Origin of the sequence: Pseudomonas sp. Irchel 3E19, assembly GCF_900187585.1 — a bacterium.
GTDB classification, from domain to species: Bacteria; Pseudomonadota; Gammaproteobacteria; order Pseudomonadales; family Pseudomonadaceae; genus Aquipseudomonas; species Aquipseudomonas baetica.
The window spans coordinates 55757-168896 of sequence record NZ_FYDT01000004.1 but is presented as its reverse complement, the minus strand read 5'-3'; the positions used below and the strand labels follow the sequence as shown (position 1 = coordinate 168896).

109 protein-coding genes and 3 pseudogenes (1 of these 112 only partly in view) are annotated in these 113140 nt (G+C 59.4%); 61 read left to right on the top strand and 51 right to left on the bottom strand.

Annotated features, from left to right (window positions below; genetic code table 11):
- Positions 1-8: 8 nt before the first annotated feature.
- Together CKW18_RS04350 and CKW18_RS04345 are read right to left on the bottom strand one after the other, a co-directional pair.
- Positions 9-206, bottom strand: coding sequence for a hypothetical protein (locus tag CKW18_RS04350; protein ID WP_095187681.1), 198 nt, complete (start codon positions 204-206; stop codon positions 9-11).
- 8 nt (positions 207-214) lie between these two features.
- Positions 215-664 carry a hypothetical protein gene (locus CKW18_RS04345; RefSeq protein WP_170947218.1) on the bottom strand — a complete coding sequence of 150 codons (450 nt, stop codon included), beginning with the start codon at positions 662-664 and terminating at the stop codon, positions 215-217.
- 423 nt (positions 665-1087) lie between these two features.
- Between CKW18_RS04345 and CKW18_RS04340 the strand changes: the two genes are divergently transcribed.
- Together CKW18_RS04340 and CKW18_RS04335 are read left to right on the top strand one after the other, a co-directional pair.
- On the top strand, positions 1088-1363 hold the full coding sequence (locus CKW18_RS04340) for a hypothetical protein (RefSeq protein WP_095187637.1): 276 nt from the start codon (positions 1088-1090) through the stop codon (positions 1361-1363).
- A gap of 50 nt (positions 1364-1413) precedes the next feature.
- A complete protein-coding gene (locus tag CKW18_RS04335) occupies positions 1414-1650 on the top strand; it encodes a DUF2789 family protein (protein ID WP_095187636.1) in 237 nt (78 codons plus the stop codon).
- A 6-nt stretch (positions 1651-1656) separates the two neighbouring features.
- Here the strand turns inward: CKW18_RS04335 and CKW18_RS04330 are convergent, their stop codons facing one another.
- From CKW18_RS04330 to CKW18_RS04320, 3 genes are all read right to left on the bottom strand, one after another.
- A complete protein-coding gene (locus tag CKW18_RS04330; protein WP_095187635.1) occupies positions 1657-1860 on the bottom strand; it encodes a hypothetical protein in 204 nt (67 codons plus the stop codon).
- Positions 1861-1973: 113 nt separating this feature from the next.
- Positions 1974-3197: a methyl-accepting chemotaxis protein gene (locus tag CKW18_RS04325; RefSeq protein WP_371857610.1), complete on the bottom strand. Its 1224-nt coding sequence runs from the start codon at positions 3195-3197 to the stop codon at positions 1974-1976.
- Positions 3198-3803: 606 nt separating this feature from the next.
- Positions 3804-4208: a TraR/DksA C4-type zinc finger protein gene (locus tag CKW18_RS04320; protein ID WP_007935965.1), complete on the bottom strand. Its 405-nt coding sequence runs from the start codon at positions 4206-4208 to the stop codon at positions 3804-3806.
- A 402-nt stretch (positions 4209-4610) separates the two neighbouring features.
- Here CKW18_RS04320 and CKW18_RS04315 point away from each other — a divergent pair, with 402 nt between their 5' ends.
- The 4 genes and pseudogenes from CKW18_RS04315 to CKW18_RS04300 all read left to right on the top strand — a co-directional run bounded on the left by CKW18_RS04315 (position 4611) and on the right by CKW18_RS04300 (position 7779).
- The gene (locus CKW18_RS04315; RefSeq protein ID WP_095187633.1) at positions 4611-5519 is read left to right on the top strand and encodes a MurR/RpiR family transcriptional regulator; all 909 of its coding nucleotides are present in this window, start codon (positions 4611-4613) and stop codon (positions 5517-5519) included.
- Positions 5520-5581: 62 nt separating this feature from the next.
- Positions 5582-6188 (top strand): annotated as a pseudogene (locus CKW18_RS04310) (glutathione S-transferase).
- Positions 6189-6190: 2 nt separating this feature from the next.
- A complete protein-coding gene (locus CKW18_RS04305; protein ID WP_095187632.1) occupies positions 6191-7297 on the top strand; it encodes a DNA alkylation repair protein in 1107 nt (368 codons plus the stop codon).
- A gap of 161 nt (positions 7298-7458) precedes the next feature.
- On the top strand, positions 7459-7779 hold the full coding sequence (locus tag CKW18_RS04300; protein ID WP_095187631.1) for an isochorismate lyase: 321 nt from the start codon (positions 7459-7461) through the stop codon (positions 7777-7779).
- 143 nt (positions 7780-7922) lie between these two features.
- Here the strand turns inward: CKW18_RS04300 and CKW18_RS04295 are convergent, their stop codons facing one another.
- Complete coding sequence (locus CKW18_RS04295) at positions 7923-8348, bottom strand: ester cyclase (RefSeq protein WP_095187630.1); 426 nt, start codon at positions 8346-8348, stop codon at positions 7923-7925.
- 239 nt (positions 8349-8587) lie between these two features.
- Between CKW18_RS04295 and CKW18_RS04290 the strand changes: the two genes are divergently transcribed.
- Positions 8588-9538, top strand: a complete 951-nt coding sequence (locus tag CKW18_RS04290; protein ID WP_095187629.1) for a LysR family transcriptional regulator — start codon at positions 8588-8590, stop codon at positions 9536-9538.
- Between the two features lie 188 nt (positions 9539-9726).
- Here the strand turns inward: CKW18_RS04290 and CKW18_RS04285 are convergent, their stop codons facing one another.
- The 3 genes from CKW18_RS04285 to CKW18_RS04275 all read right to left on the bottom strand — a co-directional run bounded on the left by CKW18_RS04285 (position 9727) and on the right by CKW18_RS04275 (position 16774).
- Complete coding sequence (locus tag CKW18_RS04285) at positions 9727-14106, bottom strand: response regulator (protein ID WP_095187628.1); 4380 nt, start codon at positions 14104-14106, stop codon at positions 9727-9729.
- A gap of 43 nt (positions 14107-14149) precedes the next feature.
- Positions 14150-15307 carry an HD-GYP domain-containing protein gene (locus tag CKW18_RS04280; protein WP_095187627.1) on the bottom strand — a complete coding sequence of 386 codons (1158 nt, stop codon included), beginning with the start codon at positions 15305-15307 and terminating at the stop codon, positions 14150-14152.
- Between the two features lie 534 nt (positions 15308-15841).
- Positions 15842-16774 (bottom strand): LysR family transcriptional regulator, encoded by a 933-nt coding sequence (locus tag CKW18_RS04275; protein ID WP_095187626.1) that lies wholly within the window; start codon positions 16772-16774, stop codon positions 15842-15844.
- Here CKW18_RS04275 and CKW18_RS04270 point away from each other — a divergent pair.
- From CKW18_RS04270 to CKW18_RS04260, 3 genes are read left to right on the top strand one after another with little or no spacing between them, the layout of a single operon-like run.
- Positions 16695-17969: a TauD/TfdA family dioxygenase gene (locus CKW18_RS04270; RefSeq protein ID WP_256586890.1), complete on the top strand. Its 1275-nt coding sequence runs from the start codon at positions 16695-16697 to the stop codon at positions 17967-17969. The two genes, CKW18_RS04275 and CKW18_RS04270, sit on opposite strands and share 80 nt — an antisense overlap.
- Positions 17970-17972: 3 nt before the next feature.
- Positions 17973-18731, top strand: a complete 759-nt coding sequence (locus tag CKW18_RS04265) for a TSUP family transporter (protein ID WP_095187624.1) — start codon at positions 17973-17975, stop codon at positions 18729-18731.
- Between the two features lie 16 nt (positions 18732-18747).
- Positions 18748-19227 (top strand): YbaK/prolyl-tRNA synthetase associated domain-containing protein, encoded by a 480-nt coding sequence (locus tag CKW18_RS04260; protein WP_095187623.1) that lies wholly within the window; start codon positions 18748-18750, stop codon positions 19225-19227.
- A gap of 195 nt (positions 19228-19422) precedes the next feature.
- On the opposite strand, the gene CKW18_RS04255 is transcribed toward CKW18_RS04260, so the two are convergent.
- From CKW18_RS04255 to CKW18_RS04240, 4 genes are all read right to left on the bottom strand, one after another.
- Complete coding sequence (locus tag CKW18_RS04255; protein ID WP_095187622.1) at positions 19423-20079, bottom strand: DUF2931 family protein; 657 nt, start codon at positions 20077-20079, stop codon at positions 19423-19425.
- Positions 20080-20090: 11 nt separating this feature from the next.
- Positions 20091-20744, bottom strand: coding sequence for a DUF2931 family protein (locus CKW18_RS04250; RefSeq protein WP_095187621.1), 654 nt, complete (start codon positions 20742-20744; stop codon positions 20091-20093).
- The gene (locus CKW18_RS04245) at positions 20744-22285 is read right to left on the bottom strand and encodes a DUF2235 domain-containing protein (RefSeq protein ID WP_095187620.1); all 1542 of its coding nucleotides are present in this window, start codon (positions 22283-22285) and stop codon (positions 20744-20746) included. The genes CKW18_RS04250 and CKW18_RS04245 overlap by 1 nt, the downstream gene beginning before the upstream one ends.
- Before the next feature lie 137 nt (positions 22286-22422).
- On the bottom strand, positions 22423-22785 hold the full coding sequence (locus tag CKW18_RS04240; protein ID WP_095187619.1) for a DUF6124 family protein: 363 nt from the start codon (positions 22783-22785) through the stop codon (positions 22423-22425).
- Between the two features lie 576 nt (positions 22786-23361).
- On the opposite strand from CKW18_RS04240, the gene CKW18_RS04235 reads away from it, so the two are divergent.
- Both CKW18_RS04235 and CKW18_RS04230 read left to right on the top strand, forming a co-directional pair.
- Complete coding sequence (locus tag CKW18_RS04235) at positions 23362-23556, top strand: hypothetical protein (protein WP_095187618.1); 195 nt, start codon at positions 23362-23364, stop codon at positions 23554-23556.
- Between the two features lie 416 nt (positions 23557-23972).
- The gene (locus CKW18_RS04230) at positions 23973-24710 is read left to right on the top strand and encodes a carbonic anhydrase (protein WP_095187617.1); all 738 of its coding nucleotides are present in this window, start codon (positions 23973-23975) and stop codon (positions 24708-24710) included.
- Positions 24711-24989: 279 nt separating this feature from the next.
- On the opposite strand, the gene CKW18_RS04225 is transcribed toward CKW18_RS04230, so the two are convergent.
- From CKW18_RS04225 to CKW18_RS04205, 5 genes and pseudogenes are all read right to left on the bottom strand, one after another.
- Positions 24990-25469 carry a GNAT family N-acetyltransferase gene (locus CKW18_RS04225; protein WP_095187616.1) on the bottom strand — a complete coding sequence of 160 codons (480 nt, stop codon included), beginning with the start codon at positions 25467-25469 and terminating at the stop codon, positions 24990-24992.
- A gap of 13 nt (positions 25470-25482) precedes the next feature.
- On the bottom strand, positions 25483-25698 hold the full coding sequence (locus CKW18_RS04220; protein ID WP_095187615.1) for a DUF4287 domain-containing protein: 216 nt from the start codon (positions 25696-25698) through the stop codon (positions 25483-25485).
- Between the two features lie 214 nt (positions 25699-25912).
- Positions 25913-26125: pseudogene (locus CKW18_RS30885) on the bottom strand (cytochrome B); the annotation flags it as partial.
- A 184-nt stretch (positions 26126-26309) separates the two neighbouring features.
- Positions 26310-27308 (bottom strand): hypothetical protein, encoded by a 999-nt coding sequence (locus tag CKW18_RS04210; RefSeq protein WP_095187614.1) that lies wholly within the window; start codon positions 27306-27308, stop codon positions 26310-26312.
- 284 nt (positions 27309-27592) lie between these two features.
- A complete protein-coding gene (locus CKW18_RS04205; RefSeq protein ID WP_095187613.1) occupies positions 27593-28147 on the bottom strand; it encodes a cytochrome b in 555 nt (184 codons plus the stop codon).
- Positions 28148-28356: 209 nt separating this feature from the next.
- Here CKW18_RS04205 and CKW18_RS04200 point away from each other — a divergent pair, with 209 nt between their 5' ends.
- The 8 genes and pseudogenes from CKW18_RS04200 (at position 28357) to CKW18_RS04165 (ending at position 35352) form a co-directional block, all read left to right on the top strand.
- Entirely contained in the window at positions 28357-29034 is a 678-nt protein-coding gene (locus CKW18_RS04200; protein WP_095187612.1) for a thermostable hemolysin, read from the top strand.
- A complete protein-coding gene (locus CKW18_RS04195) occupies positions 29024-30505 on the top strand; it encodes an AMP-binding protein (protein WP_095187611.1) in 1482 nt (493 codons plus the stop codon). Before CKW18_RS04200 ends, CKW18_RS04195 begins: the two co-directional genes overlap by 11 nt.
- Positions 30502-31176, top strand: coding sequence for a TenA family transcriptional regulator (locus CKW18_RS04190; RefSeq protein WP_095187610.1), 675 nt, complete (start codon positions 30502-30504; stop codon positions 31174-31176). Before CKW18_RS04195 ends, CKW18_RS04190 begins: the two co-directional genes overlap by 4 nt.
- Complete coding sequence (locus CKW18_RS04185; RefSeq protein ID WP_095187609.1) at positions 31163-31972, top strand: SDR family oxidoreductase; 810 nt, start codon at positions 31163-31165, stop codon at positions 31970-31972. Before CKW18_RS04190 ends, CKW18_RS04185 begins: the two co-directional genes overlap by 14 nt.
- Positions 31969-32613, top strand: coding sequence for a tetratricopeptide repeat protein (locus CKW18_RS04180; protein ID WP_095187608.1), 645 nt, complete (start codon positions 31969-31971; stop codon positions 32611-32613). Before CKW18_RS04185 ends, CKW18_RS04180 begins: the two co-directional genes overlap by 4 nt.
- 11 nt (positions 32614-32624) lie before the next feature.
- The gene (locus tag CKW18_RS04175; RefSeq protein WP_095187607.1) at positions 32625-33287 is read left to right on the top strand and encodes a response regulator; all 663 of its coding nucleotides are present in this window, start codon (positions 32625-32627) and stop codon (positions 33285-33287) included.
- Entirely contained in the window at positions 33284-34660 is a 1377-nt protein-coding gene (locus CKW18_RS04170; protein WP_095187606.1) for an ATP-binding protein, read from the top strand. Before CKW18_RS04175 ends, CKW18_RS04170 begins: the two co-directional genes overlap by 4 nt.
- A gap of 128 nt (positions 34661-34788) precedes the next feature.
- Positions 34789-35352: pseudogene (locus tag CKW18_RS04165) on the top strand (N-acetyltransferase family protein).
- A 46-nt stretch (positions 35353-35398) separates the two neighbouring features.
- Here the strand turns inward: CKW18_RS04165 and CKW18_RS04160 are convergent.
- The 7 genes from CKW18_RS04160 to CKW18_RS04130 all read right to left on the bottom strand — a co-directional run bounded on the left by CKW18_RS04160 (position 35399) and on the right by CKW18_RS04130 (position 40846).
- Positions 35399-36472 carry an NAD(P)-dependent alcohol dehydrogenase gene (locus tag CKW18_RS04160; RefSeq protein WP_095187605.1) on the bottom strand — a complete coding sequence of 358 codons (1074 nt, stop codon included), beginning with the start codon at positions 36470-36472 and terminating at the stop codon, positions 35399-35401.
- A gap of 140 nt (positions 36473-36612) precedes the next feature.
- On the bottom strand, positions 36613-37191 hold the full coding sequence (locus CKW18_RS04155; protein WP_095187604.1) for a LysE family translocator: 579 nt from the start codon (positions 37189-37191) through the stop codon (positions 36613-36615).
- Between the two features lie 68 nt (positions 37192-37259).
- Positions 37260-38099, bottom strand: a complete 840-nt coding sequence (locus tag CKW18_RS04150; protein ID WP_095187603.1) for an AraC family transcriptional regulator — start codon at positions 38097-38099, stop codon at positions 37260-37262.
- A gap of 102 nt (positions 38100-38201) precedes the next feature.
- Positions 38202-38900, bottom strand: a complete 699-nt coding sequence (arsH, locus tag CKW18_RS04145) for an arsenical resistance protein ArsH (protein ID WP_095187602.1) — start codon at positions 38898-38900, stop codon at positions 38202-38204.
- 12 nt (positions 38901-38912) lie between these two features.
- Complete coding sequence (locus CKW18_RS04140) at positions 38913-39383, bottom strand: arsenate reductase ArsC (protein ID WP_095187601.1); 471 nt, start codon at positions 39381-39383, stop codon at positions 38913-38915.
- A gap of 23 nt (positions 39384-39406) precedes the next feature.
- Positions 39407-39754 carry a metalloregulator ArsR/SmtB family transcription factor gene (locus CKW18_RS04135; RefSeq protein ID WP_095187600.1) on the bottom strand — a complete coding sequence of 116 codons (348 nt, stop codon included), beginning with the start codon at positions 39752-39754 and terminating at the stop codon, positions 39407-39409.
- Between the two features lie 207 nt (positions 39755-39961).
- Positions 39962-40846 (bottom strand): LysR family transcriptional regulator, encoded by an 885-nt coding sequence (locus tag CKW18_RS04130; protein WP_095187599.1) that lies wholly within the window; start codon positions 40844-40846, stop codon positions 39962-39964.
- Between the two features lie 133 nt (positions 40847-40979).
- Here CKW18_RS04130 and CKW18_RS04125 point away from each other — a divergent pair, with 133 nt between their 5' ends.
- Together CKW18_RS04125 and CKW18_RS04120 are read left to right on the top strand one after the other, a co-directional pair.
- Positions 40980-42641 carry a GMC family oxidoreductase gene (locus tag CKW18_RS04125; protein WP_095187598.1) on the top strand — a complete coding sequence of 554 codons (1662 nt, stop codon included), beginning with the start codon at positions 40980-40982 and terminating at the stop codon, positions 42639-42641.
- Between the two features lie 134 nt (positions 42642-42775).
- Complete coding sequence (locus tag CKW18_RS04120; protein WP_095187597.1) at positions 42776-44398, top strand: MFS transporter; 1623 nt, start codon at positions 42776-42778, stop codon at positions 44396-44398.
- Between the two features lie 81 nt (positions 44399-44479).
- Here CKW18_RS04120 and CKW18_RS04115 read toward each other — a convergent pair whose 3' ends face one another.
- The gene (locus CKW18_RS04115; RefSeq protein ID WP_095187596.1) at positions 44480-44848 is read right to left on the bottom strand and encodes a DUF427 domain-containing protein; all 369 of its coding nucleotides are present in this window, start codon (positions 44846-44848) and stop codon (positions 44480-44482) included.
- A 156-nt stretch (positions 44849-45004) separates the two neighbouring features.
- Positions 45005-46411 (bottom strand): serralysin family metalloprotease, encoded by a 1407-nt coding sequence (locus CKW18_RS04110; RefSeq protein WP_095187595.1) that lies wholly within the window; start codon positions 46409-46411, stop codon positions 45005-45007.
- A gap of 275 nt (positions 46412-46686) precedes the next feature.
- On the opposite strand from CKW18_RS04110, the gene CKW18_RS04105 reads away from it, so the two are divergent.
- From CKW18_RS04105 to CKW18_RS04095, 3 genes are all read left to right on the top strand, one after another.
- Positions 46687-48633 carry a DNA topoisomerase III gene (locus tag CKW18_RS04105; RefSeq protein WP_095187594.1) on the top strand — a complete coding sequence of 649 codons (1947 nt, stop codon included), beginning with the start codon at positions 46687-46689 and terminating at the stop codon, positions 48631-48633.
- Between the two features lie 46 nt (positions 48634-48679).
- Complete coding sequence (locus tag CKW18_RS04100) at positions 48680-49183, top strand: GNAT family N-acetyltransferase (protein WP_095187593.1); 504 nt, start codon at positions 48680-48682, stop codon at positions 49181-49183.
- Positions 49184-49693: 510 nt separating this feature from the next.
- Complete coding sequence (locus CKW18_RS04095) at positions 49694-50023, top strand: hypothetical protein (RefSeq protein WP_095187592.1); 330 nt, start codon at positions 49694-49696, stop codon at positions 50021-50023.
- Positions 50024-50087: 64 nt separating this feature from the next.
- On the opposite strand, the gene cynR is transcribed toward CKW18_RS04095, so the two are convergent.
- Positions 50088-50972, bottom strand: coding sequence for a transcriptional regulator CynR (gene cynR / locus CKW18_RS04090; RefSeq protein WP_095187591.1), 885 nt, complete (start codon positions 50970-50972; stop codon positions 50088-50090).
- Positions 50973-51092: 120 nt separating this feature from the next.
- Between cynR and cynS the strand changes: the two genes are divergently transcribed.
- Together cynS and CKW18_RS04080 are read left to right on the top strand one after the other, a co-directional pair.
- Entirely contained in the window at positions 51093-51560 is a 468-nt protein-coding gene (gene cynS, locus CKW18_RS04085; protein ID WP_095187590.1) for a cyanase, read from the top strand.
- Positions 51561-51618: 58 nt separating this feature from the next.
- Positions 51619-52278 (top strand): carbonic anhydrase, encoded by a 660-nt coding sequence (locus CKW18_RS04080; RefSeq protein ID WP_095187589.1) that lies wholly within the window; start codon positions 51619-51621, stop codon positions 52276-52278.
- Positions 52279-52329: 51 nt separating this feature from the next.
- On the opposite strand, the gene CKW18_RS04075 is transcribed toward CKW18_RS04080, so the two are convergent.
- The 3 genes from CKW18_RS04075 to CKW18_RS04065 all read right to left on the bottom strand — a co-directional run bounded on the left by CKW18_RS04075 (position 52330) and on the right by CKW18_RS04065 (position 56665).
- Complete coding sequence (locus tag CKW18_RS04075) at positions 52330-53832, bottom strand: aldehyde dehydrogenase family protein (RefSeq protein WP_095187588.1); 1503 nt, start codon at positions 53830-53832, stop codon at positions 52330-52332.
- 201 nt (positions 53833-54033) lie between these two features.
- On the bottom strand, positions 54034-54942 hold the full coding sequence (gene glsB, locus CKW18_RS04070) for a glutaminase B (RefSeq protein WP_095187587.1): 909 nt from the start codon (positions 54940-54942) through the stop codon (positions 54034-54036).
- A 106-nt stretch (positions 54943-55048) separates the two neighbouring features.
- On the bottom strand, positions 55049-56665 hold the full coding sequence (locus CKW18_RS04065; protein ID WP_095187586.1) for a murein L,D-transpeptidase: 1617 nt from the start codon (positions 56663-56665) through the stop codon (positions 55049-55051).
- Positions 56666-56815: 150 nt separating this feature from the next.
- Here CKW18_RS04065 and CKW18_RS04060 point away from each other — a divergent pair, with 150 nt between their 5' ends.
- Positions 56816-57529 carry a murein L,D-transpeptidase catalytic domain family protein gene (locus tag CKW18_RS04060; protein WP_095187585.1) on the top strand — a complete coding sequence of 238 codons (714 nt, stop codon included), beginning with the start codon at positions 56816-56818 and terminating at the stop codon, positions 57527-57529.
- A gap of 129 nt (positions 57530-57658) precedes the next feature.
- Here the strand turns inward: CKW18_RS04060 and CKW18_RS04055 are convergent, their stop codons facing one another.
- Positions 57659-59071, bottom strand: a complete 1413-nt coding sequence (locus CKW18_RS04055) for an MFS transporter (protein WP_095187584.1) — start codon at positions 59069-59071, stop codon at positions 57659-57661.
- Between the two features lie 103 nt (positions 59072-59174).
- Here CKW18_RS04055 and CKW18_RS04050 point away from each other — a divergent pair, with 103 nt between their 5' ends.
- Positions 59175-60062, top strand: a complete 888-nt coding sequence (locus CKW18_RS04050; RefSeq protein ID WP_095187583.1) for a LysR family transcriptional regulator — start codon at positions 59175-59177, stop codon at positions 60060-60062.
- Here CKW18_RS04050 and CKW18_RS04045 read toward each other — a convergent pair.
- Positions 60059-60679: a cell wall hydrolase gene (locus tag CKW18_RS04045; protein ID WP_095187582.1), complete on the bottom strand. Its 621-nt coding sequence runs from the start codon at positions 60677-60679 to the stop codon at positions 60059-60061. The two genes, CKW18_RS04050 and CKW18_RS04045, sit on opposite strands and share 4 nt — an antisense overlap.
- Before the next feature lie 199 nt (positions 60680-60878).
- On the opposite strand from CKW18_RS04045, the gene CKW18_RS04040 reads away from it, so the two are divergent.
- Positions 60879-61730, top strand: a complete 852-nt coding sequence (locus CKW18_RS04040; protein WP_095187581.1) for a CAP domain-containing protein — start codon at positions 60879-60881, stop codon at positions 61728-61730.
- A 533-nt stretch (positions 61731-62263) separates the two neighbouring features.
- Here CKW18_RS04040 and CKW18_RS04035 read toward each other — a convergent pair.
- Positions 62264-62722, bottom strand: coding sequence for a transposase (locus tag CKW18_RS04035; protein ID WP_095187580.1), 459 nt, complete (start codon positions 62720-62722; stop codon positions 62264-62266).
- A gap of 681 nt (positions 62723-63403) precedes the next feature.
- Between CKW18_RS04035 and moaA the strand changes: the two genes are divergently transcribed.
- From moaA to CKW18_RS04010, 5 genes are all read left to right on the top strand, one after another.
- Positions 63404-64402 carry a GTP 3',8-cyclase MoaA gene (gene moaA / locus CKW18_RS04030; protein ID WP_095187579.1) on the top strand — a complete coding sequence of 333 codons (999 nt, stop codon included), beginning with the start codon at positions 63404-63406 and terminating at the stop codon, positions 64400-64402.
- A 35-nt stretch (positions 64403-64437) separates the two neighbouring features.
- Positions 64438-65337: a bestrophin family protein gene (locus CKW18_RS04025; RefSeq protein ID WP_095187578.1), complete on the top strand. Its 900-nt coding sequence runs from the start codon at positions 64438-64440 to the stop codon at positions 65335-65337.
- Positions 65338-65429: 92 nt separating this feature from the next.
- The gene (chrA, locus tag CKW18_RS04020; RefSeq protein ID WP_095187577.1) at positions 65430-66773 is read left to right on the top strand and encodes a chromate efflux transporter; all 1344 of its coding nucleotides are present in this window, start codon (positions 65430-65432) and stop codon (positions 66771-66773) included.
- A 419-nt stretch (positions 66774-67192) separates the two neighbouring features.
- Entirely contained in the window at positions 67193-68557 is a 1365-nt protein-coding gene (locus CKW18_RS04015; RefSeq protein WP_095187576.1) for a glutamine synthetase family protein, read from the top strand.
- 146 nt (positions 68558-68703) lie between these two features.
- On the top strand, positions 68704-69987 hold the full coding sequence (locus CKW18_RS04010) for an FAD-binding oxidoreductase (RefSeq protein WP_095187575.1): 1284 nt from the start codon (positions 68704-68706) through the stop codon (positions 69985-69987).
- 103 nt (positions 69988-70090) lie between these two features.
- On the opposite strand, the gene CKW18_RS04005 is transcribed toward CKW18_RS04010, so the two are convergent.
- Together CKW18_RS04005 and CKW18_RS04000 are read right to left on the bottom strand one after the other, a co-directional pair.
- Entirely contained in the window at positions 70091-70876 is a 786-nt protein-coding gene (locus CKW18_RS04005) for a DeoR/GlpR family DNA-binding transcription regulator (RefSeq protein ID WP_095187574.1), read from the bottom strand.
- A gap of 253 nt (positions 70877-71129) precedes the next feature.
- On the bottom strand, positions 71130-71648 hold the full coding sequence (locus CKW18_RS04000; protein ID WP_095187680.1) for a transporter suffix domain-containing protein: 519 nt from the start codon (positions 71646-71648) through the stop codon (positions 71130-71132).
- Between the two features lie 120 nt (positions 71649-71768).
- Here CKW18_RS04000 and CKW18_RS03995 point away from each other — a divergent pair, with 120 nt between their 5' ends.
- From CKW18_RS03995 to CKW18_RS03985, 3 genes are read left to right on the top strand one after another with little or no spacing between them, the layout of a single operon-like run.
- On the top strand, positions 71769-73322 hold the full coding sequence (locus CKW18_RS03995) for an efflux transporter outer membrane subunit (protein ID WP_256586889.1): 1554 nt from the start codon (positions 71769-71771) through the stop codon (positions 73320-73322).
- Entirely contained in the window at positions 73315-74439 is a 1125-nt protein-coding gene (locus CKW18_RS03990) for an HlyD family secretion protein (RefSeq protein ID WP_095187573.1), read from the top strand. Before CKW18_RS03995 ends, CKW18_RS03990 begins: the two co-directional genes overlap by 8 nt.
- Positions 74429-75454 carry a DUF2955 domain-containing protein gene (locus CKW18_RS03985; protein ID WP_095187572.1) on the top strand — a complete coding sequence of 342 codons (1026 nt, stop codon included), beginning with the start codon at positions 74429-74431 and terminating at the stop codon, positions 75452-75454. Before CKW18_RS03990 ends, CKW18_RS03985 begins: the two co-directional genes overlap by 11 nt.
- On the opposite strand, the gene CKW18_RS03980 is transcribed toward CKW18_RS03985, so the two are convergent.
- The 4 genes from CKW18_RS03980 to CKW18_RS03965 all read right to left on the bottom strand — a co-directional run bounded on the left by CKW18_RS03980 (position 75439) and on the right by CKW18_RS03965 (position 77962).
- Complete coding sequence (locus CKW18_RS03980; RefSeq protein WP_095187571.1) at positions 75439-75885, bottom strand: YMGG-like glycine zipper-containing protein; 447 nt, start codon at positions 75883-75885, stop codon at positions 75439-75441. The genes CKW18_RS03985 and CKW18_RS03980 overlap by 16 nt on opposite strands.
- A gap of 87 nt (positions 75886-75972) precedes the next feature.
- Positions 75973-76989 carry an AbrB family transcriptional regulator gene (locus CKW18_RS03975; protein ID WP_095187570.1) on the bottom strand — a complete coding sequence of 339 codons (1017 nt, stop codon included), beginning with the start codon at positions 76987-76989 and terminating at the stop codon, positions 75973-75975.
- A gap of 154 nt (positions 76990-77143) precedes the next feature.
- On the bottom strand, positions 77144-77566 hold the full coding sequence (locus CKW18_RS03970) for an HD domain-containing protein (RefSeq protein WP_095187569.1): 423 nt from the start codon (positions 77564-77566) through the stop codon (positions 77144-77146).
- Positions 77567-77581: 15 nt separating this feature from the next.
- Positions 77582-77962: a hypothetical protein gene (locus CKW18_RS03965; protein ID WP_095187568.1), complete on the bottom strand. Its 381-nt coding sequence runs from the start codon at positions 77960-77962 to the stop codon at positions 77582-77584.
- A 164-nt stretch (positions 77963-78126) separates the two neighbouring features.
- Between CKW18_RS03965 and CKW18_RS03960 the strand changes: the two genes are divergently transcribed.
- The 4 genes from CKW18_RS03960 to CKW18_RS03945 all read left to right on the top strand — a co-directional run bounded on the left by CKW18_RS03960 (position 78127) and on the right by CKW18_RS03945 (position 80811).
- Entirely contained in the window at positions 78127-78558 is a 432-nt protein-coding gene (locus CKW18_RS03960; protein WP_095187567.1) for a hypothetical protein, read from the top strand.
- A 612-nt stretch (positions 78559-79170) separates the two neighbouring features.
- Positions 79171-79458 carry a fructose-bisphosphate aldolase gene (locus tag CKW18_RS03955; protein WP_095187566.1) on the top strand — a complete coding sequence of 96 codons (288 nt, stop codon included), beginning with the start codon at positions 79171-79173 and terminating at the stop codon, positions 79456-79458.
- A gap of 265 nt (positions 79459-79723) precedes the next feature.
- Positions 79724-80215: a hypothetical protein gene (locus CKW18_RS03950; protein WP_095187565.1), complete on the top strand. Its 492-nt coding sequence runs from the start codon at positions 79724-79726 to the stop codon at positions 80213-80215.
- Between the two features lie 2 nt (positions 80216-80217).
- Complete coding sequence (locus CKW18_RS03945) at positions 80218-80811, top strand: Fic family protein (RefSeq protein ID WP_095187564.1); 594 nt, start codon at positions 80218-80220, stop codon at positions 80809-80811.
- 108 nt (positions 80812-80919) lie between these two features.
- Here CKW18_RS03945 and CKW18_RS03940 read toward each other — a convergent pair whose 3' ends face one another.
- The 4 genes from CKW18_RS03940 to CKW18_RS03925 form a co-directional block, all read right to left on the bottom strand.
- Entirely contained in the window at positions 80920-81468 is a 549-nt protein-coding gene (locus CKW18_RS03940) for a cupin domain-containing protein (RefSeq protein WP_007950154.1), read from the bottom strand.
- Between the two features lie 1066 nt (positions 81469-82534).
- Complete coding sequence (locus CKW18_RS03935; protein ID WP_095187563.1) at positions 82535-83818, bottom strand: FAD-binding oxidoreductase; 1284 nt, start codon at positions 83816-83818, stop codon at positions 82535-82537.
- Positions 83819-83870: 52 nt separating this feature from the next.
- Positions 83871-85361 (bottom strand): aldehyde dehydrogenase, encoded by a 1491-nt coding sequence (locus CKW18_RS03930; protein ID WP_095187562.1) that lies wholly within the window; start codon positions 85359-85361, stop codon positions 83871-83873.
- Between the two features lie 189 nt (positions 85362-85550).
- Complete coding sequence (locus CKW18_RS03925) at positions 85551-86927, bottom strand: glutamine synthetase family protein (RefSeq protein ID WP_095187561.1); 1377 nt, start codon at positions 86925-86927, stop codon at positions 85551-85553.
- Between the two features lie 282 nt (positions 86928-87209).
- Between CKW18_RS03925 and CKW18_RS03920 the strand changes: the two genes are divergently transcribed.
- From CKW18_RS03920 to CKW18_RS03900, 5 genes are all read left to right on the top strand, one after another.
- On the top strand, positions 87210-87971 hold the full coding sequence (locus CKW18_RS03920) for a gamma-glutamyl-gamma-aminobutyrate hydrolase family protein (RefSeq protein WP_095187560.1): 762 nt from the start codon (positions 87210-87212) through the stop codon (positions 87969-87971).
- A gap of 375 nt (positions 87972-88346) precedes the next feature.
- On the top strand, positions 88347-89489 hold the full coding sequence (potA, locus tag CKW18_RS03915; RefSeq protein ID WP_095187559.1) for a polyamine ABC transporter ATP-binding protein: 1143 nt from the start codon (positions 88347-88349) through the stop codon (positions 89487-89489).
- 29 nt (positions 89490-89518) lie between these two features.
- Positions 89519-90400 carry an ABC transporter permease subunit gene (locus tag CKW18_RS03910; protein ID WP_170947219.1) on the top strand — a complete coding sequence of 294 codons (882 nt, stop codon included), beginning with the start codon at positions 89519-89521 and terminating at the stop codon, positions 90398-90400.
- Positions 90397-91272 carry an ABC transporter permease subunit gene (locus tag CKW18_RS03905; RefSeq protein ID WP_095187557.1) on the top strand — a complete coding sequence of 292 codons (876 nt, stop codon included), beginning with the start codon at positions 90397-90399 and terminating at the stop codon, positions 91270-91272. Before CKW18_RS03910 ends, CKW18_RS03905 begins: the two co-directional genes overlap by 4 nt.
- Before the next feature lie 155 nt (positions 91273-91427).
- Positions 91428-92525: a polyamine ABC transporter substrate-binding protein gene (locus CKW18_RS03900; protein WP_095187556.1), complete on the top strand. Its 1098-nt coding sequence runs from the start codon at positions 91428-91430 to the stop codon at positions 92523-92525.
- 237 nt (positions 92526-92762) lie between these two features.
- Here CKW18_RS03900 and thpR read toward each other — a convergent pair whose 3' ends face one another.
- Positions 92763-93281, bottom strand: coding sequence for an RNA 2',3'-cyclic phosphodiesterase (thpR, locus tag CKW18_RS03895; protein ID WP_095187555.1), 519 nt, complete (start codon positions 93279-93281; stop codon positions 92763-92765).
- Positions 93282-93386: 105 nt separating this feature from the next.
- On the opposite strand from thpR, the gene CKW18_RS03890 reads away from it, so the two are divergent.
- On the top strand, positions 93387-93581 hold the full coding sequence (locus CKW18_RS03890) for a hypothetical protein (RefSeq protein ID WP_095187554.1): 195 nt from the start codon (positions 93387-93389) through the stop codon (positions 93579-93581).
- Positions 93582-93697: 116 nt separating this feature from the next.
- Here the strand turns inward: CKW18_RS03890 and CKW18_RS03885 are convergent, their stop codons facing one another.
- Together CKW18_RS03885 and CKW18_RS03880 are read right to left on the bottom strand one after the other, a co-directional pair.
- Complete coding sequence (locus tag CKW18_RS03885) at positions 93698-94051, bottom strand: DUF1428 domain-containing protein (protein WP_095187553.1); 354 nt, start codon at positions 94049-94051, stop codon at positions 93698-93700.
- Positions 94052-94053: 2 nt separating this feature from the next.
- Entirely contained in the window at positions 94054-95133 is a 1080-nt protein-coding gene (locus CKW18_RS03880; RefSeq protein WP_095187552.1) for a hypothetical protein, read from the bottom strand.
- A 284-nt stretch (positions 95134-95417) separates the two neighbouring features.
- Between CKW18_RS03880 and CKW18_RS03875 the strand changes: the two genes are divergently transcribed.
- Positions 95418-95693: a hypothetical protein gene (locus tag CKW18_RS03875; protein ID WP_095187551.1), complete on the top strand. Its 276-nt coding sequence runs from the start codon at positions 95418-95420 to the stop codon at positions 95691-95693.
- 43 nt (positions 95694-95736) lie between these two features.
- Here CKW18_RS03875 and CKW18_RS03870 read toward each other — a convergent pair whose 3' ends face one another.
- Positions 95737-95946 (bottom strand): hypothetical protein, encoded by a 210-nt coding sequence (locus CKW18_RS03870; protein WP_095187550.1) that lies wholly within the window; start codon positions 95944-95946, stop codon positions 95737-95739.
- A gap of 243 nt (positions 95947-96189) precedes the next feature.
- Here CKW18_RS03870 and CKW18_RS03865 point away from each other — a divergent pair, with 243 nt between their 5' ends.
- The 4 genes from CKW18_RS03865 to paoC all read left to right on the top strand — a co-directional run bounded on the left by CKW18_RS03865 (position 96190) and on the right by paoC (position 101996).
- On the top strand, positions 96190-97944 hold the full coding sequence (locus CKW18_RS03865; protein WP_095187549.1) for an L-lactate permease: 1755 nt from the start codon (positions 96190-96192) through the stop codon (positions 97942-97944).
- A 229-nt stretch (positions 97945-98173) separates the two neighbouring features.
- Entirely contained in the window at positions 98174-98848 is a 675-nt protein-coding gene (gene paoA / locus CKW18_RS03860; RefSeq protein WP_095187548.1) for an aldehyde dehydrogenase iron-sulfur subunit PaoA, read from the top strand.
- Positions 98845-99801 (top strand): xanthine dehydrogenase family protein subunit M, encoded by a 957-nt coding sequence (locus CKW18_RS03855; RefSeq protein WP_095187547.1) that lies wholly within the window; start codon positions 98845-98847, stop codon positions 99799-99801. Before paoA ends, CKW18_RS03855 begins: the two co-directional genes overlap by 4 nt.
- Complete coding sequence (paoC, locus tag CKW18_RS03850) at positions 99798-101996, top strand: aldehyde oxidoreductase molybdenum-binding subunit PaoC (RefSeq protein ID WP_095187546.1); 2199 nt, start codon at positions 99798-99800, stop codon at positions 101994-101996. Before CKW18_RS03855 ends, paoC begins: the two co-directional genes overlap by 4 nt.
- A gap of 109 nt (positions 101997-102105) precedes the next feature.
- Here paoC and CKW18_RS03845 read toward each other — a convergent pair whose 3' ends face one another.
- Positions 102106-102582 (bottom strand): cupin domain-containing protein, encoded by a 477-nt coding sequence (locus tag CKW18_RS03845; RefSeq protein WP_095187545.1) that lies wholly within the window; start codon positions 102580-102582, stop codon positions 102106-102108.
- Between the two features lie 95 nt (positions 102583-102677).
- On the opposite strand from CKW18_RS03845, the gene CKW18_RS03840 reads away from it, so the two are divergent.
- The gene (locus tag CKW18_RS03840; RefSeq protein WP_095187544.1) at positions 102678-103571 is read left to right on the top strand and encodes a LysR family transcriptional regulator; all 894 of its coding nucleotides are present in this window, start codon (positions 102678-102680) and stop codon (positions 103569-103571) included.
- Between the two features lie 6 nt (positions 103572-103577).
- Here the strand turns inward: CKW18_RS03840 and CKW18_RS03835 are convergent, their stop codons facing one another.
- Entirely contained in the window at positions 103578-104522 is a 945-nt protein-coding gene (locus tag CKW18_RS03835) for an aldo/keto reductase (RefSeq protein WP_170947217.1), read from the bottom strand.
- A gap of 112 nt (positions 104523-104634) precedes the next feature.
- On the opposite strand from CKW18_RS03835, the gene CKW18_RS03830 reads away from it, so the two are divergent.
- From CKW18_RS03830 to CKW18_RS03810, 5 genes are all read left to right on the top strand, one after another.
- Positions 104635-105408 (top strand): alpha/beta hydrolase, encoded by a 774-nt coding sequence (locus CKW18_RS03830; protein WP_095187543.1) that lies wholly within the window; start codon positions 104635-104637, stop codon positions 105406-105408.
- 114 nt (positions 105409-105522) lie between these two features.
- Complete coding sequence (locus tag CKW18_RS03825) at positions 105523-107652, top strand: type VI secretion system tip protein VgrG (RefSeq protein WP_170947216.1); 2130 nt, start codon at positions 105523-105525, stop codon at positions 107650-107652.
- Positions 107649-108227: a DUF4123 domain-containing protein gene (locus CKW18_RS03820; RefSeq protein ID WP_095187542.1), complete on the top strand. Its 579-nt coding sequence runs from the start codon at positions 107649-107651 to the stop codon at positions 108225-108227. The genes CKW18_RS03825 and CKW18_RS03820 overlap by 4 nt, the downstream gene beginning before the upstream one ends.
- A 169-nt stretch (positions 108228-108396) precedes the next feature.
- Positions 108397-108672 carry a hypothetical protein gene (locus CKW18_RS30510; protein ID WP_170947215.1) on the top strand — a complete coding sequence of 92 codons (276 nt, stop codon included), beginning with the start codon at positions 108397-108399 and terminating at the stop codon, positions 108670-108672.
- 117 nt (positions 108673-108789) lie between these two features.
- Positions 108790-109218 (top strand): nuclear transport factor 2 family protein, encoded by a 429-nt coding sequence (locus tag CKW18_RS03810; protein WP_095187541.1) that lies wholly within the window; start codon positions 108790-108792, stop codon positions 109216-109218.
- A gap of 185 nt (positions 109219-109403) precedes the next feature.
- On the opposite strand, the gene mqo is transcribed toward CKW18_RS03810, so the two are convergent.
- On the bottom strand, positions 109404-111050 hold the full coding sequence (gene mqo / locus CKW18_RS03805; protein ID WP_095187540.1) for a malate dehydrogenase (quinone): 1647 nt from the start codon (positions 111048-111050) through the stop codon (positions 109404-109406).
- 531 nt (positions 111051-111581) lie between these two features.
- Between mqo and CKW18_RS03800 the strand changes: the two genes are divergently transcribed.
- Both CKW18_RS03800 and CKW18_RS03795 read left to right on the top strand, forming a co-directional pair.
- A complete protein-coding gene (locus tag CKW18_RS03800; RefSeq protein WP_095187539.1) occupies positions 111582-112013 on the top strand; it encodes a nuclear transport factor 2 family protein in 432 nt (143 codons plus the stop codon).
- A 164-nt stretch (positions 112014-112177) separates the two neighbouring features.
- A protein-coding gene (locus tag CKW18_RS03795; RefSeq protein WP_095187538.1) for an AAA family ATPase crosses the window boundary here: on the top strand, positions 112178-113140 show its 5' portion. It continues 285 nt past the right edge of the window; the window shows 963 of its 1248 coding nt (coding positions 1-963); the start codon lies at positions 112178-112180; the stop codon falls past the right edge of the window.

Genomic DNA, 113140 nt, shown 5'->3' with positions numbered 1-113140 from the left:
GGACGAGGTTACGAATCAGACTTTTCCTGCAAGCTTTGCAGCTCGCGTCTGACCATGCTGGCGTATTCCGCTGGACGCAGGGAGTAGATCTGCGCAGCCACCCACCCCAGCCAGGCGCCCCGCTTCTCGGCCTTGGCAGCGAACAGACGCAGGGCCTCTTCTCGCGCACTGTCGAGGTGTTGCGAATGGAAGTCGGCCCGACTCATGTCGCCGGTCACTCGCTGGCCTTGAAGGTCGCCAGTTCGCCCTTGCGCCACTTCGCGGCTTTGCCGGTGACGGCTTTCAATGTCTTGGTCAGGCCTTCCTGCAATTGCTCATTGGCGGCGAACACGGTGACGACGCTGTGACCTTCCTTGAACAGGATCGCGTGGCCGTCAGCGGTGTCGACGAAGGCGTAGTCGCCGATGCCATAGACCGTCAGTTTGATTTCGCGAAAACGGATATCCAGCTTGCCGCCTTCACGACTGGGCAAGACCGACGCACTGAAATGATCACCGACCTTGAGCTTGAGCCCCGGTTTGTCATCGACCACCAAAGCACTGTCGGTGTCGATTTCGGCTACATAAATGCCTTCGGCGTTCTGCTCGGTGATGTAAACAAAACGTGATTGAAACAGCTTGACCAGCTTTGCGCGCAAATCACCCAACACAAACAAAGCATGCATATCGAGGTTACTGACTGCCAAAGAAACATCCCCACATCTGAAAAAGAACCGCACACGGAAAACGCGCACGGCAAAAATACGGCCAGGCCGATGGAACTGCCAAATGACTCAAAAAAACCCGAACGCAGCAGAAAGCTCGTTCAACGCGAGGGTTGCAAGACTACTGGATTGTCACTCGCGAAACTCATCCCTGAGTCGCCAAAGCTCGCAGGAAAATTCCTCACATGCTCTCAGAGATAGCTGACTACAAACTTTAGGGACAATTCTCACGAAAAAAAGCACTTTTCCGACATATCGCTCGCGAAAAATTGCTTTAGATAAGCCCTGTCGTCAACAGGTACTGGCGATTCTAGAGCAGCGATGCTCCTCACGACTACCCGAAACGGCCAGTAAATATCGGCCTACTGATGAAAAGGACTTCACATGTGCACGCTTACTCACTCTGCCAGGGCCACTGACGCCCGCCTCAAATCGCCGCTGATCCTGCATGTCAGCACACTGAAGGATTTTCCGGAGCCGGCAGAAAACCAGCAGACTCCGCGCTTTCAAGTGGTGCCGGCGGGCAATGCCTTCTTTCACATAAAGGAAAAGTCCACAGGACGCGTAAGAGGTTTCAGAGAGGATCACAACGAGGCTTGCGCACTCGCCCGTTCACTTGAATTGCAAATCGAACTCCTGGCCAGCAGTTGCCTCAGATAAAGAGAGTGAGTGACTGCGCCATACCGGCGCAAACCAACAAGGAGCACATGATGGATTTGCCGACTTACGATCTGAAAACCCTGTTTGATCAACTGGGACTGCCTTCGGAAGGCACAGCAATCGACGACTTCATCGAAACCCATCAACTGGACGCCGACATCAAACTGATCGACGCCGATTTCTGGACGCCGTCACAGGCACAACTGCTGAAGGAATGGTTACGGGGTGATGGCGAAGAAGCCGTGGTGGTCGATGAACTCAACTTGCGTCTGCACCACGACAAATAACCCTGATCAGTGCAGGCTGTCTCCCGGCTCGGCTTGCAAACGGGCGAGCCACGCAGCCCTGCACTCCTCGGCCTCGTCGCGACTGGCAAACGCAGTGCCGCGCCGCTCGCCATTGAGCAAGACAACCCAGCAAACGCTTTGCCCCATCGCACGCAAACCGGCGGGCACGCCACTGCCGATCATCACGGCAACATCCACTCTGCACTGCATGCTGACCTCTCAATTTCATTAGCAACCTAACTATGTAGGCATATTAATGATTTCGCCACAGAGGAAACAGCAACCGCCGTGCACAGATTCGTTGCATCAAACGTAACAATCGATCAGCGCGGACTTTCCGGTTTATAGCCCAACCGCAACCCGCCCCAGTGCCGGCCTTTGACCATGATCGGCACCGACAAATCGTGCATCAACTCGCCCGTGTCACGCGTGTAGGTCTGCAACAACACCGGTTGCTGATGGCTGCCACAGCGAATTCCGGTGCGATCGGCAAACTTGCGCTTGGTGCGATTGTTGACCGCATCGACCTGAACATCCCCGGTCAACGGCTGACTGAATGCCTGATTGTGCGTCGGCACATAACCCTGCTGCGTGCAGGCGATGGCAAACACCAGACCTTCGTGACGCGGCAACAGCGGTTCCTGAATCGTCGGCAAAACCTGATCGGTATAACGGTCGAAGCGGGTTTGAAACTTGGCCGGTTGGGTATTCGCGATCGGCACATACTGACGGTCGAACAGATCCTCAAGGCTGATCCGTCCCTGCTCGACATCCGCCTCGAACCGCGCGGCAATCTGGCTCGCCCCTTCGCGCGCCAGGTCATAAATACGCTGGTGGTAATCATCGAGACCGACTTCAGCCAGGCGCTCGCTGATGGTTTCCGCCTGCCCTTCCATCTGCACTGCCGCTTCGGCGAGGCGACGGGTCTGTTGATCACTGATCGCCAGATCGCTGCGCATCTGCTCGATGGCTTTGAACAGACTATCGAGTTGTTCGCGATTGGTCTCGGCGCCCCGGGCGATCTCGCCGACCTGGCCTTCCACGCCAGCCGCCAGGCGTGCGATGTTTTCCAAGTGCTGACCAGTGTGCTCGACCTGTTCGACGCCCGTCTGCAAGTCGCTCGATAGCTCGCGGATCTGCTCCACGACTTGTGCGGTGCGTTGCTGGATGTCGGCGACCATCTCGCCCACTTCCCCCGTGGCCGACGCCGTTCGGGCCGCCAGCCCGCGCACCTCATCCGCCACCACGGCAAACCCGCGACCATGTTCACCGGCGCGCGCCGCTTCAATCGCCGCGTTCAACGCCAACAGATTGGTCTGACTGGCAATCGACTGGATCACCAGCGTCACCCGCTGAATGTCATCACTGCGCAGACTCAAGGCTTCGATCAGTTCGCGACTGGCATTGGCGCGCTGACTGAGCTGGTGCATGCGTGCGATCGAGTCGACCAACTCGGTTCGCCCCGCCGCACTGCTGTGATGCGCCTCACTGGCTGCCGCCAGCGCTTCGCGGCTCAACTGAGACGTCGCATGTTCGGTGGCGATCATCACCTCGGCATTGCTGACAATCCGCGCGGCGGCATCGAGTTGCGATTCCAGTTTGCTCGCCAGCTCCTTGACCGAAAACGCCACGCCAGCAGCCGACAAGGCGTTATGGCTGGTGGTGTAGGAAAGGTCACTGGTCAGTTCGCAAATGGCGCTGCCAGTGTCGGCAGGCTGTACATCGGGGACTGCTCGGGAGCGCAGGCGCGGCAGCCAGACAATCAGCACCGCCAAGGGCATGCCAATGTAAAGCGACCACTCACTCAGCGTCATGCCGGCGAGCAACAGCATCAGGGCGATGCTTTGCAGAGTCGGTGCGATCCAGCGGTTTTTCGGCAAAAGCACTGGTGCAGGCAAAGCCCCAACCAGAGATCCATCTCTCGTCATATCAACACCCCACGCTTGTTCTCATTATTGTGACTGCATTAAACGCCACTAGAACGCCATTATCCATGGTCCGTTAGTCGTGGGGGCTGTGTCAGGTCAATGGAACGACGGGAAATATCGCAGACGAGCAAAAACAAAGATCGCAGCCCCTGCAACTCCATCCAGGAGGTGCCGAAGGCTGCGATCTTTTCGGGGTAACCCACATTCATGGGTTACCGCACAGAATCAGGCCTGACGCTGGTGCTTGTCGATCTGCTCGTGACGCTCTTGAGCTTCGATGCAGTACTTGGTGGTCGGGCTGATCAGCAGACGTTTCAGGCCAATAGGCTCGCCGCTGTCGTCGCACCAGCCAAAGCTGTCTTCCTTGATGCGCTCAAGGGCTTGTTCCAGTTGCGGCAGCATGCGCTGGTCGCGATCAATCGCGTTGACCAGCCAGGTGCGCTCCTCTTCAACCGAAGCCGCGTCCGCCGGGTCAGCCGGGGTGTCCAGGCTTTCGATGGCGATACGGTTTTGCTCAATGCGCTCGTGGGTTTCGACTTTCATGTTCTGCAACAGCTCACTGAAGAAAGCGTGTTGCTCTGCATTCATGTAGTCATCTGCCGGCATGGCCAGCAACTTGTCCTTTGTCATTGATATCTCTATAAAAAAACGTGCATTAAGGCGAAATAGGGAGCGTTCCGGCGAACCGTGTCCGGTCGACGAAAAGGCATCGTTTATTGCAAACGCCACCCGGCACTCAATTTACGAGGGGCGGCAGTCTAAGGCCCGTTTCAGGCATCAGCAACTGTAAATACAGGGAATTTGTCCGACAACGCCCGGAAAATGCTCTGACACAGGCACCACAGCGGTCATCGGAGTGCGTTTATAGCAAGAAATTCAGTCGAGCGGCTGTATATAGAAGACAAACGGCTAACCGAGCGGCGTCCTTGTGGCGATTTTTTCACGCGCCAGTGCATCGTTTCAGCCAGGCAGACCCGGCAAAGCCCCACTAATATCAGGCCAAACCAGCACGCTGTGCCCAAAGGATGACCTATGCCAAGCCCCGATCTGCCGGCCTCCGACGAGCCCACCCTCGCCAGCCCCCCGATCACTGCCGAGCGTCTGCTGCAACTGATCACCGAAGAATACGAAACCCTGCCGCGCCAGCTCAAACGCATCGCCAGCTACATGAGCCAGCAGAGCGACCGGATCATGGTCGACCGCATCAGCGACATCGCCCGTGAGTGCGAAGTCCACCCGTCCGCCATCGTCCGCTTCTCCCAGCGCTTCGGCTTCAGCGGTTTCAGCGAGATGCAGGCACTGTTCCGCACCGCCTACACCCACAAAGCCTCGCCGGTGCAGAACTACCAGCAACGCATCCGCAACATGATCGCCGACCAGTCGCAGCAAGCCAGCGACGGCGACCTCGCCCGCGAATGCATCGAGGCCACCCGCTCCGGCATCGAACGCCTGGGCCGCGAACTCGACGACATCGCCTTCGAAAAAGCCGTCGACCTGATCACCCACGCCGACAACATCTATGTCGTCGGCGTGCGCCGCTCCTTCGCCGTCGCCGACTACCTCGTTTACAACTTGCAACACACCCAGAAGCGCATTCACCTGGTTTCCGGGCTTGGCGGTAGTTATCGCGAGCAAATGCGCAGCGTGCGCGCAGGCGATCTGGTCATCGCCATCAGCTTCACCCCCTACGCCAAGGAAACCCGACACTGCCTGCACTACGCCCGCCAGCAGCAGGCCAACACCCTGATCCTTACCGACAGCCACCTCTCACCACTGGCCAAACGCGCGAACAGCGTATTGCTGGTCAACGAAGGCAGCGCCCTCGCCTTTCGTTCATTGAGCGCGACCTTGTGCCTGTGCCAAGCGTTGTTCGTGGCCGTCGCCTATCGACTCGAACTGAATGTCGATGAGATTCACGAACAGGCCGGATTCGACGACTGACATTTCCGCCAACCTCCGCTAGGTTATGCCTACCCCACCGGTTTGACTTGAAGGAACGCGTCATGAAACTGATCGGCATGCTGGACTCCCCTTACGTGCGCCGCGTGGCGATCTCCGCCAAACGCCTCGGTATCGACCTCGAACACGAGCCCGTCTCGGTGTTCCGCCACTTCGAGCAATTCCAGCAGATCAACCCGGTGGTCAAAGCGCCCACGCTGATCCTCGACGACGGCGTCGTCCTCATGGACTCGACCCTCATCCTCGACTACCTCGAAACCGTCGCCGGCAACAGCCTGCTGCCGAAAGACCTGAGCCAACGCGCCCCACGCCCTGCGCCTGATCGGCCTCAGCCTCGCCGCCTGCGAAAAAGCCGTGCAACTCTATTACGAACGCAACCTGCGCCCGGCCGACAATCAATACCAACCGTGGGTCGAACGTGTCGAAGGCCAACTCGCCGCTGCGTTTACTGCGCTTGAACACGAACTCGAAAAAACCGGTTTGCCCACCGACGGCACCCTGAGCCAGGCCGGCATCAGCCTCGCCGTCGCCTGGAGCTTCACCGACCTCGTCGTCCCCGACCAGATCGATGTGGCGCGCTATCCGCACATCGCCCGCTACACCGCCTACGCTGAAACGCTTGAAGCGTTCGTCAGCACGCCGATGACCTGACCATGAGCGCACCTGAAACCGCGGCACCGGCACTGAAAGAGATCTTTAACGCTGAGCGTTTGCAACACATCGCCACAGAAATGAGCGCTGTGTACCCGGCGTTTAAGGCCAAGGCGTTTTTGAAGCATGCCAATGATGGACTGGCTGAGTTGTCGGTGATGCAGCGGATGGCCCGCGTCAGCGAAAGCCTTCACGCCGTGCTGCCGCTGGACTACGAAGATTCCCTCGAAGTCCTGCGCGAACTCGCCCCACGCCTGAACAGCGGATTCGTCAGCATGTGCCTGCCGCACTACGTCGCCAGCTACGGCGCGCACGCCTTCGATACCTCCATGGACGCCCTGAAATACTTCACCACCTTCGGCTCCTCCGAATTCGCCATCCGCCACTTCCTGCGCAGCGACCTGGAACGCTCTCTGGAACAAATGCACGACTGGACCCAAGACGAAAACCACCACGTCCGCCGCCTCGTCAGCGAAGGCAGCCGCCCTCGCCTGCCGTGGTCCTTTAGGTTGGAACCGATACAGGCTGATCCGCAATTGGCCGCCGGGATACTGGATCGATTAAAGGCGGATGAGAGCTTGTACGTGCGCAAGTCCGTGGCGAATCATTTGAATGACGTGACGAAGGTGCATCCGGAATGGGTGCTCGACACGATTGAAGGTTGGTCGCTGGAGAACAAACACACCGCCTGGATTGCGAAGCATGCGCTGCGCAGTTTGATCAAACAGGGGGATTTGCGGGCGCTGACGGTGATTGGCGCTGGCGGGAAGCCTGAGGTTGAGTTGCTGGATGTGAAGGTTGAGCCGGCGGTGGTGAGACTGGGGGAAGCGATTACGTTGTCGTTTGTGGTGAAGTCGACGGTGGCTGAGGAGCAGAGGTTGGTGATTGATTATGCGATTGACTATGTTAAGGCGAATGGCGGGGTTTCGGGGAAGGTTTTCAAGTTGAAGACGGTGGTGTTGGCGGGGTTTGGGAGTGTGGTGGTGGGACGGCGCCAAGTGATTAAGGATTTTACGACGCGTAAGCATTTTGTTGGGGGACATGGGGTGAGAGTGATGGTTAATGGGGAAGTGTTGGCAGCTACCGCGTTTAACATCATTGCGGGATGACGCCATAAAGAGATTGAGTGGGGCTGGAAAGGGTTGAACAGGTGCGAAATCAAGGGTGGGTCAGTTTCGGCCCATATTGAGCAGCTATTCATGAAGGACTGCTATCGGTCGGAAAAGGACAGTGAAGTCCCAAGATTTTTCAACAAACGGAGTCCCCCTACATGGAAGTCATCAATCATTTGCAGCCAGAAGCGTGTTCAGGCATGGAGGAAATCCGGCGCGAGATCGATGCCCTTGATCAGGTTGTCATTCAACTGCTGGGCAAGCGCTTTCACTACGTACTCGCAGCCTCGAAGTTCAAGACCTCGGCGACTTCAGTTCGTGCGCCAGAGCGGTTCAAAGCCATGCTATTAACTCGACGCGAGTGGGCAGAGGCGGAGGGCCTGAATCCGGATGCAATCGAGAAAATGTACAGCGACCTGGTGAATCACTTCATTGCAGAAGAGATGAAGCACTGGGCTGCTCAACAAGATGACACTTGAGACCAGTGGCCCGGCTGCCTGCCGTGAGTAGTCGATTTCGGTCAGTCATGACAGGCAGCAATCGGCCATTAGCGGCCTCTGACCACCGTAGAGAAAATAATTTCACTACAGTGGATTTAGCTCCCTTGAGAATTAACAAAGTGTTACTCGTAACTGATGATTCCGAGTTGCTTTGCCATGAACAGTTCGTTCCGTTCAACGATCTCCTCGATCACTTTACCCTCATTATTGAACCGGAAATACGTCAGGGCCGTCCACGTCAAGCTCTTGCCTTCTACGTTAAAGCCGTGCCATGTATTGGAGCCAGTTGCACAGTGTGTCAACGCGACTACAACAACGTCATCTGTGACAACTTCCTTGCTGAACGTAGTTTTAATTGTCTTATATCGTTCGAGAACATTTGCGCTCAAGGCTCGCTTGAAATTTTCCAAACCAGCTATCGGAGCATCGCAGTCCGGCCGATGCACGACCACGTCGACATCGAAATACTCGGAAACTCGCTCAACATCCTTACCATCCACACAGTATTTAAAGTAGCTCTTCACCGCATCTAGATTTTTGACGTTCATACGAACCTTACTCCTCTCACATTGATAACAGGCAATAAATTCAAAGATTTTATAAAAGGCCGCCCCGCTTAAAAGGAGTCGTATCCCAGAGATATTAAATCAATACGGACAAGACCTTCTGCACACTTCGCAAGTGTTTAATTGGAACGACCCAGCGTCGTCAGGCACATTCTAGGAGGGGTTATGGTATTCATAAATCTATAATATAGTAGGTGTGATATCGATTATAGGAATACCACATGAGTTTGGAACGGTTGGAAAAATGGGCGACAGTCAGGCATTTTCGCTTGGCGATTGCATTGTTTGAATATGGCAGTGTTTTGCACGCTGCACGCTCGCTGAACCTCTCACAGCCTACAGCGAGCAAGCTGCTACAAGATCTGGAAGAGGCTGTAGAGGCTCAGCTCTACACTCGGAATCGCAGGGGGGTTACGCCTACAGAGCTTGGTCGGGACTTCGTGCAGCGCAGCCGGATGATCCTTGCCCAGCTGGATCAAGTATCCCAAGCAATCGACGCTCTTGGAAAAGGGCATGCCGGGCGTGTTGCCATAGGAAGCGTGTTAACAGGGTCAAGTTATCTTGTACCTGCAGCCATCGCGCGACTCTGGGCAAGCCGACCAAGCATTCGCATCAAAATCGTCGATGGTGTGAGCGGAGAACTGATACCTCGGCTTATCTCAGGCGAATTGGACTTCTTGATTGGGAGACTTTCCGATGTCAGCTCAAGCGTCGTTGTCGCTCAGGAGGCGCTCTTTAGCGAAAACGCCATCATCGTTGCGCGCCGCGACCACCCTCTTGCTCAGCAACCTGTGGTTAAACTGGAAGAGCTCGCGCGCGAAGCATGGATTCTGCCGCCAATAGAAACTACTTTACGGAAGCAGTTCGATAACATCTTTCATCGAAAGGACATTGACCCACCACATGCAACTATAGAAACAGCATCATTCTTTAATATACTTTGGTTATTGAAGCAGACCGATCTTCTTGGAATATTACCTCAATCAGTTATTTCTGACCCAGCACATAGTAATGAGCTAGTTCGCCTTCCAGCTTTCGAACCTCTAATTCTGGAGCAAATCGGTGTTTCCCGACTAGGAGACGCTACATTGTCACCTGCCGCTTCCGCTTTATTGGACGCACTAAGAGAGGTTATGCACAGCCCTCCAAAAATGGAGGAGCACCTTGTGTAAGAGAAGGAGTTCTAATCTTTGCAATAACCCATCGTATGGATGGATAGCCTTGAGAACAGGAAGCAATCGGCTAATCGTTGGGAGCTTTGAAGGTCTGCTTTGGGTCGGTTGCTGCCGTTGGTGACAGGCAAAAAACGGCCAGTAGCGGTCAACTGCAGTTAATGGTTAGCGGCTACCTGCTACCCAACTCATTTATCCTGAATGAGCTGCAAGGCGCGATCAAAGTCGAACAGTTCCACCTGCGCCGCGGCGAGTGCCAGCCGTTCTGCCAACGCTCGATCGAGTGGCATATTGCGCAGTGCCACCAGCACGTCCGAAGCCGCCGTATCACCTTCGTCCAAAAGAACAATAAGCCTGCTCAGTTGCTCCCTGATTGCCGAGTCGTCCAGCGGGTAGCCATCCATGGAGGCCGGTGTGTTTGTTTTAAGGTCGGCCAGAGCCGCCAGGGTCGGGAGCAAGCAATGCTCGACCTGCATCGCTAGCGCTTGCACTACCGTAGCCGGCTCGCCGTTCTGGCAGGCCTGTTCTAACAACGTGCAAGCCTGCGCCACAGCCTTGGCGCCGATGTTGCCGGCGGTGCCGCGCAAACTGTGCGCCAGCCGTCCCGCGGCACCAGGATCCGGATCGATTCGTGCGGCCTGGAATTGCCCGGCAAAGTCTGTCTGAGTATCGCGAAACTTGCAGAGCAGACGTAAGTAGAGATCCCGCCGCCCCATGCAGGTGGCGAGACCCGCCGCCAGATCAATGCCCTCAAGACGATCTGGCAAGCCATCGGCAAAGACTGCGTTCAGCGGTGCTTGAGCGGCTCGTGGCTTGATCCATTTTGCCATTGTGGCGAACATGGTTTCGACATTGAGTGGCTTGGAGATATGGTCGTTCATGCCGCATTCGAGCGCGCGCGCGCGGTCACCGTCCATAGCGTTAGCGGTCATGGCGATCACTGGCAGCGTGCTGAAGCGCGGTTGCTGGCGAATCTGCCGGGTGGCCGTGTAGCCATCCATCACCGGCATCTGGCAATCCATCAGCACGCCATCGAAGTCGCCATCCTCGGCGAGGATATCCAAGGCCTCTTGGCCGTGCGTGGCGAGTCGCAAGCGTATTCCGACACTTTCCAGCAGCTCGCTGGCCAATTCCTGATTCAGTTCGTTATCTTCGACCAGAAGCAGCCGCGCTCCCTTGAGACTGGCGACGGTATCGGCATTCTGTAGGGAGCGTTCGCCAGCCCGAGTATCGCTGTTCGTCTCTCTGCCCAGCACGACACCGATGGCTTCGAGTAACGAGGACGGCGTAACGGGTTTGGTCAGTATCACCGGCAACTGGAGGCCCTGGCGTTCGGCTTCTTCGCGGGCTTCTTCGCGGCCAAAAGCGGTCACCATGATGACCGATGGTGTGCGCATCAGACTGGCGGAATGCATTCTGCTCACGGCCTCCATGCCATCCATGCCGGGCATCCGCCAGTCCATCAAGACCAGATCGTAAGGCAATACCTTGTGCTCGGCGTCGGCCAACATGCGCAGCGCCAGACTACCGCTCTGCGCGACATCCACTTCCAGGCCAAAGCTGCGTGCCATGCCCGAGAGAATTTCACGGGCACTGGTGTTGTCATCCACGACCAGTACCCGCATACCAAGCAGTTCGCCGGCTTTGAACATGCGACGCGGCAGAACGTTTTGCTGCACGCCGAGTTGCACCTGGAAATGGAATGTAGAGCCGATCCCCGGTTCACTTTCGACCCAGATTCGGCCGGCCATCAGCTCCACCAGTTTCTTCGAGATAGACAGCCCCAACCCGGTGCCACCGTATTTGCGGGTGATCGAACTGTCCGCCTGGCTGAATGACTGAAACAGGCGTGAACACTGCTCGACGGTCATGCCAATGCCTGTGTCGCGGACCCAAAAATGCAGTTGCACACTGTCCGTGTGCGCCCCCACTTCTTCCACACCGACCACGATCTCGCCGTGCTCGGTGAATTTGGCTGCGTTGTTGCCCAGGTTGATCAGCACTTGCCCCAACCGCAGAGGATCGCCCAGCAGTGCCGTGGGCAAGTCGGGCGGGATCTGGAGCAACAACTCCAGGCCCTTGTCCTCGGTCTTCAGGCCAATCATCGAGGTGAAGCTGTCGAATACGTCCTCCAGGCGGAAAGGCACGTGTTCGAGGCTCATCCTGCCGGCCTCGATCTTGGAGAAGTCGAGGATGTCGTTGATGATTCCCAGCAGGTTCTCCGCTGATCGGTGCACCTTTTCAATGTAGTTGCGCTGGCGTTTATCCAGTTCTGTACGCAGCGCCAAGTGGCTCATGCCGATGATGGCGTTCATCGGTGTTCGGATCTCATGGCTCATGTTGGCGAGGAACTCGCTCTTGGCCAGCGTGGCCTCTTCCGCTGCAGCCCTAGCCTCTGCCAGTGCGGTGACGTCGATGTTGATGCCGGTTGCGCGCAATGGCTTGCCGTCAGGCGTGCGTGAGAAGCGATTCAGCGAGCGGAACGTGCGCACCTGCCCATCGTTTTTACGCACGATCCGGAAGTCGAACTCGACGCGATCATCGCCACTCTGAACGGCGTTCTCGAACGTGCTGCTGACTCGCGCCACATCCTCGGGATGCACCAGCGCCTTCCAGTGCGCCAACGAACCACCGAAGCCGCCAGGCTCAAGTCCGAATAGTGTTTCAAGCTGGGGAGTCCAATAGTTTGTGCCGCTGACCAGATCGACGTCGAATAACCCGATGTCACCGGCCTCTTGTGCCAGGTTCAGGCGATCGCTGGCAATTCGCAGCCTGGCTCCCATCGCCCGGCGTTCACTCACGTCGCGCACCGAGGCACACACACAGACGCCACGCCCCTCGAGGCGGGGCAAATGGGAAAGGCCGATTTCCACAGAGAACAGGCTGCCGTCTTTGCGTACTCCGCTCAAATCGTCCAGATCGCCGCCCATCTGCCGGGTTCCGCCGCTGGCAATGAAGCCGTCGCGTAACCTGACATGCCGCTCGCGGGCAGCCTGCGGTACCAGACGCTCGATGCTGGCGCCAATCAGCTCGCCGGTGGCGTAACCAAACAAGGTGTCCATTTGCGGGTTGGTCATCAGGATGCGGCCGTCGGCTCCCAGCACCAACATGCCGTCCGGTGCTGCCTCGATGATGCCGCGGTACCAGGCCTCGGTGGCGCGCAGTTCTGCCTGCTGGGCCTCCAGCTCTCTGGCCTGGTGTTCCAGCAGCAAGGTTTGCGCGCCCATTTCGTCAGCCTGGCGCCGTGTTTCCTGCAGCAGCGCTTGGGCTGCCTCGCTGCGTTCCATAATGGCCATCGCACCGGCCAGCCTGGGCAGGACTTCTTGCAAGAGCAACGCCTCTTTCTCCTCCAGCGAGTGAAAGCCAGCCATTTCCACAACCCCGAGCAGGCGCTCGCCACGCAGCACCGGCTGCACCATCAGATGGCTGGCGGCTGCTGCGCCCAACTGCGCGCGCACATGCCAGAACGATTCGGGCAGATCCTCAAGCTGACGGGGTTGGCGATCCAGTGCGCACTGGCCAAGCAACCCCTCACCGAGTTCAAGCTCGGCGGGCAACGGGTGCTCACTGTCCACCGCATAACCGCCGACTAATTGCAGGCGCGAAGCGCCCTCATAAAGCACGTAAAGCGCCCCTTGGCATATGCCCAAACGGGGCGCGATGCGGCTGAAAAAAGCCTGGGCCAACTGATGTGGCGTTTCTGCCTGTTGCAGATCCACTTGCAGGAGCGAGGCATGGCCTTTCACCCAACGCTGGCGTTCAAGTTGACAAGCCTCCACTTGCAGCGTGGCAATGGCCCGCGCCAAGTCGCCGGTTTCGTTGCGCAGGTCGGTGTGGGGGATCTGGCTGTCCAGCTTGCCCGACGCCAATTCATCAACCGCCACGCGGACGCGGTTGAGCGGCACACGAATGGAATAGCTGACCAGCCAGGTCAACAGCAAAGCCAACGTTGAACCGCCCAACAGCAAGATATAGGTGATCATGCTGCTGCGCTGGGCATACTCAGCGAGGTTCTTCGCCGTATCGTGGATGTCGGCTTCCTTGTTTTTCTCGATCTGGTTGAGCAACCCGTCGCCGCCCTGTTCCAACGCAAGAAAATCCTTACTGTTGAGCAACATCAAGGCCTGACCCAAGGAACCCTTGCCGGCGAACTCCAACGCTTCATCGCCATCTTTTTGCAGACGCTGTAATACCCGTTCGAATTCCAGCAGGCTGCTGATGCTGCTCTGTCTGCGCAGTGTTGGACGCACCTGCGCCAACGCTTCGAGGAGGCGCTCTTGGGCGTGGTCCATCTGCGCCCTGGCGCTGATGCGGATGTCGGCGTTATTGGTCGCGATCGCCCGTTGCATGGCCAGCAACAGATGCGGTAGTTGCACCCGAACTTCCTGCACATGCTGGATACCGGCAAGATCCTGTTGGTACAGCTGCTGCATTTCATGCCTGAGCGAATACTGGGTGCGCAGGCTTTGCACGCCGAGTATCAGGATCAATGTCATCAACGCCGCGAAGCCGATGATCAATTTGCTGCGCAGGGACAGGCGCTCGAGCATCTCGAACAGTCTGTTCATAAACGGCCTCTTTCAGCTGGATGTGCAGAGTGATGCGCGGGGCTCAGGGACGATCAGCAATTTGCTCAAGCAGGGCTAACTGCCTGGCCATGTCCTGGTCGCTGTCGGCAAATCGCTCGGCAATTACGCGAAACTGTTCGGCATTGGTGAGAAACGCGTCACAGATGTCCGGATCAAAATGCGAGCCCCGGCCTTCGCGGATGATTTTCACCGCTTGCTCGTGGGGCATGCCGGGCTTGTACACGCGGCGACTGATCAGCGCATCGTAGACATCCGCCACGGCCATCAATCGGGCGCTGATCGGGATGTCATCGGTGGCCACGCCTTGTGGATAGCCACTGCCATCCCATTTTTCCTGGTGGCCGTAGGCAATTTCCTTGGCCAGATGAAGGAAGTCGACGTTTATTCCCAACTGATCCTCGGCGTGCTGGATGGCGTCGCGTCCCAATGTGGTGTGGGTTTTCATGATCTCGAACTCTTCGGCGGTCAGCCGTCCCGGTTTCAGCAGGATGCGATCAGGAATGCCAATCTTGCCGATATCGTGCAGCGGTGCCGATTTGAAGAGCAGTTTGATGGTGTCCTCGTCGAGGAAGTCCCGGAAGCGCGGGTGATTGCGCAACAGTTCAGCCAGGCGTTTGATGTAGTGCTGGGTGCGGCGAATGTGGTTGCCGGTTTCGTTATCACGGGTTTCAGCCAGCGAGGCCATGGCGTGGATCGTGACATCCTGGATGGCGATCACCTCGCGGGTGCGCCGTTGCACTTCCTGCTCCAGAAAATCGTTCTGATTGCGCAGGAAATCGGCAACGGCCTTGAGCTTGATCTGAGTCTCGACCCTGGCCATTAGAACCGGGGGAATGATCGGCTTGGTAATGTAATCCGCAGCACCGAGGCTCAAGCCGCGAATCTCGTCCTCCATAGCGGTCATGGCGGTCAGGAAAATGATCGGTATGTGGCGAATGCGAGCGTCAAGCTTGAGCTGCTCGGCAACGTCATGACCGGACAGGCCCGGCATCATGATGTCCAGCAGGATCAGGTCGGGAAGCGGGTCTGCCTGTAGCAGGCGCAGGGCCTTTTCGCCGCTGTTGGCGGCCTTGACCCGATATTTGTCCTTGAGCAACTCTGCGATCAGCATCAGGTTATCGGGTGTATCGTCGACCACCAGAACGGTAGCTGATGGGTAAACGTCCTGCATGCTATCCATGTATGTTGGCTCCCGAGTCCGCAATTCAAGAGCTGGCGTACTTACGCCATTCTCTTGCTGGCAAGCGTAGCTAGAAACGCCGCAATCGCTAGCTGAAGATCGGCAGGTTGGTTCGAAGAGGCACTCAATCGAATGTCTGCTATTGGCTGTGGATTCAACCGGTGGACGCAACAATCGGCCAAGCGCTCATGACGCCGTCCCGTAAACATCAAAAACCCAGTGTGCTCGCGATGAGCTCAGCGCTTCCATTGATGTTGGCTGACACTACGCCGCCGCAAGCAGGCTCGCTCCCACAGTGAGCATTGGTATTTGGGGAACTACGCTCCGTCAGCGACTGCGCCGACATGGGGCGGCATTTTCCGGCGTTTCCCCCATTGCTGGCGTCGATAGCCCCATCGCGTCAATGACGCTCTAATACAAAACCTCGGCGTAGCAGCTCGTCGATGCTCGTCTGCGGTAGCCGAGGGTGGGTTTCAGCGTGTCAGCGTCTGATCAACTGCACAGTAACCGGGCTGGGCTAAACGCCCCGTAACCTCATATCAGTGCTGAGCCGCGTTTACATTCGAGGCTTTCACCCAAGTCACGGATCATCTCCATCAATGCCTTCACCCGCAGCGGCAAATTTCCGGCCGGGTATACCGCGTGCATCTGTGGGCTCTCGCCGCTGCTGGAGGTGAGTTTGTACTCAGGACAAACCCGGCACAGGCGCCCCGCTTCCACTTCGGGCTCCGCCATCCAGTCCGCCAAGCGGGCGATCCCGACGCCTGCCAGGGCTGCCTGGAATACCGCCAGACCGGAGCTGAAACGAAATTTTGGGTGAACCCGAAAGCTGATGGCCTGCTGCTCACTGCGAAAATTCCAATCCTTGAGAATCCGTGGCGCCGTGTGCAGGATCAGCGAGTGCGACTCCAGTGCCTCGATGGAGTCGGGCATGCCGTTGCGCTCCAGGTAGTCGGGGCTGGCATACAGATAACGTGAGTAACTCCAGAGCGCAAAGCCGATCAATTCGCTGGATTGTGGAAACGCGCCGCGAATCGAGAAGTCCAGCTTGCTCTTGGCCGGGTCAATGATCTCATCGGTGAAAATCACATCGATTTTTACGTCTGGATAACGCTCGCAGTATTGCGCGATCAACCGGGGCAATACCCCGTGCCCGAGAAGCTCGGGGGCGGAAAAACGGATCCAGCCGGAGGCCAGGCCGCTGAGGCCGGCCAGGTCTTCATCCACCTCACGTTGCAGATCGAGCATTTTGTACGCGTGGGGCAATAAGCATTCACCCGCTTCGGTCAAGCTCACGGCATTGGACGAGCGAATGAACAACTTGAGCCCCACACTTTCCTCCAGGGCTTGAACGGCGCGGGTCAGTGCGCTGGGGGAGCGCCCCAGCGTGCGTGCCGCGGCGACGAAGCTGCGCTTGCGAGCCACGGTCGCGAAGGCTTCAAGTTCCCCCAACATATTCAATGCCACTGTCCACCTCATTGCACTTTTCACAACGCGGCATTGCAACACAAAAAAGTCCCTTCCGTTAACCTTCCCGTTCAACCCACAAGGATTGGGCAAACAGGAGCGCACGGACGTGTCGAAGCTGGATATAGAAATCGGGAAAGCTGCAGCTTGTGTTGATGAAGTCATTCATGAATGGCTGGAAAAACAATCAGTGACGTCGATCCGGCGGGAGATACCGCAAATTCATCTGTCGCTCGAAGAACAACGCACACTTCAGGCCGGTCTGGCATCGCTGGACGTGACCGATAGCGCCTCGGGTATCCGCCACATGCCGGTCCTGGGTCAGTTGCTGGAAAGTGTCCTGGCCACCGAGAAAATTCAGCAGCTACGCAATTTTCCAAAGTCCCGTGAAGTGGCGATGATCGTCAGGGGGCTGCCGCTGGACCCGCAACTGCCCGCCACGCCCTATGACCTGGAGCCGGGTATCGAGAACCTGTCGACGCTGGCCGGGGCTATTTTGTCCGTGCTGCAAACGCTGCAAACCCGTCCGCTGGCGTACGAGGGTGAAAGCAGCGACACCGTGTTCCGTCACGTTTCGCCCAAGCAAAAGCGAGAGACCGAAAAGAGCTCCTATGGCTCGCGCGCGGATCTGGACATGCATGTCGACAACCCTCACCTGCCTTTGACCTGCGAACCCGTCTCGCAGTTGTCGGCCTGTCCGGAGTACCTGACCCTGACCGGCCTGCGCTGCGAGCTCGACGTACCGACGCGCATCGTCGCCATTGACGAGGTGCTGGCCATTCTGCCGACCTGGGTCGAAGAAGAAATGTCACGGCCGAAATTCACCGTTCGCCGGCCTGCCTCCTTCGGCAAACACGGGAATGTGCTGGAAAACGTGCCCTTGCTGTACAGAAGCGCAACCGATGGCCTGTATTGCCGCTACAACAAAGCGAGTGTCGAAACGACCTGCGCCAATGCGCAGTTCGCCCTCCAACTGTTCGCCGCCGCCGCCAATCATGCCGATGTCGTGCACCACATACTGCTGCAACCCGGCGACATGCTGATCTTCAAGAACCAGCAAACCCTGCATGCCCGGGATGGTTTTACACCCCGCTACGACGGCCGTGATCGCTGGATGTTACGTGTCTTCGGGGTCAATGATCCGGCACGCGTGGTGCCGCTGGACCCAGATCAACCCTATATAGTCAGAGCCTGATTCATGGTCGATATTGTCATCCTTTGCGTGTTCGCCTTCGCCGCCGGCCTGATCGATGCGGCGGTGGGCGGCGGCGGACTGATCCAGATTCCCGCACTGTTCAACGTGCTGCCCACCGCTCAACCGGCGGCACTGCTGGGTACCAATAAGGTCGCGGCCGCCTGCGGCACCGCATTCGCGGCCCGGTCCTTCGTGCGCAAGGTGGTGATCGACTGGGGTCTTGTGATCCCCGCCGCCTGCGCGGCTTTTGTCATGGCCTTCTTCGGAGCCGCCACGGTGTCGTTCGTACCCCAGTCGATGATCCGGCCGGCGGTGCTGGTGTTGATCGTACTGATGGCGATCTACACCTTCTGGAAAAAGGATTTCGGCGCCCTGCACAAACCCATGCGCATCGGTACCAAGGAAAAACTGCTGGCGATCATCATCGGCGGTGCCATCGGTTTCTACGATGGTCTGTTCGGTCCCGGCACTGGCAGCTTCCTGATCTTCCTGTTTATCCGCTGCTTCGCCTTTGACTTTCTTCATGCCTCGGCATCGGCCAAGCTAGTGAACATCGCGACCAACGTAGCGGCACTGATGTTCTTCATTCCGACGGGTAACGTGCTCTACCTGATCGCAATCCCCATGGCGGCATTCAACATCCTGGGCGCGCTCACCGGCACCTGGCTGGCGGTTCATAAAGGCGTGCCCTTTGTCCGGGCTCTGTTCCTGGTGTTGCTGGTGATTCTGATCAGCAAACTGTCCTACGACCTGTTCCTGTAAACCAGAGGAAAACTCCATGCACCCCATGTTCGATCGCCTCGTGGCACTACTCGATGCCCGCTCAGCCTCCTACCGGGTGTTGATGCACGATGCCGAGGGCCAGTCGGCGCGCGTCGCCGAAATCCGTGGCACCGAGCCCGGCCAGGGCGCGAAGGCCATGCTTTGCTCCCTCAAGGGTCAGGCCGAACCCTATGCCCTGGTGATCCTGCCGGGCGACCAGAAGCTGGACATGAAGAAAGTCGGCGCGGCCCTGGGCGGAAAAAAAGCCGAGCTGGTAAAGGCCGAAACCGCCATGGAACTGACCGGTTGCCGGATCGGCGCCATCCCTCCTTTTGTTTTCGATGAGCGGATTCAATTGATCGTCGATCCGGCCTTGACCACTGGCTACGCTGAAATAGCCTTCAACGCGGGCCGGCTGGACGCGTCGATGGTGCTCGATACGAAGGATTATCTGGCGATTGCCATGCCTCGATTGCTGGATATCAGCCAGGCTTGAGCAGATGTTTTCAGGGACGGATTTATTTTCAAACTTCTTAAAAAACCGATCTTGAAAATAAATCAGTCTCCTGGGCTGTAGCCATCGGCGAGAAGCGGCTTTTCGGGGACGAGGGCAATCGGGCAATAGTCGCCATTCACGAAAGGCTCCTTTCGACGCATGGCAGCGTGATGCTTAGCTTCATTGGTCCACCGCTTACCAACTTCCGTAAGGGATGCCGAACTTCTCGATATAGCGCTTGGATTTTTCACTGACCGGGTACGCGTAACGCCCTTGGTTCTTGCCCTGACCAGGGCCTAACGGTTCGATCTCGGCTTGGGCCTTTGCCACTTTGGTCGGGCGATGGCATGAATCCCGAACAAAAACCTGCACAACGCCACCGGGAGCCAAGCCCAAGTAGATAGACGCGCTATAGCTGGCCTGTTCCTCTGGAGTTTCAGGACATCGCTGATTAACGGAAGCCATCATCATTTGCCTAGCCTCCTCAGGCACATCCACCCAAACCTTATAAGTCTGCGGTTCGACAATGGATTGCCAGCGCACGTAAATGCGTTTGGGCAGATCAACGCCGATCACCGCTTTTGAGGCAGCGCCCACAGCATGCCAGCCTCGGGCGGATTCCTTTCCATTTTCCGGTTCCCCGCCTGCGGCCGTACCTCCTCCCGTGCGCTTGAACAGCTTGCCGTTTATATCCTCGACGGCGCTGTCTTCAACCCACACCTTCATGTAATAAGGTTCGGTGAACGCGAGTTCCCACGACTCGGCTTTGGGATCGTTTTTGCCTGATAGCGGATCTGCAGATTGGCAACCGGCCAAGAACAATATGCATAGCAGCGTGATGCTTAATTTCATTGGTTTATCGTCTACCAACTTCCGTAAGGAATGCCCCACTTCTCGATATAGCGCTTCGACTTTTCACTGACGGGATACGCATATCGTCCTTGGGTTTTCCCCTGACTCGGCCCCAACGGCTCGATTTCGGCCTGAGCTTTCGCGACTTTGACCGGATCGTGACATGAGTCTCTTACCCACACTTGCACAACGCCACCGGGCGCCAAGCCCAGATAAACCGAAGAAACATAGGTAGCTCTTTTCTCTGGCGTTTTCGAGCAGCGTTGGTTGACCGAAGTCAGCATCAATTGCCTGGCTTCTTCGGGTATATCGATCCAAACACTATAGGTTTGAGGCTCTACGATGGATTGCCAGCGAACGAAGATTCGTTTGGGGAGATCAGCGCCCACCACCGCTTTGGCGGAGCTGCCCAAGCCGTGCCAGCCTCGCGCAGACTCTGTTCCGTCTTCTGGCTGCCCGCCCGAGGCGGATCCGCCGCCAGTGTGTAGGAGCGTCTTTCCTTTGATGTCTTCGACGGAGGTGTCCTCAACCCAGACTTTCATATATCTAGGCTCGGTAAAGCCGAGTTCCCACCATGGGGATTTGGGGTCGTTTTTTGCTGATAGCGGGTCAGCGTGACAACCAGCAACAAACAGTATGCAAAGCAAGGTTGCGAATAACTTCATTACCAAAGCGTCCAGTCAGGTACATGTGGATGTTTTATTCGAATTGCATCTGCCGTGGGGGCGTTGATATATACAGCCCGCAAGCCACTTCCATCTCTTCGCCCAAGTGGGTGGTTCCAGTTCGCGGATGTATGAATGTACTTTAGCTGGAGCACTTGCTCCTCTTCCAGCGTGGTGCTGTAGTCACCAGAGACAAATCGATCGCACATGGATTGAAGTTCTGCAGGAATTACAAACTCAGGGGTCTCGGGAATATCGTTGAAACGCACTCCCTTGGCTTTTGCCTGTTGATGCATTACGCGCAGGCAAACTCTAGCCAGCATTCCGCTCACCGGCCGTTTTAGCTGCAAGGCAGCATAGACTCGCTTAACGCGTGGACCCAATCGATCTTGCGGGTCGATTGGCATCAGGAGTGCCGGTGGTGTAACGATCTCCAGCATTTCGGAGGGCCAGCCTTTGCTTAGCCACTGGCTTCTCACCTTCACCGCATCCTGGTAGATCGATGTGGTGGCGACATCCGTATTAATGGACACCTCAAGAGTTTGCATTGGGCTGATGAGTACGCACTCTTCAGCCTCTTCGAGGTAGCCACCACCAATATCGGAGTGCACACCGGGCAGGACAATTTCTGGATGGTCCATCGCCACGCGACTGAGGGCAAAATTACCTCTGCATTCATCCCGAGCAACCAGTTGGACAACATCGGTGAAAAAGCGTCGGTCGAGGTAAAGCCTGATACCTGGTGCTACAGCGCTTTTGATGTTGCCCAAATTGGACCAGCCAGCAATTGACGGCACCGTGTCGAACAAACCTATGAAGCCCATATTGATATCGCTGTGGTATTGATCAACGAAGGACGAACTGAAGACATCAGAATTACTTCGTAAGATTTCGCCCAGCGGGCCTTGTTTGCCACGCACGATCTCATTTGCGAAGTGCCGAGCGGCTGCCGCGCCGCGACTGAATCCGAAAGTGTCGAAGGTCAATGAGACAATTTCACTCCCCGGATTTTCTTTCACTGCTTCATTGATACGTTGTTCGATGAGCACAAACGAAGATTGAACGCGACCGGCAACACCTGTTTCCCCGCGCCCGGCGCCAGCTCCCAGGGTGCTGTCTTCTTCACCTGATCGGGTACCGATGCCTTCGACATACACCATACGGAATGCCTGCTTTCGCAGCCCCTCGCCTTCGGCTACTTCAGGAGCGTCATACAGATCACTCAGCCTTTTCACATTGCTAACGTCATTACCGTAACTGCTATCCGGATCGCTCATATACGGCTTGCAGCTAGCATCGATATCTTTGGCAGCAATCGGATGATGCGCGCCACAAAGCAAACCTGCGGCGGCGTTATTCGCGTTGTTACCCGTGCCATCAAAGAAAACCCCAATCCGCAGCGCGATGCCGATTTTCTCAGGCTCGGGCGCGGGTTCTTTCCCGTGTTTTTCGTATTCCGCCCAGTGCTGGGCGTGGATATCGACGGGTTTGGCTTCTTCGTAGCGACGGTTTTTCGGGGGGTTGGGGACGTAGCCGCTCAATCCGTGATTCCTTGTTCTGATCCTTGAGAACGGGCCGAAGGGTGACAGCCGAGGCTGGGGGGCGCAGGCGTGGCCGTGTGCCAGCCTGGGTTGAGACCGCGTAGCGTGACGAGGGTTTCCCCTCGTCGTGGTGGGGGTTACTTGGGGATTTCGACTTTATCGAGAGCCTGGTTTACGGCCAGTTCGGCGAGCATTACGACTTGCGCGATGCCCAGCGCGTTTTTGCGGTGGGAGGTGCTGAGTATGGCGGCGAAGTTGTTGAGCATTTCGCTGGCGGAGCCGAGGGTTTCGCTGGCGTTGGCGAGCAGCGATTCGGTGTCGTACTTCGGGTTGGCGAAGTACATGCGCTCGGGCTCGTTGGTGCTGGCCATGATGTGGTCGGCAGGCTTGAGGTAGTGGTCGAGGGCGCGTTCGGCGGCTTCGTGAAATTTCCTGGAATCGGGGGGTTCGTAGGGGGATGTGGGGTCGGTTTCTGGCGGGTTGGGTGTTGGTTTGAACATGGTGAAACTCCTAGTTAATAAAAGGAGCCTTCACCTTCGCTACCAAACGAAGGGTGGCGGCCATACGCGGGTTGGTAGACCGGTAACTAGGACCCGGCACACCCGAAGGTGTCCTGCGCATGACCACCATTGAGCAGAGACCCGACGGGGTCTGCGAACGGTGCGCGATGCGACTAGTTATGGCGGGCTACCAAACCCGATCACTGTTTTTCAGTGACCGACAAACGATAGAACCCGCGACCTAGACGCACAAGCCGGCGGATTCTGGCTTAGTCGTAGGTAACGGCGCAAGGCGTTGTAGGGTTTCGGTGGTTACTTGAGGCTTCGTTTAAACAGTGGTGCTTTTATTGTTTATTTCGGTCAGAGGTTGATCAGGTGACTGGGCTGACGTCTTCGCGAGCAAGCCCGCTCCCACAGGGATTTATGGTCGGCTTGGGACTTGCGGGGGCTGGGTCGGTGCCATCGCTAGCAGGCTCACTCCTACATCGGCCGGACCAGACTTGGGAGCGTTTTTGGTCGGGCTGACGTCTTCGCGGACAAGCCCGCTCCCACAGGGATTTGTGGTCGGTTTGGGACTTGCGGGGGCTGGGCCTGCGTCATCGCGGGCAGGCCCAGAGCATTTTTGCCGAAACGCCTGAAGGCCGCGGTTTTTCGGACAACATCTTCGACGCGGATGAAGCTGCCCAGCAAGCGTTCCAAAACGAATTCAAGGGGCGCGACCCTGCAATTGTCAAACAGCTGGAAAAGATGATTACAAAGTACGATCGCTAAGTGCGACGGCCGCAGGGTCGAGCCAACTGCGCACGGCGGGTGGTTTACAGGCTCAGGCAGGCGCCGCGGCTCGATGCAAAACTTGAAACTCAATTGAATTTGCCGAGGTGGGTCGGGTTGGTTGCGCTCTGCGCTGAGCGCAGCATCGATTCGACTTCGGCAGCTGCTGAACGCCGGTCGCCCCAGATGGCATTCGCACCCACCACGACAAGGTGGCTGAATGCTGCTGCTTTTGATCCCAGCTTCACCCTTTTCGGAGTGGCCCTGGATACCACCATAAGTCCTACCACCTCCGCTCAGAAGCTTCTTCCCAGGTAACCTCTTCGATCGACATTTTCGTGTTTTCGAAAATACTGCTGACGGCATTCTGCATCTTGGGTTAATTTGTCCCACTGCCACAATCCAGGAAATGAACAATGAATAAAGCTGACCCGCAACACCCATCCCGCCGCATGCTGCTCAAGCGCGGAGCGGCCCTTTCAGCATTAACGATTACTGGAGTGGCCGGATTAACTATGCCTTCAGTCTCTTTTGCTGCAGCGCTCAGCAAAGAAGAGCGAGATAAAATGACGCCGGATGAGGTCATTGAAAGCCTGAGATCCGGCAATCTGCGTTTCCGTGAAGGCAAAAGGCAGAAGCATGACTATTTGGCGCAAAAGCGCGCCAGTCAAAACGGGCAGTATCCGTCAGCGGTAATTTTAAGCTGTATTGATTCGCGCGCCCCGGCGGAAATCCTGCTGGATGCCGGTATTGGTGAAACGTTTAACTGCCGCGTGGCTGGCAATGTGGAAAACGAAGACATTCTCGGCAGTATGGAATTTGCCTGTGCTCTAGCAGGGGCCAAGGTAGTAGTGGTGATGGGGCATACCTCCTGTGGTGCAGTGAAGGGTGCAATTGCCAATGCCGAACTGGGAAACCTGACTGGATTGTTGAGCAAAATCAAACCGGCAATTGCTGAAACGGTATACGAAGGTGAGCGTACAGCTGACAACTATGAGTTTGTCGATTCCGTTGCCCGCACCAACATCAAAATGACGATGGCCGATATCCGTCAACATAGCCCGACCCTGAACAAGCTTGAGCAGGATGGGAAAATAAAAATCGTAGGCGCTATCTATAAGCTTATGGGTGGAGAGGTTGAGTTCTTTACCTGAAAACAAATAATCGTCAGCCTGGCCATGGCCGCTTTCGATTGCAAACGCTACGGCTGCAGGTCTTCCTCTGAATTGCGCAGTGGCCGCAGCTCACCTCGGGCGACCTCATCTGGTACTGCGAAGGAGCACCTGGAAGGCACCGACGATGAGTGCCAGCTGGATGCGATGGATACGAAGTCTGATCGCTGAGCGCTCCCGGCTGGTTCGTTCTGGAAGTGATGGGGGATTGGGCGGACGCCTTCGCGGGCAAGCCCGGCTCCCACAGGTTTCGCGGGTTGCTCAGGTTTTGTGGTGTGTCATGTGGATCAGGGCTGATCGCCTGCCACCCGGCGCCGGTCGTTCTTCGATGGAAAACGGGATGAAGCCGAGTTTCGGATAGAGCAACAATCCTGCGGTGTTTTCGTTGAAGCAGGAGAGTTGCACTTCCTTGGCTTGGTATTTTTCGAAACCCAGCGTGGTCATGGTTTCGACGATGTATCGCGCGACACCTTGCCCACGAGCGTATGGCGCGACGATGACGTTGCCGATGCAGCAGATGCCATCGTACTCAGCACGGTAGAAATTGGCGAAACCGACGAACTCGCCGTTTGCCAGAAAAGCCGTGGAGTCGAAGCGCTGGCTGATCGCGGTGTGCATCTGCTCTTCCGTCAGCGGGAAGTTTGCTTTCGGGAACATGAAGAACAGCTCTTGCTCGCCTTGAGGAAAGCCGCAAATGGTTTTGACGTCGTCGGCGGTCACTGGCCGGTGGGAGAAATTCATCACTGCCCTGCCCTCACTTTTTGCCGCTGGCCAGATGATGCGCAACCAGCGCATTGGCATGCCCGTGGCCCATACCGTGTTCTTCCTTGAGCCATGCCACCAGTACCATGTGCTTTTTGTCGGTGACGCTGGCGAGCAGGGTCAGCCAGTGGTCGATGGGTTGGCCGTACTTTTTCTCGATGGAGGGGAAGTACGACGCCGGGCCTTTTACTTTGTTGTCTTCGCTCATGCTGCACGCTCCGTTGGTTCGCGACGGAGGGTCGGCGGACGCTCCTTGTCGGCAAGGCCTAAGCGTGGACGCGAAGTGCGGATCCGGCAACTGCCCCCTACCGGACGCCGCAAAAACCTGTGGGAGCGAGCCTGCTCGCGAAGTTGTCGTGTCAGCCAACATCATCATCGGATGACACACCGCTTTCGCGAGCAGGCTCGCTCCCACAAAGAGATCAGCGTGTGCCTGTACGCCCCGGCAACATCCGCACCCAATAATAATGAAACAACCCCGCCAGCGCGTGCTGCCCAATCAGCCAGTAACCGCTGCTGCCGATCAGTTCGTGCCACTACTTCAGGCATTTGGCGAAGTCCGGGGTGGAGATCATCAGGTCATAGAAGGCCAAGAGCATCAACTGCGAGATGCAGATCTCCCAGGCCGGTGGTTTCGACGCAGACAAATGCGCCGACGAACAGCATCCGCATCCGCATCCGCATCCGCATCCGCATCCGCCAGTGCAGAATGATAGAAAGATCACGTGGAGGTACATCAAAATCCAGGATTAAGCCTCCTGACTCTCACGTCTACCGCACTTCGTTTATTTCTGCATGACAACGAACTGATTACTTTCCCTAATGGTAGATACCCGAATCAGCGACCTCCGTGGCCTCTTCTGTGCAGTACACGACTTTATCCAGATAAGGTGCGACTTCCTTTGCCCAATCGGCCTTACGACGGGCGAACCAGATCAGTTGCGCACTGACATCAACTGGCATTTCGGCTTGTCCTGAGCTTTTATATGCCGCCCAAGTATCTGCGGCGCCGTGTTTTGCCGAGTCCTGATGTGTATAGGCAAGAAACCGTTTAATATGCCCTGTGGGGCACGCTTTGGTTGCTGCATAGTCTCGTTCGATATGAGCGGCAGAATAGGAGTCTTCAACCATATGCAGCAATGAACCCAGCGCGTGATCGGCAAAGTCGTTGGGGGTGTCTTCCAGATGGTACTTGGGCTGCATGATGTAGCTAAGTTGCCAATCCGCCTGACGGGCAAAGTAACGGTTCAGATTTTCTATTTTCACAGCTTTAAAGTGAGTTGCAGGCTTCAGCTCATTCGTCGCCATGCGATAGGCAAACTCGGCCCACATAAGGATTTTCTGTTTTGTATCGACGGCTTTCTCGCCATCCGCCGACGCCATTGAGTGTAAAAACTGCATATCGCCGTAATGGCTGCGGTAATGCATCTTGTACCTTGAATCGATGGTGTAAGCAGAGTTGTTTGCTCGCCTCTTCGCATCCCACATATGCCCCACCCAAGTCAAAGCTGAAATTCTATAGAGACTTTGGTTCGGGTCATCATTCCACCATACGCCACGTATGAGTGAGTCTTGAATAACGGCATCAGGACTGCTGTTTAACTTGCAAACAGCATCGTTCGGGGTTTCCTCAACGCAGCGTTTTACAAACCGCTCACGTGCCAAACGTGTAATTCTTTCGTGTACCGGTTCCGAAAAATGATCTGCAGCAGTACCTTGGGGCGCAACGATATATCTGTTCATTGGGTTTAATTTGAAGGCGTGCGCACTACCGGCTGCGGTGGCCATTATCAAAATAGCGATGCTGATCTTTTTCATAGCTAAGTCCGTTGCTATCCAGTCCTGATCACAATGCTAGTAGTTAATTAAACGGCCGTTGTCTTTTAATTCGCGGGATGCCCCTTTTTAACTCCTTACACATTCAAGCATGCGCGCGTCGGCAAGGCCTAAGCGTGGACGCGAAGTGCGGATCCGGCAACTGCCCCCTACCGGACGCCGCAAAAACCTGTGGGAGCGAGCCTGCTCGCGATGGCGTCGTGTCAGCCAACATCATCATCGGATGACACACCGCTTTCGCGAGCAGGCTCGCTCCCACAAAGAGGTCAGCGTGTGCCTGTGCGGCCCGGCAGCATGCGCACCAGCGTGTTATCGCGCACCCAATAATGGTGAAACAGCCCCGCCACTGCGTGCAGGCCGATCAGCCAGTAGCCGCTGCTGCCGATCAGTTCGTGCCAGTACTTCAGGCGTTTGGCGAAGTCCGGGTCGATGGCGACCGGGGCCGGTACGTGGAAGCCGAAGTACGGGAACGGTTTGTCGCCGGCGGCGAGCATCAGCCAGGCGAGGATCGGGGTGGCGATCATCAGGCCGTAGAGGGCCAGGTGCATCAGGTGCGCGATGCCGGTCTGCCAGGCTGGGGGTCTGGGGGTGATCGGTGGGCGCGGGGTCAGGCGACCAAGCAGGCGGATCCACACCAGGGCGAAGATGCTGGCGCCGAACAGGCCGTGAAAGCCCATCAGCAGGCCGCGCGCTTCGCTGCCCTTGGGCATGTAGCCTTTGATTTCAACGCAGGCGTAAACGCCGACGAACAGCGCCAGCATCAGCCAGTGCATCGTGATTGAAAGTTTTCCATAACGGTTTACGGCGTTGTCGCGGGTCATAAGTAGCGCCTCGTGATTGTCGTGTGTGACGGTCGGAGCGGTCGACGGTCACGTTCCTTTGGCCGGGCGAACCGACGGTGTCACCCTGCCCGGCCAGTCTTAAGACAGTCTGAAGATCGGCCCGTGGATTAACCTTTTTTCACCTTCAGACTTCGTTAAGAAATGGCTTGGATACTCCCCTCAAACCTATTGAGGGAGGCGTTCTGCCCATGCCCGATTTCGACTGGAACATCCCCCTGCCCCTGCACTTCGGCCAAACCGAAACGCCGCAGATGATGCTGACGAATGCTTTGCCCGACGACGCACAACGAACGGCATTCGAAACGTTCATTCAGCAGCGCTTTCGTAAGGCCCACGGTGCCGACATCCGCCACTTCATGCCGGAGCTGTTCGGCATGCACAACGCCGCAGGTGAACTGTGCGCGGTGGCCGGTGTACGTCGCGCCCATCTGCAGCCATTGTTTCTTGAGCGCTACCTGGATGAGCCGATCGAACCGCTGATCAGCGCGGCGGCGGATCGCCCGGTGGACCGCACCGCGATTGTCGAAGTCGGCAACCTCGCGGCCAGCGACACGGGCAGTGCGCGTCTGAGCATCATCGCTATCACCTATTTGCTGGCCATGGGCGGTCTGGAGTGGGTGACGTTCACCGGCAACATCGGGCTGGTCAACAGCTTCCATCGTCTCGGCCTGAATCCAGTGACATTGTGCGCCGCAGACCCGGAGCGACTGGGTGACGAGCGTCAAAATTGGGGCAGTTATTACGAAAGCAAACCGTGGGTACACGTCGGCAACATCCGCGCCGGGTTCATCCATTTGCGCAATATCGGACTGTTCAACCGGCTGGGATTGCCGACTTCGATTGAAGGAGCTTTCCATGTCGCTTGAACTGCAACGTTTTCAGGAAACCCTGCGCAGCCACGCCGGGCGCAATGACAACAGGATTGCCCTGTGGGGCGACACGCTGAAAATCGATTACACGACCTTGTACGCCGAGGTGCTGTATCGCCAGGAGCGTCTGCGCGATGAACACGTGCAAGTGATCGCACTGGCACTGGATAACGGCGTCGACGCGATGCTCTGGGATCTGGCCGTGCTGTTCGAAGGCCTGACCTGTGTGACGCTGCCGCCGTTTTTCAGCCCGGCACAACGTGCCCATTGTCTGGAGCAGAGCCAGGCCGAACGGGTGATCGCCGAGCCGGAGCTGGAGGCCGAATTGCGCACTGGCGGTTATGTGAAAAATGGCGAGTTCTGGTGCCGCACATTCAGCGGCCCAAGCCGTATGCCCGCTGGCACCGCCAAACTGACATTTACCTCCGGCACCACCGGCACGCCCAAAGGCGTGTGCCTGAGTGCCGACAGTTTGTTGCGGGTGGCGCGAGAGCTGCATCAGGCGAGTGAATCGACTAATCCTGAGCATCATCTGAGTCTGCTGCCGCTGGCGATTCTGCTGGAAAACCTCGGTTGTTACGCGGCGCTGTATGCCGGTGCGATGCTAAGCCTGCCGAGCCAGAAAACCCTCGGCATTCACGGCGCCAGCGGTGTCGATGTGCCGCGCCTGCTCGGCTATCTGGCCAGCCGTGCGCCGGAGAGTCTGATTCTGGTGCCGCAGCTGTTGCTGATGCTGGTCAGCGCTGCCGAACAAAAGGCGTTCGATCCGCAGACACTGCGCTTTGCCGCCGTCGGGGGCGCGCGGGTGTCTGAGGATTTGCTGCACCGCGCGCAACGGGTCGGCCTGCCGGTTTATGAAGGTTATGGCTTGTCCGAATGCTCATCGGTGGTGTGCCTCAATCGCCCCGGTGCACGACGTCCGGGCAGTGTTGGCCGGCCGTTGCCGCATGTTGAAGTAAGGCTGGCCGAGGACGGCGAAGTGCTGATCAAGGGTTCGCCGCTGCTGGGTTACCTGGGGGATGCGCCATACGCCGAAGAATGGTGGCCGAGCGGTGATCTGGGCGAGTTCGACCCGGAAGGTTTTCTCTACCTCAAGGGCCGCAAGAAGCATCAGTTCGTCACCAGTTTCGGGCGCAACGTCAACCCCGAATGGGTCGAGTCGGAACTGACCCAGCGCCGCCACATTGCCCAGGCGTTCGTCTATGGCGAGTCGATGCCGCACAACCACGCCCTGCTCTGGCCGCACCGCGCCGATTGCAGCGACGCGGATCTGGCCGCCGCCGTCGCCGAAGCCAACGAAGCCTTGCCCGATTACGCCCAGGTGCATCGCTGGACACGCCTACCCCACCCCTTCAGCGCCGCCAATGGCCTGCTCACCGCCAATGGCCGCCCGCGCCGCGAAGCCATCGTCGCGCACTACCACACGCAATTGACCGAATCCGTTATCTGCGAGGAATCCGCATTATGATTTTTTTCGACACCCTGCAAGAAGCCACACAGCAGGAGCGCCACGAGTTGTTCAACCTGCCGATCATCGTTGATGCGCTGCAAGGCAAGGTCAGCCTTGAGAGCTATCGGGAATTTCTCGCCCAGGCCTATTACCACGTGCGCCACACGGTGCCGTTAATGATGGCGTGCGGGGCTCGACTGCCGACACGTCTTGAGTGGTTACGCAAAGCCGTCTGCGAGTACATCGAGGATGAATACGGCCATGAACAGTGGGTGCTCAACGACATTGCCGCCTGTGGCGGTGACCGCGATGCGGTGCGCGATGGCCAGCCGTCGCTGTCGATCGAGTTGATGGTCAGCTTCCTCTACGACCAGATCGCCCGGGGCAATCCTGTCGGGCTATTCGGCATGGTCAATGTGCTTGAAGGCACCAGTATTGCTTTGGCCACCCACGCGGCGGGCAGCATTCGTGAGCGTCTGGCGTTGCCGGAAACGGCGTTCAGTTATTTGAGCTCCCACGGCTCGCTGGACATCGAACACATGCAGACCTACCGCCGACAGATGAACAAACTGGAGGATCCCGAAGATCAGGCGGCGGTGATCCACGCCTCGAAAGTCGTCTATCGCCTGTACACCGACATGTTCCGTGGCTTGCCGCGTGACGCGGAGGCTCAACATGCAGCTGCGTGACGCGCGTGTGGTCTTGACCGGCGCCAGTGGCGGCATCGGCATGGCCATCGCCGGCGCCTTGTGCGCCGCCGGTGCCCAGGTGTTGGCCGTGGCCCGGCATCAGGAGACGCTGCTGCCGCTGCTTGAGCGTTATCCGCAGAACCTGTGCTGGGTTGCCGCCGACCTGACCTTCCTCAGCGACCGACGCAAAGTGCTGGCCGCCGCTGAAGGCATCGGTGGCATCAACCTGCTGATCAACGCGGCCGGGGTCAACCACTTCGCCATGCTCGAACAGCTCGATGACAGCGACATCAACGCCATGCTGGCGGTGAATGTCAGTGCGCCGATCTGCCTGACAAAACTGCTGTTACCGCTGCTCAAGCAGGCGGACAGCGCCATGGTGGTCAATGTTGGCTCCACTTATGGCTCGATCGGCTATGCCGGTTATGCCAGTTACTGCGCGAGCAAGTTTGCCTTGCGCGGTTTCTCCGAAGCGCTGCGCCGGGAGCTGGCTGACACTCGGGTTAGCGTCCTTTACGTCGCGCCCCGCGCCACGCGCACGTCGATGAACAGCAGCGCGGCGCAAGCCTTGAACGATGCACTGAAAGCCAACGTCGACGACCCGCAAACCGTGGCTTCGGCGGTTCTGCACGCAATCGCCGGTGACCGCCGCGATCTGTATCTGGGCTGGCCCGAACGCTTCTTCGTGCGCCTCAACAATCTATTGCCGCATCTGGTTGATCGCGGCCTGCGCAAGCAGTTGCCATTGATCCGCCGCTTCAGCGAAAAACCCGACAACGAGACCCTCAAACCATGAAAAAACTGTCCGCATGCCTGTTATTGGCCACCCTGAGTCAAAGCGTCTGGGCGCTGGATTCCGCCGATCAACAACGCCTCACTGGCATCCAGCAGAGCTGGGCGCACATTCAATACGAAGTCGCGGAAAAACAGCGTGCCGCTGCTTTCGAGCAACTGTCCAGCGAAACCACGGCGTTCACCACGCAACGCCCGGCCGTGGCCGAAGCGTGGATCTGGAAAGGCATCGTCACCAGCAGTTGGGCCGGTGCCGAGGACGGACTGGGGGCGCTGGGCAAAGCCAAGGACGCCAAGGCTGATCTGGAAAAATCCCTGACCCTTGATCCCAAAGCCTTGCAAGGTTCGGCCTACACCAGCCTCGCCGCACTGTACGACCGGGTGCCGGGCTGGCCGATCGGTTTCGGCGACAGCGACAAGGCTGAGCAACTGCTCAAGCAGGCGCTGCAACTCAATCCCAACGGCATCGACAGCCTGTACTTCTGGGGTGATCACCTCTACCGTGAGAAACGCTACGCTGAAGCCAAAGCGGCGCTGCAAAAAGCCCTGCAAGCGGCACCGCGTCCAGGCCGGGAAAGCGCCGACGCCGGGCGCCGCAAAGAGATCGCCGCCCTGCTGGTGGACGTCAACAAGAAACTCGACTGACAGGAGTCCGCGTGCGTTTATTACTGATTGAGGATGACGTCGCGCTCGGTGAAGGCATTCATCAGGCGCTGGGGCGTGAGGGTTACACCGTCGACTGGCTCAAGGACGGCAGCAGCGCGTTGCATGCGCTGCTCAGTGAGACCTTTGACGTCGCGGTGCTTGATCTTGGCTTGCCGCGCATGGACGGCCTCGAAGTGCTGCGCCGTTTGCGCGACAGCGGTTCGAATCTGCCGGTGCTGATTCTTACCGCCCGCGATGCCACCGAAGACCGTATCGCCGGGCTCGATGCCGGCGCCGACGACTATCTGGTCAAACCGTTCGATCTGGCCGAACTCAAGGCGCGTTTGCGTGCCTTGTTGCGGCGCAGTGCCGGGCGCGCTCAGGCGCTGATCGAACACGCCGGCATCAGCCTCAACCCCGGTACCCAGCAGGTCAGTTATCAGGGCCTGCCCGTGGCGTTGACGCCCAAGGAATATCAGTTGCTGCACGAATTGCTCTCGCCGCCGGGCCGGGTGATGACCCGCGATCAACTGATCCAGTTGCTCTACGGTTGGAACGAAGAAGCCGAAAGCAACACCCTGGAAGTGCACATCCATCACCTGCGCAAGAAATTCTCCACCGACCTGATCCGCACCATTCGTGGCGTGGGCTATCTGGTGGAGGAGCGGCGATGACCTCGATCCGTCGCCGCACGCTGACGCTGATCATCGGCCTGTTGCTCGCCGGTCTGGCGGTGCTCAGCGTGTTCAACGTGCATGACAGCAACCACGAAATCGCCGAAGTCTACGACGCGCAACTGGCGCAGAACGCCCGCCTGCTGCAAGGCGTGATGCGCATGCCGATGGCCAGTACCGAACATGCGCAGTTGTATCAGGCGTTCAATCAGGCCCTCGGCGAAGCCAAGCCACGGGTCGATGGTCATCCTTACGAAAGCAAGATCGCCTTTCAGGTGTGGAACCCCAAGGGTGAGGTGCTGGTACACACCGCCAGCGCACCCTCCTTCACCGCCCCGCCGACCAAGCCGGGCTTTAGTGATGTGCTGGATTTGAAGGGTCGGCAATGGCGGGCGTTCATGCTCGAAGACAAGCAGAACGGCCTGCGCATCTGGGTCGGCGAGCGCGACGATGTGCGCGCCGATCTGGTCGACCGTATCGTCCGTCACACGCTGTGGCCAAACGTGTTGGGCAGCCTGATTCTCGCGGCGATGGTCTGGCTGGCCATCGGTTGGGGGCTCAAGCCCTTGGCGAACATGGCGGCGACCCTGCGTGCGCGCCACAGCGGCTCGCTGGAACCGCTGCAACTGACGCCGCTGCCCAGCGAACTGGAACCGATGCAGGCGGCACTCAACCGCATGCTCGCGCAGATCCAGGAAGTGCTCGGCCGCGAACGGCGCTTCATCGCCGACGCCGCCCACGAAATGCGCACGCCGTTGGCGGTGTTGCGGGTGCATGCGCAAAACCTGCTGGAGGCCGGCACCGAACAGGAACGCCGTGAATCCCTGGAATTTCTGATCTCGGGCGTCGACCGCACCAGCCGTCTGGTCAATCAGTTACTGACCATGGCGCGCCTGGAGCCCAAACCCAACCCGCCGCCGCCGCTGCAACGCATCGACCTCAGCGAAACCGTGCGCAACAGCCTGGTGCAACTGACGCCGTGGCTGCTGAGCAAACAGCTGGAGCTGGCCTTCGAGGACAGCGCCGAACCACTCCACGTCATGGCCAGTAACGCCGCCATCGACATCGCTCTGAACAACCTGATCACCAACGCCGCCAACTTTTCCCCGGAACACGGCGTGATTACTGTGACGCTGACCCAGGCCGACGGCTCCTGCCATTTGAGCGTCGAGGATCAGGGGCCGGGCATTGACGAGGAAGATCGAGAGCGACTGTTCGAACGGTTCTACAGCCGTGGCAATGCTCAGGGCGCGGGATTGGGGCTGACCATCGTCAACACCATCGCGATGCGGCTAGGTGGGCGGATTACGTTGGTCAATCGGGCTGAAGGTGGCTTGCGGGCGACGTTGTCGATCCCCGACGGCACCCGTTGAACAGCCAAACAAGCCACGACCTCACGTCGGGATCTGATCCAGATCAGCTATTGGTGACCTCATCGGCGTAGAACAGAGATTAGCGTACGCCCCGTACGTTGATCGTTCCCCCGCTGGAGGTTCACCTCATGCTCACTGTCAAAGACCACAACGACCGCGCGTCGGCCGCCTATGCCGCGCAAAGCGGTGAATACTGGATCGAATCGCTCAAGGATGGCCGGCACGTGTTGATCCGCCCACTGGCGGACAAGGATCGCGAGCGTGAATACGCCTTCATCAAGCGTTTGTCCGCCGAGTCCCGGCACATGCGTTTTCTCGCGCAGATCAGCGAGCCCGGCACCGCCCTGCTCAATCAGTTGATGGACGTCGACGGCAAGCAGCGCGCAGCCTTCATCGCTCTGGCTCACGAAAACGGTGAGTTGATCGAGATCGGCATCAGCCGTTACGCCGCCACAGGCGAATAAGACGGGGAATGCGCCGTCACGGTGGGCGATGAATGGGCGCATCTGGGCCTGGGTACCTTGCTGATGGAGCACCTGATCACGGCCGCCCGCGACAATGGTTTCAAACATTTGTACTCGGTGGATTCTGCAAGCAACACGGCCATGCGCGACCTGGCCCGATCGCTGGGTTTTGAAACCCATGGTGATCCCGACGACAGCCACCAGGTCATCCATCGCCTCTCTCTGTAATACCGCAGCGCAACCCGCCCCGGCCAACGGCACGGGGCGCGTCAGATCAAGGGGTAATCGCCACCTTCAGCACGCCATCGCGCTGATGGCCGAACAGCTCATACGCCGCCTCGATATCGTCCAGATTGAAATGGTGGGTCACCAGCGCTGACAGATCGACGCCACCGCTGTGCACCACCGCCATCAACCGGCGCATGCGCTCTTTACCGCCGGGGCACAGGGTGCTGACGATGCTGTAATCGCCCAGCCCCGCCGCAAAGGCATCGTAGGGAATGCGCAGATCCGACGCGTAAACCCCAAGGCTCGACAGCCGCCCGCCGGGGCGCAGCACCCGCAATGCGGACTCGAACGTGCCTTGAGTGCCCAAGGCTTCGATGGACACATCCACCCCGCGCCCGTCGGTCAACGCCATGATTTGCTCGACCACGTCGCCGTCCTTGAAATTGACCACGTGGGTCGCACCCAACTGCCGCGCCACCGTCATGCGCTCGGCCACTGCGTCGACACCGATGATGACGCTCGCGCCCTTGAGCCGTGCTCCGGCCACCGCGCAGAGCCCGATCGGGCCCAGCGCAAACACCGCCACGGTGTCGCCGATACTGACCTCGCCGCGCTCTGCGCCGGAGAACCCGGTGGACATGATGTCCGGACACATCAGCACCTGTTCATCGCTCAGCCCGTCGGGGATCGGGCACAGATTGGCCAATGCATCAGGCACCAACACATACTCCGCCTGACAACCATCAATGATGTTGCCGAACTTCCAGCCACCGGCGGCGCGAAAGCCGTGCCGGGTGTCGGGCCCGTCCTGTGAGCCGCAGCCGCACAGGCAGGCATAACTTTGGCCGCTGGGGGTAATGGCGCCGGCAATCACCCGCTGACCTTCGACAAAGCCGCGCACTTGCGAGCCGAGTTTCTCGATCACCCCCACCGGTTCGTGACCCACGGTCAAGCCTTTGGCCACCGGGTACTCGCCGCGCAGGATGTGGACGTCAGTGCCACAGATCGTGGTGGTGGTGATGCGCACCAGCGCGTCCAGCGGGCCTACTTCGGGAATCGGCTTGTCATCCAGCACGATGCGGTTCTTTTCGACGAAAATCGCCGCTTTCATCATGGCCATGAGCGAAGCTCCTGCGCGGGTGGTTGAAGTGAGTGCAGCACCTATTGGAGACTGCGCCGACTTAACCGACACAAGGTTGATCACGGTCAACCCTTGCGGGATCGCACCCAGCGCAGCGGCCTCGATTGAACGCAGCTCAATTACCCGTGCAAAAGCGCGGCAGCGGATGAAATCACCAGCAGCACCGCGAGGATCCGGTTCAACCAGCGCAACTGCTCAGGATTGCTGAGCCATCGCGCCGCGCCTCGGCCAAGCAGCGCCCACAGCGCCAGACACGGCAGCGACACCAGAAAAAACGCCAGACACAGTGCGTTGAGCCCTTGCCCTTGAGCGGTGAACACGCTGATCACGGCAATGGCCATCATCCAGGACTTGGGATTGACCCATTGCAGCAATGCCGCACCGATCAGACCTAGCTCGGTTTTTTCTTCACCGGCCTCAGGCTGGATGGCGGTGACTGGTGCGCTGAAAATCTGCCACGCCAGCCACAGCATCCAGCACAGCCCGAGGCCGCTGATGATCGGACGCACGCCGGGCAACATCAGCGTGCTGGCGCCGGCCCCGGCGACCCACACGAGTGACGCCGCCCCCACGCCCGCACCCAGAATGATCGGCAGGCAGGGTCGCCAGCCACGGCGGGCGCTGGTGCTGAGCACGATCAGGTTGGTCGGGCCCGGAGTGATGGAGGCGACGAAGGCAAAGAGGATGAACGCAAGCATGGCACGGCCCTTTTGAAAGTCAGGGCGTACTGTGGCGGGTGTGGTGGGCGGCGGTCTTGAACGTTTGTTCAGCGCCGGATGCTGCCGCCGGCACGCTGCTGATAGGCGCCAGGAGTGATGCCGTAGGCGCGCACAAACCAGCGGCCCAAGTGGCTTTGGTCAGCAAAACCCAAACGGCTGGCGACGTCCACCGGTTGCACGCCAGCGGCGAGCATTTGCCGGCCACGACTGAGGCGCAACTGGATCAGCCAGGCATGCGGCGCCAGACCATAGGCAGCCTTGAACGCGCGGGTCAGGCGAAAACGGTCGGTGCCGCAGGCTTGTGCGAGGGTTTGCAGGCTGATGTCTTGTTCATGGTAAGCCATCAAGTAATCGCGAGCCTGCCGGGCGATCAGCGGCGCGCGCGTTGTGGTGGTTGGCTGCGGGCGCCGATACAAATGGCTGGCAAGGCGTTCCAGCAAGGTGTCCAGCGCCACGTCGCGGACCATTTGCACGTCTTTTTGATGCAGCGCGTTGAAGGCGAACAAGGTGGCGCGGGCCAGTTCGGGATCATCGTTGAGCACGCTGCCAATGCCCGGCAAACCGCTGCCGTAACTGCCCAGGTGCAAACCGTCCAAGGCTTGCTCCAGCCATGAAGGTTGCAGGTACAGCATGCGATAGGTGAAGCCATCCGGACTCGGCGCGTCGCCGTCATGGATGTCGCCCGGTTCGAGCATGAAGACCTTGCCCGGCGTGCTGTCATGCCGTGCCCTGCGGCTGTTGAAGCGCTGCACGCCTTGCTCGGTGAAGCCGATCAGGTAGGTTTCGTGCCAGTGCGGATCGTACGCGTGCGCGTGCCCGGCGAAATGCGCGTGCAGGGTTTCGATGCCGGTTTCCCGGTCGTGAGTGAGGTCGATCCAGTTGCTCATGGCTTGAATACAGAATGGTGGGCTGGCGCTAGTAACCCACAGTTGACCGCGTGCGACTAGAAGGTTTGTGCAACGTTCGTCTGGCGAGCCCCGAGAGGTTTGTCAGATCGAACGCTGGTTGACCCGCGCCATCAGTTGCTCGGCAGTTTCCTTGCGCTCCGAATAGCGATCGACCAGAAACGCCTGTTGGTCGCGCAGCAGTACGGTGAACTTGACCAACTCTTCCATCACATCGACGACGCGATCATAGAACGGCGACGGTTTCATCCGCCCCGCCTCGTCGAACTCCATGTAGGCCTTCGGCACCGAGGATTGGTTGGGGATGGTGAACATGCGCATCCAGCGTCCCAGCACGCGCAGCTGATTGACCGCATTGAAGGACTGCGAGCCGCCGCAGACCTGCATCACCGCCAGGGTTTTGCCCTGGGTCGGGCGCACGGCGCCGAGTTCCAGCGGGATCCAGTCGATCTGCGCCTTGAACACCGCCGACATGGCGCCGTGTCTTTCTGGCGAGCACCAGACCTGGCCTTCCGACCACAGCACCAGATCGCGCAGCTCCTGCACTTTCGGGTGGTCGACCGGGGCGTCGTCGGGCAACGGCAAACCGCTCGGGTTGAAGATGCGCGTCTCGGCACTGAAATGTTCGAGCAGGCGCGCAGCCTCCTCTACCAATAAACGGCTGAAGGAACGTTCGCGGGTCGAGCCGTAAAGCAGCAGAATGCGCGGTTTGTGCTCATCCGAAGCGGATGTCTGCAAACCTTCGAACAGCGAATGATCAAGATTGGGCAGTTGTTCTGACATATATCCTCCGGCTTACAGGGAGCCGATTCGATCCAGCTCACGCTGGAGTTCGGCGCGGCTGAGTTGTGTAAAAGGCAGGCCGAGAAAAGTTGCGCAGCGCCGCTCGATGATTGCCAGCGTGGCTGCAAACGCCGCGTCTACGGCGGCTTCGTCGCCGCTCACATCGGAAGGATCTTCCAGGCCCCAATGGGCTTTGAGCGCCGGGCCGAAGTACACCGGGCAACTTTCACCCGCCGCCTTGTCGCAGACGGTAATGACGATATCTGGCGGGTTACCTTCGAAGGCGTCATTGCCCTTGCTGTACAGGCCATCGATGCAAATGCCGGCCTGTTGCAGCGTGGAAAGACTGCGTGGCAAAACCTCGCCTTTGGGGAAACTCCCTGAGCTGACGGCCTCGAAACCCGGGCGTGCCAGGTGATTGAACATGGCTTCGGAAAGGATGCTGCGGCAACTGTTGGCCGTGCACATGAACAGAACTCGCATGGAGGTTTCCTGACAGTTGAGATTCAGCAGCACGCTGCTTCGCGAACGGGGCGCCCATCCATGTTCTGCAAGCGCGAGGCGTTGTCCTTGAGCCAGTCGGCGTTGGCCTTCGACGTCACGTGCAGGATGTGATGAACCCAGTCGGGCAGATGCGGGTTGAGACGGTAATAAACCCATTGCCCCTGACGGCGATCGAGCAGCAGACCGTTGCTGCGCAGTTGCGCGAGGTGACGGCTGATCTTCGGCTGGCTATCGCCGAGGGCGCACATCAGCTCACAGACACAGAGCTCGCCTTGATCGGCGATCAACAGCGTGGCGCGGACGCGGGTTTCGTCGGCCAGGCTTTTGAAGACTTCGGGAGGCGTGATCATAGAGGTGTACCGTACATATGGACGGACGAATATACGGATATCCATATATTAATCAAGCCCGGAATTTACACTCCAATCATTCCCGGACACTAATCCTGTGGGAGCGAGCCTGCTCGCGAAAGCGGTGGATCATTAAGCATTAGCGTTGACTGACACGACGCCTTCGCGAGCAGGCTCGCTCCCACAGGGGAATTCAGGTTGGCTGGGTTATCCAAGCAACAACCCCTGCTCCGCCTCACACAACCCCACCACATAATCCCAGACCACCCGCAATCGCACCGACTTGTGCAACTCGCGCCGGGTGCTGATCCAGTAACTGCGTTCGATGCTTTCGTCGGGCAGCAAAGGCACCAGATCCGGATCGTCGGCAGCCATGTAGCAGGGCAAAACCGCGATCCCCAATCCCGAACGCGCGGCTTCCTGTTGGGCGATGACGCTGGTGCTGTGAAACACCACGCGCGGATTGCGGCAGAAACTGTTGAGGAACATCAGCTCTTGGCTGAACAACAGGTCATCGACGTATCCGATCCACGCATGCCGCCCGAGGTCTTCGCGGCTACTCAGCGACGGTGCGTTGTCGAGATACCTTTGGCTGGCATACAGCGCGAGCCGGTAGTCAGTGAGTTTGCGCGTGACCAGCATGTCCGCTGCCGGACGCTCCAGATGAATACTGATTTCCGCCTCGCGGTTGAGGATGCTGACGAAACGCGGCACCGCCACCAACTCCACCTCAAGACCCGGATAGCGCTCGAACAGGCCGATCATGCGACTGGCGAGGAATTTGATACCTAGGCCTTCGGTAACGCCGACGCGGATTTTGCCCAGTGGTGCGGTGGATTGGGTGATTTCCTCCTGGGCCAGCAGCGCGACGTTTTCCATGGCTTCGGCGTGTTTGAGCAGCGCCTCCCCCGCCGGGGTCATTTCGTAGCCTTGGGCGTGCTGGACGAACAGCGCGGTGCCGAGGCTTTTTTCGATGGCCTCGATGTGGCGGGCGACGGTGGCGTGGGTGGTATTTAGCCGGCGGGCGGCGGTGAGCAGGCGGCCGCTGCGTTGCAACTCGAGAAAGAACCGCAGGTCGTTCCAGTCGAACATGAGAAGTCCTTGTCAGCTAAGGTCAGTCGAGGCTGTTTAAAAACGCACAGCGGCTGCGCAAAAACTAACATTCTTTTGACGAAAGCTAACAACTAGAGTGTCCGACAATAAAAACAAAAAGCGAGGTCAGGGAATGCAGACTTCCCTCGATGAATACGATTACATCGTGGTCGGCGCCGGCCCCGCCGGGTGTTTGCTGGCCAATCGGCTGTCGGCGGATCCGCAACAGCGCGTGCTGTTGCTCGAAGCCGGCGGACGCGACAACTATGCCTGGATTCACATTCCCGTCGGTTATCTGTTCTGCATCGGCAATCCGCGCACCGACTGGTGCTTCAAGACCGAGGCGCAACCCGGCCTGCAAGGTCGCAGCCTGAGTTATCCGCGCGGCAAAGTCCTCGGTGGCTGCTCCTCCATCAACGGCATGATCTACATGCGCGGCCAGGCCGGCGACTATGACGGCTGGGCGGCCGAAGGCAATCCGGGCTGGGCCTGGAATGACGTGCTGCCGCTGTTCAAACAAAGCGAAAACCACTTTGCCGGCGCGGCTGAATTTCACGGTGCCAAGGGTGAGTGGCGGGTCGAGCAACAGCGCTTGTCGTGGCCGATTCTGGACGCGTTTCGCAGTGCGGCCGAACAGAGCGGCATTGCCTCCATCGAGGATTTCAATCAGGGCGACAACGAAGGTTGTGGCTACTTCCAGGTCAACCAGAAGGCCGGGGTGCGCTGGAACGCGGCGAAGGGGTTTCTCAAACCGGTGCGTCATCGCGCCAATCTGACGGTGTTGACCGGGGTTGAGGTAGATCGTGTTCTGCTGGAAGACGGACGCGCATCGAAGGTCAGCGCCCGACACGAAGGCCAGGTGAAAAGCTTCAAGGCGCGCAAGGAGATCGTCTTGTGCGCCGGTTCCGTGGGATCGCCAAGTATTCTGCAGCGCTCCGGGATTGGTCCACGACCGTTGCTTGAGCGCCTCGGCATCGGCGTGACTCGTGATCTGCCGGGCGTCGGCGGCAATCTGCAGGATCACCTGCAACTGCGCCTGATCTATAAACTGGAAAACGCCCGCACCCTCAACCAGATCGCCGGCAGCGTGTGGGGCAAGATGGGCATGGGCCTGCGTTATCTGTATGACCGCAGCGGGCCGTTGTCGATGGCACCGAGTCAGCTCGGGGCGTTTGCGCGATCCGGGCCGGAGCAGACCTCGGCGAATCTGGAATATCACGTGCAGCCACTGTCGCTGGAGCGTTTTGGCGAGCCGCTGCACAGCTTTCCCGCCTTTACCGCCTCAGTCTGCGATCTGCGTCCGCAGAGCCGTGGCCGCATCGAAATCCGCTCGGCAGATCCACAGGAAGCGCCGCTGATTCAGCCCAACTACCTGAGCCATCCCGAAGACCTGCGCGTGGCCGCCGATGCGATCCGCCTGACTCGCCGCATCGTCAGCGCGCCAGCCTTGCAAGCGTTCAAACCGGTGGAATATCTGCCCGGCGACAGCCTGCAAAGCGAAGCGCAACTGCACGAAGCAGCGGCCAGAATCGGCACGACGATTTTCCATCCGGTCGGCACTTGTCGCATGGGCAATGACGGCGATGCGGTGGTCGATGCGCAGTTACGCGTTCACGGCGTTCCCGGCCTGCGCATCGCCGATGCGTCGATCATGCCGCGCATTACCTCGGGTAATACCTGTTCGCCTACGCTGATGATTGCCGAGAAGGCTGCACAACTGATCCTGGCTGGACCTGTACACAGTCCAAATGTGGGAGCGAGCCTGCTCGCGAATGCGGTAGCACATTCAACATAAACGTTGACTGACACGACGCCTTCGCGAGCAGGCTCGCTCCCACAGGAATCAACAGCAGATTCAAGGCATCGCGCATCACCCGGACACGCAGCACCAGTGGAACAACAAAAACAATCACTGTGAGGGATACCGATATGTCAGAACACGTTCAGCCGCTGGACGTCGCGAGCGACGCCAGCACTCGCAACGACACGCAGAAAGTCATTTTCGCCTCGTCCTTGGGGACGGTGTTCGAATGGTATGACTTCTTCCTCTACGGCGCCCTCGCGGCAGTCATCAGCAAGCAGTTCTTCGCCGGGGTCAACGACACCACGGCGTTCATCTTTGCGCTGATGGCCTTCGCTGCCGGGTTTGTCGTGCGGCCTTTCGGGGCGCTGGTGTTCGGTCGGCTGGGGGACATGATCGGGCGCAAATACACCTTTCTGGCGACCATCATCCTGATGGGCGTGGCGACGTTCTGCGTCGGCCTGCTGCCGACCTACGCCAGCATCGGCATCGCCGCGCCGATCATTCTGGTGGTGCTGCGCATGCTTCAGGGCCTGGCGCTCGGTGGCGAGTACGGCGGCGCTGCAACCTACGTGGCGGAACACGCGCCGATTGGCAAACGCGGTTTCCACACCAGCTGGATTCAGTCCACCGCAACCCTCGGCCTGCTGCTGTCGTTGCTGGTGGTGCTCGGTTGCCGCTACTTCACTGGCGATCAATTCGAAGTGTGGGGCTGGCGCATTCCGTTCCTGCTGTCGATTGTGCTGTTGGGCATTTCCACCTGGATTCGCCTGAGCCTGCACGAGTCGCCGGCGTATCTGAAGATGAAAGAGGAAGGCAAAACCTCCAAGGCGCCGATCCGCGAATCTTTTGGTAAATGGGAAAACCTCAAGGTGGTGCTGATCGCCCTGTTCAGCATCAACGCCGGGCAAGCAGTGACCTTCTACGCGGCGCAGTTTTACGTGCTGTTCTTCCTCACCCAGTTCCTGAAAATGGACCCGGCGGTGGCCAATACCTTGCTGATCATCAGCGTGGTCATCGGTGCGCCGTTCTTCATCATCTTCGGCTGGCTGTCGGACAAGGTCGGACGCAAACCGGTGCTGATGATCGGCCTGCTATTGGCGACCGCGCTGTACTTCCCGATCTTCAAATCCCTCGCCCATTACGCCAACCCGGCCATCGATCAGGCCAGCCGTCAGGCGCCGATCACTGTGCTGGCGGATCCAGCAACCTGCACCTTCCAGTTCGATCCGGTGGGCAAAGCCAAATTCGACAGCCCGTGCGACAAGGTCAAAACCTTTCTGGTCAAACAGGGCCTGCCCTACTCCAGTGTCGCCGCACCGACCGGCAGCGCCGTGCAAGTCAGCGTTGGTGACGTGCAGCTCGACGGCTTCGACGAAGCGGCGTTGCGCGGCGCGATCACCCTCGCCGGCTACCCGCAACAGGCCGACCTGCAGCAGATCAACAAGCCGATGATCGTTGCCCTGATCGTCGCGCTGATCATCATTTCCGCCATGTGCTACGGGCCACTGGCGGCGTTGATGGTCGAACTGTTCCCGACGCGGATTCGCTACACCTCAATGTCCCTGCCGTACCACATCGGCAATGGCTGGTTTGGCGGGTTCCTGCCGACCGTGTCGTTTGCGCTGGTGGTGTACACCGGGGATATTTTCTACGGGCTGTGGTATCCGGTGCTGATTACCGGGGTCAGCCTGGTGGTGGGGATGATCTTTTTGCGCGAGACGAAGAATATCGACCTGGACAAGAACTGATTCCCGGTCAAGTCAGCTTCTCTGTGGCGAGGGATCTTGCTCCCTCGCCACAGGTGATTCACACAAACACAGACTTGTGTCTCAGACATCTGCCTTGATCACCTCGAACTTCACCTGATCCGGATAAAACGCCACGTAGTTCTGGATGTCTTTGACCGAGACTTTCGGATGCTCGTACGTCCACACCGCATTCGCCCCCTCATGCCCTGGCACTTGCAGGCTGAAGTAATTGGCGTCGCCTTTGTATGGGCAATAGCTGGTGTGGTCGGTGCGGGCGAAATATTTTTCGTCGATGTCTTCGCGGGGGACGTAGTACACCGGCGGGTAGTTGGCTTCGTTGAGGATCAGTACGTGGGAGGATGCGGCGACCTGGATACCGTGGAATTTCACTATCAGGCAGCCGGGAAGTTGTTCGAGGGCAATGACAGGACTGGGGCCGGTGCTTTTCATGGGTTTCTCCTGAATACGGCGAAGAGACCGGTTCAGGTATAGCCCATCGGTTCTGTTTGGGGGGGTTTTACAGCTGAACGGCCCATCAACTTCAACGGCCCCTCATCGGAACGCCGCCCAGCCCTCTCCGCGAAGGAGAGGGCCGTTTTTCAGGCATCACGCAACGATATCAGTTGCCACCGCTTGCCCCACCACACCCACGGCAAAGTCCACTGAACCCTGCCCCGTCAAGTCAACCATCAGGCTGGTCTGATTGGTCTGCGCGTAGTAAGTCAGAATCGCATCGCCGGCATGCCCGGTGAAGCCGCTGACAAAATTCAGCGACGCTGCGCCCGTGGCGAAGCCGGCGATCCCTGACAGGTCGATCTTGTCCAGGCCGCTGGTGAAATCCATGATCCAGTCCGGCGCGGTCATGGTCGAATCACTGGCCGCACCGAACACGAAGGTGTCCGCGCCTTCACCGCCCCGCAGCACATCAGCGCCGCCGCCTCCGTAGAGGATGTCGTTGCCAGCACCGCCAAACAGGTGATTGACCGCTGCGTTGCCGATCAGCAGATCATTGCCCGATCCACCCAAAGCGTTTTCCACTGTCACGCCGTAAGCTATCGACACGTTACCGACCAGACCACCGACGTCGGAGAACGAGCCTTCATTGAGGTTGATCTTCTGGTTCTGGGTGAAACCGGAGAAGTTCAGCGTGTCATCGCCGCCACCGTCCCACACCGAGAACACCAGTTTCGACGACGCCGATGTGGCGCTGTAGAAATCACGCCCGGCGTTGGAGCTGAAGCCGTAAGTGGTGTTATCGGCGCGGGTTTCGGAGTTGGCACCGTAGAGTTTCTGCACCGCCACGATATCGTCCAGCAACGGCGCCGACGCGTAGGCACCACTGCCGTCCTTGCTGAAATTCTGCTCGGTGTTGTACTCGCTCCAGTAGCTCATCAGGCTGTAGCCGCGGGTGTCTTCGGCGTACTTGGCGTCAGCGTACGTCGGGTTGCCATTGCCCGCGTTGTAGGCGCCCGGGTGCGACAGGCCAAGGGTATGGCCGATTTCGTGGGTCAGGGTCTGGCGCCCGTAGTTGTTGATGTCCGGGGTCTTGTTGACCTGGTACTGATCGTTGATCAAGTACCACGACTGGCCGTCATAGCTGCCGCCACTCGGCAGATAAGCAAACGCGGCGCCGCCGGTGCTGACGTCGTAGTTGCCGAACGTCATGTGACCGTCACCGCCCTTGCCTTCGGTGAAGGTAACGTTGGCGACGTCAGCCCAGGATTGCATGGCCAGCACGGCTTGAGCTTTCTGCTGGGCGCTGAATTCGCTGAAGTTGCCCAGTTTCGGGTTGTAGTTCGCCGGTTTTTCGGTCAGGAAGGTGTAGCTAAGGTCGATTTTGCCGTCAGCGTTTTTATCGCCCCACGACAGGTTTTTGCGCAGAATTTCGTCGGCTGCCTGGTCGGCGGTAAAAGAAGGTTTGCCGTTGACCAGCCCGATGCCACGGTCATACAGGTGGCTGAAGGTATTGACTTCGTCATAGGTGCTGCTGGTTCTGGAGTTGGCTTGAGCCATGGTGGACTTCCTTGTTTCTGAATGGTCAGTGTCGACAGACCACGGCGATCTTCTGGCGAGATCGTCCTGTCTCCCGCGTGTTTGAATCGTCGAAAAACCTGACACAGGTGAAAACAGGTCGCTAATCAATTTCTCGATAGGTGCGGCCACGTCCCCGGAATACCCGTCATGAGCGGCAACGCTTTATCTGTATATCCATACAGATAAAAGTTGCCCCTGACGCCAAGTCCGGCCATTCTGTGCACCTGTTCCGACCTTGATCGATGATGGTGGTTATGCGGCTGTACCTCTGTGAAAAACCTTCCCAGGCCAAAGACATTGCGGCTGTGCTCGGCGCCAGACGCCGGGGCGACGGCTGCTGGCTGGGAACGGACGTCACGGTGACCTGGTGCATCGGCCACTTGCTGGAAACCGCGCCGCCGGATGCCTACGACGCACGCTACAAGCGCTGGGTACTGGCGGATCTGCCGATCATTCCGGACAAATGGAAAATGACCGTCAAACCGCGCACCGCCAGCCAGTACAAAGCCGTCAAACGCCTGCTCGGCGAGGCCAGCGAACTGATCATCGCCACCGACGCCGACCGTGAGGGCGAGATGATCGCCCGGGAACTGGTCGAGCACTGCCGCTATCGCGGGCCGATTCGCCGCTTGTGGCTGTCCGCCCTGGACGAGGCCTCGATTCGCAAGGCCTTGGCCGCGCTGAAACCGGGTGCCGAGACGTTCAGCCTGTATCACTCGGCATTGGGTCGATCCCGGGCGGACTGGCTGATCGGCATGAACATGAGTCGCCTGTTCACCCTGCTCGGTCGTCAGTCGGGTTATCAGGGTGTGTTGCCGGTCGGTCGGGTGCAGACGCCGACATTACGGCTGGTGGTGGATCGTGATCGCAGCATCGCCGACTTCGTGCCAGTGCCGTTTTGGGCGATCGATGTGGAGTTGTTGCACAACGGCACGCCGTTTACCGCGCAGTGGCGAGCGCCGCCGGATGTCTGCGACGATCAGGATCGCTGTTTGAATCAGGCCTTGGCGCAACAGGCTGCTGCCGCTATCAGCAACGCCGCCAGCGCCCGCGTGGTAAAACTGCGCACCGAGCGCATGCGCGAAGTGGCGCCCCTGCCCTTCGACCTCGGCACCTTGCAGGAAGTCTGCTCGAAGAAACTCGGCCTCGGCGCGCAGGAAACCCTCGACATCGCCCAGGCGCTCTACGAAACCTACAAGGTCATCACCTACCCGCGCAGCGATTGCGGTTTCCTGCCGCTGAGTCAGCACAGTGAGGCGCCGGCCATTCTCGCGGCGTTGCGCCAAGCCGACCCGAACCTCGACGCGCTGCAGGGCTTTCTCGAACCGCAGCGCAAATCCCGGGCGTGGAACGACGCCAAGGTCAGCGCGCACCACGGCATCATCCCCACCGCAGCGGCAAAGAACCTTGAACGCCTGAGCGGCAAGCACCGTGCGGTTTACACGTTGATTCGCGCGCGGTATCTGGCGCAGTTCCTGCCCAATCACGAATACGATCGCACTCAGGCCGATTTCGATTGCGCCGCTGAAGCGTTGCGCGCGGTCGGCAAGCAGATCATCGAACCGGGCTGGAAGCGTGCCTTGCCCGAGGCACTGGCACCGGCCAAAGGCCGTGAAGCCCCCGCGCCGCAAACCTTGCCGGCACTTGGTCAAGGCGTCAAGTGCGCCGTCGCCGCTGTGAAGCTCAAGGATCTGTGGACGCAACCACCCAAGCCCTACACCGAAGGCGATCTGATCAAGGCGATGAAAAACGTCGCCAAGCTGGTGGAAGATCCGCTGCTCAAACAGAAGCTCAAGGACACCACCGGCATCGGCACCGAAGCCACCCGCGCATCGATCATCCAAGGCTTGCTGGATCGTGGTTATCTGGTGAAAAACGGCAAGGCCCTGGCCGCCACACCCGCCGCGTTCAGCCTGATCGACGCCGTACCGCGAGCGATTGCCGACCCCGGCACCACGGCAATCTGGGAGCAGGCGCTGGACATGGTGCAAAGCGGCGAGATGAGCCTGGAAGAATTCGTCACCAAACAAGCGGCGTGGATGAGCAAACAGGTGACCCGCTGCTCGGGCTTGAGCCTGACCATCAGCGGCCCGCCACCTGCCGGCAAGGCTGGCGCGCCGTGGAAGAAGAAACGCAAATCAACGCGGAGCAAAACCGCCGGCACCACCAAACGTGCCGCGAAACCCGCAGCCAAAAAGTAATACACGCTACTGTTTCTGAAAGGTCGTTACTTCAGGAAGCCAAAGCATGCCTAACGTCGAACTGCACCCCGCCCAGCGCGACGAACTGCAAACCATCGAAAATCTAATGCAGTTCTACATGTACGACTTCAGCGAATGGCTGCCGCTGAAGTTTGCCGACCATGGCTTCTTCAGCATCCAGTGGAAGGACGACTACTGGCGCCACCCAACCACCAGACCGTTCCTGATCCACGTCGACAACCAACTTGCCGGCTTCGTGACCGTAGACAACGACACCCACATCGCTGGCGCCGAACACAACATCGGCTATTTCTTTCTGGCTCGACGTTTTCGTGGCCAAGGCGTCGCGCAGTTTGTCGTCTCTGCCCTCTTGAGCCGAATCCCCGGTCAGTGGCAGATTTTCCATATCGATGCCAACCGGCCTGCGCAGCGCTTCTGGGCGCGGCTGATCCCGCATTTGAGCGGTGGCGAATTCACCTCAGAGCAGCGGGAAGTGGACGGTTATCGGTCTACGTTCTATGTCCTGCGCAGCCCCTTTTCCGTCATCTGAACGGATCCTTTCTCATTCCAGAACAGCTTTGTCCGACAATATGTAGTGACCAAAAATAATCACTACAAAACCGTTGACGGCGTCGTTTGGCTTTTGCATGATGAAGACGTTCCCCGATCGGGAACATCGGTAACACGCTTGAGCAAACTCGTCTGACCGCCGAGTTGTTTTTTCCGGATACACGCTGCCCACAAGGCAGATTGAAGAAGCTGACCTGGCCTGAACGTCCAGTACAAGGATGAGAAGCGCTGGCGAAAATTCTCAAGACGCTTGTGGTCGACACTGAAAACGTCGTCAAGGAGCCTCCCGGTTTTCGCTGCTTCTCCTCGTTGTGACGCTATTGCGTAGCAGTTATTCAACACGACTACATGCAACAGATGCATGACCCCGTACTTCACACGGGCGAGCGCTGACGTCCTGGTTTCGGTGCCAGGGATCAACTAACCGATGGGCTACCTGTATTAGCGAATCAACTTTGAAAGATCACCAGACTGGTCAAGGGGCAATATCATGAATCTGAACAATCAACCGACTATCGAAGAACTGGCTCGTATGTTCGCTGCGCAAAAAGACAGCCACGACAGCCATATCCTGTGGATCAGCAAGTCGGGCCAGGTGCATATCGACTGCCTGGCACCCCACGCAGGTGAAGAAGAATTCGACCGCAACAACCAGAACCTGCTGGCCCGCCTGAAGATGTACCGCCGCGGCCACGGTTATGTCGGCAAGAAAGCCGCGGCCGATAAAGACTTCATCGCTAATGTGCTGCAGACGCTGAAACAGGTGTGGGACTCGATGCAGAACAAAAATGAAGTTCGGGTGATTGATCGGTTCTGCTGATTTATAACTTCAATAATTGAAAGGGCCTGCTCCCCAATGGAAGCAGGCCCTTTTTTACTATCACCTACACGGGGGAAGGTGTTTCGAGGACGAGGTCGATGAACGCCAGCGCCGCCGCACTGTGATAATTGTTCTTGCGTCGCAACAACGCCGCACCCCGCTGCGGTGCTTCACTCTCGACCCGCAACCTGCGCAACGCCCGGTCTTCAGTCGCAATCGCCTCCGGCAACATCGTCGCCATCGGCGCACACCGCACCACCTCCAGCAACGTACTCACCGAGTTCACCTCAATCCGCACATTGGGCGTAATCGCCTGCTGACGGAAATACTCGTCCACCGATAACCGTGTGATGAAGTCCGGCGCCAACAACGCGAAATCCATCTGTGCCAGCGCCTCCAGTTTCAGTACAGCGGTGCTGTCGTACAGCGGATGCTCGCGCCCCACCATGAGTCCCAATGTCTCGACAAACGCCGGAATGCACTCGATGTCCGGGCTGCGCACCGGGGTGAAGGCAATGGCGACGTCCAGCGAGTCTTCCGCCAGCCCAGCTTCAATGTCATCCATCGACAACTCGAAAATCTGCAGATGAATCCCCGGAAACCGCGCCGTGTAGTCGCGCACTAACGGCCCGACAAGATAGGCCATGAAGGTCGGCGTCATGGCCAGACGCAAGGTGCCACGGGACAGATCCTTGACGTCATGCAAGGCACGCTTGCCCGCCTCCAGTTCCACCAGCACCCGCCGCGCACATTCGATATAGGCCTCACCGGCATCCGTCGGTTTAACCGTACGAGAGGTGCGATCAAACAGAATCACACCGAGGGTTTCTTCCAGTTGGCGAATCTGTTGCGACAGGGTCGGCTGCGATACATGCAGCGCCTCGGCCGCACGAGTGAAGCCGCCGTGATCGGCCACGGCCAGCAAGTAACGCAAATGTCGTAGCAACATACAAAAACCATCTATAGGCAGGACTTATGTGAAGCATTATATATGGGTCTTGGACGCTATGGGTCAAACGGCAGAAGATGAACCCCACACAGCAAGCCAACCCCTGAAAGGAGTGACACCATGCAACAGTCCCACGCCTACAGCGACACCAGCCTGGCCCTGACCACCCGCATTCTCGACGCCAAGGCAGGCAAAAACCTGTCGTGGCAGGATCTGGCCGACGGCACCGGCCTCAGCCTGGCCTTCGTCACCGCCGCCCTGCTCGGCCAGCACCCACTGCCGGAAAACGCCGCCCAAGTGGTCGGCGACAAGCTTGAACTGGACGCTGCCGACGTCGCCGCCCTGCAAATCATCCCGCTGCGCGGCAGCCTCAGCGGCGTGCCGACCGACCCGACCATCTACCGCTTCCACGAGATGATCCAGATCTACGGCACCACCCTTAAGGCGCTGGTTCACGAGCAGTTCGGCGACGGCATCATCAGCGCGATCAACTTCAAGCTGGACATCAAAAAAGTCGAAGACCCGGAAGGCGGCTCTCGCGCCGTGGTCACCCTCGACGGCAAATTCCTGCCCCTGCGTCCGTTCTGATCTGCCCGGCCCGCACCCCGTGTGCGGGCCAACCGATCACCATGAAGAGGACCTGCACATGAAAGCCCTGATCGATGGTTTCCTGAAATTCCAGAACGAAGCCTTTCCACAACGCACCGAACTGTTCAAACACCTGGCGACCACCCAACAGCCCGGCACCTTGTTCATCACCTGTTCCGACAGCCGTGTAGTGCCGGAACTGCTGACCCAGCAAGAACCCGGCGAACTGTTCGTGATCCGCAACGCCGGCAATATCGTGCCGTCCTACAGCCCGCATCCGGGCGGGGTTTCAGCGACGGTGGAGTATGCTGTGGCGGTGCTTGGCGTGACCGACATTGTCATCTGCGGCCATTCCGATTGCGGCGCGATGACGGCGATTGCGAAGTGCAAGTGCATGGATCACCTGCCCGCCGTCAGCGGCTGGCTGCAACATGCCGAGTCGGCAAAAGTGGTAAACGAAGCGCGGCCGCATGCCAATGACGCGGCGAAACTGAGTTCGATGGTGCGCGAAAACGTGATCGCGCAACTGGCGAATATCCAGACCCATCCGAGTGTGCGTCTGGCCCAGGAGAAAGGCCTGCTGAACCTGCATGGCTGGGTGTACGACATCGAGACCGGCTCGATTGATGCGCTGTCTTCGGACCGCCGCATCTTTGTGCCGCTGGCCGAGCAACCGGCGACTTGTGCCATCCACGCGCAAACTACCCACGCGGCCTGAGCAAGTGATCGTTCCCACGCTGGAGCGTGGGAACGATCATTGTCCGCCGGATCAGCGTTTTACGCGAAGATCCACCTGAGTCATCCGGCTACGAACCGTGAACACTCCGTCCCCCGAAAGAATCGCACTGCGCGCAAACAACCGCCCACTTTCCCAGTTCGAAAGCCCCAACTCTGGCTTGTTCAGCGCGTACTGCCCATCGACCCAGCGGGTAATGCCATTGCCCACGAACGGCGCGTTGACCGCGCGATAAAAGCGCTCTTGCGCCGCAGCATCTTCGCTGATCAGCGACACGGTGAATTGCGGGCTGTAACGATTGAACAGCGCAATCGCCTGATCCAGATCGTCGACAATCATCAGGCTGACTTCCGGGGTTTCTTCCCACTCCCACTCGCGGCCCAACTCGGATTGTGCCAACGGTTCGGCCAGTGCTTCGGTCTGATAACCCTCGGCGCGATAGACTTCGACTGTGGCGGCTTGCCATTCAGTCGGCAGGCAACTTTCGCTGCCCTCGACAATGTGCAATTTGCAGCCCTGACCACGTGCAGTGCCGGCCTGTTGCAGCGCGTCGAGAAACAGCGGCACCAGTTCGGCTGCGCGTTCGCGCTGAATCAGGCAGACGTTCAGGGTGTTGCAGACCTTGCGATCCAGCGAGTTGCGCACCACCGCCGCAAAGCGTTTGGCGTCAGCCTCACGATCGGCGATCAACCAGGCACCACCGGTGCCATGCAGGCTGACCGCAGTTCCTGCCTGCTGGGCAATGCTGCCCAATTGACTGACTGCCCGGCCTGAGCCGCGAGCCACCGCCAGCGACAGACGCCGATCGGCAAACATCGCCCAACCGGCGGCGTGATTGATGCTCTCCACCAGCGAGACAGCACCCACCGGCAGACCGGCCGCTGCCAGCGCCGGGTTCAAGGCGTGGGTGACGATGGCTTGCGCCGTGCCCAACGCATCGCTACCAATGCGCAGCACCGCTGTGTTGCCGGTGCGCAATACACCGGCGGCGTCAGCAAACACATTCGGTCGCCCCTCGAAAACAAACGCGACGATGCCCAACGGCGAGACCACTTGCTCGACTTTCCAGCCGTCGTGCTCAACGCTGCTGATGACTTTGCCACGCGTCGGTGCGGCATCACGCCAGGCGCGCAGGCCGGCAATCATGTCGCGGCGCATGCGCTCGTCGGCGAGCAAGCGCGTAGTCGAACGCCCGCGAGCCTTGGCCCGTTCGATGTCGGCGAGGTTGGCGGCTTCGATCTGCGCCCAGTAATCCGGGGATTCGAGACGCTGCGCGAACAGATCGAAGAATTGGCTGATCGCCGCATCGGGCACCGCCGACAGCGCGGTGAACGCCGCTGCCGCTCGTTCGATCGCCACCGCAGCAGCCTGTTGATCGGCCACGGGAATCAGCAACAGCTCACCACTCACCTGCTCGACCAACAGGTGGTCGCCGGGTCGAAAACGCTCGGCCAGTTCGGGGCTGACCACGGTCACGCGGTTACCAGCGAAAGGGATCGGCGTGCCAGCGACTAGACGTTCGAGTGCAAGAGACATGAAGCGGATTCACCATACAGAGGGCGGCCGGAAAATGTATAGGATTCTTCACTGAAATACACCTTGCGCAAACACCACTGTCCCTGTGGGAGCTGGCTTGCCAGCGATGAGGCCGGCACATTGAAAATTGATGTTGCCTGATCCGCCGCCATCGCTGGCAAGCCAGCTCCCACAGGGTTTTGCAGTGTTGGTCTGGTCGGGTCAGAACACCGACCAGCCAATCCGCGAACTGAGCATCTCCAGCGCCGCCATCCCCGCCAGCGAATTACCCGCAGCATTGAGCTCCGGCGACCACACGCACACCGTGAACTGTCCCGGCACCACTGCGACGATCCCGCCGCCGACCCCGCTTTTGCCCGGCAGACCGACGCGGTAAGCGAAGTTGCCCGCCTCGTCATACAGGCCGCTGGTGGCCATGATCGAGTTGACTTGCTGGGTCTGGCGGCGCGTGAGGATCTGTTCGCCGCTGTGCTTGCAGAAACCGTCGTTGGCCAGAAAGCAGAAGGCTCGCGCCAGATCGATGCAGTTCATGCGCAGGGCACAATGGCTGAAATAACTGCGCAGCACCGACTCGACGTCGTTGTGGAAGTTGCCGAACGATTGCATCAGGTAGGCCATCGCCGCGTTGCGCGCACGGTGCTGGTATTCGGAGTCGGCGACCTTGGCGTCGATCATGACCTGCGGATTACCCGACAGGCGCCGGACGAAATCACGCATCGACAGGGTCGGTGCGGCGAAGCGCGACTGGTTGATGTCGCAGATCACCAGCGCGCCGGCGTTGATGAACGGATTGCGGGGGCGACCGCGCTCGAATTCCAGTTGCACCAGCGAGTTGAACGGCTGACCCGACGGCTCATGGCCCAGGCGTTCCCAGATCGCCTCGCCAGAATGATCGATGGCCTGCACCAGGCTGAACACCTTGGAAATACTCTGCACCGAGAACGGCGTTTCGGCATCGCCGGCACAATACATTTCGCCGTCGTTGCCATACACGGCGATGCCCAGTTGATTGGCCGGCACGGTGCCGAGGGCGGGAATGTAGTCAGCCACTTTGCCCTGCCCGATGAGGGGCCGGACAGCGTCAAGGATCTCGTTCAACAGCGCTTGCATGCCGGGTTCCGAAGTCTCGCCCCATGGGATCGCGGGGACACTGGGGCTAGACGCTGCGCAGCGCGGTTGAATCACACAGGCCTGCCGGGTTTCAGAGGCCCTTGGATTAATGTATCCCGTCGAGCCCCACCAGCAACGCGCTGTCGCGGCTGTAGATGTCCGGCGCATAGCGCACATGCCCCATGCTGTCGACCTGTGCGGTCCAGTAGGTCATGAGGATCGGCACCGGCGCAGCCAGGCGGAATTCATGGGTGCTGCCGGTGGCGAGCAAGGTGTCGGTACGGGCCTTTTCCGCCGGACTCAACAGCAAGTCACGCAACTGCATCGGGTGTTCGACGCGCACACAACCGGAGCTGAACGCCCGCGGCCCCTTGTCGAACAGCGCCTTGCTTGGCGTGTCATGCAGGTACACCGAGAACGGGTTGGGGAACCGGATCACCATCTGCCCCAGCGGGTTGCGCGGCCCGGCTTCCTGACGCAACAGGATGTTGCCGGGGTTGTCCCAGTCGATATCCGCCGCCGCCAAGGGTTGCCCGTTGGCGTCGAGCACTTGCAGGTTCTGGCGGCTAAGGAAGGTCTGGTCCTTGCGTATCGCCGGCAGTTTGTCTTCTTTCCAGATGGTCGGCGGCACCGTCCAGGTCGGGTTCAGGGTCAAACGCGTGACCCGCGACTTGAGCAGCGGGGTCTGACGTTCAGCACGGCCGACCTGCGTACGCGTCTGCCAGACCGGCACACCAGCCCGATAGAGCGTCAATTCGGCAGCAGCGACATTGACCAGCAAACCGTCGGGTTCCATGTCCTGAGCCAGCCAGCGGAACCGCTCAAGATTGACCCGCAGCTGCTCGCGACGGGTCAGCGGGCTGATGTTGAGTTCGGCAATCGTGCCGGGGCCGACCACGCCATCGGCCTGCAACGAGTGATTGGTCTGAAAGCTTTTCACCGCCTCGACCAACACATCGTCATAGGCGTTGTCCGGCGTGTCGACCGCATGGGTCAGATAACCTTCACTGTACAGACGCTGAGCCAGTTCCGGCACACGTTTGTCTTCCATCGCCGGGCGCAACAGCGGCCCGTTGGCGACAGCTAGCCACTGCGGCAAGGTTTGCTGGCGCTGGCTGGCGTAAAGGTGACGCAGGCTCTGGTACTGCGCCAGACGCGGGCGCGCCAGATCGAACGCGGCCTTGATGTCGTGCATCCCCGGCACGGCAATCGCCAGCAATTCACCTTGACGGTCACGCGGGGTGTCGTCGGCATGCCACAGCGGTTCGAAGTGCGACTGCAACAGCCGACCGTAATGCAGATCCTGCAGGGCTTGCAGATAGGAGCGACTGATGTCGATATCGGCGCACAATTCGCCGTCCTGCGGTGGGTTCAGCGCCACCGGGTAGCGTTTCGGGTTCAGCCCATCGTCGGCCAACAGCTGCAATTGCGCCTGCAAAGCCGGCAACCGTGCGGTCTCGCTCGCCCACACCGGCAGCCAGTCCTGCTGCTGATAGAACGTCTGCAGTTGCCCCAGCGCCTGCCCATTCAGATGCGCGGCAATCGCCGGACACGCCTGCGACAGACCAAGCAGTACGGCCTGCAACGGACTTTGCGGCTCCACCGGCATTGGCGCTGCTGGCGTCGGCAATGTCTGCAACGGCGGCAGCGGTTCATCGGCACAAGCGACAAACGGCGCAGCGAGCAAACAAATGCTCAAGTAGCATGCGTACTTTTTGAACAACTGCTTTACTCCAATCCATGGCCATTCAGATGATGGCCAACCTTACATCAGGTGCGCTGAACAGTCAGGCTCGATACACGGGCTTGCAGGTTACGACTGGGAGTCAGGAGCCAAAGTGCCAAATAGGTAGCCAGTGAGGACACTTTTTAAATGTTGACGTTTGTACGCCGACTTTTGCTGAGCACCGCGACCCTTGTCGTTGTGAGCAGCCCAGCTTTCGCTGCCGGCAAGCCATCGCCGGTTCTCTTCACCAGCCTCGCGCACGCCGCGCCAGAACTCAATCCCCAGGCGCTGAAAGGTGCCCTGAGCGCGATGCAATGTGCGGTCAACAACGGTGCGAAGCCGTCGCGCCATTTGGCGATCATCGATTATTCGCAACCGTCCACCGAGCGCCGACTGTGGATCTTCGACCTGAACCGGAAAAAACTGGTGCTGCGCGACCTCGTCGCCCACGGCTCCAACTCAGGGGAAAACTTCGCCACGCAGTTTTCCAATGTCGAAGGCAGTTATCAGTCCAGCCTCGGCTTGTTCCGTACTCAGGAAAGCTACAGCGGCACCCACGGATATTCGCTGCGCATGGACGGTCTGGAACCGGGCTTCAATGACCTGGCCCGTGACCGCGCCATCGTGATCCACGCCGCCGATTATGTGAACCCGTTGTGGAGCAAGCGTCAGGGCCGTATCGGCCGCAGCCAGGGTTGCCCGGCTGTTCGCCCGCAGATCGCCAGACAGGTGATCGATAAACTCAAGAACGGTCAGTTCATGTTTTCGTGGTACCCGGACCAGCGCTGGCTGAAGAAGTCGCCGTATCTCAACTGCCAGCCGCAACAGGTGGCGAGCATCATCAGTACCCACGCCAGCTAACGATCCTGCATCCACTCTATTGCCCTGTGGAATCTGGCTTGCCAGCGCCCACAGGGATTGGTGGTGCTCACACATTTTCGAGCCGCGCAGATGACCTGCAGGAGTGAGCCTGCTCGCGATAGCGCTGTGTCAGTCACCTGAGATGTTGGCTGTGCCGACGCTTTCGCGAGCAGGCTCGCTCCTACAGGTGGTTTGGGTTCGGCTGATGATCAGCGCCATGATCATCAGCGCCGTGGCGACACCGAACGTGGCGTGCAAACCGCTGGCGATGACGGCGGCCGGCGCCTCGGTCGGATCACCGGTGGCCACGGCAAACACCGCGCCCATCACCGCCGCGCCAGTGATCAATCCCAGGTTGCGCGCCAGTCCCAGCAGTGCCGAGACCACGCCGCGTTGGTCCTGGCTGACCCCGGCCATCAAACCGGTGTTGTTGCCAGCCTGGAACAATGCGTAACCGCTGGCAATCACCACCATCGGCAACACATAAGCAAACACTCCGAGACTCATCGGCAACAGCGCCAACAGACCGCAACCGCAGACCAGCCCCAGCAGCGCGCCCGGCACCACCCGCCGCGCACCGAAGCGATCCACCAGACGCCCGGCCGGTACCCCGCCGAGCGCGGCCAGCAGCGGCCCAACCGACAACACCAGGCCAACCATGGCGCCAGTCAGTCCCAACCCTCGGCTCAGGTAGAACGGCCCGACCACCAACGTGGTCATCATCACCGTGGTCACCAGCAACGTCAGGGCCAGACTGCCGCTCAGGCGCAGGTCGGCGAACAGTGACAAGCGCAGCAGCGGCGCCTTGGCCTTCTTCTCGACCATGATGAACAATCCCGCACCACACAGACTGCTCAGCAGCAACGCCAGCGTATAACCTTCGAGCGTCATCGCCAGCGCGTAGGCTGCCAGCGTCAGCACCAGCACGCCGCTGCCGAGATAATCAAACGCGACACGCGTGCTTGCGCTGCGATCCGCCGGCAGATAACGGTAAACCAGCCAGGCATTGAGCAGCCCCAATGGCACATTGAGCAGAAATATCGACTGCCAGCCGACATGCGCCATCAACAGCCCGCCCAGCGACGGCCCGAGGCTGGTGCCGGTGGCCGACATTGTTGCCAGCAAGCCCATCGCACTGCCCGCTCGCGTTTTGGGCACGGCATCGGCCACCAGCGCCACGGTCAACGCAAACATGATTGCCGCGCCGAGGCCTTGCACTGCCCGCGCACCGATCAACCAACCGAGTCCCGGCGCCAGCGCGCAGGCCAGAGAAGCGCTGGTAAAGACGCCGATACCGATTAACAGCAGGCGCCGACGCCCCAAGGCATCCCCCAGACGCCCGACGCTGACAATCAACGTGGTGATCGTCAGCAGGTAAGCCAGAACGATCCACTGCACCTGTTGAAACGTCGCATCAAACGCCGCTGCCAGTGTCGGCAACCCGGCGTTGGCGATGCTGGTGTCCAGCGACGGCATCAACATCGACAGCGCCAGGCTGGTCAGCGCCCAGCGCGCGGTAGTGCTCAGGGGTTCTCGCGGCATGGGCTACTCACAATGCAAAGGTCATGCGCCGTAGCCTGAGCCTCGACAATACAAGGCGCAAGACGCATGCTTTGCACTCAACACCTGCACGGAACGCCATGCCATGCCTGCACCGGATCTGAACCTGCTGATCACCCTCGACGTGTTGCTGCGTGAAGGCAGCGTCGCCCGCGCCGCCAAATGTCTGCAGTTGAGCCCCTCGGCGATGAGCCGCGCCCTGGCCCGTCTGCGCGAAACGACTGGAGATCCGCTGCTGGTGCGCGCAGGTCGTGGCCTGGTACCGACGCCCCGAGCGCTGGAATTGCGCGAACGGGTCAGCCATCTGGTGCAGGAAGTCGAAGCGGTTTTGCGTCCTGCCGAAGTACTGGATCCGGGGCAGTTGCAACGCACGTTCACCTTGCGCAACACCGACGGTTTTGTCGAAACCTTCGCCGCCGCCCTGCTCGCCCGTGTCGCAACAGAGGCGCCTGGCGTGCGCCTGCGTTTTGTACAGAAGGCCGACAAGGACAGCACACCGCTGCGCGAAGGCCGGGTGGATCTGGAGACCGGCGTCGTCGACGACAGCACCGACCCGACCTTGCACAGCCGCATCCTGTTTCTGGATCACTGGATCGGTGTGGTACGTGAGGGGCATTCCTTGAGTTCGGGCAAGATCAGCGCCAAGCGCTTCGCCGGCGGCGAGCACATTCTCATTTCACGACGCGGACGCAGCAGCGGCCCGGTCGACGAAGCGTTGATGGCCTTGGGCATGACGCGGGACATCGTCACCTCATTCGGCGGATTTTCGGCGGCGCTGACGCTGGTCCGTGAGTCAGACCTGATTGCCACCGTGCCGGAACGTCACACCAGCAAACTGCGCAGCGGCCTGCACAGTTTCGCCCTGCCTTTCGAGATGCCGCCAATCAGCGTGTCCATGCTCTGGCATCCGCGCATGGACGCCGACCCGGCGCACCGCTGGTTACGCAACTGCGTGCGGGAAGTCTGCGCTTAACGCGCATCCCCGCCGGCAGGTTTGTAGAAGAGGAATTTTTTCGTTTCGGCGGTTTTGCGGTATTCCTTCGCCCAGCTCGGGTGGACATTGCGGTCGTGGAAATACAACGCACCTAGGGTGCGATCCTTGAGCTGACGGTTCAGCGCCTTGCCGGCAACTTCCTTGGCCAAGGCGTATTCGGCATCTTCCTTGACCTGATCGGGACGCCCGTCGCACCACCAGGAAAACTGGCAGCTTTTGGTTTCCGAACCCTGTTTGACCACTGCACAAACGGTGTCGGGAAAACCTTCATGGCCGAGGCGATTCATCACCACGCTGGCCACGGCTTCCATCTCCGGGGTGTCCTTGCCTTTGGCTTCCCAGTAGATACTGCGCGCCAGACAGGTGATCGGATCGTCCAGCGGCGCGGCACCGGCGGGGTCCACCGCCTGCACTTCGGTCGGGGTGATCGCTTCGGATTTCGGCGCTGGTGCGGCACTGACTTTGTCCGCCGCTTTCTCTTCCAGCACTTGGGCTTTTTCTTCGGCCTTGGCCTTGATCGGCGCTTGATCGGTAGCCCATGCAGCGCCAGCCAAAAGGGTTAATGCGAAACAGCCAGCCAACCACTTCAATCCCATGTCAGTTCTTCCGGCAGAGCCCGATTCGGGCAACGTGTTACGTAGGGGAGACGCCCGGTTTCCGGGGTCTTGGCTGAGTGTAGACGGCAAAATTACGCGCAGCGTTCCGTAGAAAAAGCTGTGCGATGAAGAAAAAGACATTGCACCCACCGGGGGCGTTTCGCGCATCATGGGCGCATTGCGCCCAAGGGAGATTTCCATGCGTTTCATGCCATCTGTTTTGCGCTTTGCCGCCTTGGCCGTGGGCGTTGCGTTTGCCGCCTCGGCCATGGCCAGCGACGAGTCGCAACTGATCGAGTCCATCAACAAGTACCGCAGCGAACCGCAACGCTGCGGCAGCCAGGCCTCCAGCGAACTGCCGCCGCTGTCGGCCGATCCGCGACTGCGGCTGCCGGCCAGTGGGGCTGTCAATTTGCAGCAAGCCATGGCCAGTGCCAGTTACCCGATGGTTAACGTGCAGGCAATCACCCTCAACGGCCCGCGCGATGCGGCGTCGGCGATGCAGGCGATTCAGGAGAGTTTCTGTCAGGTGGTGCTCGATCCGCAGTTCGTCGACGTCGGCGTCAGCCGCGCTGATCGCGACTGGCGCATCGTGCTGGCGCGCCCCCTGCTGTCGGCCAGGCTTGGCGATGCGCAAAGTGAAGGGCAGAAATTGCTTGAGCAACTCAATGCCGCTCGCAGCCAGCCACGCCAGTGCGGTGGCCAGGCCTTCGCTGCTGCCGCACCGCTGGCCTGGAACGCGACGCTGGGCACGGTCGCCCAGGATCACAGCCGTGACATGGCCAACAAAAACTACCTCGACCACAAGGACCGCGACGGCCGCACCCCCGGCGACCGCGCCGAACTGGCAGGGTACAGCGGCCAACTGGTCGGTGAAAACATCGCCGCCGGTCAGGACACCGTGGGCAAAGTCATCGATGGCTGGCTCGCCAGCCCCGGCCACTGCGCCAACCTGATGAACCCGCAATACAAGGAGCTGGGCGCCGCATACGCGACCGACCCGAAAAGCGATGCGGGGATTTACTGGACGGCGATGTTTGGTGCTCAGTAAATCCCCCCCAGAAGCGCCGGCGATCATAGGAGGGAGTGGGATTGCTCACGAACAGGCAGGCACATTCAACCTCGGTGTTACCTGACCTGACGCCTTCGCGAGCAAGCCCGCTCCCACTAGGGAATGACGGTGGGACGAGATTTGTGTCTGGCCACAATCAGGGTGGGAGTGGGCTTGCTCACGAAGGGGGCGGCACATTCAACATCGGTGTTGCCTGACCTGACGCCTTCGCGAGCAAGCCCGCTCCCACTAGGGAATGACGGTGGGGACGAGATTTGTGTCTGGCCACAGCCAGGGTGGGAGTGGGCTTGCTCACGAAGGGGGCGGCACATTCAACATCGGTGTTGCCTGACCTGACGCCTTCGCGAGCAAGCCCGCTCCCACATGGGAATGACGGTGGGGACGAGAGTTGTGTCTGGCCACAGTCAGGGTGCGAGTGGGCTTGCTCACGAAGGGGGCGGCACATTCAACGTCGGTGTTGCCTGACCTGATGCCTTCGCGAGCAAGCCGGTTCGATTGCAGGTGACCAAAGATCACACCCAAATCGCATCCCATAAGGGATAGTCACCAAGTTTTTCCACCAGGCCTGCCCTCAAGGGGTTGGCTACTACATATCGGGCCAGCTTCACCAGATCTTCCTCTCGCCGCAGTGCATGGTCATGGAAGCTTTGCTGCCAAAGGCTTCCTGTTCGTCCGCTCATCTGGTTGATTGACCGGGTGCTCAAGGACTTGGCCTGGCACATCAATTGGCCCAGCGTTCCTTTTTGCAACTGGATCAGCCAGTGGAAATGATCGGGCATGACAACCCATGCCAATGTGTCGGCGAATCCCTCCTCCTGTGCTTGCTTAAACTGATGCACGACCAACCGGCCGAGTCTGTAATCCTTGAATACCGGTTCCCGCCCCACAGTATTGGCGGTTAGAAGATAAATGCGGTTGTCCTCGCTATGTCGGCCGGTTCGCAGGCGATGTGATGAAAAGCGTTCGGGCATTCCTTTGCCTTCTTCATGGTTGAGTCCAGGAAAAGGCTAGATCAGCGACCACAATGCGCAGGAGTTGTTTATTGGCAGAATGTGTCTGCGCCACAGAACGAATGTGGAAGTGGGCTTGCTCACGAAGGGGGCGGCACATTCAACCTCGGTGTTGCCTGACCTGACGCCTTCGCGAGCAAGCCCGCTCCCACTAGGGAATGACGGTGGGGACGAGAGTTGTGTCTGGCCACAGTCAGGGTGGGAGTGGGCTTGCTCACGAAGGGGGCGGCACATTCAACATCGGTGTTGCCTGACCTGATGCCTTCGCGAGCAAGCCCGCTCCCACATGGGAATGACGGTGGAAACGAGAGTTGTGTCTGACTACATTGACCTGATGCCTTTGACAATTTTCAGCTTCAAAAAAGTAGTCATTTCACTTGCCGGGGGAAGTATATGAGCCGATACCAATTATTGTCCGATCGCTATCTGAAACCCCATTATCGAAAGCACCTACCACCGATTAAAACCCTTTGAATGCAGACACTTGCAAAGATGGAAAGGCATTGCTCCGCTAAAAACACTTGATCATCGACCCTATCAATCAGCCATTCATTAATAGTGATTGGACGCTTGCCAAAGTTGCCCATACCCTGCATCCACTCCCGCCGTTAAATGCGGACTTTTCACTCCTGCGAGGCTGTCATGTCAGAGCGCGTCTTGATCGATGGCTTCAACCGCCGCGTTGACTACCTGCGCATGTCGGTGACCGATCGTTGCGATTTTCGCTGCGTGTATTGCATGGCTGAGGACATGCAGTTTCTGCCGCGCCAGCAAGTGCTGACGCTGGAAGAAATCTATCAATTGGCGCAAAGCTTCGTCGCGCTGGGCACGCGCAAGATTCGTCTCACCGGCGGCGAGCCGCTGATCCGTCCCGGCGTGGTGCAACTGTGCGAGCAGATCGCCGCCCTGCCCGGCCTGCGCGAGTTGTGCCTGACCACCAACGGCTCACAGCTGGGCAAATTGGCCGCCCCGTTATTCAACGCGGGGGTCAAACGCCTCAACATCAGCCTCGACAGCCTCGACCCCGAGCGCTTCAAACAGATGACCCGCAACGGCGATCTGGCGCAGGTCATCGAGGGCATCGATGCCGCGCGCAAGGCCGGTTTCACGCGCACCAAACTCAACTGCGTGGTGATGCAGGGCCGCAATGATCAAGAGATCAATGATCTGGTGAGTTTTGCCATCGACCGCCAGCTCGACATCTCTTTCATCGAAGAAATGCCGCTGGGGATCATCAGTGAGCACAGCCGCGCCGAATCATTTTTCTCAAGCGCGCAGGTGCGGGAAAAGATCGCCGAGCGCTACACCCTGATCGACTCCGCCGAATCGACCCAAGGCCCGTCGCGCTACTGGCGGCTGGCCGAAGCACCGGATATTCGCCTCGGTTTTATCTCCCCGCACAGCCACAACTTCTGCGGCACCTGCAACCGCGTGCGAATGACCGTCGAAGGTCGCCTGCTACTGTGTCTGGGTAACGAGCATTCGCTGGACTTGAAAGCGGTGCTGCGCGCCCATCCGGGGCAGCCGCAACGTTTGGAGAAAGCCATCATCGAAGCGATGAAGCTCAAGCCCTACAGGCACAACTTTGAAGTGAACGACGACGTACAGGTCGTGCGATTCATGAACATGACCGGCGGTTGAACCGTCACATCCTCGCGTAATCGAGATCGCCCAGCATGATCATCAGACCCAAGGTCAGTCAGTTCGCCATCCTGTTCACCCTCAAGGGTTCGATTGCCAAGCGAATCGCCTTGCGCACGCTGATGGTCACCCTGCTGGCGTCGGCCATCGTGCTGGTGGAAATCCTCCATCCCAGCAGCTTCACCAAGGTCAACGCCACACCGTTCACGTTGCTGGGCTTGTCGCTGTCGATTTTCATGAGTTTTCGTAACAACGCCTGCTATGACCGCTGGTACGAAGCACGCAAGGCGTGGGGCGAAGTGATCGTGCATGTGCGCTCGATCATTCGCGAAACCCGGATCCTCAGCGAGTCGGATCAACGCCCGCCGCTGCTGCGCAACCTGGTCGGCTTCGCCCACTCCCTCAACGCGCGTCTGCGGCGTGAAGACGAAGCGTCGGCCAGCAGTGCGTGGGTCAACCCGAAACCCGACGCGCAAGTGCCGGACTACAGCGCGCAGATCCTGCACCGGATCGGCGAACAATGCTCCGATCTGCAACAGGCCGGAGCACTGAGCGAATGGCGTTACATGCTGCTGGCCAATCACCTGACCAGCCTCACGCAGGCTCAAGCCGTGTGCGAGCGGATCAAGAATACGCCGCTGCCCTTCCCCTACACCTTGCTGCTGCACCGCACGATCTACCTGTTCTGCATCCTGTTGCCGTTCGCCATGGCCGAACCGCTGGGCTGGCTGACGCCCCTGTTCACCGCGATTGTCAGCTATACCTTTTTCGGTCTGGATGCGATTGCCGATGAGTTGGAAGATCCCTTCGGCCGCGATGAAAACGACCTGCCAACCGACGCCCTGGTGCGCACGATCGAGCGCGACATCCTGGCTGAACTGGGGGTTGCGCAACTGCCACCGGCCTTGATGCCCGTCGATTACGTCCTGAGTTGATCGGCCATTCACCGCCTCACCTGAGCGCTATTGGATTTAACAAAAGCCTGCTTAGATAGCGGCTCCGCCATGATTCGACTCAGGAGCCGCACTTGAGCACTACGCCAGAGGACCTTCCCCGACCTGATCCCGTCACCCTGCGCCAGGCCTGGCGCTTCTGGCTCAAGCTCGGTTGCATCGGCTTCGGCGGCCCCGCCGGGCAAATCGCGATCATGCATCAGGAACTGGTGGAGCGCCGACGCTGGATCTCCGAGCGGCGTTTTCTGCATGCCCTCAACTACTGCATGTTGCTGCCCGGCCCGGAAGCCCAGCAACTGGCGACGTACATCGGCTGGTTGTTGCATCGCACCTGGGGCGGTGTGATTGCGGGCGTGCTGTTTGTGCTGCCGTCGCTGTTCATCCTGATTGCATTGTCATGGGTGTATATCGCCTTCGGTGATGTGCCGGCCGTGGCCGGGGTGTTTTACGGGATCAAACCGGCGGTGACGGCGATTGTGCTGCACGCGGCCCATCGCATCGGCTCGCGGGCCTTGAAAAACGCCTGGTTATGGGCGATTGCCGGCGCCTCGTTCGTGGCGATTTTTGCCTTCAATGTGCCGTTCCCGCTGATCGTGCTTGGCGCCGCGCTGATCGGTTATCTCGGCGGGCGCCTGGCGCCGCTGCGGTTTGATAACGGCGGCCAGCGCAGCAGTGCAAAGTCGTTCGGCCCGGCGTTGATCGACGACGACACGCCGACACCCGAGCACGCACGCTTCAGCCTGCCGAAGCTGTGGCGCCTGGCGCTGATCGGCGCGGCGCTGTGGTGCTTGCCCATGGCCTTGCTGACCGCGCTGTTCGGCTGGGACGGCACCTTCACCCAGATGGGCTGGTTCTTCACCAAAGCGGCGTTGCTCACCTTTGGCGGGGCTTATGCGGTGCTGCCTTACGTCTACCAGGGCGCCGTCGGGCATTACGGCTGGTTGACGCCGACGCAGATGATCGACGGCCTGGCACTTGGCGAAACCACGCCGGGGCCGCTGATCATGGTGGTGGCGTTTGTCGGCTTCATTGGCGGTTATGTGCAACCTGCATTCGGCGCGGAGCATGCGTTCGCCGCTGGCGCCGTGGCGGCGACGCTGGTGACGTGGTTCACCTTTCTGCCTTCGTTTCTGTTCATCCTCGCCGGTGGGCCGTTGGTGGAATCGACCCACAACGAATTGAAGTTCACCGCACCGCTGACAGCCATCACCGCAGCGGTGGTCGGGGTGATTCTCAACCTCGCGTGTTTTTTTGCTTATCACGTGTTCTGGCCGAGCGGTTTCGCCGGGCCGCCGGATGTTTTCTCGATAGCGTTGGCAGTTATGGCGGCGCTGGCGCTGTTCGTTTTCAAACGCGGTGTGATTGAAGTGTTGATCGTTTGCGCCCTTGTCGGGCTGGGCTTTCATCTGCTGCGCTGAATGCCGCGAGCGCGACCGATTCGGAATCAGTCGTTTACACGCCCGCAGATTGCCCCTTACTATCCGGGCACACCGGTCGGCGGGTCAGGCCCGCCACCGACGTTTTCCGCCAACGGAAACACGCGTTATGAGCACGTCACCACAACAACCAAAATCGTTGAACGTCTCTGCACTGCGCGCCCTCTGTCACAGGGGCCGCGTATGAATCGCATCGTCAATCTCCCCATGGCCCTGCGCCGCTCCAAGCTGCGTCACTCCGCACGCCCGCCGGATATCGCCCTGCCTGTCTGATCGCGTCCGTTAAAACACGCGACAGCCCCCTACTTCTTGATATCCCTGCCAGGACGCATGCGCCTATTGCCGCGCTGCGTCCGGCCCGAATCTGCGCGCCTGTGCGGCGCCATCGTGAGTGATTGACCATGAAATTCGCAGCCATCGAAGACGCCCGCCTGTTCCTTGAACAGAACCCCGATATCGACATGATCGAGCTGTTCATCCTCGACGCCAACGGCGTGCCACGCGGTAAGCTGTTGCACCGCGAAGAACTGCTCGCCGTATATGAAAGCGGCCGCCCGTTGCCCAGCACCATTCTCGGTCTGACCGTTCAGGGTGAGGACGTGGAAAACTCCGGTCTGGTCTGGGATGTCGGCGACATCGACTGCCGCGCCTATCCATTGGAGGGCAGTCTGGTGCGCTTGCCGTGGCGGCAAATTCCGACTGCCGCCGTGCAGGTCAGCATGCACCCGACCGAGGGCCTGCCGGCGAGCATCGCCGACCCACGGCACCTGCTGATCAAGGTGGTCGACAGCCTCAAGGCTGAGGGTTATCACCCGGTGATGGCCTGCGAGCTGGAGTTCTATCTACTCGACGCCAAACGCGATCACAACGGCCGTCCGCAACCGGCGCTGGATGCCGACGGCGGGCGACCGCGACACACCCAGGTTTACGGTTTGCGCGAGCTGGAGCAGATTGAGCCGTTCCTCGCCGACCTCTACGGCGCCTGCAAACTGCACGGTATTCCGGCGCGCACGGCGATCTCGGAATACGCACCGGGTCAGGTAGAAATCACCCTCGAACACGGCAATGCGCTGGAAGCGATGGATCAGGCGGTGCGCTACAAACGCTTGGTCAAAGCCGTGGCGCACAAGCACGGCATGCAAGCGACGTTCATGGCCAAGCCGTTCGATGATCTGGCGGGTACCGGCATGCACATGCACGTTAGCCTCGCCGACGCCGAAGGACGCAATCTGTTCGCTTCCGAGGATCCAGCTGGCACGCCGCTGCTGCGCACGGCAATTGGCGGCATGCTCGCGTCGTTGCTGGATACGCTGCTGCTGTTCTGCCCAAACGCTAATTCCTATCGTCGCTTCCAGGCCAACAGCTACGCGCCTTTGGCGCCGACCTGGGGCGTCGACAACCGCACCGTCAGCCTGCGCGTGCCGGGCGGTCCGGCCAACACCCGGCACATCGAACACCGCATCTGCGGCGCCGATGCCAACCCGTATCTGGCAGCGGCGGCGATCCTTGCCGGCATTCATCGGGGCATTCGTGAAGACCTTGATCCGGGGGCGCCGGTCGAGGGCAATGGTTATGCGCAGGCGAAGGAATTGCTGCCGACGGATTGGCTGACGTCTTTGCAGGCACTGGAAAATTCAGTGTGGGCGCGCGATGCCTTGGGGCAGGAATTTCTGGGGGTGTATCTGGCGGTGAAGCGTGCCGAATACCGTCAGTTCATGGCTGAAGTGGGTGAGCAGGATTGGCGCTGGTATCTGACCGAAGCCTGAATATTCACATCTCCCCTGTGGGAGCGAGCCTGCTCGCGAAGGCGTCGTCACATTCAACATTTGGGTGACTGACGAACCGCTTTCGCGAGCAGGCTCGCTCCCACAAGGGACCGCGTACCGAACTCGAATTTTGTGTGGACACTGACATGACTGAACGCTGCAATTCCTACTACACCGCCACCCTCAACCAGGACACCGACTACCCGACGCTGCAAGGTCGGCACAAAGTCGATGTGGTGATCATCGGCGGCGGTTTCACTGGCGTCGCCACCGCCGTCGAACTTGCCGAAAAAGGCCTGAAAGTCGCCATCGTCGAGAGCAACAAAATCGGCTGGGGCGCTACCGGGCGCAATGGTGGCCAAGTCACCGGCAGCCTCTCCGGCGACGCTGCGATGCGCAAACAGATGCGCCCGAAACTGGGCGACGAGGTCGATGATTTCATCTGGCACCTGCGCTGGCGCGGGCACGAAATCATCAAACAGCGCGTCGAGAAATACGCTATCGCGTGCGACCTCAAACACGGTCACCTGCACGCAGCGTACAAACCGAGCCACATGACCGGTCTGCGCAGCGATTACGAAGAAGCCGTGCGACGCGGACTGGGTGATGACGTCAGCCTGCTCGACCGCAGCCAAGTGCGCGATCTGCTGCAAAGCGACCTCTACCACGGCGCCATCAAGAACACCCGCAACATGCATTTGCACCCGCTCAACCTGTGCATCGGCGAAGCGCGGGCGGCGGAAAGTCTCGGTGCGCTGATTTTTGAAAACAGCGAAGTGCTGGAGATCATTCACGGCGATACGCCTGGCGTGAGAACCGCTCACGGTCAGATCGATGCCAATCAGGTGATGCTGGCCGGTGACGTCTATCACAAACTCGAACCGGGGCAGCTCAAGGGCAAGATCTTCCCGGCCATGGGTGGCATCGTCACCACCGCGCCGCTGGGCGATCTGGCCAGACAAATCAACCCCGAGGATCTGGCGGTGTACGACTGCCGTTTCGTCCTCGATTACTACCGCCTCACCGCCGACGGCCGCCTGCTATTCGGCGGCGGCGCCAACTACAGCGGCAAGGACTCACGCGACATCGCCGCCGAACTGCGCCCGTGCATCGAACAAACCTTCCCGGCGCTCAAAGGCGTGCAGATCGACTACCAGTGGAGCTGCGCGATGGGCATCGTGATCAACCGCATCCCGCAACTGGGCAAGCTCTCGGACAACGTCTGGTATTGCCAGGGCTACTCCGGGCATGGCATCGCCACCACGCACATCATGGGCGAAATCATGAGCCGGGCGATCACCGGGCAGATGGAGCAGTTCGATACGTTTGCGGCGTGCCAGCACATTCGCGTGCCGATGGGGGATTTGCTGGGTAACCCGTTGTTGGCGGCGGGGATGTGGTACTACCAGATGCTTGAAAAATTGCGTTGATTGCACTGGCCCTTTCGCGAGCAGGCTCGCTCCCACATTTGAAATGCACTCCAATGTGGGAGCGAGCCTGCTCGCGAAGAGGCCGGCAGCATCAGTAAAAATCTCAATCCGGCAACTGCTCCACCTCAATCCCCAACCGCCGGTAATCCTCGACACTTCCCGACGCCAGATGTCGCTCGGTAATCAGCGTATGCACCCGCGTGCACGGCGTCACCACGAACGGCTCGACCGCGCCAAGCTTGTCCGCCGTGGTCACCGCGATCACCTGCGCAGCACTGTCGAACAGTGCCTGCTTCACTGGCACCTCATCGAAATACAGCGAACTCAGTCCCACTTCCGGATGAATCGCGCACACCCCGGTAAACAGCAGGTCAGCCTTGATGCTTTGCAGCAGACGCACCGTTTCGTGACCGCTGACCGACATGGTCGCCAGGTTCAACTGCCCGCCCGCCAGAATCACCTTGATGCCCTTGTATTCGGCGAGGGTGATGGCGGTCATCGGCGAGGTGGTCACCGCTGTGATGCGTATATCCGCTGGCAATGACCGCGCAATCTGCAACGTGGTGGTGCCAGAGTCGAACAGCACGATCTGGCCATCCTTCACCCGCCCGGCGGCGAGTTGCGCCAGGCGCGTCTTTACCTCATCGGTTTCACTGATGCGGGTGAAGTAGTCCTTGCCGGTGTCCTTCGGCCTTGGCAAGGCTCCACCGTGTACCCGTTGCACCAGACCGGCATTATCCAGTTCGGCGAGGTCGCGGCGGATGGTGTCTTCGGACACGGCGAAGTGCTGGCTCAACTCGGACGCCATGACCTTGCCGTCGCGTTCGAGGATCAGGAGGATTTTCTGCCGACGCAGGGATGGGAGTTCGGTAACCGAATGATCGTGCATGGTTATGCCTGTTTATGCTTGTAATTGCAGGTTTTCGCCGAGATTAGCCAAAGCCTCGGGCAAACACAAACAGGCAGGTATCAATTGTTTCGATCATTGGAATCAGCAAGGCGAATTTTTCCTTTGCATTCAGCCTGTTCAGAATGGCCCCACTCTCAACAGGCTCAGGATGACCACCTTATGAATCTCAATTTCGCGTTTGCTTGCATGATCGTCGTGTCTTTCGCGGTTGCCTTGGGTCACGCCTGAGGCATCAAACCGACACCACCCGCGCGGTACGCACAAACAACGCATGCGCCTTCTCCCAGAAATTCCCGCCCAGCACAAAAAAGCTGCCCACAAACATCAAATCCCCAAGCAATTGCAACTGCCACAGATTGGGCCGCAACCCCGGCCAGAAGTTGTCGAAATACGGTTCCAGAAACGACGTCAGCAACGGCAGGCAAAACATCACCACGCCCACCCGATGCCGCAGCGGCGAGACTTCCGCGACAGGCGTCGGCAGCATCCCCGAGACATGCCGGCCAATGGTGCGCTTGAGTTCAGCGAACCCGGCCTTGCCCATCACCGCGATCACCACCAGCAACAACACCTTGTTACTGATGAACAGCACGCCGGTCAGCGCCGCGACTTTCGAGCCGGGTACATCGAGGGCGGCGGCCAGCGGCACCATCAGCCACGAGCCAAGCATCAGGCAGATGATCGCCACACCGACCTTGAAACGCCAAGTGGCAGCGGGGGCCGGTGTCAGCGGTTCTTGAGCAGTTTCCATGGTCTCGTACCTGTTTGGGTGGGGGCTGATGCCTGAAAAGCGTAGCAGCAGATTCGCCCGAACAATTTGCAATTCGCCGTCTATGCTCCACTGATATTTGCGGGTCAGGGACATAACGCAATGCCTTCGACAACAGCCCTGCTGACGCGGCCCGGTCATCTGTTGTTGCTTGTCGCCTTGAGTTTCAGCGGCTGCGTGCGCCTGGGGCCGGACTTTGAGCCTCCCGCCGAGACGTGGAGCAAGAAATGGAACAGCGCGGCGCTGGAACAAGCCAGCGAACGTGCCGCCCAACCGGATCTGCGCCAGTGGTGGCAAGTGTTCGCCGACCCCGTGCTTGATCGACTGATTGCCGAAGCCGATGCGCACAACAGCAGCCTGAAAATCGCCGGGCTGCGAGTGCTTGAAGCTCGCGCCCAATTGGGCATAGCCGAAAGCGGGCGCTACCCGCAACTGCAACAGGTCGGCGTCGACAGCCTGTATGTCGACCGCCATCAGTCCGGCGGCAACAACCCGCAGGATCTGCATTTCTGGCAACACAGCGCCGCGTTCGATGTCGGTTGGGAGCTGGATTTCTGGGGCCGCTTCAGCCGTGCCATCGAGTCGTCCGACGCCAGCTACTTCGCCGCACAGGCCAATTACGAAGACGCCCTCGTGCTGCTGCGCGCGCAAGTCGCCGACACCTACTTCTCCCTGCGCACCACCGAAGCACGCCTGCGCGTCGCCCGGGAAAACGCTGTCCAGCAGAAGCGCAATTTTGAAATCACCGAAAAACTCTTCAACAGCGGCCAGACGGCCGAACTCGACCTGCAACAGGCGAAAACCCAATACCTCGGCACGCTGAGCAGCCTCCCCGCATTCGAAGATCAAGTCCTGCGCACCCGCAACGCTTTGGCGGTTTTAGTCGGCCAGCCACCCGGTGGCGCGGCGTTGCTGGCCGAGCAACCGGGGCTGATTCCCTTACTCGATCGCGCCGTGCTGCAAGACGTCCCGGCCAACCTGCTGCTGCGTCGCCCGGACATACGCGCGGCAGAACTGAATGTCGCCGCGCAATCGGCGCTGGTCGGCGTCGCCGAAACCGATCTGTATCCGTCGCTGACCTTGCTCGGCAGCATCGTCTGGTCCAGCGATACCCTCGGCGCCACGCCGCGCAGCCTCGATCTGATTGGTGGCCCGAGCCTGCGCTGGAACATCTTCGATTACGGCCGCATCCGCAACAACATACGGATGCAGGACGCGCGTTTGCAGCAACTGATCGAAACCTATCGCGACAAGGTCCGCCAAGCTGCGCGCGAAGCCGACGATGCCGCCAGCGGCTTGAGCAAAGCGCTGGAGCGCGAACGCATTCTGCGCGAGGCCGAAGGCGCGGCGCGGCGTTCGCTGGTGCTGGCCAACACGCAATACCGCGAGGGTTATTCCGACTTTCAACGGGTGCTCGACGCGCAACGCGCCCTGCTCGAATTGCAGGACAACTATCTGGTCAGCCGCAGCAACGCCGTGAGCAACCTGATCGCCCTGTACAAAGCCCTCGGCGGCGGCTGGCAAAGCCATGCGCCGCAGGTCGATGAGCCGACCCGGCAACAGATGCAGCAACGCACTAACTGGGGCGATTTGCTCAGCGCGCCGCCCGCCCGACCGGCGTATCCCCTTCCATCGCAGGTAACCCGTCATGACTGAAGCCGCGCCACCCGCCCCGGCCCCCGCGCCTGCCCAACCCGATCCTGCAAAAAAAGACCTCCGCTGGGTGCTGTTGCTGATCGTACTGAGTCTGGCCTGGTACCTGCTCGCCGACCGCTACACGCCCTACACCCAGCAGGCGCGGGTCGGTGCGTTCGTGATTCCGGTGGCGGCGGAAGTCGCCGGTCGGGTGATCCGGGTCAACGTGCGCAACAATCAGGATGTGAAGGCTGGCGATATTCTTTTCGAACTAGACCCGCAGCCGCTGCAAATCGCCGTGGATCGGGCGAAAGCCGATCTGGAATCGACCCGTCGTCAGGTCGGCGCCAGCACCGCCGGCATCGCCTCGGCGCAGGCATCGTTGCGAGCAGCACAAGCCAATGAACTCAAGGCGCGGCAGGACAATCAACGTCTGGAAGGTTTGTACAAACAGGACCCGGGCACCGTCTCTGTCCGTCTTCTTGAGGTATCGCGAGCCAACCGCGAACAAGCGGTCGCCCAAGTCGCCGCTGCCCGCGCCGAAGTACAGCGCGCACAAGAGCAGGAAGGCGGCAACACCGACACCAACGCCCAGTTGCGCAGCGCTGCCTCGGCACTGGCCAAAGCTGAACTGGACTTGGCCAACACCCGCATCGGCGCCCGTTCGGCCGGGTTGATCACTGATCTGCGCACCGACGTCGGCCAGTTCACCGCCGCCGGTAGCCCGCTGATGACCTTGATCGCGATTCATGACGTGTGGATCAGCGCCGACCTCACCGAGAACAACCTCGGCCGCGTGCAGCCCGGAACGCCGGTTTCGATCGTTCTGGATGCGCTGCCCGGCGAAGTCCTCGACGGCCGGGTGCGCAGCGTCGGCTATGGTGTCAGCGTCGGCCAGACCCCGGCGCCGGGCACCCTGCCGAGCATTCAGAACAGCCGTGACTGGTTGCGTCCGGCGCAGCGTTTTCCGGTGATCATCGAGTTCACGGAAGAGGCGAAGAAACGCCTCGTCGACAGCCGCGCGATTCGTGCCGGCGGCCAGGCTGAAGTCATGGCCTTTCCTACCGAGGGCAATCCGCTCAATCCGTTGGGGCGTTTGTTTGTCGGCCTGATGAGCTGGCTGTCGTATGCCTATTGAGCGCAGCGTCCCGGCGCAGCGGGCCTTGCGCCTGGCGTTCGGCACGGCGCTGTGCACCGCCGCCAGTTATGCGCTGGCGCTGCCGCTGGCGTTTATCTCGCCAGTGCTGGCGGTGTTGCTGCTGGCCAGTCTGCCCCGGCCATTACCGCTCAAAGGCGCGATAGTGTTGGCGCTGGTCGCGGCGCTGACGACCAGCATCGGCCTGTTGCTGGTGCCCTTGCTGCGTTATTACCCGGTGAGCGGCGTGCTGTTGATCGGCCTCGGTTTGTTTCTGGTGTTTCGCTTTGGCTTGCGCGGTGGCAACGCGCTGATCGTGATGTTTCTGGTGATCGGCATGACCATGATCTCCGCCGCCGGGTTTGCCGAGTTTGATCTGGCAATGGCGGTCATCGGCGCCCTCGTCAAAGGCCTGTTACTGGCGGTGGCGGTGGTCGGTGTCAGCCACGCGCTGTTTCCTGAGCGGCCTGATAGCCCCGTCCCGCCCAAGCCACCGGCCATGCCTGCCGACGAAGTCCCGCGCGTAGCCCTGCGCGCCACGCTGATCGTGCTGCCGACGTTTCTGCTGGCCCTCAGCGACCCGGCCAGTTACCTGCCGATCATCCTCAAAGCCGTCAGCCTCGGCCAACAAAGCTCCACCACCCAGACCCATCACGCCGGCCGTGAATTGCTTGGCTCCACCCTGCTCGCCGGTGTGTTGGCGGTGCTGCTCTGGTGTGGCTTGAGCCTGTTCGTGCACCTGTGGATGTTCTTTTTGTGGATGCTGCTGTTCGGGCTGTGGCTGGCACGCAAACTCTATCGCCTTAGTCCGACGCGTTTCAGTCCGGGCTTCTGGCTCAACACCCTGGTGACGATGATCATCCTGCTCGGCCAATCGGTGCAGGACAGCGCAGCGGGCAAAGACGTCTACACAGCCTTCGCCGTGCGCATGGGCCTGTTCACTCTGGTGACGCTTTACGGCGCGTTGATGATGCACCTGCTCGAAGCGCACAAACCCCAGCGTCAAGGCGTGACCTGATAGCCGCGCCCTTGCAGACACCCGGTGTAGGCACTGGAGCTCGCCGCTGCATTGGTCTTGTTCTGCGCGCGACGCTCTTGCCGCTGTCGAGACCCACCGACTACCGCGCCGGCTGCGGCGGTTTGCTGGGCACGGTTCTGTCGGTAATCCTGTTTGCGGTCATCGTCGACCGCATCGTACAACTCGTCGTGCTGGCGACCGCGCACCTCAGCCGCTGTTGCACCGGCCGCAGCCCCCACGGCAGCGCCCTTCAGACGCCCCCCGGTTTGCGCGGTTGATGTGGCGGAGGTTGAAGCGATGGACTGGCAGTCGTTGATGTCGATCTGGGTTTGTTGCGAGGTCTGGCCTTTAAGCGGGACGACGGATTCGGCGCTGGCCTGAGTGGCGTAGAGGGCAGCGGTCATCAGCGCGATGGACGTTAGACGATTCATGATTGCCTCCGGCGGGGCCTAGGGTTGGCGGTGGTGCGGGGTAGTCAGGAAGTCTAGTTTAAGACGCAGGGTCAAGAGCCCCTCACCCTAGCCCTCCCGCACCCGCCGCACCTGCACCAACAACGCCGGCGCAAAATGCAGCAGCACCATCCGCGCCAAGTGGTGAGTGAGGATAAACACCACATTCAGCCCGCCGGCAAACGCGACAATCGCAATCGTCTCGATCGCCCCCGGCATGTACGCCAGCCATAGCGACAACGGATCGCTGCCCAACCACCGCGCCGCTACCTCTGCAAACACCGCCGCCACCACGATCATCAACCCGACCGAGACCAGCGCCGTGCGGCCATGCTGGTCCAATTCCCTGACGCCCAGACCCTGGAACCGCGAGCCGATGCGCACGCCGAGAATCAGCGCCGCCAGATTCAAACTCCAGTCGGGCATGTGAAAACCGTGCAACCAGCCTGCTTTTACAAAGACTGCGGTGATGATGATCGCCGTGAGCATGAAGGGCGCCGGCACGCCGATCACCAGCAGCAATCGACCGAGCACGACGCTCAAGCCGATTACCGAGAAAACCGTCAACGCCATGCCGGTGGTCAACGGATCGCTATCAACAGCAGCCACCGACCCCTGCCCCGGAATCAAAAAGCTCACCAACACCGTGATCAGCAGTAATCGCATCAGGTGCACGATGATGACTTTGCTCGACGCCTTCTCCGACTCGAGCAAATCAAACACCGCCGCCAGAGCCCCCGGATACACCGCGAGTAGCGCATCCGTGCGATTCCACCCTGCCCCACGCGTCAGCCACCAACCGGCCAGGGCAATCTGCACCGTCAGACACAGCAGCAACACGCCAAGGCTTGGAAGCATGGTCGACGCCGTCGCACTGTCCCACGCCTCGAACATCAGCCCGGTGGCGATGCCCAGGGTGACCTGGATATAGCCCAGCCCATAAGGCGTTGCGGGGGCGAAACCTGATTTCGTCACGACCAGTGCCGTGACAAGGATCGAACCCAACAGCAAGCCGTGCGGCACGCCAAGAGATTCCAACACCGCACCGAAACCGGCGGCAATCAACAGACAGAAAATGGATTTCATATTCGCCTTCCTGGCAATTCAACTGACCCAACACACATACCGTGTAGGAGCTGCCGCAGGCTGCGATCTTTTGATCTTTTTTGAAGATCAAGATCAAAAGATCGTCCGATCGCGGCCCGAGCCTTCGGCAGCTCCTATAGGGGCGTGTCCATTTTTATGAGCGCAACCGTCCAATCGCGCGCCGATACTTCTCGATCCGCTCCAGATCCTCCCAACTCGGCGAGGCGATCCGCGACAGGTCGCTATTCTCTTCCAGATCCGCCAGTTTCACCACCCGGCCAATCGGGTTCTGCGCCGCACGCTCGACGAATTCCTCATAGGACTCGCCCGGCACTTTGGTCACCGACGCAATGGCCGTCAGCACCTCTTCGCTGAAGCCTTCCTTACGCAGGTCATCCAGGCTGATAGCGCAATCCTCGACCACATCGTGCAGCACCGCGACGATGCGCTCCTCCAGCGAGGTCATGCGCAGCATCACCTTCAGCGGATGCAAAATGTACGGCGCCCCGCCCTTGTCCACCTGCCCCGCGTGCGCGGTGGCGGCGATGGCAATGGCGCGTTCGAGTGTTTGAGTCATGGAAATCTCCTCGGATTAAACGCCGTACCGGCCGCCGACATGGATGTTGCGTTTAAGCCAGCCGCCAATCGCTTTCAACCGACCGACCGGCTCGGCGTGTTGCTTGAGAATCATGCCGACCAACGTCGCCTGATCCGCCCCCGGATGCGCATCGATCAACTCAGCGACCCAGGCACAATCAGCCTTCTTCAAATGCTCACGCCACTCACCGGGCCAGGCGTCCAGCTCATCCAGCGCCAACCAGCGCGCACCGCCCTGCCCACCATGCCCTCCGGCCGTCGACTGTTCGAAGCAGAAAGGCGTGGCCGCTCGGGACAGGTCGATGTTGAAAATGTAGACGTCGTGGGTGGAGTGCTGCGGCGTAGGAGCGTTGTTGCGGCTGCCAATTTCAATCATGGGCAATATTCCAATCCTTGGGCGCTAGATGTGTCCGATTGTTTCTCAGTCTACGCGACCAGCGCAAATCAAAAACCTGATGGAACCTCCTTCCCCTGCGCTATCTCGAAACCATAAGCGCCCATTCATTGATCAAAACCGGCGCCCTTGAAGAGGAAAGCCCGATGAACATTCGATTCCTGCTTCTGCTCGCCACGTTCTGCGTCATCCCCACCTGCGTCATGGCCGAAGGCTGCGACGTCGAAACCCGCTCCTCCAGCGCCTCCGTGCCTACCGTATCCGGCCATAGCTGCTACGAATACGAAGGTATGCCCGTCAATGCCATCGACTGGTCGTGCAGCAACGAAAGCAAAGACATGGTCAACGCCGTCAAGAAAAAGGTCCAGCAGTGCGATGACCACTACAAGGCCACTTGTATTGCCACCCTCACCCAGGAATCCCTCGCCAACCCGCACTCCACCAGCAAGGACAAAAACGCCAAAGCGTTGAATATTCCGGAGGGCGCGCAGGTGACCACGTATTACTACGGCGCGGAGAATCTGGGGCAGGCGAAGATTGATTGTGAAAGTGGCGGTGGGCATTGGAAGGCGAAGTAACGGATGTTTAGCGCACATAAAAAGGGACACCGCTGGGTGTCCCTTTTTCGTGCATCAACACATTCATTGTGGCGAGGGCGCTTGCTCCCGCTGGCCTGCGAAGCAGCCCTGTATCAACATGCAAAGCCATGATTTGAGATTCGACCGAATTTGAAGTCTGAAAAACGCGTAGGAAAACACCCCCTGTGGTGAGGGGATTCATCCCCGATGGGTTGCGAAGTAACCCCAACCCGGCGAGCTCATTTCTCCAGACACGCCGCACGCCCCGAATTACGACGACTGCGTCGCCGATCAGGGATAAATCCCCTCGCCACAGGGTCGGGTTTGCGTCCTACAGGTCGGTTGTGGCGGCAGGAATTGCAGCCTAGAGTGGGGCTGTCGCTGACCGCAGTTGGCGATGGGTTTCGCAGCCCAAAGGAGAAATTGGATAACACCGTCTAACGACAATTCTGGCAAAATTCGCCAGCATTACGTTTTATGGCGGTTGTGTGCGGGAGACTTTCGAGTCTGCCGAGTCTGGTTTCTCCTCGGTCTGCGAACCTGCTCACAGCCGCCACCCATTATGTTTCGCAGCAGAACGGTGGCTCATTTTTTATTGAGAGACCATTCCTAATGACGATCAAAAAACCTCTCCACCACTACGCCCACATGTCTCACCCAGCCACCGACCACCCCGTCCTCCTGATCGACGCCGACTCCCCACTGCGTGAACTCCATGCCTGCCTGGCCGAACGCCTAAACGCCGTACTCAAATACCTCGACCTCATCGCCTGCACCAGCCTCCCCGATTACGCCGAACACGACATCAACACCGTGACCAACATCGCCAGGATCATGGTGCAGGATGTCAGTGATGTATTTCGGGTAATAGAGCAGCGGGGGTTTGATACCCCCATTTAGCCTTTCAACATTCCAGAGCTTGAAAGCCGTATTTTTGCGGAACCAATGCTACCGATTTAACGTGACCTCCTCTTGGCTCGTCAGGCTGTCAGCCTGACTCGAGCAAGAGATGGAAATTGCACTGATGATTTGATAGGTTCGGCATTACTCATGATCATGGACAATGGAGGGAGCGCGTGAATAATTACCTGTATTGCGACTCAGAATCTTACTTTTTCTTGCTAATTAGCGCACAAAGCAAGGAACAGGAAATGATGAGCTATTCTTGAATCTGAATGCGAACGTGACCAGGCCAAAAAATATCGTGAATTCACAATCTGATGAAATCAAGGAAATACTTCTCTCTAGTGACTACCCTCGCTTGGAATCAATAAGCATTGCGCAAATCAATAAATTACTGAAATCTACATTCGGCGCTAACTTTCAGTGCCAGACCCATAGGGAAGCGCAGAGATTAATCAAATCAGTGACCGCATGGACGCGACGACATCCAGCAGACATAAACACGTACATTGAAAATGATACCTGGAAAGGTAGCAGCGTTGACGTCTATACCTTTCAAGAACTCATCGCAAAAGAGATTGGCCGACCTACAAACCGAAAAAAGAAATCCACCGTTACGAAGATGCTACTGGATATGCTGCGGCTTTTTTCGTCTCCAGACGAACTCAGCGCCCAGTCGATTTTTGAGAAAAACAAGGTGCGAAATTTTATAGCCAGCTCCAAGCTGGAAGGTATTATTCTGGAGAACAATTAACTATGGACAGATATCAAATCTCTGAAAGCGACCCCTATCTCATAAAAGGTACCGACTGCCTCAAAAACATTAAAGACATCACCGACATTAACGAACTGGAGGTTGCTGAGCGCGAAGCCACCAAGCTCAATATCGCTTTGATAAGCGAGCAAAAAAGCCCCTACAGCCTTGCCACGATGAAATATATCCACAAAACCCTTTTTTCGTCCCTCTATCAATGGGCTGGAGAGCTCCGTCTAGTTGGCATATGGAAAGGAACCACCCGATTTTGTGCTCCAGAGCGCATCGAAGCCGAAGCGCTGAAAATTTTTCAAGCTATAAATCTCGACTTTCAGAATAAGGAAAAATTCTGGAGCTTGGAAGATACTGCTGATCGCCTTGCCTACCATTATGGCGAGCTGAATATCATTCACCCATTTCGTGAAGGCAACGGCCGAACACAGAGAATTCTGTTTGAGTATATTGCGCAAGATGCAAAGTACTCGATTCGCTGGCAAGAAGACAGTGACCAGTGGATATCAGCTAACATAAGCGCCTACACCACCGACCACAAAGCACTAAAAGAAATCTTCATGGATATCTTAGAGCCTATATAAGCACAATAGAAAAAAGAAAGATGCCATGTTTACTTAGCAAAATAAACCTGGCATCTAATTAGTCAAATCAGATGCCAATAATATTGACTAAGAAGTAGCAATACAAAACTAAAAATTCGCCGGCGTATTCGCACTAATAATCTCAGCCTCATCAGCCCCAATATTCCGAAACTTATGCGGCAACGTCGTCGGAAAATAATACCCATCCCCGGCATTCAACACACTCACCGAGCCATCCACGGTCAACTCAACCGTCCCGCGCGTAACAAGCCCACACTCCTCGCCTTCCGCATGCACAATCGGCTCTTCTCCGGAGCTCGCGCCCGGTGCGTATTGCTCGCGCAGCAAGCGCATCTGCCGGCTCGGTACGGAGGCGCCGATCAGCAGCAGGCGCAGGCCATGGCGGCCGAGGTCGGGTTGTTCATTGGCGCGGAAGACATATTGGTGTTCGCGCGGCGGTTGGTCGAAGGTGAAGAAGTCGGCCAGGGACATCGGGATGCCTTCGAGCAGCTTTTTCAGGGAGCTGACGGAGGGGCTGACGCGATTCTGTTCGATCAGGGAGATGGTGGCATTGGTCACGCCGCTACGCCGGGCCAGCTCGCGCTGGGAGAGTTTGTAGCTTTCGCGTACTAGTTTGAGTCGAGAACCCGTATCCATGACTGCCTTATGTGAAGAGTACTTAAGGGTGATGGGGGTGGGTGGCGGGTGACGCGCCGGGGCGCGGATCACGTTGCTCCCGTGTCCCGGAACCGTGAAAGGCGGCTATTAAATCACGTTTGCTGGTGTTGCTCAGCAGGTTCGATGGGTGGTGGGGGAAAAGTCTTTCTTGCCTTGGTAATACAGTGACTGTGGGAGCGGGCTTGCTCGCGAAAGCGGTGTGTCAGGCGATATAGATGTTGGCTGATATGGCCTCTTCGCGAGCAGGCTCGCTCCCACAGTTGGGTCTCTTTTGTGTCAGTTGGCTTTGTGGAGGTTGTCAGGCCGTCATCGCTGGCAACCCAGACTCCCACAGGGTTTGTGGTGTTTCTGTGGGAGGGATGGTGGCTGGGCTGGCCTCTTCGCGAGCAGGCTCGCTCCCACAGTTGGATCTCTTTTGTGTCAGTTGGCTTTGTGGAGGTTGTCAGGCCGTCATCGCTGGCAAGCCAGACTCCCACAGGGTTTGTGGTGTTTCTGTGGGAGGGATGGTGGCTGGGCTGGCCTCTTCGCTGGCAGGCCCGCTCCCACAGTTGGGTCTCTTTTGTGTCAGTTGGCTTTGTGGAGGTTGTCAGGCCGTCATCGCTGGCAAGCCAGACTCCCACAGGGTTCGTGGTGTTTCTGTGGGAGGGATGGTGGCTGGGCTGGCCTCTTCGCGAGCAGGCTCGCTCCCACAGTTGGATCTCTTTTGTGTCAGTTGGCTTTGTGGAGGTTGTCAGGCCGTCATCGCTGGCAGGCTCGCTCCCACAGTTGGATCTCTTTTGTGTCAGTTGGCTTTGTGGAGGTTGTCAGGCCGTCATCGCTGGCAAGCCAGACTCCCACAGGGTTTGTGGTGTTTCTGTGGGAGGGATGGTGGCTGGGCTGGCCTCTTCGCGAGCAGGCTCGCTCCCACAGTTGGATCTCTGTTGTGTCAGTTGGCTTTGTGGAGGTTGTCAGGCCGTCATTGCTGGCAAGCCAGCTCCCACAATTAGAGCGTTGGTGTGTCAGGTAAAAACCGGCGGGGTCTTGGGGCCGCCGCCGGGGAGGTAACTTAGAGGCCGAAGCGGTCGCGTAGCGAGTAGTAGACGGCGCCGAGGGCTGTCAGCGGTGCGGAGAAGGTGCGGCCGCCGAGCATGGGCATGTGTGGCAGGGAGGCGAAGGCGTTGAAGCGCTCGGCGTCGCCGCGGATCATTTCCGAGATCAGTTTGCCGGCCAGGTGCGAGCAGGTGACGCCGTGGCCGCTGTAGCCTTGCATGTAGTAGGCGTTTTTCTCGATGCGGCCGAATTGCGGCATGCGCGACATGGTCAGCAGGAAGTTGCCGGTCCAGCGGTAGTCGATTTTGACGTCTTTGAGCTGCGGGAAGGTCTTGAGGATCTTCGGGCGGATCAGTTGTTCGATGTCGTCCGGTTCACGCGCGCCGTAGACCACGCCGCCGCCGTAGAGCAGACGGTTGTCGGCGGTGAGGCGGTAGTAATCCAGCAAGTAGTTGCAGTCTTCGACGCAGTAGTTGTTGGTGATCAGGCTGCGTGCCTGCTTTTCGGTCAACGGTTCGGTGACGACGATTTGCGAGCCGCACGGCATGCTTTTCGCGGTCACGCGGTTGTCGAGGCCTTGCGGCAGATAAGCGTTGCCGGCGATCAGCAGGTACTTGGCGCGTACCAGGCCTTTGGCGGTGCGGATGACATTCGGCTCGCCGTAGGTGATTTCCACGGCAGCGGATTGCTCGTAGATCTTCCCGCCCAGACGCGTGATCGCGGCGGCTTCACCGAGGGCCAGGTTCAGCGGGTGAACATGGCCGCCCTGCAAGTCGAGCAGGCCGCCGACGTAGGCGTCGGAGCCGACTTCCCTGCGAATGTCCGCAGCGTCGAGCATCTTCAGATTGCGATTGCCGTAGCGTTCCCAGTTTTTCTTCTGCTCGGCCAGGCCGTTGAGTTGTTTCTTGTTCATCGCTGCGAAGATGCCGCCCGGGCGGTAGTCGCATTGGATGTCGTAGTCCTTGATGCGCGAACGAATGATGTCAGCGCCTTCGAAGATCATGCTGCCGAGGATTTCGGCGGTCTTGTCGCCGTAGCGCTCTTCGATCACGTCGACGTCGCGGCTGTAGGAGTTGACCAGTTGACCGCCGTTGCGGCCGCTGGCGCCGTAGCCGACTTTCGCCGCTTCCAGCACCGTCACTTTGTAGCCGGCCTCAGTCAGGAACAGTGCCGAGGACAGGCCGGTGTAGCCGGCGCCGATGATGCAGACATCGCAGTCCACCGCTTCTTCCAGAATCGGGAAGTCGATGACTTCGTTGCGGGTGGCGGCGTAGTAGCTGTTTACGTGTTGCTGTTTCATATTATTGTTCTCCGAGGGTCGCCCATTGAAGGCGACCACCGCTTTAGAAAAATCAGAGCTTGATCCAGGTCGCTTTCAGTTCGGTGTACTTGTCGAACGCGTGTAGCGATTTGTCGCGACCGTTGCCCGACTGTTTGAAACCACCGAACGGCGCGGTCATGTCGCCGCCGTCGTATTGGTTGACCCACACGCTGCCGGCGCGCAAACCGCGGGCGAAGGTGTGCGCCTTGCTCAGGTTGCTGGTCCAGACGCCGGCGGCGAGGCCGAAGATGCTGTCGTTGGCGATCTGCAGCGCTTCTTCAGCGGTGTCGAAGGTGATCAGCGACAGCACCGGGCCGAAGATTTCTTCCTGGGCGATGGTCATGGCGTTGGTCACGCCATCGAAGATCGCCGGTTGCACGTAGAGGCCACCGGTTTCTTCGAGAGTGCGCTGGCCGCCAGCGATCAGCTCGGCGCCCTGCTCGCGGCCGATGCTGATGTAGCGCAGCACGTTGTCGAGTTGACGCTGATCGACCACGGCGCCGACGGTGGTTGCCGGGTCGAGGGCGTGCCCCGGTTTCCACGCTTGCAATGCTTCCACCAGCAGCGGAATGAATTGCTCGCGGATCGAACGCTCGACCAGCAGGCGCGAACCGGCAGTGCAGACTTCGCCCTGGTTGAAGGCGATGGCGCCGGCCGCCGCTTGTGCTGCCGCGCGCAAGTCCGGTGCGTCGGCGAACACCACGTTGGGGCTCTTGCCGCCCGCTTCGAGCCAGACGCGTTTCATGTTGCTTTGCCCGGCATAAATCATCAGTTGTTTGGCAATCGCCGTGGAGCCGGTGAAGGCCAACACGTCGACGTCCATGTGCAACGCCAACGCCTTGCCGACGGTGTGGCCGAAGCCTGGCAGAACGTTGAACACGCCTTTCGGAATGCCTGCATCCAGTGCCAACTGCGCGATGCGGATGGCGGTCAGCGGCGACTTTTCCGAAGGCTTGAGGATGAACGAGTTACCAGCGGCCAGCGCTGGCGCGAATTTCCAACTGGCCATGATCAGCGGGAAGTTCCACGGCACGATCGCGGCGACCACACCGGATGGTTCGCGAGTGATCAGACCGAGTTGGTCGTGCGGTGTCGCGGCGACTTCGTCGTAGATCTTGTCGATGGCTTCGGCGCTCCAGCGGATCGCGTTGGCGGTCGCCGGGATGTCGATGCTCATGGAGTCGCTGATCGGTTTGCCCATGTCGAGGGTTTCCAGCAGCGCCAGTTCTTCCTGGTGTTGCAGGATCAGATCGGCGAAACGGATCAGGATGCGCTTGCGCTCGGCCGGGGCTTTTTTCGCCCACACGCCGGATTCGAAAGACTGGCGCGCGACTTCCACGGCGAGGTTGGCGTCGGCTTCGTCGGTGCTGGCCACGGAGGCGAGGAAACGGCCGTCGACGGGGCTCAGGCATTCGAAGGTGTCGCCGCTGATCGCCGGGCGGTATTCGCCGTTGATGAACGCGCGGGATTCGAGGGTCAGGGACTGGAAGCGCTGTTCCCAGTCGTTGCGGGTTGTAGTCATTGTTGTGGCTCGACAAGGGGGAATTGGGGTGACGGTGGACGATCGCCCACTCATCAAAATTTGGTAACCGAACCCCTGTGGGAGCGGGCTTGCTCGCGAAAGCATCGTGTCAGGCAACATTGCTTTGAATGACACACCGCATTCGCGAGCAAGCCCGCTCCCACATTGGGTCGGTGTTGGTTCTGCAAATCACACCGTATGCAGATACCAGTTGTACTCAAGGTCAGAGATCGAGTTTTCGAACTCGGCCAGCTCGCTTTCCTTGCACGCGACAAATACGTCGATGTACAGCGGGTCGATGTAGCGGGCCATGACTTCGCTGTCGTCCAGCTCACGCAATGCGTCGCGCAGGTTGTTCGGCAGGCTCTGTTCGTTCTGCTCGTAGCTGTTGCCTTCCACCGGGGCGCCCGGTTCGATCTGGTTGGTCAGGCCGTGGTGAATACCGGCCAATACCGAGGCCATCAGCAGGTACGGGTTGGCGTCGGCACCGGCGACACGATGCTCGATACGCACGGCGTCGGCGGAACCGGTCGGCACTCGTACCGCAACGGTGCGGTTGTCGATGCCCCAGCTCGGCGAGTTCGGCACGTAGAACTGTGCGCCGAAGCGGCGGTACGAGTTGACGTTCGGGCACAGGAACGCCATTTGCGCAGGCAGGGTCTCCAGCACACCGCCGATCGCGTGTCGCAGCGCGGCGTTCTGCTCGGGATCCTCGCTGGCGAAGATGTTGTTGCCTTCTTTGTCCAGGATCGAAATGTGTACGTGCAGACCGTTGCCCGCCTGGCCCGGATACGGCTTGGCCATGAAGGTGGTGTCCATCTCGTGGTCGTAGGCGATGTTCTTCACCAGACGCTTGAGCAGGACGGCGTAGTCGCATGCCTTGATCGGATCGGAGACGTGATGCAGGTTGACTTCGAACTGCGCCGGGGCGCTTTCCTTGACGATGGCGTCAGCCGGGATGCCCTGCTCTTTCGCGCCTTCGAGGATGTCTTGCAGGCAGTCGACGTATTCGTCGAGGTCGTCGATCAGGTAGACCTGAGTCGACACCGGACGCTTGCCGGACACCGGTGAACGCGGCGACTGCGGACGGCCGTTCACGTTGTCCTGGTCGATCAGGTAGAACTCGAGTTCGAACGCGGCGCAGATGGTCAGGCCCATGTCATCGAACTTGCGCACGACGTTGGCCAGCACTTCACGCGGGTCGGCGAAGAACGGCTGGCCCTCGAGCTCATGCATGGTCATCAGCAATTGTGCGGTTGGGCGCTTCTGCCACGGCTCGATGCTCAGGGTGCCGGGGATCGGGTAGCAGATGCGGTCAGAGTCGCCGATGTCCAGGCCCAGGCCGGTGCTTTCCACCGTGGAGCCATTGATGTCGAGGGCGAAGAGCGAGGCCGGCAGGTTGATGCCTTTCTCGTAAACCTTATGAAGACTGGTGCGTTCGATGCGCTTGCCGCGCACCACACCGTTCATATCCGCAATCAGAAGGTCGACGTACAAAACCTCAGGATATTTCTTAAGGAATGCGTTTGCTTCGTTGAGTTGAACGGTACGCAGAGGGACCGACATGATGCACCTATTTAGCTGTTAATTATTATGTTCACTGCTGTTTCGCCGAGCCAGTCAACCCGAACGGCAAAGTGAAGTCAATAGCGAACAGCTGGCCGCTCAGCCTTTATTTTTAGGGCCTTTTTTAACACTCTCGTGCCACCACAGGCGCCAGACGCCCGGAAACCGTAACGATTTGATGAACGGCGTTTAGAATTTTTTACATGGCAGTTGTTAATTAAAATCAACGAGGCTAAGCTCCGGAAAAGCTCGTTCAAGTGTCAAACTTCGAGGTGAATAAAAATGGCATTCAAGCCATTGATCGGCGTTACTGCGTGCGTCAAACAGATTGGCCTGCACCCCTATCACATCAGCGGCGACAAGTACGTACGTGCTGTCAGCGTTGGCGCTGAAGGGTTGCCGGTGGTCATTCCTTCCCTTGGCAACCTGACTGAAATCGAAGACCTGCTCGGTCAACTCGACGGTCTGCTGCTGACCGGCTCGCCCTCGAATGTGGAACCTTTCCACTATCAAGGCCCGGCCAGCGCCCCCGGCACGGATCACGATCCGGCGCGGGATGCCACCACCCTTCCTTTATTGCGTGCAGCCATTGCCGCGGGCGTTCCGGTGCTGGGCATTTGCCGTGGCTTCCAGGAAATGAACGTGGCCTTCGGCGGCAGCCTGCATCAGAAGGTGCATGAGCTGCCGGGCATGCTCGATCACCGCGAGGCCGACAGCCCGGACGTGGCCGTGCAATACGCACCGGCCCATGCAGTCAGCGTGCTTGGCGGCGGCGTGTTCGAGGCGCTGGCGTTGCCGGGCGAGTTCCAGGTCAACTCGATTCACAGTCAGGGCATCGACCGCCTCGCGCCCGGCCTGCGCGCCGAAGCGGTAGCGCCGGATGGCCTGATCGAGGCGATCTCGGTGGAGCACAGCCCGACCTTTGCCCTCGGCGTGCAATGGCACCCGGAATGGCAGGTGCTGGACAACCCGAACTACCTGAAGATTTTCCAGGCATTCGGCCAGGCTTGCCGGCAACGGGCGGCGCAACGCAGCAAGCGCTGACACAACCCAGGATTTTTAAAACTGTTTACTGCCCCCACGGGGTCGGCGGCTGTGCGTTTGCGCATCCGTCATCCGTGAAAACAACACATCGTAATAACAACAAGTACGACCCAGGCAGCCAGGACGGCGGCGCCGAACAAGCCGGATCGGTGCGGGTAATGCCAGTCAGGTAAACGCATTTCTCCTGTGGGAGCGAGCCTGCTCGCGAAAGCGGTGTATCAGCAAACAATGATGTCGACTGACACGCCGTCTTCGCGAGCAGGCTCGCTCCCACAGGTTCTGCGCCATAGCTGACAGACATCCCGAACCGCTCTGCAATCCACTCTTAAGCCAGGCCACATTGGCCAGGCGACTGAAACCTGTTGGGAGTTTCACATGGCAAACGCCTCCAGCACTTACAGGAAGGCTCTTGAAGGTCATCAGCAACCGAAAAAGGTTCTGGTGAAAGTCGATCGCGTGACCAAGAAGTTCGACGAAACCGTGGCAGTGGACGATGTGTCCCTGGAGATCCATCAGGGCGAAATCTTTGCCCTGCTCGGCGGCTCCGGTTCGGGCAAATCGACCCTGCTGCGCATGCTCGCCGGTTTCGAGCGCCCGACTGAAGGGCGGATTCTGCTCGACGGCGTGGACATCACCGACATGCCGCCCTACGAGCGGCCGATCAACATGATGTTCCAGTCCTACGCGCTGTTCCCACACATGACCGTCGCGCAGAACATCGCCTTTGGCCTCAAGCAGGACCGGTTGCCGGCCAGCGAAATCGACGCCCGCGTTGAAGAGATGCTGCGTCTGGTACACATGACCCAATACGCCAAACGCAAACCGCATCAGTTGTCCGGTGGTCAGCGCCAGCGCGTCGCCCTCGCCCGCTCGCTGGCCAAGCGTCCAAAGCTGTTGCTGCTCGATGAGCCGATGGGTGCGCTGGATAAAAAGCTGCGCTCGCAGATGCAGCTTGAGCTGGTGGAAATCATCGAGCGCGTCGGCGTGACCTGCGTGATGGTGACCCACGACCAGGAAGAAGCCATGACCATGGCCGAGCGCATCGCGATCATGCACCTGGGCTGGATCGCCCAGATCGGCAGCCCGGTCGATATTTACGAAGCACCGGTCAGCCGCATGGTCTGCGAGTTCATCGGCAACGTGAACGCCTTCGACGGCACTGTGGTGGAAGACCTTGAGGGCCACGCCATCATCCACAGCCCGGATTTGCAGCAGAAGATCTACGTTGGCCACGGCGTCAGCACCTCGGTGCAGGACAAGTCGATCACCTACGCGATCCGCCCGGAAAAAATGCTCGTCAGCACCACCCAACCGGAGTTCCGCTACAACTGGTCCGAAGGCAAGGTGCATGACATCGCCTACCTCGGCGGCCACTCGGTGTTCTACGTCGAATTGCCCGGCGGCAAAATCGTCCAGTCGTTCATGGCCAACGCCGAACGCCGTGGCGCGCGGCCAACCTGGGACGACAAGGTCTACGTCTGGTGGGAAGACGACAGCGGCGTGGTACTGCGCTCATGAGAACCTTCAATCAGCAATTCCTGCGCCTGGTGCCCAGCGGACGCAAACTGGTGATCGGCATTCCGTTCATCTGGCTGTTCCTGTTCTTCATGCTGCCGTTCTTTCTGGTGATGAAGATCAGCTTCTCGGAAGCCGCACTGTCAATCCCGCCCTACTCGGAGATCTACACCTACGCCGAACAGAAATTCCAGCTGCTGCTGAACATCGGTAACTACAGCATGCTCGGCGAAGACGAGCTGTATCTGTCGGCCTACCTCGGTTCGTTGAAGGTCGCCGCACTGAGCACGCTGATGTGTCTGGTGATCGGTTTTCCGATGGCCTACGCAATCACCAAAACCGGCAAGGAAACGCAAAACGTCCTGCTGCTGTTGATCATGATGCCGACCTGGACCGCGATCCTGATCCGCGTGTATGCGTGGATGGGCATCCTCAGCAACAACGGTTTGCTCAACGGGTTTCTGATGTGGACGGGGCTCACCGATCACCCGATCGAGATCCTCAACACCAACACAGCCGTGTATATCGGCGTGGTTTATGCCTATCTGCCGTTCATGGTGTTGCCGCTGTACGCCAACCTTGTGAAGCACGATGGCAGCTTGCTGGAAGCCGCGTCGGACCTGGGTTCGAGCAACTTCAACAACTTCTGGAAAATCACCGTGCCGCTGGCCAAGAACGGCATTATTGCAGGCTGCATGCTGGTGTTCATTCCGGTGGTCGGTGAGTTCGTGATTCCGGAACTGCTGGGTGGCCCGGAGACGCTGATGATCGGTCGCGTGCTGTGGCAAGAGTTCTTCAATAACCGCGACTGGCCGGTGGCATCTGCCCTGGCGGTGGTGATGCTGTTGATCCTGATTGTGCCGATTCTGCTGTTCAACCGCAGCCAGGCCAAAGAGATGGAGGCACGGGGATGAAACGCTTCGGTTTTTCCAAGTTCATGCTGATCTTCGGCCTGATGTTTATCTATCTGCCGATGCTGATTCTGGTGATCTACTCGTTCAACGCCTCGAAACTGGTGACGGTGTGGGGCGGCTGGTCGGTGAAGTGGTACGTCGGCCTGCTCGACAACACGCAACTGATGGGCTCGGTGCTGCGCTCGCTGGAAATCGCCTGCTACACGGCGATTGCCGCGGTGGCGCTGGGCACCCTCGCCGCCTTCGTGCTGACGCGCGTCACCCGCTTCAAGGGCCGCACGCTGTTTGGTGGTCTGGTCACCGCGCCGTTGGTGATGCCTGAGGTGATTACCGGTCTGTCGCTGTTGCTGCTGTTCGTGGCGATGGCGCAGTTGATCGGCTGGCCGCAGGAGCGTGGCATCGTCACCATCTGGATCGCCCACACCACGTTTTGTGCAGCCTATGTGGCGGTGGTAGTCTCCGCCCGCCTGCGTGAACTGGACCTGTCGATTGAAGAAGCGGCGATGGATCTGGGAGCGAAACCGTTCAAGGTGTTTTTCCTGATCACCATTCCGATGATCGCGCCGTCGCTGGCGGCGGGCGGGATGATGTCGTTCGCCTTGTCGCTGGATGATCTGGTGTTGGCCAGCTTCGTCTCCGGCCCAGGCTCGACGACGTTGCCGATGGAAGTGTTCTCGGCGGTACGTCTGGGCGTGAAGCCTGAGATCAACGCCGTGGCGAGTCTGATTCTGCTGGCGGTGTCGCTGGTGACCTTCCTCGTGTGGTACTTCGGTCGCAAGGCCGAGGCCAACCGCAAACGTGCGATTCAGGAAGCGATGGATCAGACAGCGAACGAGTCGTGGCAGCAACCGCAACGCGCCGCCACCGCCTGACTGTGTAGGCGCTGCGGCACGCTGCGATCTTTTGATCTTGATGTGAAAGATCAAAAGATCGCAGCCTCGTTTCACTCGACAGCTCCTACATAAACGGGGCAGTCGACCAGGTTTTGGCTTTGTGTTTTTTGAATAAAAAGAATGGAGTTGTACCGATGAAAATGTTTGGCAGGACTCTGCTGACACTGTCCTTAATGGGCGCAATGGTCATGGGCGCCCAGGCCAACGACAAGGTGCTGCGTGTTTACAACTGGTCCGATTACATCGCGCCGGACACCGTCAAGAAGTTCGAAGACGAGACCGGCATCCGCGTGACCTACGACGTGTTCGACAGCAACGAAACCCTTGAGGCGCGTTTGCTGGCGGGCAAATCCGGCTACGACCTCGTCGTGCCGTCCAACAGTTTCCTGGCCAAGCAGATCAAGGCCGGCGTCTATCAGCCGCTGGACAAATCGAAGCTGCCGAACTGGAAGAATCTCAACCCGGTGCTGCTGAAAAATGCCGCCGCCAGCGATCCGGACAACGCTCACGCGTTCCCGTACATGTGGGGCTCGATCGGCATCGGTTTCAACCCGGACAAGGTCAAGGAAGTGCTCGGCGCCAACGCCCCGACCAACTCCTGGGACTTGCTGTTCAAGCCGGAGAACGCTGAAAAGCTCAAAGCCTGCGGCATCAGTTTCCTCGACTCGCCGACCGAAATGCTCCCGGCCGCCCTGCACTACCTGGGTTATCCGGTGAACGACAAGGACAAGGCGCACATCATGGAGGCCGAAGCGCTGTTCATGAAAATCCGCCCATCCGTGGCGTACTTCCACTCTTCGAAGTACATCTCGGATCTGGCCAACGGCAACATCTGCGTGGCCGTCGGTTATTCCGGTGACGTGCTGCAGGCCAAGGCCCGCGCGGTGGAATCGGGCAACAAGGTGAAGATCGACTACAGCATTCCCAAGGAAGGCGCCGGCAGTTTCTACGACATGGTCGCCATCCCGCGCGATGCGGCGAACGTCGACAACGCGTACCTGTTCATGGACTTCCTGATGCGTCCGGACATCATCGCCGAGATCACCAACAGCAACGGCTACAGCAATGCCAACTCGGCCGCCACACCGCTGGTAGACGAAGCGATCCGCAACGACCCGGGCTCGTATCCATCGCAAGCGGTGATGGCGACGTTGTATGCGGTGCCGGATCAGCCGATTGCGACCCAGCGGATCATGACCCGCGGCTGGACCCGGGTGAAACTCGGCAAGTGATTCAAGCGCAAATCAACTGTGGGAGCGAGCCTGCTCGCGAAGGCGTCGGCACACTTAACCCATTCATTGCCTGATCCACAGCTTTCGCGAGCAGGCTCGCTCCCACACTGGTTTTGTGCAGTGCTTTTCCGTTCACGCAGCGCCTTACCACCGCTGCACCCTGCAGATGAACGGCCTCACCTGGCTCCCTCGGCTCAGGTGAATTTCAGGCGCCCTCGGGCGCCTTTTTTTGTGGCTTTAGATCAGTGGCCAGTCCTGCACAATCCGGTAGCGGCCCTTGTGCGATTCGAACAGGGCAAAACGCTCGGCGCGCAGGAAGAATTCCGGCGACGTGGCGGATTCCGGTTCCGGCGCGCGATAGTCCCGCGCCAGGGTCAGATGCGGGCGAAACTCGTGCGATGGCTCTTCAAAACCGAACGGCAACATGGCCTGTTCCAGTGCATAAACCAGGCGCAGCAGCGCCTGCGGTGCCTGCTCCGGTGCCAACGACAACACCCCGGTGCGGTGCCAGACCTGCACGCGGTCCAGCGAAATTTTCAAAGCCTCCCCCGGCGTGCGTACCTTGCTAGCGGCTTCGCAGACTTCGCCAATCAGCGCCAACGGCACTGCGCCGAGGAACAGCAGCGTCAGATGGAAGTTATCCGCTGGCACTGGTTTGCCGGTTCGCAAACCCAACTCGCTACGCCACCGAGCAATCGCCTTGCGCTGTGCCGGTGGGCAGTCGAGGGCAAAGAACAGCCTCTTTTCATCCATCATGGCCTGGCTCCTTTAAGGTTCGTGATCGTCGATTCTACCCGCCTCTTTCTGACGACTCGCCACACAAGTCTATAGTTCAAGGATTGCCATCAACCGGAGGCCGCCATGCGCGAGATCCTCAGCAAAGAACCGTGGTGGGCCCGACCACCGCATCCCGGGCAGGATGAACAGGAGCTGGAATGGGGCTGGCTGGTGCATTACAGCGAGGGTGAACCACGTTTCGAATTCGTCCGTGAACGACCAAGCGACGAAGAAATTCGTCAACGCAAAAGCTGCCGAATCACACCCTCAGCCGAGTGAACACAAAACCTGTGGGAGCGGGCTTGCTCGCGAAGGCGGTGTGTCATCCAAAGTCATTTTTTCTGACAGATCGCTTTCGCGAGCAAGCCTGCTCCCACAGAGGATTTTTGTTCGGTTTACGGTTCGATGAGGTATTGGAAGCCGCCGTAGATCATCCGCTGCCCATCAAACGGCATCGGGTTGACGTCCGGTTGCATGCGCGGGTCGTCCATCATTTTCGCCATGCCAGCATCGCGCGTGGCTTTGTCTGGCCAGATCAGCCAGCCGGAGGCTACGGTTTCGCCTTCCTTGAGTTTTACCGCCATCGGGAATGAGGTGAGCTTACCGTCCGGCACATCATCACCCCAGCACTCGACCACGCTCAGGGCGCCGTATTCCTTGAAGAGTACCGCAGCAATCTCAGCATGTTTTTTGTACGGTTCACGATTGGCAGTCGGCACGGGCGCTACAAAAATATCGATGTAAGCCATGATTATTCTCCTTGTAAGGTGGGTTCGATCTGCTGGGTAGTCGATTGCGGCGGTTGCCATTCGACACGATTCACGCCCAGCCCGACCGACGGTTCTTCACCCCCACCCAGATTGCGCTCGACCTGCCCGGCGATATGCAGCGTGCCGGCCATCACTCCCGTCGTCGGGTTCTGCACCAGTTTCAGCCAGGCCTTGTCGAAGGTGTTGCCCAGGCTGCTGCGGATCAGCGCCTCGCTGTCGGGGCGGTCGTTGGCCTGGAGGATGGCGCGGATGCCCATTACTCCCACGGAAATCATCGCCCCGGCCAGTTTGCCCGCCGCTGCCGCCACCGCACTGGCGGCACCGCGCGGGGCCATTTCCGCTTCCATCCGTTGGCTGGCGCGTTTGGCCACCGGAGCCATGCCGGCGTCGGTCGAGGCGATGCCTTTGGCGCCGCCATCGGTGTGGATCTTGTCGATCAATGCGGCGTAGGCCGGCAGCGTGTTCAACGGCTCGGTGCTGATGACCTTGTACAACGAGGCATCCCGCGCCGGCGGTGGGCCGAGGGCGATGGCCGGGATCTTCTGCAAACGTCCGTTGAGCTGGGCAACCGGCACGCCGTGACGCTGGGCGATGAGCGGCATCTGCTGCGCCATCAACTGCGCATAGAACGCCGTGGCCTGGCCGAGAATGGCATCCGGATCGATCTCCACCGCCACCGGCGCCAGCACTTTTTCCTGATATTGATCAAGCAGATACGCAGCCAGCCGCTTGGCCGATGCGTCCTGCTCGCCGCCGGCACTGATCGTGTACCAACTGACTTTCATCGACAGCCATTCCTGGGTCCAGTAGCTGCTGAACCACGGGATGAAATTTTCTTCAGTTTGCTGATAGACGCGCGTGCGCCAATGTTCCATCGAGCCACGGGCGAACAGCTTGACCTGCTCGGTGGATTGTTGCGAAGCGCTGACGATCTCGCGGTCGATCTGCTGCCAGGTCGCGGGTGAAACCACCACCGCTGGCGCTGTCACCGGGGCCCGCGCCGAGGTGGCGCAGCCGGCCAGCAGAAACAGTGCGGCGACGACCAGCGCGCGCAGGTTCACGGTGGGGGTGTCCTTGAAACAGGAGAGACAGATTTGAGTATAGGTGCCGGTGGTGGGCCGTTTGTCTGGTTGTGGCTGGGCGGGCCCCTTCGCGAGCAGGCTCGCTCCCACAGGGGAACGCATTTCAAATGTGGGAGCGAGCCTGCTCGCGATGGGGCCAGCAAAACCACCAAAAATCCCGACCATCAATACCGTCGATATTCACCATCGCGACGATTGCCTTCCGCCCGCAGGCCGGCGAAGGCACGATTACCCCATCCGAACCACAACGAGGCGTTCACATCATGATTCACACCATCGCACTCTCCGTGAGTTTCCCGGTGTTCGGCAGCAACTACTACGATCAACACGTCGTCAACCGCAAGGCGCAGACGCTGGTGTTCAACAAAGATTTCGAAGCCCTGCTGATGCCCGCCGCCACCAATCATTTCAGCAATGAAGTGGTCGGCCTCAACGATCAGTTCCGTTTTCTGAGCGACATTCTCGCCACCCATCTGCTGGACATCGAGGCCTCCGTGCCTGCGCGATCCCGCGTCCAGGCGAGCGCTCGTTTTTCTTGAAAATCGAGGGCGTTCCTTTGCGCGAACGCCCTCTCTTGTTCAATCAGTCATCATCGCGGTCGCGGTGATAGCGACGGCCATCGCGGCGGTCGTCATCGCGGTCATCCCAACGTCGGTCATGATCATAATTACGCCCATGATCGCGGTCGTAATGCCGGCCGCCATGGCGGTGGTCATCATCAAAATCCGCCACACAGCCGCCCAGCAATACGGCGGCGGTTACGGTCAACAGCATCGTTGTTGCGCGCTTCATTCAATACTTCCCTAAACCAAGGTCCTGACGACGGAATCGGCCAGCGCTGCCTTTGCCTCCGGGGCTCAGTGCGCGCAGCCGCAGATACGACTCGAAAAAAAGACTTTGATTCAGTGGCCATCAATGACCGTTTATCGCCTCGCCCGCCCTGGCCGAACAGCGGCGAAATGCCACCTATACTGCTTCTCGACGATACCTACGCAACGGACCTGCGCCCTCAAGAATAAGAAGCAGAGGTGCACCATGGTCTGGCAGCAAATCTACGATCCGTTCGGCAACCCGCTGATCTCCACACTCATGGCCGCGGTGCCGGTGGTGGTGATGCTCGCCGCGCTGGCGTTCTTCCACGTCAAGGCGCATCTGGCCGCACTGTTGGCGCTGGCGTCAGCCTTGCTCATCTCGATCTTCGCCTTCGGCATGCCGGCGAGCATGGCCGGTTCCGCTGCGTTGTTTGGCGCGGCCAACGGCTTGTTGCCGATCGGCTGGATCGTCCTCAACATCATCTTTCTGCACCGCCTGACCACCGAGAACGGCTCGTTCAAAGTGCTGCAGGATTCACTGGCGCGGATCACTGATGACCGTCGCTTGCAGTTGCTGCTGATCGCCTTCTGCTTCGGTGCCTTTTTTGAAGGAGCGGCCGGGTTCGGCACACCGGTGGCGGTGACCGGAGCGATTCTGATTGGTCTGGGTTTCTCGCCACTCGCTGCGTCCGGTCTGGCACTGATCGCCAACACCGCGCCAGTGGCTTTCGGCGCACTCGGCACGCCGATCATCACCCTGGCCAAAGTCACCGGGCTGGATGAGATGGAGCTGTCGATGATGGTTGGTCGGCAGTTGCCGTTCTTCTCGGTGCTGGTGCCGTTCTGGCTGATCTGGGCCTTTGCCGGATGGCGCAAGATGCTGGAGATCTGGCCGGCGATTCTGGTGGCTGGCGTCAGTTTCGCGGTGCCGCAGTTTCTGGTGTCGAACTACCACGGGCCGATGCTGGTGGATGTGATCGCCGCGCTGATTTCCATGGCCTGTCTGACGCTGTTCTTGAAGGTCTGGAAACCCGCGACCATCCATACCTCGGCAGCGCTGTCCGGGCGGGTCGACAACTCCAAAGTCGACGAAGAGCAAGTCACCGCCAGCGCCGCATTCAGCGATCAGGCGCGCCCGGCAGTGATGCGCGCGTGGATGCCGTGGATCATCCTCACCGTGTTCGTGTTTGCCTGGGGCACCCAAGGCTTCAAGAATATGTTCGACACCCGCCCCGCCATCGACCCGGTCACGCAATCGGCCAAGCTCGACCCGCAAGGCAAACCGCTGCGCGAGGCCAACCCGATTTTCGCCCCGGCCATCACCTTCACCAATCTGCACCTGCAAATCGAAAAAGTCCCGCCGGTAGTGGCCGCGCCGAAGGCTGAAGAAGCGGTCTACAAGTTCACCTGGCTCACCTCCACCGGCAGCGGCATCCTGCTGGCGGCGATTGTCGGCGGCCTGCTGATGGGGTACTCGATTCCGCAACTGATCAAGCAGTACCTACGCACGCTGTGGGTGGTGCGGTTTTCGTTGATCACCATTGCGGCGATGCTGGCGCTGGGGTTTCTCACGCGTTACTCGGGACTGGACGCGACCATGGGTCTGGCGTTCGCGGCGACAGGGATTTTCTATCCGATGTTCGGCACCTTGCTCGGCTGGCTTGGCGTGGCGCTGACGGGTTCGGATACGGCGTCGAACGTGCTGTTTGGCGGCTTGCAACGGGTGACGGCGGAACAGCTCGGGATCAGCCCGGTATTGATGGCCGCCGCCAATAGCTCCGGTGGGGTGATGGGCAAAATGGTCGATGCGCAGTCGATTGTGGTCGCCTCTACGGCAACGCGTTGGTATGGGCATGAAGGGGAGATTTTGCGGTACGTGTTCTTCCACTCGATTGTGCTGGCGATCCTGGTTGGCGGGTTGGTGACGCTGCAGGCTTATGTCGCGCCATTTACCCACATGGTCGTCGGCGGGCATTAAACACAATCCCTGTGGGAGCGGGCTTGCTCGCGAAGGCATTTGCTCTGCCAACGAAAATGTTGGATGTGCCGGCCTCTTCGCGAGCAAGCCCGCTCCCACATTGGTTTTGTGTGGCCAGCCAGATTCATGAGCCATGCGCATAACTCTATAGCGCAAATCCGCAAAAACCTTTTCCTCCCTCCAGCGGTCACTCCTAGAACGAGACTGGCAAGCATGCCGGCGCGCCCCTATGGGCCATTCGCAACCCTGCCGCCTGATTGAGAGAAAAAGGAATCGAACCATGCCGATTTCCCGACGTAGATTTCTGATCCTCGGCGCCGTGACCGCGACGGCGTTCGCCATGCCCCCCTTCATCAGCCTCAAGGCCTACGCGGCCAATCTGGAGCAATCGGCCATGAGCAAAGTAACCATTCAAGTCAATGGCAAGCGCCAGGCCCTTGAAGTCGACAACCGCACGACCCTGCTCGACGCCCTGCGCGAACACCTGCACCTGACCGGCAGCAAAAAAGGCTGCGACCACGGCCAGTGCGGCGCCTGCACGGTGATCGCCGATGGCCGGCGGATCAATGCCTGCCTGACCCTGGCGGTGATGCACGAGGGAGCCGAGATCACCACCATCGAAGGCCTCGGCATGCCGGACAACCTGCATCCGATGCAAGCGGCGTTCATCAAACACGATGGCTATCAGTGCGGTTATTGCACGCCGGGGCAGATCTGTTCGGCGGTGGCGGTCATCCAGGAAATCCGCGATGGCATTCCCAGCCACGCCAGCGCCAGCCTGACCGAGCCGCCGCAATTGATCGCCGCTGAATTCCAGGAACGCATGAGCGGCAATATCTGCCGCTGCGGCGCCTACTCGAACATCATCGAAGCCATCACTGAAGTCGCGGAGGTGCCGGCATGAGAGCGTTCAATTACAGCCGCGCCGACTCCCCTGCCGCAGCCGCTGCGCAAGCCGCGCAAGTTGAAGGCGCGAAGTTCATCGCGGGCGGCACCAACCTGCTGGACTTGATGAAACTCGACATCGAAACTCCGCTGCACCTGATCGACGTCAACCACCTTGGACTGGATCAGATCGAAGCGACGCCCGAGGGCGGCTTGCGTATCGGCGCGCTGGTGCGCAACACCGATCTGGCCGCCGACGCGCGCGTGCGAAAAGACTACGCCCTGCTCTCCCGCGCCTTGCTCGCAGGCGCCTCCGGGCAGTTGCGCAACATGGCGACCACCGCCGGCAACCTGCTGCAACGCACCCGCTGCCCGTACTTCTACGACACGAATCAAGCCTGCAACAAACGCAAGCCCGGCAGTGGCTGCGCGGCGATTGGCGGGGTCAGTCGACAACTGGGGATCATCGGCGTCAGCGATGCCTGCATCGCCACCCACCCCAGCGACATGGCCATCGCCATGCGCGCCCTCGATGCGCAGATTGAAACGGTCAAACCGGACGGCAGCACCCGCAGCATCGCCATGGTCGATTTCCATCAGTTGCCGGGCAACACGCCGAATATTGAAACCAGCCTTACGCCCGGCGAGTTCATCACTGCCGTGACGTTGCCGGCGCCCGTGGGCGGCACCCACGTTTATCACAAGGTGCGTGATCGTTCGTCTTACGCGTTTGCCCTGGTCTCCGTCGGCCTGATCCTGCAAAAGGACGGCAGCGGCCGCGTCGCCGTCGGTGGTATCGCGCCGAAACCGTGGCGGGTGGAAGCCGCCGATGCGTTGCTGGCCAAGGGCGCGAAAGCCGTCAGCGAGCGCCTGCTCGACGGCGCCACGCCGACCCACGACAACCAATTCAAACTGACCCTGGTCGAGCGCACGCTTGGCTCGGTGTTGGCGCAAGCGAGGGAAGACGCATGAAATTCGACACGCCCGCCACCACCAACCCGATCGACCAATTGAAGGTCATCGGCAAGCCCACCGACCGCATCGAAGGCAAACTGAAAACCTGCGGCCAGGCGCCTTACGCTTACGAGCAGCATGATGTGGTGGCCAATCAGGCTTACGGTTTCATGGTCGGCTCGGCCATCGCCAAGGGCCGCATTGCCAACATCGATCTGGCACAAGCCAAAGCCGCGCCCGGGGTTCTGGCCATCGTCACCGCAGCCAACGCCGGCAAGCTCGGCAAGGGCAAATACAACTCGGCGCATCTGCTGGCCGGGCCGGACATTCAGCACTATCACCAGGCCGTTGCATTGGTGGTGGCGGAAACCTTTGAACAGGCCCGCGCCGCAGCGCAACTGGTCAAAGTCGATTACGTCACGGCCAAGGGCGAGTTCGATCTGGCCAGCGTTCGCGATCAGGGTGTCGAACAGAAAGAAGAGTTGCCGGACGTCAAACACGGCGATTTCGCCACGGCGTTTGCGGCGGCCCCGGTGCAGCTCGACCAGACCTACACCACGCCCGATCAGTCCCACGCGATGATGGAGCCGCACGCGACATTGGCCGCTTGGCAAGGCGATCAACTGACCCTGTGGACGTCCAACCAGATGATCGCCTGGAGCGTCAGCGACATCGCCGAAACCCTCGGCCTGCCCAAGGAAAAAGTCCGCTTGATCTCGCCATACATTGGTGGCGGTTTCGGCGGCAAACTGTTCATCCGCGCCGACGCGATCCTCGCGGCCCTCGGTGCGCGCATGGCCAATCGACCGGTGAAAGTCGCGCTCGCCCGGCCACAGATGGCCAACAACACCACCCACCGCCCCGCCACTATCCAGCGCATCCGTATGGGTGCCACGGCGGACGGCAAACTCACGGCCATCGCCCACGAAGGCTGGTCAGGTAATCTGGAAGACGGCAAGGTCGAAGTCGCGGCGCAACCGAGCCAGTTGCTCTACGCCGGCGCAAACCGCCTGGTGACCATGCGCGTGGCGCCGCTGGATCTGCCCGAAGGCAACTCCATGCGCGCACCGGGCGAAACCCCGGGGCTGATGGCGCTGGAAATCGCCATGGACGAAATGGCCGAACAGCTCAACCTCGATCCGGTGCAGTTCCGCATCCTCAATGACACCCAGGTCGACCCGGTGAAACCCGAGCGGCCGTTCTCCCAGCGACAACTGATCGAATGCCTGCAAACCGGCGCCGAGAAATTCGGCTGGGACAAGCGCAACCCGCAACCCGGTTCACGTCGCGAGGGCCGCTGGCTGATCGGCATGGGCGTCGGCGCGGCGATCCGCAACAACCTGCTTTTGAAATCCGGCGCGCGGGTGCGGCTAGAGCGTGACGGCAAGATCACCGTAGAAACCGACATGACCGACATCGGCACCGGCAGCTACACGATCATCGCGCAAACGGCGGCCGAGATGATGGGCGTGCCATTGGAGGATGTCGTGGTGCGTCTGGGCGATTCGAATTTCCCGGTGTCGTCCGGCTCCGGCGGGCAATTCGGCGCCAACTGCTCCACCGCCGGGGTGTATGCCGCGTGTGTGAAACTGCGCGAAGCGGTGGCCGGCAAATTGGGTATGGCGGCCGCTGAGGCCGAGTTTGTCGACGGTCAGGTACGGGCCGGCGGCAAAAGTGTGCCGTTGCGTCATGCGGCGGAAAACGGCGTGGTGCAGGCTGAGGACAGCATCGAATTTGCCGACCTTGCCGAGCAATATCAGCAGTCGACGTTTGGCGCGCATTTCGTTGAAGTCGCAGTGGACGCTGCGACCGGAGAGGTGCGCGTGCGGCGCATGCTGGCGGTGTGCGCCGCCGGGCGGATTCTCAATCCGAAGGCGGCGCGCAGCCAGGTGATCGGTGCGATGACCATGGGCGTGGGCGCGGCCTTGATGGAAGAACTGGCGGTGGACAAGCAGCTTGGATTCTTCGTTAACCATGATCTGGCCGGTTATGAGGTGCCGGTGCATGCCGACATCCCGCATCAGGAGGTGATTTTCCTTGATGAGACGGATCCGATTTCTTCGCCAATGAAGGCCAAGGGTGTCGGTGAGTTGGGGATTTGCGGGGTGAGTGCGGCGGTGGCCAATGCGATCTACAACGCCACCGGGGCACGGGTGCGGGAGTATCCGATTACGCTGGACAAGATTCTCTCGTCACTACCCGAAATGATCTGACCCCACCGCCACTGTAGGAGCTGCCGCAGGCTGCGATCTTTTGATGTTGGTCTTTTAAAAAACAAGATCAAAAGATCGCAGCCTGCGGCAGCTCCTACACGGGTCGGATTTAGTCAGTGTGCGGATACTGCGCCTCGCTCACCTGCTCCATCCACTCCACCACTTTGCCATCCAGCACTTCAGCAATGGCGATATGCGTCATCGCCGTAGTCGGCGCCGCGCCATGCCAATGCTTAGCGCCGGGCGCGATCCACACCGTATCCCCCGGACGAATTTCCCGCACCGGCTGCCCCCACTCCTGCACCAAACCCGCCCCCGCCGTCACAATCAACGTCTGCCCCAGCGGGTGGGTGTGCCAAGCCGTGCGCGCCCCCGGTTCGAACGTCACCGTGGCGCCGCTGACCCGTGCCTCATCCGAGCCTTTGAACGGCGCATCGACCCGCACAATGCCAGTGAACCAATCCGCCGGGCCACGGGCCGAAGATTGGGATCCATTAGCCGTGACGGTTACCCGTGGCGCTTCATTGGCCTGAGCGTCGGCGGCGAGCAAGGAAAGGGTCAAAGCAGAAGCTGCAATCGGGTTCATGGCGGTCTCTCCAAAAATGATGCCTGAACTTTACCCAGGATGACTCTTCAGATAATCAACTAGAATTCGAAAAAACTTATGCAGGTAATTCATCAATGCTTCGGGAAAACGCCAGTGACCTGCTCGCCTTCCTCGCCGTGGCGCGCGAGCGCAGTTTCACCAAAGCCGCCGCCAGACTCGGCGTCTCGCAATCAGCGTTAAGCCATACCATCCGCGCCCTTGAAGCACGCCTGGGCCTGCGCCTGCTGACTCGCACCACCCGCAGCGTTTCCCCTACCGAGGCCGGTGAACACCTGCTGCAGACCATCGGCCCGCGCTTCGAAGAGATCGAACTGGAACTTGCCGCCCTGAGCAACCTGCGCGAAACCCCGGCGGGCAGAATTCGTATCAGTGCCACCGACCATTCACTGGACTGGCTGCTGCGCCCGGTGCTCAAGGCATTTCTGCCCAAGTACCCGGACATCGCCGTCGAGGTGTGCTGTGATTACGGCTTCGTCGACATCGCCGGACAAGGCTTCGATGCCGGTGTACGTCTGGGCGAGGACGTCGCCCAGGGCATGATCGCTACGCGCATTGGCCCGGACATGCGCATGGCGGTGGTCGGTTCGCCCGCCTACTTCGCCAGGCGCCCCGCCCCGCAAACGCCCCGCGACCTGACCGACCACGCCTGCAACAATCTGCGCTTGCCCACCAATGGCGGGCTGTACACCTGGGAGTTCGAAAAGGACGGCGAGAGCCTCAAGGTGCGGGTGTCGGGCCAGATCACCTTGAATGGTGTCTACCCACTGCTCGACGCGGCGCTGGACGGTTTCGGCCTGAGCTATATCCCGGAAAACCTCGTCGCGCCACATCTGGCGGATGGCAGTCTGGTGCAGGTGCTGGAGGACTGGTGCCCGACGTTTGCCGGGTATCACCTGTACTACCCGAGCCGACGCCAGGCGGCGCCGGCATTCGCGTTGTTGCTGGAAGCGTTGCGCTATCGCGTTTGACTCGACCTAGCCGAGCAACGCAATCAACTGATGACGCTGCGCGTCGGTGAGCATCGGCCCGAGCCCGGCCTTGACGTTATCAGCCATGTAACGCGGATTGCCGGTGCCGGGAATCACGCACGTCACCGCCGGATGCGCCAGCAGAAACTTCAGTGCCAGTTGCGGCCAGCTGTTGACCTGCACGTCCGAGACCCACGCTGGCAGCGGTTTACCCTTGAGCCGGGCGAGCAAACCTCCGCCGCCGAACGGCCGGTTGCAGATCACTGCCACACCGCGCTCACGGCATAGCGGCAGGATGCGTTTTTCCACGCCACGGTCGTCGAGCGCGTAATTGATCTGCAGGAAATCCAGCTGTTCGGCCTTCAGCACCGCTTCAACTTCGTCATAGGCTGAGGGAGTGTAATGCGTGATGCCGATGTAGCGAATGCGCCCCTGCGCCTTCCATTCGCGCAGGGTCGGCAGGTGGGTTTGCCAGTCGAGCAGATTGTGGATCTGCATCAGGTCGATGCGCTCAGTGCGCAGCAGGCTGAATGACTGCTCCATCTGCGCAATGCCCTCCTTGCGGCCCCGCGTCCACACCTTGGTGGCCAGAAAGGCCGGCGAGCGTGGCTCGTGGATCGACAGCAGTTCACCCGTGGTCTCTTCGGCGCGACCATACATGGGCGAGCTGTCGACCACGGTGCCACCCTTGGCGAACAGTTCGTCGAGCACCGCCGGCAGTTGCTTGTAAGCCGGATCGCCCGGTGCAACATCAAAACCGCGATAGGTGCCCAGGCCCACCATGGGCAGTGGCTCGGAGCTTGATGGGATGGCACGGGTCTGCATGGTTTGGCCTCCGGGCGCGGCGGACGATGTGGCAGTGGCCAGCGCCCGTTCAAAGGTGAAGACCGCCGACACCCCGGCGGCCAGCGTGAGCAGTCGGCGACGGGAGTAACCCTCAGTGTGGCTCATGCTGGTTCCCCTGCTGCGTGGATCTGTTGCACGTTGTGTGCGTATGCTGTCCGGTGCAACCGCTGGACTACACTGCGACAACGAACCCGCACACCCCGTTAAAAGTAGCCGAATGTCCCGAATCCTGATGTCACTCGTCGCATTGCTCGTCGCCGCGTATCTGCTGCTGTGCGCGGCGCTGTTCGTTTTCCAGCGTTCACTGATCTATTTCCCGCAGCCCGGAACCGTTGAATCGGCCGATGCGCGGTTGAAACTGGCGATGCCGGATGCGGATGTCTGGGTGACTACCCGCGAGCATGCCGGACCACGGGCGCTGATCTACTTTGGTGGCAATGCCGAAGACGTGTCGCGCAATTTGCCGGAGTTTGCCGAGGCGTTTGCCGATTACGCGGTGTACCTGATGAATTACCGCGGTTTCGGTGGCAGCGGTGGGTCACCGTCCGAAGAAACCATTGCCGAAGATGCGTTGGCGCTGTTTGATCAGGTGTATGCCAGTCATCCGCAGATTGCGCTGATCGGGCGCAGCCTCGGCTCGGGCGTCGCCATACGTCTGGCCAGCCAGCGCCCGGTGCAACAACTGATTCTGGTGACGCCGTATAACAGCCTCGAAGAAATCGCTGCCCGACAGTATCCGTGGGTACCGGTGAAATGGTTGCTCAAGGATCGCTTTGAATCAGGCCAGTATGCAGCGCATATCCGCGTGCCGACGTTATTGCTGGCGGCGAGTGAAGACGAGGTGATCCCTCGGCAAAGCACCCAACGCTTGTTGGAGAATTTCCCCAAAGGCGTGGCCACCCTCAGGGTGGTACCCGATTCGGCGCATAACTCGATTTCCGAGCGAGCGCAGTACCTGCAATGGATGGGGGATGTGTTGAACCGGCAATGAGCGTTGCACGGCAATTCGAGTTTAATGTTGGCGTTTAACCTCGTTTAAAACTCCTTGATAGCACTTTGGTATTCCTGCACCATCCGCAAAGCTTTCCACGGAAGGAGTCAGGCAATGCTGGATGCAAACGCTACCCACATCAGCTTCGCGCTCGAATCAGCGTCCACCGACCTGCAAGTGTTGAGCTTTGAAGGTCGCGAGGCACTCAACCAGCCTTTCCGGTTCGAGATAGAACTGGTCAGCGCCCGTCCCGACCTGAAACTCGAAGAGCTGCTGCACAAGCCCGGCGTGCTGACCTTCGGCGCCACTGGCGAAGGCAAGATTCATGGCCTGGTCTATCGCATCGAGCAAGGTGACTCCGGCAAGACCCTGACCCGCTACAGCATCAGCCTGGTGCCGCAACTGGCGTACCTGCGGCACAACCACGACCAGCAGATCTTCCAGCAGCTCACGGTGCCGAAGATCATCGCCCGGGTGCTGGAAGATCGCGGCATCCTTGCCGACGCCTACAGCTTCCAGCTCAGCGCCGAATACCCGGAGCGCGACTACTGCGTGCAGTACGACGAATCCGACCTGCATTTCATCCAGCGCCTGTGCGAACAGGAAGGCATTCACTTCCACTTCCAGCACAGCAGCAGCGGCCACAAACTGGTGTTCGGCGACGACCAGACCGTGTTCCGCAAACTCAAGGCCGTGAGCTACCAGCAAGACTCCGGCATGAGCGCCGACAAACCGGTGATCAAGCGTTTCAACCTGCGCCTGGAAACCCGCACCACCCGCGTCAGCCGCCGCGACTACGACTTCGAAAAACCGAAGATCCTGCCCGAAGGCGCGGTCAAATCCGAGTTCGCCCCGGACCTTGAGGACTACGACTACCCCGGCCGCTTCACCACCCGCGAGCGCGGCAAGTTCCTCAGCACCCGCGCACTGGAGCGCCATCGCAGCGACTACAAACTCGCCGAAGGCAAAGGTGACGAGCCGACCCTCACCAGCGGCCACTTCCTGACCCTCGCCGAACACCCGCGCGCCGAGTGGAACGATATGTGGTTGCTGCTGGAAGTGCTTCACGAAGGCAAACAGCCGCAAGTGCTCGGCGAAAACGTCACCAGCGACGTCACCGACAACAAAAGCGATTTCCACCAGGGCTACCGCAACAGCTTCCTCGCCACCCCGTGGGACGCGCACTATCGCCCTGCCCTCGAACACCCGAAACCGAAAGTCCTCGGCAGCCAGACCGCCGTCGTCACCGGCCCGAAAGGCGAAGAAATCCACTGCGACCAGTACGGCCGCATCAAGGTCCAGTTCCACTGGGACCGCGACGGCCAGGGCGACGACAAAACCACCTGCTGGATGCGCGTCGCCAGCGGCTGGGCCGGCGCCGCCTACGGCGGTATCGCCATCCCGCGCATCGGCATGGAAGTCCTCGTCACCTTCCTAGAAGGCGACCCCGACCAGCCACTCGTCACCGGTTGCCTGTACCACAAGGAAAACGTCGTCCCCTACGACCTGCCGGCAAACAAGACCCGCAGCACCTTCAAAACCCTCAGCTCACCGGGCGGCAAGGGCTACAACGAATTCCGCATCGAAGACAAGAAAGGCGCCGAGCAGATCTACATCCACGCCCAGCGCGACTGGGACGAAAACATCGAGCACGACCAGAAGATCCGGGTCGGCAACGAACGGCACGACACCGTTGAAGCCAATACGCTGAGTGAGTTCAAGGTTGAGGAACACCGGATTACGCATCTGGATCGGATTAGCGAGATGCGGGCGGATGATCATCTGACAGTTGCGGTGACGCAGCATGTGAAGGTGGGGACGGCGCAGTTTGTTGAGGCGGGGACGGAGATTCATTACTACGCAGGCGACAAGGTTGTGGTTGAGGGTGGCATGGAGCTGACCGCCAAGGCGGGTGGGAGTTTTGTGAAGGTTGATGCGGGTGGTGTGACCATTAGTGGCGCTGAGGTGAAGATCAATACCGGTGGTGCGCCAGGGGTGGGAACCGGGATCGGCATCAAACTGCCGATAGCGTTGACGCCCGCCGATGCCGATGTTGCCGGAAAAAAACTCGCCAGCGCACCGCTCAACACGCCCGCGCCCTTGGCAACGGTCACGGCCAAGGGCGCGCAGGCTGCTGCGCCAAGCGTTGCCGAGACCCGACTCATCCAGCAGAACCTGCAGGCGCAAACCTTGGTAACAGCCGCTAAAACCGGCGTGCCGTTCTGCGAGGTCTGCAACAAATGACCCAGTTCCGCCCCAGCCTTCGTGAATGGTTCAGCGCCGAATTCTGGCCCCAGGGTTCGCGCCCGGACGCCCCGAAGGTCTACGCCTTGCTCGACGGCGCTCGCGATCCACGCATCGAATCGCTGGTGCGCAACAGCCAGGCTGAGTTCGCCTGCCTGTATGCGGGCGAACTCGCGCCAAGCCTGTCTGCAGCGGCGCCCTATCTGCTGCACCTTGATCCGCAGCAGGCCTACACCTGGGAATTACTGGAGGACAGCTGGGGGCAGAGCTGGGGCTGTTTCGTGATGGCTCCTGCGCAGGTGGCGCTGGACGACTTGCGCGGCCACTTCCGCACCCTGCTGCGCGTCACCGACGCCGATGGCAACCTTCTGGTGTTTCGTTTCTACGATCCCAGAGTGCTGCGCGTCTACCTGCCCACCTGCACACCGCAGGAACGCGCCGCGATCTTCGGCCCGGCCAGCAAGCTCATCGCCGAGGCCGGTAATGGCCACTCGTTGATTGTGTATCCGGCGGATCCGGCGGGTGGATCGAATGCGCGGGTGAGTGGCTGGCCTTCAGGAGAGGCACTCGGCTAGAACGCCGTTGAAGAACACTCCAGGTCATTCGCTGCCGAATTTAGCGTTCAATCGAAAACGCCTGCACGCCTGAGCAACTCGTGCAAACCCTTTGGTATCAATACCAATACCGATTGCAGGTGCAGGGCGCGGCATTAAATCGTGATTCGCGCACAGCACCTGCATAGGCTTGGCAACCGTTCAAGACGCCACCAATCGCACCTGCACATCAAACAGGAGAAATGGTCGCGAGCACACCAATCAGAATGGTCAGCGCCAGAAACCCACCCAGAAAAAACCCCATCTTTCTCATGTAGCTCTCCTTAATGCTGAACTTGCGGTGCACCGCGCGCTTCGGGATGAAGAGCTGTCGCGAATGACCGAACTGCCGGGGTATTTTGGGCTTGTGACTGAGCGGGTAACAGACGCAGATAGAACTGAAAAATACGGATCAGATGAAATCTGATCCTTTTTTCGCGCATGTGCCGATATTCAGATCGCTACAGCAAGGTTCCAAATTTGCAGCATTGATCTACAGTCATTGCCGACCCGTGAAGAACAACAAAAAATCCAGGAGTGGACCATGCCCGAACTGAATCTACAGGCCAACGCCGCCGAATCCCTCAAGCGCTGGCACGAGATGATCCGCACCGGCAACTTGCGCGCCCTGCCCGACCTGCTTGATCCAAACGCCGTATTCCGTTCGCCAATGGCCCACACGCCCTACCCCAGCGCACAGGTGGTGACGATGATCCTCAACACCGTTTTCGAGGTGTTCGAGGACTTTGAGTACCACCGCGAACTGGTGACGGCGGATGGCTTGAATGTGGTGCTGGAGTTCAGTGCCAAGGTGGGCGCCAAGGAGTTGAAAGGCATCGACATGATTCGCTTTGATGAGCACGGGAAGATTGTCGAGTTTGAAGTGATGGTGCGGCCATTGAGCGGGTTGCAGGCGTTGGGGGAAGAGATGGGGCGGCGACTTGGAAAGTATCTGGCCGCCACCAAAGCCTGATCTCGGCACAATGTCATGCAGGAGCTGCCGCAGGCTGCGATCTTTTGATCTTGCCCCTTTAAAAAACAAGATCAAAAGAACGCAGCCTACGGCAACACCTACGTGGTTCAGCGTTCAGAACTTGCGCCACAAAAAAGCCCACTGACCGTCGCCGGTTCAGTGGGCTTTGTGTGTCAGGCGTCTGGTTACAGCGCCATATCACGTGCAGCATTTTCCTTCGGTGCTTCAGCTTTTTCAGCTGCAGGTGCAGCCGGAGCAGCAGCCTGACCGATCACTGGAGGCGTCGGCAGTTCGAGGATTTTAGCGGTGTAAGCCCACTCTGCAGCCACTTTGGCTGGATCGCTGTTCAGCTGGGTGCCGTAGCTTGGAACGATCTGGTGCAGCTTGGCTTGCCATTCTGGGGTCGCGACTTTGTCTTTGAAGACTTTCTGCAGCACGCTCAGCATGATCGGTGCAGCGGTCGACGCGCCCGGCGAGGCGCCCAGCAGGCCGGCGATGGAACCGTCTTGTGCAGCGACGATTTCGGTGCCCAGTTTCAGCACGCCACCAGCGGCTTCATCACGCTTGATGATTTGCACGCGTTGGCCGGCTTGCCACAGGCGCCAGTCTTCGGCTTTGGCGTTCGGGAAGTATTCCTTCAGCGCGTTCAGACGGTCTTCATCCGAAAGCATCAGTTGACCGGCAAGGTACTCGACCAGCGGGTATTCCTTGATGCCGACCTTGGTCATCGGCCAGATGTTGTGGGTGGTGGTGCTGGTCAGCAGGTCCAGGTACGAGCCTTCTTTGAGGAACTTGGTGCTGAAGGTCGCGAATGGGCCAAACAGGATGACGCGCTTGCCGTCCAGAACACGGGTGTCCAGGTGCGGAACCGACATCGGCGGTGCGCCCACCGAAGCTTTGCCGTAGGCCTTGGCCAGGTGTTGCTCGGCAATGGTCGGGTTCTCGGTCACCAGGAACGAGCCGCCTACCGGGAAGCCAGCGTATTCCTTGGCTTCAGGAATGCCCGACTTCTGCAGCAGGTGCAGTGCACCGCCGCCCGCGCCGATGAACACGAACTTGGCGTCGGTTTCGGTTTTGGTGCCGTCTTTCAGGTTTTTGTAACTGACGCGCCAGGTGCCGTCTTCGTTCTTGGTGATGTCCTGTACTTCGCTGGACAATTTCAAGTCGAAATTAGGCTTGGTCTGCAGGTAACCGGCGAACTGGCGGGTGATTTCGCCGAAGTTCATGTCGGTACCCAGCGGGCTCCAGGTGGCCGCGATTTTCTGGTTCGGGTCACGCCCTTCCATCATCAGCGGGACCCACTTCTTGATCACAGCCGGGTCTTCGGAGTACTGCATGCCGGCGAACAGTGGGCTCGCTTGCAGGGCTTCGTAGCGCTTTTTCAGGAACTTGATGTTGTCATCGCCCCACACGAAGCTCATGTGCGGAGTGGTGTTGATGAACGAGCGAGGGTTTTTCAGAACGCCTTGCTGTACTTGCCAGGCCCAGAACTGACGGGAAACCTGGAACGCTTCGTTGATCTCGACGGCTTTCGGGATCGTGACGTTGCCTTTGTCGTCTTCCGGGGTGTAGTTCAGCTCCGCCAGAGCCGAGTGACCGGTACCGGCGTTGTTCCAGCCGTTGGAGCTTTCCAGGGCGACGCCGTCGAGGCGCTCGACCATTTCCATCGACCAGCTTGGCTCCAGCTCATTGATCCACACACCCAGGGTGGTGCTCATGATGCCGCCGCCGATCAGCAGTACGTCGACTTTTTTGGCCTCTGCCGCATGAACGGAGGTCAGCCCCATCGACAAAGCCAGCCCTAGCAAGGCTGTGTTCACTTTTTTAAACATCTGTTGCACCTATGATAAAACGCCTTCCGCCCGCCGCTGTTGTACGTGTGAGGCCCTCTTCTTGCGACACTCAGGCTAGGGTCGCAGGTCCTTCACACTTCAATATTGACGGGTGGGCACACAAGGCCGACATGTTGCATCGACCTCAGTTAATGTCCCTTCTGAACTGACTTCTTATCATTATTGGCTCAGCTACTTGAGCGACAGGGATTCCGTCAGCCCGCCCGTTAGGCAAGCAAACTGAATAAGGTCAAACCAAGTTGGCGCGAAGAATATCACGTCAGGGCAAACCCGCGCGTCTGTTCCCGACCTGAGAGTCTTTTTCCGCTGCGGTACTTATCGGCTGCCAAGTGCCGAACATGACCCCGACACACGTCCTTGCCGATCATCTCTCGCTTTTACCCCTTCCTCAACCGGACGAATTACCGGCGTTGTGTACTTAATGAGTAACCTGCTACGTTGTACGATGACTGATGAATTAAGACTTTGAATCGATCAGTCATCAACCCCCATAACAACAAGGAAATACCCATGACCAAGACCCGACTCCTGATCGGCTTTCTCTGCGCCTTCAGCGGTTACGCGATGGCCGCCCCTGCCCCGGCGGAAAAGCAGGTTGCCCAAGCGGTCGATCATCTGACCCAGGCGATGCTGCACAAAGACATCACCGAATTGAATGCGCTGACGGCCGAAAACCTCACCTACGGCCACTCCAGCGGCAAAATTCAGGACAAACAAGCATTCATCGCCGACATCGAAACCGGCAAAAGCGCGTTCAAGACCCTGGAGATGCAAAAACAGACCATCACCCTGTCCGGCGACACCGCGCTGGTGCGTCACCACTTTTCCGCGCAGGCGCTGAAGGGCACTGAAGTGGTGCCGACCGAGATCGAGAACTTCCAGATCTGGCAGAAGCAGAATGGCAAGTGGTTGTTGGTGGGGCGGCAGGCGTTCAAATTCTGATTGATACGAAAAGCTCTGCCAATGGAAGCGGGCAGAGCTTTTCACTGGCCATGACATCAGGCTTCACTCGTTCCACATCCGGTTTCATTTGCGCCTCCCCTTTACCCCTCTCCCTGATATGCTTCACAGCATTACCGTATGTGCTCAACCTTTTGGAGTAATCAATGCCTCGCCTACGCGTCAAGCACTTTGGCCCTATCCGTGATGGTGTGAAAAACAATGGCTGGATAGAGCTCAAGCGCGTGACCGTGTTCGTGGGTAATCAGGGCTCAGGAAAAAGCACGTTAGCCAAGCTTTACTCGACCTTTTCATGGATCGAAAAAGCCCTGGAACGCGGTGATTACGATAAAAGCTGGTTCGAGGAAAATGATCGACTCACAAAAACATTTCTGAGCTACCACCGGCTAGAAAACTACGTTTCAGCCGATCAGAGAAACAAAACAGAAATCGATTACGAAGGTGATGCTTTCACGATCAAGTACGCTCGAGGCCAAATGCACATCACCAAGTCCAAGGCAAAGGAATATCACCTGCCTCAGATCATGTATGTGCCTGCCGAGCGAAACTTCATTTCCTATCTGAAGAATCCTGAGGAGCTACGGCTCTACTCCCCATCACTTACAGAGTTCCTAGCAGAATTTAACTACGCAAAGGAAAACATAAAAGGCTCCCTTTCTCTCCCGATCAACAATGCTGATCTCAAATACGATCTGCTCAAAAACACTTTGAGCATCAGTGAGTCCGCCTACACGCTGGAGTTGGCTGACGCCTCCAGCGGCTTCCAATCTGCCGTCCCCCTTCACTTGGTGAGTCAGTACCTGGCCAAACGCGTGTTTGAGCCCATAGCTCACCGACCGGACACGATGAGTTCCAAAGAGTTGGAGCGGTTCCGCAAAGAGACCTCAAAGCTTCTCACCGAGAATCTGACCATCGAACAGCAGCGTGCGTTGATATCTACGCTTTCCAAGCAATTCAACAAGACGGCTTTCATCAACATTGTCGAAGAGCCTGAGCAGAATCTCTACCCAACCTCACAATGGAGCGTTCTGCAAAGCCTTCTTGAGATTAGCAATCAAGGCGCTAACAACCAGTTAATACTGACGACCCACAGCCCTTATGTAGTGAAT

Bases quoted from the DNA above. Each gene is read 5' to 3' on its own strand.
- CKW18_RS04350 (WP_095187681.1), bottom strand. From the start codon at position 206: ATGAGTCGGGCCGACTTCCATTCGCAACACCTCGACAGTGCGCGAGAA.
- CKW18_RS04345 (WP_170947218.1), bottom strand. From the start codon at position 664: ATGCATGCTTTGTTTGTGTTGGGTGATTTGCGCGCAAAGCTGGTCAAG.
- CKW18_RS04340 (WP_095187637.1), top strand. From the start codon at position 1,088: ATGTGCACGCTTACTCACTCTGCCAGGGCCACTGACGCCCGCCTCAAA.
- CKW18_RS04335 (WP_095187636.1), top strand. From the start codon at position 1,414: ATGGATTTGCCGACTTACGATCTGAAAACCCTGTTTGATCAACTGGGA.
- CKW18_RS04330 (WP_095187635.1), bottom strand. From the start codon at position 1,860: ATGCAGTGCAGAGTGGATGTTGCCGTGATGATCGGCAGTGGCGTGCCC.
- CKW18_RS04325 (WP_371857610.1), bottom strand. From the start codon at position 3,197: ATGATCGCCACCGAACATGCGACGTCTCAGTTGAGCCGCGAAGCGCTG.
- CKW18_RS04320 (WP_007935965.1), bottom strand. From the start codon at position 4,208: ATGACAAAGGACAAGTTGCTGGCCATGCCGGCAGATGACTACATGAAT.
- CKW18_RS04315 (WP_095187633.1), top strand. From the start codon at position 4,611: ATGCCAAGCCCCGATCTGCCGGCCTCCGACGAGCCCACCCTCGCCAGC.
- CKW18_RS04305 (WP_095187632.1), top strand. From the start codon at position 6,191: ATGAGCGCACCTGAAACCGCGGCACCGGCACTGAAAGAGATCTTTAAC.
- CKW18_RS04300 (WP_095187631.1), top strand. From the start codon at position 7,459: ATGGAAGTCATCAATCATTTGCAGCCAGAAGCGTGTTCAGGCATGGAG.
- CKW18_RS04295 (WP_095187630.1), bottom strand. From the start codon at position 8,348: ATGAACGTCAAAAATCTAGATGCGGTGAAGAGCTACTTTAAATACTGT.
- CKW18_RS04290 (WP_095187629.1), top strand. From the start codon at position 8,588: ATGAGTTTGGAACGGTTGGAAAAATGGGCGACAGTCAGGCATTTTCGC.
- CKW18_RS04285 (WP_095187628.1), bottom strand. From the start codon at position 14,106: ATGAACAGACTGTTCGAGATGCTCGAGCGCCTGTCCCTGCGCAGCAAA.
- CKW18_RS04280 (WP_095187627.1), bottom strand. From the start codon at position 15,307: ATGGATAGCATGCAGGACGTTTACCCATCAGCTACCGTTCTGGTGGTC.
- CKW18_RS04265 (WP_095187624.1), top strand. From the start codon at position 17,973: ATGGTCGATATTGTCATCCTTTGCGTGTTCGCCTTCGCCGCCGGCCTG.
- CKW18_RS04260 (WP_095187623.1), top strand. From the start codon at position 18,748: ATGCACCCCATGTTCGATCGCCTCGTGGCACTACTCGATGCCCGCTCA.
- CKW18_RS04255 (WP_095187622.1), bottom strand. From the start codon at position 20,079: ATGAAATTAAGCATCACGCTGCTATGCATATTGTTCTTGGCCGGTTGC.
- CKW18_RS04250 (WP_095187621.1), bottom strand. From the start codon at position 20,744: ATGAAGTTATTCGCAACCTTGCTTTGCATACTGTTTGTTGCTGGTTGT.
- CKW18_RS04240 (WP_095187619.1), bottom strand. From the start codon at position 22,785: ATGTTCAAACCAACACCCAACCCGCCAGAAACCGACCCCACATCCCCC.
- CKW18_RS04230 (WP_095187617.1), top strand. From the start codon at position 23,973: ATGAATAAAGCTGACCCGCAACACCCATCCCGCCGCATGCTGCTCAAG.
- CKW18_RS04225 (WP_095187616.1), bottom strand. From the start codon at position 25,469: ATGAATTTCTCCCACCGGCCAGTGACCGCCGACGACGTCAAAACCATT.
- CKW18_RS04220 (WP_095187615.1), bottom strand. From the start codon at position 25,698: ATGAGCGAAGACAACAAAGTAAAAGGCCCGGCGTCGTACTTCCCCTCC.
- CKW18_RS04210 (WP_095187614.1), bottom strand. From the start codon at position 27,308: ATGAAAAAGATCAGCATCGCTATTTTGATAATGGCCACCGCAGCCGGT.
- CKW18_RS04205 (WP_095187613.1), bottom strand. From the start codon at position 28,147: ATGACCCGCGACAACGCCGTAAACCGTTATGGAAAACTTTCAATCACG.
- CKW18_RS04200 (WP_095187612.1), top strand. From the start codon at position 28,357: ATGCCCGATTTCGACTGGAACATCCCCCTGCCCCTGCACTTCGGCCAA.
- CKW18_RS04195 (WP_095187611.1), top strand. From the start codon at position 29,024: ATGTCGCTTGAACTGCAACGTTTTCAGGAAACCCTGCGCAGCCACGCC.
- CKW18_RS04190 (WP_095187610.1), top strand. From the start codon at position 30,502: ATGATTTTTTTCGACACCCTGCAAGAAGCCACACAGCAGGAGCGCCAC.
- CKW18_RS04185 (WP_095187609.1), top strand. From the start codon at position 31,163: ATGCAGCTGCGTGACGCGCGTGTGGTCTTGACCGGCGCCAGTGGCGGC.
- CKW18_RS04180 (WP_095187608.1), top strand. From the start codon at position 31,969: ATGAAAAAACTGTCCGCATGCCTGTTATTGGCCACCCTGAGTCAAAGC.
- CKW18_RS04170 (WP_095187606.1), top strand. From the start codon at position 33,284: ATGACCTCGATCCGTCGCCGCACGCTGACGCTGATCATCGGCCTGTTG.
- CKW18_RS04160 (WP_095187605.1), bottom strand. From the start codon at position 36,472: ATGGCCATGATGAAAGCGGCGATTTTCGTCGAAAAGAACCGCATCGTG.
- CKW18_RS04155 (WP_095187604.1), bottom strand. From the start codon at position 37,191: ATGCTTGCGTTCATCCTCTTTGCCTTCGTCGCCTCCATCACTCCGGGC.
- CKW18_RS04150 (WP_095187603.1), bottom strand. From the start codon at position 38,099: ATGAGCAACTGGATCGACCTCACTCACGACCGGGAAACCGGCATCGAA.
- arsH (WP_095187602.1), bottom strand. From the start codon at position 38,900: ATGTCAGAACAACTGCCCAATCTTGATCATTCGCTGTTCGAAGGTTTG.
- CKW18_RS04140 (WP_095187601.1), bottom strand. From the start codon at position 39,383: ATGCGAGTTCTGTTCATGTGCACGGCCAACAGTTGCCGCAGCATCCTT.
- CKW18_RS04135 (WP_095187600.1), bottom strand. From the start codon at position 39,754: ATGATCACGCCTCCCGAAGTCTTCAAAAGCCTGGCCGACGAAACCCGC.
- CKW18_RS04130 (WP_095187599.1), bottom strand. From the start codon at position 40,846: ATGTTCGACTGGAACGACCTGCGGTTCTTTCTCGAGTTGCAACGCAGC.
- CKW18_RS04125 (WP_095187598.1), top strand. From the start codon at position 40,980: ATGCAGACTTCCCTCGATGAATACGATTACATCGTGGTCGGCGCCGGC.
- CKW18_RS04120 (WP_095187597.1), top strand. From the start codon at position 42,776: ATGTCAGAACACGTTCAGCCGCTGGACGTCGCGAGCGACGCCAGCACT.
- CKW18_RS04115 (WP_095187596.1), bottom strand. From the start codon at position 44,848: ATGAAAAGCACCGGCCCCAGTCCTGTCATTGCCCTCGAACAACTTCCC.
- CKW18_RS04110 (WP_095187595.1), bottom strand. From the start codon at position 46,411: ATGGCTCAAGCCAACTCCAGAACCAGCAGCACCTATGACGAAGTCAAT.
- CKW18_RS04105 (WP_095187594.1), top strand. From the start codon at position 46,687: ATGCGGCTGTACCTCTGTGAAAAACCTTCCCAGGCCAAAGACATTGCG.
- CKW18_RS04100 (WP_095187593.1), top strand. From the start codon at position 48,680: ATGCCTAACGTCGAACTGCACCCCGCCCAGCGCGACGAACTGCAAACC.
- CKW18_RS04095 (WP_095187592.1), top strand. From the start codon at position 49,694: ATGAATCTGAACAATCAACCGACTATCGAAGAACTGGCTCGTATGTTC.
- cynR (WP_095187591.1), bottom strand. From the start codon at position 50,972: ATGTTGCTACGACATTTGCGTTACTTGCTGGCCGTGGCCGATCACGGC.
- cynS (WP_095187590.1), top strand. From the start codon at position 51,093: ATGCAACAGTCCCACGCCTACAGCGACACCAGCCTGGCCCTGACCACC.
- CKW18_RS04080 (WP_095187589.1), top strand. From the start codon at position 51,619: ATGAAAGCCCTGATCGATGGTTTCCTGAAATTCCAGAACGAAGCCTTT.
- CKW18_RS04075 (WP_095187588.1), bottom strand. From the start codon at position 53,832: ATGTCTCTTGCACTCGAACGTCTAGTCGCTGGCACGCCGATCCCTTTC.
- glsB (WP_095187587.1), bottom strand. From the start codon at position 54,942: ATGCAAGCGCTGTTGAACGAGATCCTTGACGCTGTCCGGCCCCTCATC.
- CKW18_RS04060 (WP_095187585.1), top strand. From the start codon at position 56,816: ATGTTGACGTTTGTACGCCGACTTTTGCTGAGCACCGCGACCCTTGTC.
- CKW18_RS04055 (WP_095187584.1), bottom strand. From the start codon at position 59,071: ATGCCGCGAGAACCCCTGAGCACTACCGCGCGCTGGGCGCTGACCAGC.
- CKW18_RS04050 (WP_095187583.1), top strand. From the start codon at position 59,175: ATGCCTGCACCGGATCTGAACCTGCTGATCACCCTCGACGTGTTGCTG.
- CKW18_RS04045 (WP_095187582.1), bottom strand. From the start codon at position 60,679: ATGGGATTGAAGTGGTTGGCTGGCTGTTTCGCATTAACCCTTTTGGCT.
- CKW18_RS04040 (WP_095187581.1), top strand. From the start codon at position 60,879: ATGCGTTTCATGCCATCTGTTTTGCGCTTTGCCGCCTTGGCCGTGGGC.
- CKW18_RS04035 (WP_095187580.1), bottom strand. From the start codon at position 62,722: ATGCCCGAACGCTTTTCATCACATCGCCTGCGAACCGGCCGACATAGC.
- moaA (WP_095187579.1), top strand. From the start codon at position 63,404: ATGTCAGAGCGCGTCTTGATCGATGGCTTCAACCGCCGCGTTGACTAC.
- CKW18_RS04025 (WP_095187578.1), top strand. From the start codon at position 64,438: ATGATCATCAGACCCAAGGTCAGTCAGTTCGCCATCCTGTTCACCCTC.
- CKW18_RS04015 (WP_095187576.1), top strand. From the start codon at position 67,193: ATGAAATTCGCAGCCATCGAAGACGCCCGCCTGTTCCTTGAACAGAAC.
- CKW18_RS04010 (WP_095187575.1), top strand. From the start codon at position 68,704: ATGACTGAACGCTGCAATTCCTACTACACCGCCACCCTCAACCAGGAC.
- CKW18_RS04005 (WP_095187574.1), bottom strand. From the start codon at position 70,876: ATGCACGATCATTCGGTTACCGAACTCCCATCCCTGCGTCGGCAGAAA.
- CKW18_RS04000 (WP_095187680.1), bottom strand. From the start codon at position 71,648: ATGGAAACTGCTCAAGAACCGCTGACACCGGCCCCCGCTGCCACTTGG.
- CKW18_RS03995 (WP_256586889.1), top strand. From the start codon at position 71,769: ATGCCTTCGACAACAGCCCTGCTGACGCGGCCCGGTCATCTGTTGTTG.
- CKW18_RS03990 (WP_095187573.1), top strand. From the start codon at position 73,315: ATGACTGAAGCCGCGCCACCCGCCCCGGCCCCCGCGCCTGCCCAACCC.
- CKW18_RS03985 (WP_095187572.1), top strand. From the start codon at position 74,429: ATGCCTATTGAGCGCAGCGTCCCGGCGCAGCGGGCCTTGCGCCTGGCG.
- CKW18_RS03980 (WP_095187571.1), bottom strand. From the start codon at position 75,885: ATGAATCGTCTAACGTCCATCGCGCTGATGACCGCTGCCCTCTACGCC.
- CKW18_RS03975 (WP_095187570.1), bottom strand. From the start codon at position 76,989: ATGAAATCCATTTTCTGTCTGTTGATTGCCGCCGGTTTCGGTGCGGTG.
- CKW18_RS03970 (WP_095187569.1), bottom strand. From the start codon at position 77,566: ATGACTCAAACACTCGAACGCGCCATTGCCATCGCCGCCACCGCGCAC.
- CKW18_RS03965 (WP_095187568.1), bottom strand. From the start codon at position 77,962: ATGATTGAAATTGGCAGCCGCAACAACGCTCCTACGCCGCAGCACTCC.
- CKW18_RS03960 (WP_095187567.1), top strand. From the start codon at position 78,127: ATGAACATTCGATTCCTGCTTCTGCTCGCCACGTTCTGCGTCATCCCC.
- CKW18_RS03955 (WP_095187566.1), top strand. From the start codon at position 79,171: ATGACGATCAAAAAACCTCTCCACCACTACGCCCACATGTCTCACCCA.
- CKW18_RS03945 (WP_095187564.1), top strand. From the start codon at position 80,218: ATGGACAGATATCAAATCTCTGAAAGCGACCCCTATCTCATAAAAGGT.
- CKW18_RS03940 (WP_007950154.1), bottom strand. From the start codon at position 81,468: ATGGATACGGGTTCTCGACTCAAACTAGTACGCGAAAGCTACAAACTC.
- CKW18_RS03935 (WP_095187563.1), bottom strand. From the start codon at position 83,818: ATGAAACAGCAACACGTAAACAGCTACTACGCCGCCACCCGCAACGAA.
- CKW18_RS03930 (WP_095187562.1), bottom strand. From the start codon at position 85,361: ATGACTACAACCCGCAACGACTGGGAACAGCGCTTCCAGTCCCTGACC.
- CKW18_RS03925 (WP_095187561.1), bottom strand. From the start codon at position 86,927: ATGTCGGTCCCTCTGCGTACCGTTCAACTCAACGAAGCAAACGCATTC.
- CKW18_RS03920 (WP_095187560.1), top strand. From the start codon at position 87,210: ATGGCATTCAAGCCATTGATCGGCGTTACTGCGTGCGTCAAACAGATT.
- potA (WP_095187559.1), top strand. From the start codon at position 88,347: ATGGCAAACGCCTCCAGCACTTACAGGAAGGCTCTTGAAGGTCATCAG.
- CKW18_RS03905 (WP_095187557.1), top strand. From the start codon at position 90,397: ATGAAACGCTTCGGTTTTTCCAAGTTCATGCTGATCTTCGGCCTGATG.
- CKW18_RS03900 (WP_095187556.1), top strand. From the start codon at position 91,428: ATGAAAATGTTTGGCAGGACTCTGCTGACACTGTCCTTAATGGGCGCA.
- thpR (WP_095187555.1), bottom strand. From the start codon at position 93,281: ATGATGGATGAAAAGAGGCTGTTCTTTGCCCTCGACTGCCCACCGGCA.
- CKW18_RS03890 (WP_095187554.1), top strand. From the start codon at position 93,387: ATGCGCGAGATCCTCAGCAAAGAACCGTGGTGGGCCCGACCACCGCAT.
- CKW18_RS03885 (WP_095187553.1), bottom strand. From the start codon at position 94,051: ATGGCTTACATCGATATTTTTGTAGCGCCCGTGCCGACTGCCAATCGT.
- CKW18_RS03875 (WP_095187551.1), top strand. From the start codon at position 95,418: ATGATTCACACCATCGCACTCTCCGTGAGTTTCCCGGTGTTCGGCAGC.
- CKW18_RS03870 (WP_095187550.1), bottom strand. From the start codon at position 95,946: ATGAAGCGCGCAACAACGATGCTGTTGACCGTAACCGCCGCCGTATTG.
- CKW18_RS03865 (WP_095187549.1), top strand. From the start codon at position 96,190: ATGGTCTGGCAGCAAATCTACGATCCGTTCGGCAACCCGCTGATCTCC.
- paoA (WP_095187548.1), top strand. From the start codon at position 98,174: ATGGGCCATTCGCAACCCTGCCGCCTGATTGAGAGAAAAAGGAATCGA.
- CKW18_RS03855 (WP_095187547.1), top strand. From the start codon at position 98,845: ATGAGAGCGTTCAATTACAGCCGCGCCGACTCCCCTGCCGCAGCCGCT.
- paoC (WP_095187546.1), top strand. From the start codon at position 99,798: ATGAAATTCGACACGCCCGCCACCACCAACCCGATCGACCAATTGAAG.
- CKW18_RS03845 (WP_095187545.1), bottom strand. From the start codon at position 102,582: ATGAACCCGATTGCAGCTTCTGCTTTGACCCTTTCCTTGCTCGCCGCC.
- CKW18_RS03840 (WP_095187544.1), top strand. From the start codon at position 102,678: ATGCTTCGGGAAAACGCCAGTGACCTGCTCGCCTTCCTCGCCGTGGCG.
- CKW18_RS03835 (WP_170947217.1), bottom strand. From the start codon at position 104,522: ATGAGCCACACTGAGGGTTACTCCCGTCGCCGACTGCTCACGCTGGCC.
- CKW18_RS03830 (WP_095187543.1), top strand. From the start codon at position 104,635: ATGTCCCGAATCCTGATGTCACTCGTCGCATTGCTCGTCGCCGCGTAT.
- CKW18_RS03825 (WP_170947216.1), top strand. From the start codon at position 105,523: ATGCTGGATGCAAACGCTACCCACATCAGCTTCGCGCTCGAATCAGCG.
- CKW18_RS03820 (WP_095187542.1), top strand. From the start codon at position 107,649: ATGACCCAGTTCCGCCCCAGCCTTCGTGAATGGTTCAGCGCCGAATTC.
- CKW18_RS03810 (WP_095187541.1), top strand. From the start codon at position 108,790: ATGCCCGAACTGAATCTACAGGCCAACGCCGCCGAATCCCTCAAGCGC.
- mqo (WP_095187540.1), bottom strand. From the start codon at position 111,050: ATGTTTAAAAAAGTGAACACAGCCTTGCTAGGGCTGGCTTTGTCGATG.
- CKW18_RS03800 (WP_095187539.1), top strand. From the start codon at position 111,582: ATGACCAAGACCCGACTCCTGATCGGCTTTCTCTGCGCCTTCAGCGGT.